The 106,262-nt window shown below is 69.9% G+C and carries 84 protein-coding genes, 1 tRNA gene and 11 pseudogenes; 45 read left to right on the top strand and 51 right to left on the bottom strand.

Annotation, left to right across the window (positions count from 1 at the left end):
- Positions 1–486: 486 nt before the first annotated feature.
- On the top strand, positions 487–861 hold the full coding sequence (locus AB0O76_RS37225; RefSeq protein WP_365500969.1) for a hypothetical protein: 375 nt from the start codon (positions 487–489) through the stop codon (positions 859–861).
- A gap of 116 nt (positions 862–977) precedes the next feature.
- Here the strand turns inward: AB0O76_RS37225 and AB0O76_RS37220 are convergent, their stop codons facing one another.
- Positions 978–2,237 carry a glycosyltransferase gene (locus tag AB0O76_RS37220; protein ID WP_365500967.1) on the bottom strand — a complete coding sequence of 420 codons (1,260 nt, stop codon included), beginning with the start codon at positions 2,235–2,237 and terminating at the stop codon, positions 978–980.
- A gap of 598 nt (positions 2,238–2,835) precedes the next feature.
- On the opposite strand from AB0O76_RS37220, the gene AB0O76_RS37215 reads away from it, so the two are divergent.
- Positions 2,836–3,078 carry a hypothetical protein gene (locus tag AB0O76_RS37215; RefSeq protein ID WP_365500965.1) on the top strand — a complete coding sequence of 81 codons (243 nt, stop codon included), beginning with the start codon at positions 2,836–2,838 and terminating at the stop codon, positions 3,076–3,078.
- 493 nt (positions 3,079–3,571) lie between these two features.
- Here AB0O76_RS37215 and AB0O76_RS37210 read toward each other — a convergent pair whose 3' ends face one another.
- The 13 genes from AB0O76_RS37210 to AB0O76_RS37150 all read right to left on the bottom strand — a co-directional run bounded on the left by AB0O76_RS37210 (position 3,572) and on the right by AB0O76_RS37150 (position 17,224).
- Positions 3,572–6,076, bottom strand: a complete 2,505-nt coding sequence (locus AB0O76_RS37210) for an MMPL family transporter (RefSeq protein WP_365500963.1) — start codon at positions 6,074–6,076, stop codon at positions 3,572–3,574.
- 196 nt (positions 6,077–6,272) lie between these two features.
- Positions 6,273–7,247, bottom strand: coding sequence for an acyl-ACP desaturase (locus tag AB0O76_RS37205; RefSeq protein ID WP_365500961.1), 975 nt, complete (start codon positions 7,245–7,247; stop codon positions 6,273–6,275).
- A gap of 94 nt (positions 7,248–7,341) precedes the next feature.
- Positions 7,342–7,818 (bottom strand): MaoC family dehydratase, encoded by a 477-nt coding sequence (locus tag AB0O76_RS37200; RefSeq protein WP_365500959.1) that lies wholly within the window; start codon positions 7,816–7,818, stop codon positions 7,342–7,344.
- Positions 7,818–8,639 carry an enoyl-ACP reductase FabI gene (gene fabI, locus AB0O76_RS37195; RefSeq protein WP_365500957.1) on the bottom strand — a complete coding sequence of 274 codons (822 nt, stop codon included), beginning with the start codon at positions 8,637–8,639 and terminating at the stop codon, positions 7,818–7,820. The genes AB0O76_RS37200 and fabI overlap by 1 nt, the downstream gene beginning before the upstream one ends.
- Before the next feature lie 40 nt (positions 8,640–8,679).
- Complete coding sequence (locus AB0O76_RS37190) at positions 8,680–9,915, bottom strand: beta-ketoacyl-[acyl-carrier-protein] synthase family protein (protein ID WP_365500955.1); 1,236 nt, start codon at positions 9,913–9,915, stop codon at positions 8,680–8,682.
- A complete protein-coding gene (locus AB0O76_RS37185; RefSeq protein ID WP_365500953.1) occupies positions 9,915–10,160 on the bottom strand; it encodes an acyl carrier protein in 246 nt (81 codons plus the stop codon). Before AB0O76_RS37185 ends, AB0O76_RS37190 begins: the two co-directional genes overlap by 1 nt.
- A gap of 68 nt (positions 10,161–10,228) precedes the next feature.
- On the bottom strand, positions 10,229–11,242 hold the full coding sequence (locus AB0O76_RS37180) for a beta-ketoacyl-ACP synthase III (protein ID WP_365500951.1): 1,014 nt from the start codon (positions 11,240–11,242) through the stop codon (positions 10,229–10,231).
- Complete coding sequence (locus AB0O76_RS37175) at positions 11,239–11,781, bottom strand: flavin reductase family protein (RefSeq protein ID WP_365500949.1); 543 nt, start codon at positions 11,779–11,781, stop codon at positions 11,239–11,241. The genes AB0O76_RS37180 and AB0O76_RS37175 overlap by 4 nt, the downstream gene beginning before the upstream one ends.
- Complete coding sequence (locus AB0O76_RS37170) at positions 11,778–12,293, bottom strand: SRPBCC family protein (protein ID WP_365500947.1); 516 nt, start codon at positions 12,291–12,293, stop codon at positions 11,778–11,780. Before AB0O76_RS37170 ends, AB0O76_RS37175 begins: the two co-directional genes overlap by 4 nt.
- A 54-nt stretch (positions 12,294–12,347) precedes the next feature.
- Complete coding sequence (locus tag AB0O76_RS37165; RefSeq protein ID WP_365500945.1) at positions 12,348–13,604, bottom strand: aminotransferase class III-fold pyridoxal phosphate-dependent enzyme; 1,257 nt, start codon at positions 13,602–13,604, stop codon at positions 12,348–12,350.
- Positions 13,605–13,624: 20 nt separating this feature from the next.
- Positions 13,625–14,749, bottom strand: a complete 1,125-nt coding sequence (locus AB0O76_RS37160) for an acyl-CoA dehydrogenase family protein (protein ID WP_365500981.1) — start codon at positions 14,747–14,749, stop codon at positions 13,625–13,627.
- A 41-nt stretch (positions 14,750–14,790) separates the two neighbouring features.
- Complete coding sequence (locus AB0O76_RS37155; RefSeq protein WP_365500943.1) at positions 14,791–16,428, bottom strand: aldehyde dehydrogenase; 1,638 nt, start codon at positions 16,426–16,428, stop codon at positions 14,791–14,793.
- 136 nt (positions 16,429–16,564) lie between these two features.
- Positions 16,565–17,224, bottom strand: a complete 660-nt coding sequence (locus AB0O76_RS37150) for a sigma-70 family RNA polymerase sigma factor (protein WP_365500941.1) — start codon at positions 17,222–17,224, stop codon at positions 16,565–16,567.
- Between the two features lie 553 nt (positions 17,225–17,777).
- Here AB0O76_RS37150 and AB0O76_RS37145 point away from each other — a divergent pair.
- Positions 17,778–20,636: an AAA family ATPase gene (locus AB0O76_RS37145; protein ID WP_365500939.1), complete on the top strand. Its 2,859-nt coding sequence runs from the start codon at positions 17,778–17,780 to the stop codon at positions 20,634–20,636.
- A 68-nt stretch (positions 20,637–20,704) separates the two neighbouring features.
- Here AB0O76_RS37145 and AB0O76_RS37140 read toward each other — a convergent pair whose 3' ends face one another.
- The 6 genes and pseudogenes from AB0O76_RS37140 to AB0O76_RS37115 form a co-directional block, all read right to left on the bottom strand.
- On the bottom strand, positions 20,705–21,229 hold the full coding sequence (locus tag AB0O76_RS37140; RefSeq protein ID WP_365500983.1) for a hypothetical protein: 525 nt from the start codon (positions 21,227–21,229) through the stop codon (positions 20,705–20,707).
- Between the two features lie 370 nt (positions 21,230–21,599).
- Positions 21,600–22,460, bottom strand: a pseudogene (locus AB0O76_RS37135) (IS481 family transposase); the annotation flags it as partial.
- Positions 22,461–22,544: 84 nt separating this feature from the next.
- Positions 22,545–24,341: an ABC transporter ATP-binding protein gene (locus tag AB0O76_RS37130; protein ID WP_365500937.1), complete on the bottom strand. Its 1,797-nt coding sequence runs from the start codon at positions 24,339–24,341 to the stop codon at positions 22,545–22,547.
- Positions 24,338–26,017, bottom strand: a complete 1,680-nt coding sequence (locus tag AB0O76_RS37125) for an ABC transporter ATP-binding protein (protein ID WP_365500979.1) — start codon at positions 26,015–26,017, stop codon at positions 24,338–24,340. Before AB0O76_RS37125 ends, AB0O76_RS37130 begins: the two co-directional genes overlap by 4 nt.
- 454 nt (positions 26,018–26,471) lie before the next feature.
- Positions 26,472–27,596, bottom strand: coding sequence for a histidine kinase (locus AB0O76_RS37120; RefSeq protein WP_365500935.1), 1,125 nt, complete (start codon positions 27,594–27,596; stop codon positions 26,472–26,474).
- Positions 27,593–28,297: a response regulator transcription factor gene (locus tag AB0O76_RS37115; RefSeq protein WP_365500933.1), complete on the bottom strand. Its 705-nt coding sequence runs from the start codon at positions 28,295–28,297 to the stop codon at positions 27,593–27,595. The genes AB0O76_RS37120 and AB0O76_RS37115 overlap by 4 nt, the downstream gene beginning before the upstream one ends.
- Before the next feature lie 242 nt (positions 28,298–28,539).
- On the opposite strand from AB0O76_RS37115, the gene AB0O76_RS37110 reads away from it, so the two are divergent.
- The 10 genes from AB0O76_RS37110 (at position 28,540) to AB0O76_RS37065 (ending at position 40,468) form a co-directional block, all read left to right on the top strand.
- The gene (locus AB0O76_RS37110) at positions 28,540–29,799 is read left to right on the top strand and encodes an MFS transporter (RefSeq protein ID WP_365500931.1); all 1,260 of its coding nucleotides are present in this window, start codon (positions 28,540–28,542) and stop codon (positions 29,797–29,799) included.
- A gap of 37 nt (positions 29,800–29,836) precedes the next feature.
- Positions 29,837–30,985, top strand: a complete 1,149-nt coding sequence (locus AB0O76_RS37105) for a GNAT family N-acetyltransferase (protein ID WP_365500929.1) — start codon at positions 29,837–29,839, stop codon at positions 30,983–30,985.
- Between the two features lie 50 nt (positions 30,986–31,035).
- Positions 31,036–32,247, top strand: coding sequence for an acyl-protein synthase (locus AB0O76_RS37100; RefSeq protein WP_365500927.1), 1,212 nt, complete (start codon positions 31,036–31,038; stop codon positions 32,245–32,247).
- Positions 32,244–34,799, top strand: coding sequence for an acyl-CoA reductase (locus AB0O76_RS37095; RefSeq protein WP_365500925.1), 2,556 nt, complete (start codon positions 32,244–32,246; stop codon positions 34,797–34,799). The genes AB0O76_RS37100 and AB0O76_RS37095 overlap by 4 nt, the downstream gene beginning before the upstream one ends.
- A gap of 313 nt (positions 34,800–35,112) precedes the next feature.
- Positions 35,113–37,833, top strand: coding sequence for a class IV lanthionine synthetase LanL (gene lanL / locus AB0O76_RS37090; RefSeq protein WP_365500923.1), 2,721 nt, complete (start codon positions 35,113–35,115; stop codon positions 37,831–37,833).
- Positions 37,830–39,665: an alpha/beta fold hydrolase gene (locus AB0O76_RS37085; RefSeq protein WP_365500921.1), complete on the top strand. Its 1,836-nt coding sequence runs from the start codon at positions 37,830–37,832 to the stop codon at positions 39,663–39,665. The genes lanL and AB0O76_RS37085 overlap by 4 nt, the downstream gene beginning before the upstream one ends.
- A 93-nt stretch (positions 39,666–39,758) precedes the next feature.
- On the top strand, positions 39,759–39,896 hold the full coding sequence (locus AB0O76_RS37080) for a hypothetical protein (protein WP_365500919.1): 138 nt from the start codon (positions 39,759–39,761) through the stop codon (positions 39,894–39,896).
- Positions 39,897–39,950: 54 nt separating this feature from the next.
- Entirely contained in the window at positions 39,951–40,088 is a 138-nt protein-coding gene (locus AB0O76_RS37075; protein WP_365500917.1) for an ALQxL family class IV lanthipeptide, read from the top strand.
- 49 nt (positions 40,089–40,137) lie between these two features.
- The gene (locus AB0O76_RS37070) at positions 40,138–40,275 is read left to right on the top strand and encodes a hypothetical protein (protein ID WP_365500915.1); all 138 of its coding nucleotides are present in this window, start codon (positions 40,138–40,140) and stop codon (positions 40,273–40,275) included.
- Between the two features lie 58 nt (positions 40,276–40,333).
- The gene (locus AB0O76_RS37065) at positions 40,334–40,468 is read left to right on the top strand and encodes a hypothetical protein (protein ID WP_365500913.1); all 135 of its coding nucleotides are present in this window, start codon (positions 40,334–40,336) and stop codon (positions 40,466–40,468) included.
- 257 nt (positions 40,469–40,725) lie between these two features.
- On the opposite strand, the pseudogene AB0O76_RS37060 reads toward AB0O76_RS37065, so the two are convergent.
- Positions 40,726–40,908: pseudogene (locus AB0O76_RS37060) on the bottom strand (IS256 family transposase); the annotation flags it as partial.
- Positions 40,909–40,912: 4 nt separating this feature from the next.
- Between AB0O76_RS37060 and AB0O76_RS37055 the strand changes: the two are divergent.
- The 7 genes from AB0O76_RS37055 (at position 40,913) to AB0O76_RS37025 (ending at position 48,427) form a co-directional block, all read left to right on the top strand.
- Positions 40,913–41,341 carry a hypothetical protein gene (locus AB0O76_RS37055; RefSeq protein WP_365500911.1) on the top strand — a complete coding sequence of 143 codons (429 nt, stop codon included), beginning with the start codon at positions 40,913–40,915 and terminating at the stop codon, positions 41,339–41,341.
- A 157-nt stretch (positions 41,342–41,498) separates the two neighbouring features.
- Positions 41,499–42,374: a hypothetical protein gene (locus tag AB0O76_RS37050; protein ID WP_365500909.1), complete on the top strand. Its 876-nt coding sequence runs from the start codon at positions 41,499–41,501 to the stop codon at positions 42,372–42,374.
- Positions 42,375–42,780: 406 nt separating this feature from the next.
- Complete coding sequence (locus tag AB0O76_RS37045) at positions 42,781–43,908, top strand: DUF6177 family protein (RefSeq protein ID WP_365500907.1); 1,128 nt, start codon at positions 42,781–42,783, stop codon at positions 43,906–43,908.
- Positions 43,909–44,093: 185 nt separating this feature from the next.
- Positions 44,094–45,794 carry an Imm49 family immunity protein gene (locus AB0O76_RS37040; RefSeq protein WP_365500905.1) on the top strand — a complete coding sequence of 567 codons (1,701 nt, stop codon included), beginning with the start codon at positions 44,094–44,096 and terminating at the stop codon, positions 45,792–45,794.
- Between the two features lie 974 nt (positions 45,795–46,768).
- On the top strand, positions 46,769–47,029 hold the full coding sequence (locus AB0O76_RS37035) for a helix-turn-helix domain-containing protein (protein WP_365500903.1): 261 nt from the start codon (positions 46,769–46,771) through the stop codon (positions 47,027–47,029).
- Positions 47,030–47,044: 15 nt separating this feature from the next.
- Complete coding sequence (locus tag AB0O76_RS37030) at positions 47,045–47,866, top strand: IS630 family transposase (RefSeq protein ID WP_365500901.1); 822 nt, start codon at positions 47,045–47,047, stop codon at positions 47,864–47,866.
- 24 nt (positions 47,867–47,890) lie between these two features.
- Positions 47,891–48,427: a GNAT family N-acetyltransferase gene (locus AB0O76_RS37025; RefSeq protein ID WP_365500899.1), complete on the top strand. Its 537-nt coding sequence runs from the start codon at positions 47,891–47,893 to the stop codon at positions 48,425–48,427.
- Between the two features lie 1,347 nt (positions 48,428–49,774).
- On the opposite strand, the gene AB0O76_RS37020 is transcribed toward AB0O76_RS37025, so the two are convergent.
- The 6 genes and pseudogenes from AB0O76_RS37020 to AB0O76_RS36995 all read right to left on the bottom strand — a co-directional run.
- A complete protein-coding gene (locus AB0O76_RS37020) occupies positions 49,775–51,175 on the bottom strand; it encodes a VWA-like domain-containing protein (RefSeq protein ID WP_365500897.1) in 1,401 nt (466 codons plus the stop codon).
- Positions 51,172–52,455: a MoxR family ATPase gene (locus AB0O76_RS37015; RefSeq protein WP_365500895.1), complete on the bottom strand. Its 1,284-nt coding sequence runs from the start codon at positions 52,453–52,455 to the stop codon at positions 51,172–51,174. Before AB0O76_RS37015 ends, AB0O76_RS37020 begins: the two co-directional genes overlap by 4 nt.
- Before the next feature lie 128 nt (positions 52,456–52,583).
- On the bottom strand, positions 52,584–54,020 hold the full coding sequence (locus tag AB0O76_RS37010) for a hypothetical protein (RefSeq protein ID WP_365500893.1): 1,437 nt from the start codon (positions 54,018–54,020) through the stop codon (positions 52,584–52,586).
- Positions 54,021–54,166: 146 nt separating this feature from the next.
- Positions 54,167–54,502 (bottom strand): annotated as a pseudogene (locus AB0O76_RS37005) (transposase family protein); the annotation flags it as partial.
- Positions 54,460–54,630: pseudogene (locus tag AB0O76_RS37000) on the bottom strand (SWF or SNF family helicase); the annotation flags it as partial. The pseudogenes AB0O76_RS37000 and AB0O76_RS37005, both read right to left, overlap by 43 nt.
- Positions 54,627–54,794 (bottom strand): annotated as a pseudogene (locus tag AB0O76_RS36995) (ATP-dependent helicase); the annotation flags it as partial. The pseudogenes AB0O76_RS37000 and AB0O76_RS36995, both read right to left, overlap by 4 nt.
- A gap of 9 nt (positions 54,795–54,803) precedes the next feature.
- Here AB0O76_RS36995 and AB0O76_RS36990 point away from each other — a divergent pair.
- The 12 genes and pseudogenes from AB0O76_RS36990 to AB0O76_RS36935 form a co-directional block, all read left to right on the top strand.
- Positions 54,804–55,613: pseudogene (locus tag AB0O76_RS36990) on the top strand (integrase core domain-containing protein); the annotation flags it as partial.
- Between the two features lie 492 nt (positions 55,614–56,105).
- Positions 56,106–58,352 carry a CRISPR-associated endonuclease Cas3'' gene (locus tag AB0O76_RS36985; protein WP_365500891.1) on the top strand — a complete coding sequence of 749 codons (2,247 nt, stop codon included), beginning with the start codon at positions 56,106–56,108 and terminating at the stop codon, positions 58,350–58,352.
- A gap of 632 nt (positions 58,353–58,984) precedes the next feature.
- Entirely contained in the window at positions 58,985–59,767 is a 783-nt protein-coding gene (cas5c, locus tag AB0O76_RS36980; protein ID WP_365500889.1) for a type I-C CRISPR-associated protein Cas5c, read from the top strand.
- A gap of 6 nt (positions 59,768–59,773) precedes the next feature.
- Complete coding sequence (cas8c, locus tag AB0O76_RS36975; protein ID WP_365500887.1) at positions 59,774–61,573, top strand: type I-C CRISPR-associated protein Cas8c/Csd1; 1,800 nt, start codon at positions 59,774–59,776, stop codon at positions 61,571–61,573.
- Positions 61,574–61,611: 38 nt separating this feature from the next.
- On the top strand, positions 61,612–62,508 hold the full coding sequence (gene cas7c, locus AB0O76_RS36970; RefSeq protein WP_365500885.1) for a type I-C CRISPR-associated protein Cas7/Csd2: 897 nt from the start codon (positions 61,612–61,614) through the stop codon (positions 62,506–62,508).
- A gap of 128 nt (positions 62,509–62,636) precedes the next feature.
- Entirely contained in the window at positions 62,637–62,819 is a 183-nt protein-coding gene (locus AB0O76_RS36965) for a hypothetical protein (protein ID WP_365500883.1), read from the top strand.
- A gap of 25 nt (positions 62,820–62,844) precedes the next feature.
- Positions 62,845–63,573: a GIY-YIG nuclease family protein gene (locus tag AB0O76_RS36960; RefSeq protein WP_365500881.1), complete on the top strand. Its 729-nt coding sequence runs from the start codon at positions 62,845–62,847 to the stop codon at positions 63,571–63,573.
- Positions 63,574–63,693: 120 nt separating this feature from the next.
- Positions 63,694–64,350, top strand: coding sequence for a hypothetical protein (locus AB0O76_RS36955; protein WP_365500879.1), 657 nt, complete (start codon positions 63,694–63,696; stop codon positions 64,348–64,350).
- A 527-nt stretch (positions 64,351–64,877) separates the two neighbouring features.
- Positions 64,878–65,621, top strand: coding sequence for an integrase core domain-containing protein (locus AB0O76_RS36950; protein ID WP_365500877.1), 744 nt, complete (start codon positions 64,878–64,880; stop codon positions 65,619–65,621).
- The gene (locus tag AB0O76_RS36945; protein WP_365500977.1) at positions 65,603–66,442 is read left to right on the top strand and encodes a DUF6177 family protein; all 840 of its coding nucleotides are present in this window, start codon (positions 65,603–65,605) and stop codon (positions 66,440–66,442) included. The genes AB0O76_RS36950 and AB0O76_RS36945 overlap by 19 nt, the downstream gene beginning before the upstream one ends.
- Complete coding sequence (locus AB0O76_RS36940; RefSeq protein ID WP_365500875.1) at positions 66,439–66,882, top strand: hypothetical protein; 444 nt, start codon at positions 66,439–66,441, stop codon at positions 66,880–66,882. Before AB0O76_RS36945 ends, AB0O76_RS36940 begins: the two co-directional genes overlap by 4 nt.
- Before the next feature lie 857 nt (positions 66,883–67,739).
- A complete protein-coding gene (locus AB0O76_RS36935) occupies positions 67,740–67,949 on the top strand; it encodes a hypothetical protein (protein ID WP_365500873.1) in 210 nt (69 codons plus the stop codon).
- A gap of 97 nt (positions 67,950–68,046) precedes the next feature.
- On the opposite strand, the pseudogene AB0O76_RS36930 reads toward AB0O76_RS36935, so the two are convergent.
- Both AB0O76_RS36930 and AB0O76_RS36925 read right to left on the bottom strand, forming a co-directional pair.
- Positions 68,047–68,331: pseudogene (locus tag AB0O76_RS36930) on the bottom strand (hypothetical protein); the annotation flags it as partial.
- A gap of 699 nt (positions 68,332–69,030) precedes the next feature.
- Positions 69,031–69,104 (bottom strand) — tRNA-Pro (locus AB0O76_RS36925).
- Positions 69,105–69,234: 130 nt separating this feature from the next.
- On the opposite strand from AB0O76_RS36925, the gene AB0O76_RS36920 reads away from it, so the two are divergent.
- Both AB0O76_RS36920 and AB0O76_RS36915 read left to right on the top strand, forming a co-directional pair.
- Complete coding sequence (locus tag AB0O76_RS36920; protein ID WP_365500871.1) at positions 69,235–69,939, top strand: transketolase; 705 nt, start codon at positions 69,235–69,237, stop codon at positions 69,937–69,939.
- 98 nt (positions 69,940–70,037) lie between these two features.
- Positions 70,038–70,952 (top strand): transketolase C-terminal domain-containing protein, encoded by a 915-nt coding sequence (locus AB0O76_RS36915; RefSeq protein WP_365500869.1) that lies wholly within the window; start codon positions 70,038–70,040, stop codon positions 70,950–70,952.
- Here the strand turns inward: AB0O76_RS36915 and AB0O76_RS36910 are convergent.
- From AB0O76_RS36910 to AB0O76_RS36900, 3 genes and pseudogenes are all read right to left on the bottom strand, one after another.
- Positions 70,918–71,703: pseudogene (locus AB0O76_RS36910) on the bottom strand (hypothetical protein). The gene AB0O76_RS36915 and the pseudogene AB0O76_RS36910 overlap by 35 nt on opposite strands.
- A 67-nt stretch (positions 71,704–71,770) precedes the next feature.
- Positions 71,771–72,154 carry an MmcQ/YjbR family DNA-binding protein gene (locus AB0O76_RS36905; RefSeq protein WP_365500867.1) on the bottom strand — a complete coding sequence of 128 codons (384 nt, stop codon included), beginning with the start codon at positions 72,152–72,154 and terminating at the stop codon, positions 71,771–71,773.
- A 49-nt stretch (positions 72,155–72,203) separates the two neighbouring features.
- Positions 72,204–73,172, bottom strand: a complete 969-nt coding sequence (locus AB0O76_RS36900; protein ID WP_365500865.1) for an alpha/beta hydrolase — start codon at positions 73,170–73,172, stop codon at positions 72,204–72,206.
- A gap of 293 nt (positions 73,173–73,465) precedes the next feature.
- Here AB0O76_RS36900 and AB0O76_RS36895 point away from each other — a divergent pair, with 293 nt between their 5' ends.
- Both AB0O76_RS36895 and AB0O76_RS36890 read left to right on the top strand, forming a co-directional pair.
- The gene (locus tag AB0O76_RS36895) at positions 73,466–76,975 is read left to right on the top strand and encodes a ThuA domain-containing protein (RefSeq protein ID WP_365500863.1); all 3,510 of its coding nucleotides are present in this window, start codon (positions 73,466–73,468) and stop codon (positions 76,973–76,975) included.
- 9 nt (positions 76,976–76,984) lie between these two features.
- A complete protein-coding gene (locus tag AB0O76_RS36890; protein ID WP_365500861.1) occupies positions 76,985–77,854 on the top strand; it encodes a sugar phosphate isomerase/epimerase in 870 nt (289 codons plus the stop codon).
- On the opposite strand, the gene AB0O76_RS36885 is transcribed toward AB0O76_RS36890, so the two are convergent.
- From AB0O76_RS36885 to AB0O76_RS36865, 5 genes are all read right to left on the bottom strand, one after another.
- A complete protein-coding gene (locus AB0O76_RS36885; RefSeq protein WP_365500859.1) occupies positions 77,824–78,444 on the bottom strand; it encodes a GNAT family N-acetyltransferase in 621 nt (206 codons plus the stop codon). The two genes, AB0O76_RS36890 and AB0O76_RS36885, sit on opposite strands and share 31 nt — an antisense overlap.
- Positions 78,441–79,004 carry an XRE family transcriptional regulator gene (locus tag AB0O76_RS36880; protein ID WP_365500857.1) on the bottom strand — a complete coding sequence of 188 codons (564 nt, stop codon included), beginning with the start codon at positions 79,002–79,004 and terminating at the stop codon, positions 78,441–78,443. The genes AB0O76_RS36885 and AB0O76_RS36880 overlap by 4 nt, the downstream gene beginning before the upstream one ends.
- A 61-nt stretch (positions 79,005–79,065) precedes the next feature.
- Positions 79,066–79,875 carry an ABC transporter ATP-binding protein gene (locus AB0O76_RS36875; RefSeq protein ID WP_365500855.1) on the bottom strand — a complete coding sequence of 270 codons (810 nt, stop codon included), beginning with the start codon at positions 79,873–79,875 and terminating at the stop codon, positions 79,066–79,068.
- A gap of 38 nt (positions 79,876–79,913) precedes the next feature.
- On the bottom strand, positions 79,914–80,939 hold the full coding sequence (locus AB0O76_RS36870) for an ABC transporter substrate-binding protein (RefSeq protein WP_365500853.1): 1,026 nt from the start codon (positions 80,937–80,939) through the stop codon (positions 79,914–79,916).
- A gap of 60 nt (positions 80,940–80,999) precedes the next feature.
- A complete protein-coding gene (locus AB0O76_RS36865) occupies positions 81,000–81,863 on the bottom strand; it encodes an ABC transporter permease (RefSeq protein ID WP_365500851.1) in 864 nt (287 codons plus the stop codon).
- Positions 81,864–82,364: 501 nt separating this feature from the next.
- Between AB0O76_RS36865 and AB0O76_RS36860 the strand changes: the two are divergent.
- Both AB0O76_RS36860 and AB0O76_RS36855 read left to right on the top strand, forming a co-directional pair.
- Positions 82,365–83,662: pseudogene (locus tag AB0O76_RS36860) on the top strand (RNA-guided endonuclease TnpB family protein).
- Positions 83,663–83,722: 60 nt separating this feature from the next.
- Positions 83,723–84,013: pseudogene (locus tag AB0O76_RS36855) on the top strand (LacI family transcriptional regulator); the annotation flags it as partial.
- Positions 84,014–84,100: 87 nt separating this feature from the next.
- Here the strand turns inward: AB0O76_RS36855 and AB0O76_RS36850 are convergent.
- Positions 84,101–85,030, bottom strand: coding sequence for a LysR family transcriptional regulator (locus AB0O76_RS36850; protein WP_365500849.1), 930 nt, complete (start codon positions 85,028–85,030; stop codon positions 84,101–84,103).
- Between the two features lie 84 nt (positions 85,031–85,114).
- Between AB0O76_RS36850 and AB0O76_RS36845 the strand changes: the two genes are divergently transcribed.
- The 3 genes from AB0O76_RS36845 to bla all read left to right on the top strand — a co-directional run bounded on the left by AB0O76_RS36845 (position 85,115) and on the right by bla (position 87,604).
- Positions 85,115–85,876, top strand: coding sequence for a sulfite exporter TauE/SafE family protein (locus AB0O76_RS36845; RefSeq protein WP_365500847.1), 762 nt, complete (start codon positions 85,115–85,117; stop codon positions 85,874–85,876).
- 11 nt (positions 85,877–85,887) lie between these two features.
- Entirely contained in the window at positions 85,888–86,475 is a 588-nt protein-coding gene (locus AB0O76_RS36840; protein WP_365500845.1) for a hypothetical protein, read from the top strand.
- A 247-nt stretch (positions 86,476–86,722) separates the two neighbouring features.
- Positions 86,723–87,604 carry a class A beta-lactamase gene (gene bla, locus AB0O76_RS36835; protein WP_365500843.1) on the top strand — a complete coding sequence of 294 codons (882 nt, stop codon included), beginning with the start codon at positions 86,723–86,725 and terminating at the stop codon, positions 87,602–87,604.
- Positions 87,605–87,644: 40 nt separating this feature from the next.
- Here the strand turns inward: bla and AB0O76_RS36830 are convergent, their stop codons facing one another.
- From AB0O76_RS36830 to AB0O76_RS36810, 5 genes are all read right to left on the bottom strand, one after another.
- Positions 87,645–88,544: a LysR family transcriptional regulator gene (locus AB0O76_RS36830; RefSeq protein WP_365500841.1), complete on the bottom strand. Its 900-nt coding sequence runs from the start codon at positions 88,542–88,544 to the stop codon at positions 87,645–87,647.
- Between the two features lie 99 nt (positions 88,545–88,643).
- Positions 88,644–89,852 carry a glycine C-acetyltransferase gene (locus AB0O76_RS36825; protein WP_365500839.1) on the bottom strand — a complete coding sequence of 403 codons (1,209 nt, stop codon included), beginning with the start codon at positions 89,850–89,852 and terminating at the stop codon, positions 88,644–88,646.
- Between the two features lie 61 nt (positions 89,853–89,913).
- Positions 89,914–90,942 carry an L-threonine 3-dehydrogenase gene (tdh, locus tag AB0O76_RS36820; protein WP_365500975.1) on the bottom strand — a complete coding sequence of 343 codons (1,029 nt, stop codon included), beginning with the start codon at positions 90,940–90,942 and terminating at the stop codon, positions 89,914–89,916.
- Between the two features lie 123 nt (positions 90,943–91,065).
- Positions 91,066–92,250, bottom strand: a complete 1,185-nt coding sequence (locus tag AB0O76_RS36815; RefSeq protein ID WP_365500837.1) for a Gfo/Idh/MocA family oxidoreductase — start codon at positions 92,248–92,250, stop codon at positions 91,066–91,068.
- A gap of 44 nt (positions 92,251–92,294) precedes the next feature.
- Positions 92,295–92,747, bottom strand: a complete 453-nt coding sequence (locus AB0O76_RS36810; RefSeq protein ID WP_365500973.1) for a discoidin domain-containing protein — start codon at positions 92,745–92,747, stop codon at positions 92,295–92,297.
- Positions 92,748–92,791: 44 nt separating this feature from the next.
- On the opposite strand from AB0O76_RS36810, the pseudogene AB0O76_RS36805 reads away from it, so the two are divergent.
- Positions 92,792–94,016 (top strand): annotated as a pseudogene (locus AB0O76_RS36805) (DUF2264 domain-containing protein); the annotation flags it as partial.
- Between the two features lie 3 nt (positions 94,017–94,019).
- On the opposite strand, the gene AB0O76_RS36800 reads toward AB0O76_RS36805, so the two are convergent.
- The 6 genes from AB0O76_RS36800 to AB0O76_RS36775 form a co-directional block, all read right to left on the bottom strand.
- Positions 94,020–94,592 carry a GAF domain-containing protein gene (locus tag AB0O76_RS36800; protein WP_365500971.1) on the bottom strand — a complete coding sequence of 191 codons (573 nt, stop codon included), beginning with the start codon at positions 94,590–94,592 and terminating at the stop codon, positions 94,020–94,022.
- Entirely contained in the window at positions 94,589–95,185 is a 597-nt protein-coding gene (locus AB0O76_RS36795; RefSeq protein WP_365500835.1) for an ATP/GTP-binding protein, read from the bottom strand. The genes AB0O76_RS36800 and AB0O76_RS36795 overlap by 4 nt, the downstream gene beginning before the upstream one ends.
- A complete protein-coding gene (locus AB0O76_RS36790; protein ID WP_365500833.1) occupies positions 95,163–95,534 on the bottom strand; it encodes a DUF742 domain-containing protein in 372 nt (123 codons plus the stop codon). The genes AB0O76_RS36795 and AB0O76_RS36790 overlap by 23 nt, the downstream gene beginning before the upstream one ends.
- Before the next feature lie 2 nt (positions 95,535–95,536).
- On the bottom strand, positions 95,537–95,971 hold the full coding sequence (locus AB0O76_RS36785) for a roadblock/LC7 domain-containing protein (protein WP_365500831.1): 435 nt from the start codon (positions 95,969–95,971) through the stop codon (positions 95,537–95,539).
- Positions 95,972–96,038: 67 nt separating this feature from the next.
- Positions 96,039–97,802, bottom strand: a complete 1,764-nt coding sequence (locus AB0O76_RS36780) for an ATP-binding protein (protein WP_365500829.1) — start codon at positions 97,800–97,802, stop codon at positions 96,039–96,041.
- An 884-nt stretch (positions 97,803–98,686) separates the two neighbouring features.
- A complete protein-coding gene (locus tag AB0O76_RS36775; RefSeq protein ID WP_365500827.1) occupies positions 98,687–99,892 on the bottom strand; it encodes an MBL fold metallo-hydrolase in 1,206 nt (401 codons plus the stop codon).
- Positions 99,893–100,062: 170 nt separating this feature from the next.
- On the opposite strand from AB0O76_RS36775, the gene AB0O76_RS36770 reads away from it, so the two are divergent.
- Both AB0O76_RS36770 and AB0O76_RS36765 read left to right on the top strand, forming a co-directional pair.
- The gene (locus tag AB0O76_RS36770; RefSeq protein ID WP_365500825.1) at positions 100,063–101,259 is read left to right on the top strand and encodes a Glu/Leu/Phe/Val dehydrogenase dimerization domain-containing protein; all 1,197 of its coding nucleotides are present in this window, start codon (positions 100,063–100,065) and stop codon (positions 101,257–101,259) included.
- Positions 101,260–101,492: 233 nt separating this feature from the next.
- Positions 101,493–102,101 (top strand): TetR/AcrR family transcriptional regulator, encoded by a 609-nt coding sequence (locus AB0O76_RS36765; RefSeq protein ID WP_365500823.1) that lies wholly within the window; start codon positions 101,493–101,495, stop codon positions 102,099–102,101.
- 21 nt (positions 102,102–102,122) lie between these two features.
- On the opposite strand, the gene AB0O76_RS36760 is transcribed toward AB0O76_RS36765, so the two are convergent.
- Both AB0O76_RS36760 and AB0O76_RS36755 read right to left on the bottom strand, forming a co-directional pair.
- Complete coding sequence (locus AB0O76_RS36760; RefSeq protein ID WP_365500821.1) at positions 102,123–102,941, bottom strand: SGNH/GDSL hydrolase family protein; 819 nt, start codon at positions 102,939–102,941, stop codon at positions 102,123–102,125.
- Positions 102,942–103,064: 123 nt separating this feature from the next.
- Positions 103,065–105,182 carry an alpha-galactosidase gene (locus AB0O76_RS36755; protein WP_365500819.1) on the bottom strand — a complete coding sequence of 706 codons (2,118 nt, stop codon included), beginning with the start codon at positions 105,180–105,182 and terminating at the stop codon, positions 103,065–103,067.
- A gap of 182 nt (positions 105,183–105,364) precedes the next feature.
- Here AB0O76_RS36755 and AB0O76_RS36750 point away from each other — a divergent pair, with 182 nt between their 5' ends.
- Positions 105,365–106,171 carry a tyrosine-protein phosphatase gene (locus AB0O76_RS36750; protein WP_365500817.1) on the top strand — a complete coding sequence of 269 codons (807 nt, stop codon included), beginning with the start codon at positions 105,365–105,367 and terminating at the stop codon, positions 106,169–106,171.
- The last annotated feature ends 91 nt before the right edge of the window (positions 106,172–106,262 follow it).

The following is a 106,262-nucleotide window of genomic DNA, read 5'->3' as shown; positions in this document are numbered from 1 at the left end:
GCGCCCACAAGACCATCGCTCAGCACCCGCCCCGAGCATCCGAATCTGCCCCGCTACCAGCACATATACCCGCCCAAACAGGAACGCAGCACTAGTCCACGTGACGCCGACGGAGCTACCCGCGTCAACTTACGCGAGGGGCATCGGTCTTGGCCTTTGCTGCGATCGAACCCGCCGACGCTTCATACGATCTAAACAGCAGCCGAGTCGTCGGGGGGGCGGGCGGCGAATCGTAAGAAGCCACGGACGGCAGACCACTGAAAGCCACACCCGACACCCCTGGGTGAGCCAACCCTACGCATGGCTCGCTCATCCCGATCAACAAGGTAGGGACCACTGAACCCATTCGGAAAGACTCGTCCAGGGGCCGCCGCGATCGGCGCCCGTGCCCTCCAACTCGGGCAGGATGCCACCGCGCACGCGCTCGGAATCGCCGAATACCACGCCCCGAGGGCCCCGATGATGCGGTGCATCGACCACCCCGCCATGGTCAAGGACAGCTCCGCGTGGGGAGCCCTCGCCGGGGTGTCAGCGGCCCTGCTGGCCGGCGACGGCTTCACCGGAGCGCCGGCGACACTGGCGACCCCGGGGACCGACGACGGCCCCGATGTCTGGGCCGACCTGGGCCACCGGTGGCTGATTCTGGATCAGTACTTCAAACCCCTCCCGGTCTGCCGATGGGCTCACCCGGCCGTGCAGGCCACTCTCAACGTGGTGGCCGAGCACGGCATCGCCCCCGGACACATCGACCGGATTGTGGTGACCACTTTCCACCCGGCCACGAGGCTGACGTCCAGGACACCGCGCACAACCGAGGAAGCCCAGTACAGCCTCCCCTGTGCCAAGCCGATGTCTGCCTGATTCTCACCGACGGAACTCGCCTGTCCTCGGGCCGAAGCCCGAGGCCGGTGCCAGTTGCGCCTGGCCGCTGTACGGGCACTATGGGCGATGGTGTGTCGATCGTGCTGCGCCCCCAACTACCGGACCCGTGCCAGCCATTGTTCCAGCAGGACGGCCGCCCGTTCCGCACCGCGTTCGGCCGCCACCTGTTCCTGGACGGCGTGTGCTCGTTCACGCATCGGGCCGTCGGCGGCCGCCGCCCTGCGGACCTCGTCGGAGAGGCCGTCAGCGGACAGGTGATGGATCGACTGGGGCGGGGTGCCGACACCCAGCGCGGCGAGGCGCTCTCCCCAGAACGGCTGGTCGAGGAAGAACGGGGTGATGACCTGGGGTACTCCGGCCCGCAGACCCGCCGCCGTGGTGCCCGCGCCGCCGTGATGTACGACGGCCGCCATACGGGGGAAGAGCCACTGGTGCGGTGCCCCGCTGATCACGTGGAACTCGTCGTCCGAGGGCTCGGTAGCGGGGTCGCCGAGGAGCACGCCCCGTAGTCCGGCGCGCCGCAGAGCGGTGCGCACCAGCTGCCCGGTCTCCCGCGGGTCGTTGGGCACCATGCTGCCGAAGCCGACGAAGACCGGCGGCGGGCCGCTGTCGAGGAAGGCGCTGAGCTCGGGCGATGGCGCCCAGGACGGGGACAGCTCGGTGAACCAGTAGCCGGTGACATGGACAAAGGACGGCCAGTCGGCGGGCCGTGGCACGACTGTCGGGCTGAAGCCGTAGAGCAGCGGGTGTCCGGCGCGCCGCAGCTGGGCGGTGGGCGCGCGAAGCGGAACGCGCCGGCCGGCGGCCGATCGCCGGACCAGTGCCGAGCGGAAGGCACGCCACAGCGTGTTCTCCACGACGCGGTGGCTCCATCGGTTGCCCGGGCCGCCCAGAGAGCGCCGGTGAGAGAGCTGGATGGTGGGGAAGTCCCGTGTCGGGTACATGGGTTGCAGACCGCCGTAGCAGAACGGTGTTGTCGGCGGCACGATCACGGGCCGAAACATCATCCCGAACACGGAGCAGACGACCGCGTCGGCGCTCGCGCACGCATCGGCCATGTCAGAGACAACCTGGTCGGCATAGGCGGCGGTGAGCGGCCGTAGCCGTTTGGCCAGGCGCAGCGGGTTGCGTTCCGCGCCGAGCCACTGCTGCCCGTCGGAGCTGCTGAGTACCTGGGAGACGTCCAGATCGATCGGGATGTGCTCCAGCCCGGCGTCGTGTACGAGGTCGGCGTATATGCGACCGGTGGCGATGCGCACGTGGTGTCCGCGTTTCTCAAGTGCCTGGCCGACGGGTAGGTAGGGCTGGGTGTCGCCGCGTGAGCCGAACGCGAGGAAGGTGATCTGGTGACTCATGCCGCGGACGGTACGCAGGACCAGCGGCGCGATGCACTTACGGTGCGGTGATCCTGGTTTTGCGGCCGCTGGTCGGATATCATCCGCACTTTTCCTGGACGCGACGGTGCCGGCCGCGGGGTGGCGGGACACGGTACCGTCGGCCGCTTCCCACGGCAGAGGACTCCGTGGGAAGCGGCCATTGGCCGGGATCAACAGCCCCTGCGCACGGGCCGCGGCCGCCGCTGGGGCCCAGAGGCGAGCCCGGCAGCCGCGACGGGGCGTTGCCGACGACGAGGTCCGTGGTCCACACCAGCACGGGAGCCAGGCCCGGACCGAGCAGGGCGGACCAGGGGGCCGTCTACCAGAAAACGCCGTCGAGGCCCGGCAACGACAGGCCGATGGACGCCGTCGCCTAGCGGCCATCCCCGTAACGACCGCTGGGCGGAGGCCGATCCGTCCGGATGCCAACTCATGCCCGTACCCGGGCTGCGAAGTTCCTTGGCTATGAGATCGCGATCCAGCGCAACGACACGAAAAAGACCGGCCATTACCGGCGTGTCAACGGTCAGGCTATCGGCAGCGGTCGGCGAAAGTAGTCGACCGACGGCCGGTCTGGGTGGACTATCCGCACAAAGAGCTGGTCACACGGCTCTTGACGGACACCTGCGAAATCTGTGGGAGCAACGGTGATGTCCAGGTGCATCACATTCGTGCTCTTGCTGATCTTGCTCATGCCGGGTGGCCGCCGTCCGATTGGGCACGCGTCATGCTCGACCGACGCCGCAAGACAGTTGTGGCCTGCGACGCTTGCCACGACCGAATCCATGAGGCGCAGGCGGCCAGATCATTCACGCTGTGATCACGAGCCGGGTGATCGGGGAAACCATCAAGTCCGGTTCGGCGGGAGGCCGCGAGGAAAAGGACCTGCCACGGTAGATACTTCGCCACGCGGCCGACCCAACCGCCTGGCTGGGCCGATACCGGAGACTCTCCATAGACTACGAGTACCTGGCCGCCAGCCAGGAGAACGCGATCTACCTGGCCACGGTCATGCTCCTTTTGCACCGGACCTCAAAAGCCCTGCCCTGAACGGGACTTCTCAGACACCCTCTAGTTCATCCGGGCCGAACGCCCGACCTTCGCAGTGCGCGGGCGGCGCCGGGACATCCGGGGTTTGTTCATTCGGCTTTCGGTATCGACGGGACCGAAAGAGTAGGCCGCTGCGAAAAGTCGGTCGCCCTTCTACAGTGACAGGTGGAATACTGGCCGATTCTGCGGTGATGCGCAGAACATTTCGCTGAGCCGTTGGCCGGCACATATTCGCTTGCCGATCAGGCCGGCCTTTTCTCCGGTCATGCGTTGATCCTTTTCCGGTGCCATTGGCACAGCATCGGGAAAGCCCGGGCCAGTTTGCACCGTTCGGAAGGTGACAGGCAATCAGCCGAGCTCCGAGAGCAGTCGGCGCTGCCGCTGCCGCCTGTGTGCGGCGGCGTATCAGCGGTCGATTGCCGGCGCCGTGGATGACGGAGGGGTACGAAGCCCGCCCCGCGTTCGGCCGGTGCCTCCGCGAGACCGATCCGTGCGTGCACCCGGCGCAGCCACCGGGGCGCGTACCAGGCGTTCTCACCGAGCAGCCCGAAACAGGCCGGTACAAGCACGCCCCGAATCACGGTCGCGTCCACGAGCACGGCCAGGCCGCTGCCGAGGCCGAACATCTGCATAAAGCTCACCGAGCCGAAAACGGGGGCCAGCAGGCTGACCGTCAGGAGCGCGGCCGCCGCGGAGACGATGGCCCCGGTGCGTGCCAGGCCGGTCGGCACGGCCCGGGCCGTGGGGAGGCCCTGGTCGTGGAGTTCCTTGATCCGGCTCAGTACGAAGACCTCGTAGTCCATGGACAGCCCGAAGACGATGCACAGCATCAACAGCGTCATGGCGGTGTCCATCGGCGTCGGCGTGAAGCCGAGCAGCGAGGAGAGGTGCCCCTCTTGGAAGATCCACACCATGGCACCGGTGACCGCGCCCAGCCCGAGCAGATTCAGCGCCAGGGCACGCAGTGGCTGCACCACACTGCCGGTGAAGCAGAACAGCAGCGCGAACGTGGTGGTGCCGATCATCAGCAGGGCGAGCGGCAGGCGCTCGCCGATGACGTGCTTGGTGTCGGTGAGCCGGGCAGCGGGTCCGCCGACCAGAGCCTCGGTTCCGTGTGGGGGCGCCGTCTCGCGGATCTGGCGGACCAGGCGCTGCTCTTCGGCGGAGGTACCCAGGGCGGTGTGCGTGCGGACGGTGAGGTGCTGCTGGCCCGCAACGGTCCGTGACGGGTCGGCCGGGCCCTTGGCGCGGCGGGAGAGCGCCTGGACGGTGCCCGCGCTGGTCTCGACGGCGTCGACACCGGGGAGGGCGGCGAGGGTGCCGGCGTACGCGACAATCTGGGAACTGGTGAGCGCCGGGCCGTTCGTCACGATCTCGACCGGGTCGGCGATCCCGCCGCCGGGAAAGTCCTCGCGCACGGCGGTGGCGACCGTCCGGCTGGCGGATTCCTCCGGCAGGACGCGTTCGTCCGGGATACCGAACTCCGCCCCGAGCAGCGGCGCGGCAGCGGCCAGGAGTACGGCTACGGCGGGCAGCGCCGCGTGCAGCGGCCGCCGGAGGACGGCCACGGCGATCCGGCCCCACAGCGCCGGCACCCCCGCGTCCTGTGGCCCGGGCTCCGATGCGGCGGGGTGCTCCGCCCGGTGCCGGCCCGGTATCCGCCGTGACCGAGCGATACGGCGTCCCGCGAGCGTGGGCAGCGCCTGATCCGCGGGTCTCGCCGCCCGGTGCCGGCCCCGCGTCCGCGGCTGCGCGGCGACGCGGTGGCCCAGCACGGTGAGCAATGCCGGGGCGAGAACGAGGGCGGCCAGTGCGGCGATGGCGACCACCCCGATCCCGGCATAGGCGAAGGACCTCAGGAGGTAGAGCGGGAAGATCAGTAGTGCGGTGAGCGCGGCCGTGAACGTAGCCGCGGAGAAGAGGATGGTGCGGCCCGCGCCGGCCACCGTGCGCACCACGGCCTCCTGGACTTCGTACCCTGCCGCGACCTGCTCACGGAAGCGGCTGACCATCAGCAGCCCGTAGTCGACCGCCAGGCCCAGGCCGAGCGCTGTGGTGAGGTTCGTGGCGAAGGTCGATACCTCCGTGACGCTGCCCAGGACGTACAGCTCGGCGAAGGTGCCCAGGATCGCCACCAGGCCGATGGCCAGCGGAACCAACGCGGGGATCAGACCTCGGAAGATGAAGACGAGCAGGACGAGGGTGACCGGTACCGCGACGGCCTCGGCCACCCCCAGGTCGCCGGCGAGCCGTGTGACGACGTCATGGCTGGTACCGGCCGGTCCGCCCGCGAGGACGGTGAGATCCCGGCCGGCCGCGTCCCCGTCGGCGTAGTCGTCGATCAGCTCCTCGGCCCGCTCGGTGACCTGCTGCTCGTTGCCGGCCAGCCGGATCAGGAGGAGTCCCGCGCGGCCGTCCTCGGCCCGGAGGGCAGGGTTTCGCTGCTGCCAGTACGAGAGGACGCTCTCGACGCCTTCCCGTTCGGATACCCGCTCCGTGAGGGAACGACCGGCGGCGCGCGCGGCACGGGAGTCGACCGTGCCGCGGTCCGGGCGGACCAGCAGGACGAGGTCGGTGGTGCCGCCGAACTCCTGGTCCAGCAGCTGCGCCGCCCGGGTGGAGGGGGCGCCAGGATCCTCGAATCCGCCGCGTTTGAGCGTGCTGACGGCGGCAGGCGCGGCAGCCGCCATGACGATGACGACGATCCCGGCGAGGGCGAGGACCGCACGAGCCCTGCGGGAGAGGAACGCTCCGAGGAGCTGCAGCATGGACGGCCTCCGGAAGAGGGAAGGGGGAAGAGAGCAGCGGCGCGGCCGCCGAGCCGATAGTGGGCGGCGTGAACTCCCGCGACGTCGTGAGCTCCCGGCGATGTCGTTGTCCTCATAGCCCTTGAGGGGGCGTCAAGCCCTTGAAGGCCACAGGCCGCCCGTCCCGCTCACGGATGTCAGGGGTTGGCCACGCCCCTCAGGCTGCGGGTTTGCCCGGGGCCAGCAGGGCGAGCAGAGCCTCGCGGCGTTCGTCGAACTTGCCGGCCTGGCCGTTCAGGCCCTCCATGAAGAAGCCCAGTTCCTCCTGCGCTTTGAGTCCCTCGGGGCCGAGCCCGGAGATCTGCAGCACCTTGAGGAAGCGGAGGACGGGCTGGAGTACGTCGTCGTGGTGGATCCGTAGGTTGTAGACCCCGCCGATGGCTATCCGGGCGGCGGCCCGCTCGAAGCTGGGGATGCTGTGTCCCGGCATGCGGAAGTTCACCACTACGTCGCGGACGGCAGTCATGGTCTGGTCGGGAGCCAGCTCGAACGCCTTGGCCAGCAGGTTCCGGTAGAAGACCATGTGCAGGTTCTCGTCGGTCGCGATCCGGGCCAGCATCCGGTCGCATACCGGGTCGCCGGAGTGGTGGCCGGTATTGCGGTGCGAGATGCGGGTGGCCAGTTCCTGGAAGGTGACGTAGGCGATCGAGTGCAGCATGCTGTGCGGGTGGTCGGATTCGTAGCCCTCCGACATGTGCTGCATACGGAACCGCTCCAGCGCGACCGGGTCGACGGCCCGTGAGGTGAGCAGGTAGTCGCGCATGACGATGCCGTGCCGGCCCTCTTCGGCGGTCCAGCGGTGGACCCACGTGCCCCAGGCGCCGTCGCGGCCGAAGAGTGTGGCTATTTCGTGGTGGTAGCTGGGGAGGTTGTCCTCGGTCAGGAGGTTGACCAGCAGCGCGATGCGGCCGATGTCGGAGACCTTGGACTGCTCCGGCGCCCAGGGTTCGCCGCCCATGACCCCGTCGAAGTTACGTCCGTCGCTCCACGGCACGTACTCGTGCGGCATCCACTCCTTGGCGACGTTCAGGTGCCGGTTGAGTTCGGTCTCGACAACCTCTTCCAGCGCGTAAAGGAGGCGTGTGTCGCTCCACGACGCGGGCCGGACACGGGGGGCTTCGGGGGTGTGCATAGCGTCTCCTGGGGAAGTGCGGCCAGAGGTCGGGCCTTTGGGCCCACCGGAGCGTGGGGGTCCGGCTGGTGCCCAGAGCCGGACCCCCACGCGTTCACGCGGCCAGCGCGGGCGCCGCAGCGCGCAGCAGGGTGCGCACGTCCGTGGTGAGGGCAGCCCGGCGCTGGTTCTCGACCTCCAGGGAGGCCGAGAGAATCACCTCGGTGAAGCCGCCGGCTCGCGGCTTCACCGAGGTCAGGTCGGCCACGGCGCGCACCCGCGCCCCGGCCGGGATGGGGCTGTGGAACCGCAGCCGGTCGAGACCGGCGTTGAGCATCACCTCCACGCCGTCGACCCGGACGATCCGGCTGAGCAGCGAGGGCAGCAGCGACACGGTCAGAAAGCCGTGGGCGATGGTCCCGCCGAAGGGGCCGCTGCGGGCCCGCTCCGGGTCGACGTGGATCCACTGATGGTCGCCGGTGGCCTCGGCGAACTGGTCGATCTGCCGCTGGTCGACCAGGTGCCACGGGCTCTCGCCCAACCGGTCACCGATGGCCAGCGCCAGCTCGGCAGGGTTGTTGAACACACGCATTACGCAAGCTCCTTCGCTTCTGTCGACTCTTTCCCGGGCCCGTCCAGGGCCGGCGCACCGATCGCGTGCGCTCCGCCGTCGACGTGCAGTACTTCCCCTGTCACCGCGGGCAGCCAGCCCGACAGCAGCGCGCAGACCACCCGGCCGACCGGTTCGGTGTCGGCGACGTCCCAGCCCAGGGGCGCCAGTCGCGGCCACAGCTGCTCCGAGGCCGCGAAGCCCTCGATGGACTTGGCCGCCACCGTCCTCAGCGGGCCGGCGGCCACCAGGTTCACCCGCACCCCCTGAGGTCCCAGCTCCCGGGCCAGGTAGCGGCAGCAGCTCTCCAGACCGGCCTTGGCGACGCCCATCCAGTCGTAGCCGGGCCAGGCCCGGTCGGCGTCGAAGTCGAGCCCCACCAGGGATCCGTGCTCGGAAGCGGCCAGCAGCGGCCCGAAGACCCGGCCGAAGGCGGCGAACGAGTAGGTGGATACGTGGAACGCGGTGGCGACGTCCTCCCACCGGGCGGTGAGGAACCCGCCGCCGAGCGTGGATGCCGGTGCGAAGGCGGTCGCGTGGACCACCCCGTCGAGCCGGCCCCACCGCCGCTGAAGGCCGTCGGCGACCCGTTCGAGATGGTCGGGCTCGGTCACGTCCATTTCGAGGACGTCGCACGGGGCCGGCAGCCGCTCCGCCACGGTGCGTGTGATCGTCAGTCCGCGGCCGAACCCCGTGAGGACGATCTCGGCCCCCTGCTCCTGGGCGATCCGCGCGACGTTGTAGGCGATCGAACTGTCCGTGAGCACCCCGGTGACCAGGAGCCGTTTGCCCTGCAACAGCAATGTCTGTGCCTTCCTGTGCGAAGTGTGAACCGCTGCCGTTTCATGCGGCGTTGATGACGAGCACCGCGTTCAGCCCGCCGAAGCCGAAGGAATTGCTGATCGCGGTGGAGACCGGCATCGCGCGGGGTGCCTTCGTGACGATGTCCAACTCGACCTGCGGGTCAGGGTTGTTGAGGTTCGCCGTCGGCGGTACGACACCGTGCTGGACCGACAGGACCGTGCAGATCGCCTCGATGGCACCCGCCGCACCGAGGGTGTGGCCGAGCGCGCCCTTGACCGAGGTGACCGCGGGCCGGTCACCGAAGACCCGCCGGATCACCTGGGCCTCGGCCACGTCGTTGAGCGGTGTCGAGGTGCCGTGCGCGTTGATGTGATCGACCTCCTCCGGCGGAGTACCGGCGTCGGCCAGTGCCATCCGCACCGCCTGCTCCACCCCGGCCCCGTCGGCCCGCGGCGCGGTGGGGTGGTAGGCGTCGGCGGATGCCCCATAACCGCTGATCAGGGCTCGTGGCTCGGCGCCGCGGGCGCGGGCGTCGGCGGGCCGTTCCAGTACCAGAATCCCGGCGCCCTCGGCGGCCACGAAGCCGTCGCGGCCGATGTCGAAGGGCCGGGACGCGGTGGCCGGGTCGTCGCCCCGGTTCGACAGCGCACCCAGCTGATGGAAGGCGGCAATGATCGTCGGGCTGAGCGCCGCCTCGGTGCCGCCGGTGAGGACCACGTCACACACTCCCGACCGCAGGAGGTCGCGAGCCGTGCCGATGGCGGTCGCGCCGGAGGCACACGCGGTCACCGTGGTGAGGTTCGGTCCGGTGGCCCCGCAGTCGATGGCGAGGAAGCCGCCCAGCGAGCTCAGCCCCATTTGCGGGATCAGCATGGGGGGCACCTGACGAGGCCCTTCGGAGACCAGCGCGCTGCGCGCTTCCTCGAACAGTCTGGTCCCGCCGAGCGCGTTGCCGACGACGATGCCCACCCGGGTGCCGTCCCAGCTCTTCGGGTCCAGTCCGGCGTCGGCGATCGCCTCGCGGGCGGCCACCAGCCCCAGATGGGCCATGCGGTCCTGCCGCCAGGCGATCCGCCGGCCCAGGAGCCGGTCGGCATCGAATCCCGGCACTCGGCAGCTGAAGTCGACGGGCAGGCCCGCCAGTTCGGGGTCGGTCGAAGCGGTGGAGTCACCTCGCAGAATCAGATCCCAGCTGGGGCGCACCCCGATACCGCCCGGAGTGACCATGCCGACGCCGGTCACCGCAACGTCGTATCGCATCCGCCTGGCCGGCATCACACCTCCCCGCCCTTGTCCTCGATCAGCCGGGCCAGGTCGGCGACGGTGTCGTCCGAGGACACGTCGTCCTCGGAGATGCGGATGCCGTACTGGTTCTCCGCGACCAGGCCGAACTCGACCATGGCCAGCGAGTCCAGATCGAGGCTCCGCAGCTTCACCTCGGGGCGGATCTCGCCGGTGGGGATGCCGAATCGCTCCGAGAGCAGGGCGGTGAGGTTGTCGAACAGGGCGCTGTTGTTCATGAGGGCTCCTCAAATCGTGTGATGGTGTGGAGGAAGGTGGTGAGGGGGGTTGCGCACGCGGGTGCGCGTCAGGGGGCGGTGTGCACGTCGGGCCACCGCAGTACGGCGGAGCCCCAGGTCAGCCCGCCGCCGAAGGCGCTGAGCAGCACCCGGTGGCCCGGCCGGATGGTGCCGTCGGCCACCGCTTCGGCCAGTGCCAGCGGGACCGAGCCCGCTGCCGTGTTGCCGACCCGGTCGATGTTGCGCACCATCCGCGTCTCGTCCAGTTCGAGACGGGCCGCGACCGAGGCGAGGATCCGCGCATTGGCCTGGTGGGCCACGAAACGGTCCACGTCCTCGATCTTCCAGCCGGCCCGCTCCAGTACGCGCTGTGCGGACTCGGCCATCCGGAGCACGGCCTGCCGGAAGACCGGTCTGCCGTCCATCCGGAAGTAGTGGTCCGCCTCGGCCGCCGGTGTTCCGGCCGAGCGTTGGCGCGAGCCGCCGGCCGCCACCGCGACCAGGTCGGCCAGATCACCGTCGCTGCCGAGGTCGAACGGTCCGACCGCGCCGGGTTCCCCGGGATCACCGCAGCGCAGTACCACAGCGCCTGCCCCGTCGCCGAAGATCGCGGTGGTGGTGCGGTCGCAGGGGTCGAGGATCGTGGTGAAGGCATCGGCCCCGATCACCAGGACCCGCTGAGCGATCCCGGAGGTGATCAGCCCCGCGCCCGCGGCCAGTGCATACACGAACCCGGTACAGACCGCGGCGATGTCGAAGGCCGGAACACCGGTCAGCCCGAGGCGGCTGGCCACCTCCGGAGCGGTCGCCGGGCAGGGGCGGTCCGGTGTGGTGGTGGCCAGGACGACGGCGTCGGCATCGGGCCGCCCGGACGACCACAGGGCGCGCCGTCCCGCCTGGGTGGCCAGCTCCGAGGTGGATACACCGGGGTCCACCACATGGCGTCGGCTGATGCCGGTCCGGGTCCGGATCCACTCATCGGAGGTGTCCAGGCGCCGCGCCAGCTCCTCGTTGGTCACGGCCCGGGGCGGCACCCAGGAGCCGACCCCGCAGACCACGGCGGCGGGAGCGGACGGACTCATGGGGCGTCCTCGATCGCCGCCGGGTGCAGTCGGCCGCCGAAGTAGAGCAGCGGCCGGCCCATGCCGTCGGCCACCGACGTGACCCTGGCCAGGATCAGTTCGTGGTCGCCGGCTCGCATCCGGCGCCAGACCCGGCACCGCAGCCACCCCACCGCGTCAGCCAGCAGGGGGGTGCCCTCCGGGCTGGGCCTCCAGGGCACGCCGTCGAACTGGGCCGCTCCGGGCCGTCGGCGCCGGTCGGCGAAGTGCCGGGCGAGCGCGGTCTGTTCGCTGGACAGCATATTGACGGTGAAGCTGCCGCGGGGGCCGATGAGGTCCAGCAGCACGCTTCCCTCCTTCAGGCACACCGAGACCAGCGGCGGATCGTGAGAGATGAAGGTGAACGAGGTCACCGTCGCTCCGTGCGCGGACACCCCGCGCCCGGTGGTCACCACCGAGACACCGGTGGCGAACTGCCGGACCACCTTCCAGAAGTGGCCCGGGTCCGGTGCGGACCGGGCGACCCGGGGCCGTCGGGACCCGGCGGGCGCGGCCGTCACGGGTTTCCCGCCGCGATGTGCACGCCCTTGCCCGGGGCCGCCAGGTCGGTCAGGGCCTCGCCGCCCTCGACGACGGTGACCTCTCCGAAGAGGGCGGCGAGAACGGAGCAGATGGACCGCTTGATCACGCGCTCGGCGGGCGGGTCCATGATCCCGGCCAGGCTGTCGATGCCGAAGTCGTACGTGGCCTCGAAGGTGATTTCGCAGCCCGAGGCTGTTCCGTCGAGCCGCCAGGTGCCGTGGAGTTCCTCGAAGTCGCCCTCGGTCTGGTGGAATTCGATCCATCGGCGGGCGTCGTCGATGGCGTCGCGCTCGGACCACCGCATGATCCCCCGCCGGAAGTTGACCTCCCAGTCGCTGATCCGCGGCTGTCCGGGCCCCGGCGCAGGGTGGACGCGCACCGACCGCACATCGTCGGCGAGGGTCGAGTACTCGGCGAAGTCGACGAGCCGTTCGAAGGCTTTGTCCGGGTCGTCGGCGGGCACCACGGCCCGCAGATGAATGGTTCTCATCGGGTTGCTCCTCGGTCGGGTTCTTCCTCGGTCTGCTGTGGTCCGGCCGGGGCCTCAGGCCAGGACGGCACGCGCGGCCTGCTCGAACGACGACAGCAGCACGCTCACGTCGTTGTCGGTGAGCACGGCCGGCGGCGTCAGCCGCAGCACGCGGGAGGTGTTCAGTGAGTGGTTGGCGATCACGCCGGCCGCCATCAGCTCGATCAGCAGGTCGGCGGCCAGTCCTGGCACGGTGAATTCGATCCCGATCAGCAGGCCCAGACCACGGACTTCGCGGACGCGGTCGCCCAGGATCGACCGGGCGATGCGCTCCAGTTCAGGGAGGAGCGTGTCGCCGAGCCGGCCAGCGCGTTCCACCAGGCCGTCCTCGCGGATCGCCTGGATCGAGGCGCGTGCGGCGGCGGCCGCCAGCGGGCTGCCGGAGAAGGTCGAGGTGTGGATGAACGGGTCCCGGTCGAAGGCGGCGAACGCCTCCCGTGTGGCCACGGCCGCCGATACGGGTACGACCCCGCCGCTGAGGCCCTTCCCGACCAGCAGAACGTCGGGGACCACACCTTCCCGGTCCGCGCCCCACCAGTACCCCAGCCGGCCGAGCCCGGTCTGCACCTCGTCCAGGACGAGGAACGCACCGTACTCGTCGCACAGTCGCCGTACGTCGCGCAGATATCCGTCGGGAGGGATGATGACACCGCCCTCGCCCTGCACCGGTTCGACAATGACGCACGCCACGCCTTCGTACCGGGAGAGTTCGGTCTCCAGCCGTTCGGCGTCGCCGAAGGGGACATGGGACACCTCGGGCAGCAGCGGCCGGAACGGGTCCTGGAACACCTCGCGCGCGGTCACGCTCAGCGCTCCGAACGTCTTGCCGTGGTAGCCGCGTTCCATGGAGATCAGGTGGTACTTGCCGTGTGTGCGGGCCATCTTCAGCGCCGCCTCGACGGCCTCGGCGCCGGAGCAGGCGAAGTGGACCTTGTCCAGGCCGGCCGGTGTCACCGAGGCCAGCGCTTCGGCTGCCCGCCCGACCTCCGGCTCCAGCAGCATCCGGGTGGACACCGGGTTCGTGGTGAGCTGCCGGTAGACCTCGGTGACGACATGGGGGTGCCGGGCACCGGTGATCAGGACGCCGTAGCCGCCGCAGTTGAGCAGGTCGCGGCCGCTGCTGGTGCGTACCCAGGCACCGGAGGAGGCGACCTCCACCTCGCTGCCCGCCATCTCGGCCACCGCGGCCCGTCCCCTGCTGAGGTGGCTGCGCCAGCGTTCACCGGTTCGTGCCAGATCCTCGGGCCCGACCGCCCGGGTTGTGGTGTTCATGAGTGGTGCGCTCCTGTCGGTCAGGCCACCAGCAGCGGCTGGCCGGCGAAGTAGCCCAACAGGCCCTCGGCCGCGCTGGTGCGGGACGGCGGGTGGAAGGCGATCGCCTGCGAGGCGGCAGCCAGATAGGCGACGTCGGAGGAGGAGACATAGGCCATCCCGCCCAGCAGCTCCACGGCCTGACCGACCGACCGGACCACCGTGTCCTGGACGGCGTACCGGGTGACCAGGGCGCGAGCCAGGGTGTCGTTGCCGGTATCGCCGCTGTCCACCCGCAGGGCCAGGCCCTCGGTGAGCGCGGCGGCGGACTCGATCCGCACCGCGAGGGCGGCACGGTCCGAGGCCGTACCGCGGGACCGCTCCAGCACCCGCTGCACCAGCGTGCTGGCGATCCCTGTATAGGCCGCGCAGACGATCATCTGAAACCAGATGAGGCCGACGCCGTGCACCTCGAAGAGCCGGTCGGCGAGCTCCGGTGTGGGGGCGAGGATCTCGTCCTCGGTCGCGAACACCTCGTTCAGCCGCACCTCATGGCTCTGGGCGCCGGCGAGTGCGAACGTCGACCAGAACGGGTGCACTGTCAGGCCGCGGACATCGGCCGGCAGCAGCGCCACCCCCATCGCCGTCGAGCCGTCCGGAGTGGGCAGGGCTACGCTGGCCGTCAGCAGATCCATCGATTCGGCCATGCTGCACGGCTTCTTCGTCCCCGAGATCAGATATCCGCCGTCGACGGGGCGGGCCTGCATCGTCGGAGTGAGGATGCCCTGGCCGACCCGGCCCTCGGCGAAGCCGGAGGCGACGAGCATCCGCTCGTCGGCGATGCGCCGCAGCGCCGACTCCAGAGCGGGTGTGCCGGCGACCTCGGCCACGGCGAACAGCGAGCCGACCGAGAAGTGGTGCATCATCGTCGCCACCGTCAGGGAGGGGGCGACCGCGCCCAGCGCGCGCACCGTTCTGACCGCGTCCAGTGCCTTGGCGCCGGTGCCGCCGTAGGAGGCGGGCACCAGCAGATTTGGTCCGTAATGGCCCCGGAACAGGTCGATGGCGGAGCTTCGGTCTGCTTCCAGTTCAGCCAGGGGTATCTCCGCCAGGCTCCTTCGCAGGCCCGGCATCAGGATGTCGCATGTGGTGTTGTCGGCTTCCATGAACTGCAACGCGGACTCCTTGGTTCCCAGAGGTGGCGGGCTCAGTTGTGGATGGTCGTGTAGGCGTCGAAGACGGCGTCGCGGGGCCGGACACCGTCGGCAATGGACACCCCCTGCAAATGGGAGGTGCGCAGCATGAGGTAGTTGGCCTCGCCGAACACACCGCCGGTCAGCCCGGTGCCGCCGTGGCTGGGCAGATACGGCACGAAGCCGATGTGGGAGTCGTTGACCTTCAGCATTCCGCCGTTGCCGACCCGGCGTACGAACTCATCCACCACCGAACTGTCCGTGGCCCACAGGGAGTTGCGCAGGCCGTAGCGATTGGTGTTGACGTGGTCGATGACCCGGGCGAGCAGCACGTCGTCGGCCTCCGGCTCCGGTACGACAACCGGGAGCAGGGGGAAGAACGTCTCTTCGTCCACCGCCGCGACATCCCGGCATCCGTCCAGGCCGTTCACCCGCAGCACCGTGGGCTCCAGGAACGGGCCGGTGTCCGACACCGAACCGTCCACCTCCAGCCGGCGCGCTCCGTGGACGACCGCCGCACCCCGCGCCACCGCGTCCCGTACGTAGGCGAAGAAGCGCTCGCTGCGCAGCACGGGGGACAGCAGCGCGCCCTCGTCATCGGGGTAACCCGGGCGAAGAGCGGCCGCCGCGACCCGTATCCGCTCGATCAGGGCGTCGGCGACCTCGGGGTGGACGACGACCTGGTTGGGCAGCATGCAGATCTGCCCGGAGCCGTAGAAGCTCTCGGTCAGGGCCTCCGCGGCCAGATCCAGGTCGGCGTCCCGCCAGACGACCACGCAGTCGTTCCCGGCCAGCTCCAGGATCGGCTTCTTGCCCTTCGCCACGCACTCGGCCTGCAGCTCCAGGCCCCGCTCCACGCCGCCGGTGTAGAAGATGTCGTCGACCAGCGGGCTGTCCAGCCAGGACCGCAGCACCGGGCTGGGCCGTGCGCAGAACACGTTCAGCACACCTGGCGGGGCGCCCACCTCCGCCAGAGCTGGTACCACCAGTTCGCGCAGTACGTACATCACGCCCAGGGGCCCGCTCTGCGGTGCCCTGATGACAAGGGCGTTGCCCGCGAGCAGGGATGAGGTCGCGAACAGGGCGCTGGCCGCCGGGGCGTTCTGCGGCGGGTTCACACACACCACACCGTCGGGCATCCGGCGCACCACCAGACGGCGCGGCCCGTGCCGGAACTCGCGGTGCATCTGCTCCGCGCACCAGGCGACGGTCTCCTCCCTGACGCCTTCGAGCATGCCGGCGACCTGCCATTCGGCCAGGGCACGCGGGTTGCCCTCGGCGATCAGCACCTCGACCAGTTCCGCGCGGTGCTGCCGCACCCGTTCGCGCACCGCCTCGGCCACCCGCAGCCGTTCGTCCAGCGGGACGGCCGCCCACTCCGGCGCCGCCGCGGCGGCGGCCCGCACAGCCGCCTCGACCGTCTCGGCGTCAGCGATGGCGCAGCGCCCGACGACTTTGCCGGCGACCGTGCGCACATCCAGCCGACCCTGTTCGAGTCGGCGCTTCAGGGTGAGGCTTTCGAATACGTCCTCCAGAATCGACCGACTGCTGACCGTGTATGCGTAACGGTCGGAGTAGATTTCCGCACCGTCGACATAGGAGGGGTAGGTCGGTACCGGCTGATTTCCCTCGCACCGCAGACGCTCGAACACACCGGTATTGTTCAATGCCGACCGATGCATTCCGCTGCCCATCTCCAAGCCCCGTCCGTCCACTGATTCACCATGATTCGTCAATGACGACGAACGCCGGGCGGCGTCGTCATCGGAACAGGGCACCGAACGCCCGTCACGGATACAAGAACGCGCCATCACCCGAACTGTTCACCTGCCATTCAGCTTCGAGGAGCGCTTTCAGCTGCTCCAGGGCACGCTTCCGAGTGGGCCCGATCGACCCGCGGGGAATGCCCAGCCGCGCGCTGATCTCCGTGTAGCTGGGCGAGGTGTCGGAGAACAGCAGCAGGAGCAGGGCACGGTGGCCCGGATCCAGGCGCTCGACCGCTGCCCGCACCAGAGCGGCCTCGGCCCGCTCGACAGCGCGCTCCTCCGGTGTCACTCCGGTGTCGGCGATGTCATGGAGGTCATGCCCGCCCCCCACCGGAACGTGCCGCTCGGAGCGGGTGCGGTGGCGCAGCGCCTCGCGCCGGGCGACCGTCACGATCCAGGCCCGCAGCTTGTCCGGGGTACGGACGAAGCTGATCCCCTCAATAATCCGGATCCAGGTCGACTGGCAGACGTCCTCGCAGTCGGCCGGGTGCAACCGGAACGAGCGGGCCACCGCCCGCACCAGGGGCTCGAAGCGGCGGTTGAGCTCGGCCCATGCGCGTTGATCGCCCTGCCGGCAGCGCGTGACAAGTGCTTCGACGTCCAGCTTCTTGAAATCCTCAGGGGATAGCGGGATGCCATCGGGTGCAGTGGAGAAATTGCTGGTTTGGTCTTCCGTCGCCATACCTCGAACCGATTCGATCGGTCATGCACGTGGGGTCGGTCAGTGTTGCGATGAGAGCGGCACTCTGCCTGTACGGTCGCGACCGCAAGAAGTCGTAAGAAGTTGAGAGCCGCAACTTTTGGGTGGGGATTTCTCCCGCCCACCGGCGAGGTTTTCGGCAATGACGGCCGTCATGCGCGTTCCCTCAGCTGCTCGCAGAATCCGTGGTGCGCGCGGGCACAGGCCGTCGGCCATCTGGGGTCTTCTCCGGTGTGCGTGGGGGCGTTGTGCGTGGTGAGTGCTCGCGTCGGCCGTGGCGGGCCGGGCTGCTTGAGCTGTCCTCACGATGACCTCAGTGGCGGTACCGGAACATCGGTGACCTCATGGAGTAACGACGAGTAACGTCTCCTCGATCGCGTGGGGGCGGTGCGGGAACATCGGCCGCCTCAGGGGATACCGCCAGGTAACGCAAGCGGAGGCGCCAGGACCTGGGCGGACAGTGCGACGGGCCGGCGGCATCTGTCCCGTTGGCTCCGGAGAGCCCTTTTGAACCACGTACGCGAGACTTACCCGTATGAGGAGAGGTGTCCGCAGCGGTCCGGCTGTGGCAGCGCCGGTGGGCCGCGACAGTGAGGTGCACCAGGTTCTGGAGGCCGCACGCCGGGCCTGCGCCGGGCATGGCGGTGTGGTGCTCATTTCGGGAGAGGCCGGTATCGGCAAGACCACGCTGGTGCGGGCGCTGGAGCCGGAGCTGGCCGGTTTGGGCATGCAGGTGTGCCGGGGCGCCGCGGACCTGCTGGAAACCGCCTTGCCGTTCAGCGCGATCGGGGACTGCCTGGACCGGGGTCGGCGCTCGGCGGCGGCACGGCAGCAGGCAGCGGTGGCGGAACAGGGCCGGACCGGGCCGGGTGACAGGGCCGGTCCACCGGTCATGGGTGACGAGATGGCGCTGCTCCAACAGGTCATCGCAGTGGTGGAGGACCTGTGCGAAGACGGCGCGATCGCCCTCGTACTCGACGATGCGCAGTGGGCGGATCCGCAGAGCCTGTTGTGCCTGCAGCGGATCAGCCGTCTGGTCGAGCAGTTGCCCCTGCTGGTGCTGCTGGCGATCCGTTCAGGGGAGAGCACACCGCAGCTGGACCAACTCACCGCACGACTGTCGCAGCGTGGGGCGGCGACGATCACTCTGCGGCCGCTGTCGGAACACGATGTGGAGAAGCTGCTGACGCAGTTGACCGGCGCCGCCGCAGCGGGCCCGGCCCTGCGCCGCCTTGCCGCCGATGCCGCCGGCAATCCCTTTTACGTCGCCGAGCTGGTCGAAGCCCTGAACGCCGCCGGGCGGCTCACCATTGGTCACGATACGGCTGGTCACGATACGGCGGAGGTGGAGACGGAAGCCCGGGCGGCCGGCGCGCCGGAATCACTGCATGCGGTCATCATGCGGCGGCTGGTGTTCCTCCCCGCGGAGGTGACCGAGGTGCTGCGGACCGCGGCGTTGCTGGGCAGCCGTTTCGGTGTCGACGAACTTGCCGCGGCTACCAGCCTGCCGCCGCAACAGCTGTACCAGCAGCTGGAGTTGGCCGAGCGTGCCGGGGTCATGGTCGAGACGGAGGAGCAGCTGACGTTCCGTCACGATCTGGTGCGCCAGGCGCTGGAGCAGACCATGAGCGTCTCCGCGCGGCAGGCGATGCACAAACAGCTGGGACTGGCCCTGGCTGCGGCGGGGCAGCCGGTCGTGCGCGTCGCCGACCAACTGCGGCGCTCCGGGGGCACGCTGGGACCGGCGGGGCTGGACTGGCTCGATGGCGCCGCCGACCGGCTGGTGGCCAGGGACCGGGACGGGGCTGTGGAGCTGCTCCAGCGGGGCCTGGCCGACGCCGACCCGGCGGATGCCCGGGCGCAGCGGCTGCGGGTGGTGCTGGCCCGCGCGCTGGAGTACCAGGGGCGCATTGAGGAATGCCGGCAGGTGGTCTCGCAGGCCCTCGCCGGTACCGACGATCCGGAGCTGCGTACCGAATTGCGCTGGGTCCTTGTGAAAGTCGCGGCCGCCGGTGACCGTGCGGGCATGACGACGACCCATGAGTACGTGCGTCTGGCGCAGGAAGCCGCCTCCCACCCCGATACAAGCCCTGAACAGCGCCAGCGATTTCTGGCGTGGTACGCGACACGCCTGTGCAACCTGGGGGAAGTTGAGCGGGGCCGGGAGGTGGCGGAAGCCGTACGCACGTCGGGCGCGGCCGATGCCTCCGCGGTCTCCCAGGCATTGGTGGCACTGGCGCTCGCGGACCTGATCACCCACCGGCCAGGAGCAGCGTGGAAGCTGCTGGAGCAGGCGCACGGGCACGCGGCCGCCCTCGATATCTTCCGGTCCAGCGCGCTTCTGGACCTGGGCAGGTTCGACGAGGCGGTGGCCGCCGTGCGCCAGCCGTCCGAGGAGGCCGGCGGAGCCAAATCCGCCGGGGACATGCTGTGGGGGCATCTGTACAGGGCGTATGTGCGCTTCATCGGAGGGTGGTGGGACGACGCCGGAGCCGAGATCGAGGCCGGACGGGAAGTGGCGGAGTACAGCGACGTCGGCCGGGGGCTGTACGGGCTGGGCGCGCTGCTCGCACTGCACCGCGGCGAGGTGCCCACCGCCGAGACCTACCTGGCCCGAGCGCCGGTCCGCTCCCCGTCCACCCCCGGCGACGCCTTCATCGGCTCCTTCCCCCGCTGGGCCCACGCACGCTACGAGCAGTACCGCGGCCACCCCGAGCAGGCTCTGGAAATGCTGGAGCAGCTGTGCCGCCACGACTGCGGCAACCTGCCCGCCCTGTGGCTGACGACCTTGGCGCCCGAGGTGGTGCGCCTGGCCATCGAGCAGGGCCAGACCAATCGGGCCCACGGCATTCTGGAACTCGTATCGGAGCGGGCCGAGCATGCCGAACCCGGCCTGCTGGAATCCGGACTGCGCTCCTGCCAAGGACTGCTGGAACGCGACGCGGAGGCGCTGCGGGCGGCTGCCGAGCGGTGTGGAGCGCTGCACCGGACCTGGCAGCGGGCCCGGTGCTACGAGGACGCCGCCGGGGTCTGGGCGGAGCGCGGGGAGCGCGAGGAAGCCCTCCATGACCTGGAGGAGGCCATCGTCGGCTACCAGGAGCTGGAGGCGGCCTGGGACCTGTCACGGGCCGAGTCCTCATTGCGGGCGCTGGGCGCCCGGCGCGGCGTACGGGGCCGGCGCCGCCGCCCCACCCACGGCTGGGACGCCCTGACCGTCACGGAACGCAAAGTCGCCGACCTGGTCGCCGAGGGCCTGTCCAACCCGCACATCGCTCAACGCCTGTTCGTCTCCCGCAGCACCGTACAGACCCACGTCTCCAGCGTCCTCTCCAAACTCGGCCTCACCTCCCGCGTCGAAGTCGCCATCAACCGCGCCCGGCACGGCGAGCGCTGAGACCGGCCCTCGTAGGTCCGGAGACCTGGTCGACGTCACGGCCGGCGCGAAGGCCGGCGGACGAAGTCTCATGCAGCCGTGGTGATTTCGTGCGTTCCGGTAGCGCGGACCAGCAGGGCCAGGGCGATCGGGAGCAGACCCGCGGTCTGCACCAGGCACAGGGTGGAAGGGGAGACGAGGTCGCCCAGTACCCCGAAGACCAGCGCGGCCAGCGGGAAGCTTGTGCCGAGCAGCGCGAGCAGGGCGGTGAAGAAGGCCGGCTTCGCCGTTGTCGGCACTGTGCGCTGGAACAGGGTCACGAACACGACGTTGGTGACGCCCACCGCCCATCCGGCGAGGGCCAGGCAGCCCAGGACGATGCCTTGATGGGACACCAGCCCGGGAACGGCCAGGGCCGCACCGAACAGTGGCAGACAGCCGGCCCCGACGCGCCCGGGGTGGCCGGGCAGCCGTTTGTCGCTGAAGGCGCCCAGCAGCATGCCCAGCCACAGGGCTCCTTCCAGGAGGCCGAGGGTTGCGCCGGTCGCCTCCAGGACGGCCTTGGTGTAGAGCGGCAGGATGAGGAAGGTGACAGATTGCCGGCGTCGAGACACGACGCGACGCTCCTGACCAGCTGACCGTCGATGACAATGTGGACCGTTTGCTCGTCTGCCCACACTCGTGCGCGGCGTCCCGCGTACTCCTTGCCGAGCCTGACCCGCTGAACGCGGGGCAGCACGCTGACCAGGCCGCTGGCTGCAACGACGGTCTCGAACTCCATGGGCGGCGCCGAGGGCGGAATCAGCATGGTGACCGGCGCCTCGGGCTCGGCCGCGATTGATGGTTCTTCAAGGGAAGCTGCAGCGGCGACAACTGTCGGTTCCGGCGGTGGGTTCGGCCGGAACCGGCTGGCGGGGGTGGCCATGTCGAGGGCCTGGTGGGGCCTGGCTGTGTTGTAGGTGTGCACCCAGGGTTGTAGGTGTGCACCCAGGCATCAACGGCGGCCTGGGCGGCGGGCAGATCGGCGAACGGGCCGGAGACATCGAGAAGTTCACGGCGCAGAGTCTGGTGCCAACGCTCGATCTTCCCCGTCGTGGTCGGTGAATACGGCTTGATCAGCTTGGCGGTGACGCCGTTCTCCCGGCAGACACGCTCGAACAGCACCTCGGCAGGCCGGGGTTTGGTGAAGCGGCCGGTGAACTGCTTGCCGTTGTCGGTGAGGACCTCCGCCGGCACTCCGTAGGTTCGCATCGCGCGCACGAATCCGTCCGCGACGGCCCGCCCGCATGGCACCGCCAGGACGGTGGCGACGACGATGAACCGGGAGTGATCGTCGATCCCGGTGAGCATCTTGCACTCGCGGCCGTCGGCCAAGTAGATCCCGCCGACCATGTCCAGCTGCCACAGATGCATTGGCCTCTCGCGCTGCCACCGCCGGTATTTGCGGCGATGCTGCTGCTTCTGTTGCCGGATGAGCCCGTTGCGTTCCAGAACGCGATGCACCGTTGCCCGTGACGGAGCTGCGGCGGGGCTGGTCCGAGCGATCTCGAAGGCGATCCGCCGGGTACCCCAACGGGGCTTCGCCCTCCGCATCTCACAGGCCAGGGCCTCGGCCTCGGCCGCTATCCGCGTGGGACTGGACCGCGGACGCCGGGACTGCTCCCGCAGCCCTTCGAGCCCGCCGGCGTTGTACTTGGACTTCCAGGTGTAGATCGTCTGGCGCGACACGCCGTACCGAACGGCCACTTCGCTGACTGGAGAACCATCGAGCACTTGAAGGACAGCGCGGTATCGCTGCTCTACCAGCCACGTTGGTCCCTGTTCGGAATCTTCCCCCGCCGCCACAACGTCAAGGATCAAGGAGCTGATCGCGGCCGTCAAGAATGTCCCGAGACTGCCGTCAAGCCTCTCCTGAGACTCTTCTGTCGTCTATGTCTTGAGGCCACACATGACACCAGCATGAGAAGTGTTCACTGCCGCCTCCTTTCGCATGTGGGCCGCGTCGAAATGACCGACCAGGTCGGCGTAGTGCGCGCTGTCCCGTACGAGTTGGGCGTGGGTGCCGAACGCGTACGAGCCTTCCGACAGCACCAGCACCCGCCGGGCGCGGGCCGCGGATGTGAGGCGGTGGGCGATGACGATCAGCGTTCCCGGGCGGGCGGCGAAGGCCCGTTCCGCGCGGGCCTCGGCGAGCGGATCCAGGTGGCAGGTCGCCTCATCGAGGATGACGATGCTCGCCGAGGACAGGTGCGCTCTGGCCAGCGTGATCAACTGACGTTCGCCGCTGGAGAGTTGGTGGCCCTCCGGGCCGAGCTGACTGTCGAATCCCCCAAGACGCTCCACCAGGGGGCGCAGGCCGACCGCGTCGACGCTGGCCGCGATGTCCGGCTCAGGTGCCTGGGGATTGAGGTAGGTGAGGTTCTCGCGGAGGGTGCCTGTGAAGACGTAGGCCTGTTGCGGGATCACGGCGATGGCGTTGCGCGCCGTGTGCGCGGGCAGCTCGGTGAGCGCGGTGCCGCCCAGGAGGACGTATCCGCTCTGCGGACGCTGGGTACCGGCCAGCAATTGAGCCAGGGTGGACTTTCCGATGCCACTGGCACCGACGATCGCCAGGTGGTCGCCGTGGGGCACCTTCAGGTCGACGTGCTGAAGCACAGGTGCGGCATGGGGCCCGTAGGCGAAGGTCAGGTCGTGGAGCGACAGGTCCGGAGCTTGTAGGCCACGAGAGCCCTCGGAGGAGTCGGAGGAGGCCTCGGGGTTGCTGTCGGAGGTCGAGGTGGTCGCTTCGGCGATGCGGCGCAGGACGACGCCCAGTTCCAGGCCGCGTGAGCCGATCGTACCGACCAGCGAGTTCAGAGCGGGGACCAGTGTGGCGCTGAGGTAGCTCAACGCGCCGATGATCTGGCCTGTGGTCAGGCTGTGGTGGCTGACCAGCCAGGGGGCAGCGGCCAGCAGGGCCAGGGGCGGAAGGTGTCCGCCGATGGTGATGATCAGGGTGCGCAGGGAGACGAGTCGGGCCAGGCGAGCCGCGCCGCGGGCGTGCGCGTCGATGACCCGGTCGATATCCGCCAAGGCACGCTGGTCGGCGGCACAGGCGAGGACGTCCCGGACGCTCGCCACAGTGGATCCCGATACGCGGGCGATCTCCTCCTCCGCGAGGAGGACGGCGCGCTGACGCCGGGCAGTGGCACGCAGCAGGGCCGTGCTGAGCGTCAGTGCCAGCAGCAGGGGCGGCAGGGTCAGCAGTGCGATGGCGGGGGCGAGCGCCGTGACGCCGATCAGAGCGGCGAGCAGTTTGAAGACGAGGGGGCGCAGAGTCCGCAGCAGAGCTGTCAGGAGCCTGCGGGTGTCCTCGGCGAGATTGGTCAGCCGGGCGGCATCGGCGTCGTCGGTGCCGTCCGGATGTGCCACCGCAGTGGTCAGCCGGGCATCGATCAGACGGTGCAGCAGGGCGTCACGGAGCGGCTCCACCGTCGCGGCGAGGTGGGGGAACATCTGGCGCGTCGCAAAGGCTCCGATCAGCATGGTCAGGGCGAACCCGGCGAGCCAACCGAGGCCGGCCAGTGGCCGCTGGGCGAGGAAGCCCTGGTCCAGCGCACGGGCGAGCAGCGCGCCGGAGGCCATCGCAGGCAGCGCCTCGAGCACCGACCACCCGGCGAGTCGGACCGTGGTGCTGCGCTGTCGTCGCACGTGCTCGACGAGCAGGTGCCAGCCGCTGCGGTTCATCGGTCCTCCACTGTCGTAAGGGGTTCGGTTGTCATAGCGGGGTCGGTTGTCGTGAGCGCGTCGGCCGTGTCGAACACGGCGCGGTATTCCGGGTGCTGCCAGAGGCGCTCGTGCGGGGCGACGCTGCGGATGCGGCCGTCCTCCAGCCAGGCGACCAAGTCGGCGCGGGCGGCTGTGACGGCACGGTGGGCGACAATGACACGGGTCCGGCCGCGGAACTGGCCGGTGAGCGCACGGGTGACCTGCGCCTCGGTGACGGTGTCGAGGCTGGACGTGGCGTCGTCGAGCACCAGTACCCGCGCGTTCTGGGCGGCGGCCCTGGCCAGGCCCAGACGTTGTGCCTCGCCGCCGGAGAGCGGTGCGCTCGACAGCGGGGTGTCGTAGCCCTGGGGCAGCCTCCGGATGAAGGTGTCAGCGCGAGCCGTGCCCGCTGCACGCTCCACGTCGGCCCGGGTCGCCGTTGGGCGGGCGTAGGCGATGGCGTCGGCGATGGTGTCCCCGATCAGCGCCGGTCGTTCGAACGCGTAGGCGATCTGGCGGCGGAGCTCGTCGGGATCCATCGCGGTGACATCGACGCCGTCGAGCAGCACCGTGCCTTCGTCAGGGTCGGTGAGGCGTCCGATCAGCGTGGCCAGGGTGGATTTGCCGGAGCCCGAGCGGCCGACCAAGGCCAGCGAGGCACCCGCGGGAACGTACAGATCGAGGCGGTCGAGAACGCGCCGGTCGCTCTCGGTCACGGTGACCGAGTGGAAGGCCACCTCCCCCGTGCCGGGGGAGAGACTGCGCGGCCGCGCGGGCCGCGGCTGGGTCGGCAGGGACAGCACTTCACTGATCCTTCGGGCGCTTGCCCGCACGCCTGCCAGTTCCATGAGCGCGTCGATCTGCCCGAAGAAGGACAGGGCAAAGGCGATGTAACCGACGGCGGCCAGGAGCTGGCCCGGGCTCATGTCCCCGTGAACGACGGCCAGGCCCGCGACCGCCAGCACCATCGCCTCGATCAGGGGCATCAGAGCCATGCCTTTCCAAATCGCCTTCCGCTGCAGACGCCATGTCGCCCGGCCCGTCTCCGCCAGGTCGGTCAGCGGCACGAGGACACGTTCCACTTCGCGGTTCGTGGTGCCTGCGGCGCGGATCGTGCGTACGCCGGTCAACGCGTCCGACAGCCGTACCGCGATGGAGGCGAACGTGCGTTGGTAGCGCCCGTGCAGGTCGGTGGAACCGACCAGGAAACGTCTCAGCAGCAGCACGGCAGGGGGCACGCCGAGGACGAAGGCCACCCCCAGGCGGATGTCGATCAGCCAGAGTGCGACCACTGCGCCCACTGCGGTACTGAGCCCGCTGATCAGCGATGCGGTGACGGGCAGAGCACAGGAGGCATGCCCGGCGTCGCCCAGCAGGCGGCTGGTCAGGTCGCCGGCGGCGAACCGGCGCCCGCGCTGAGCCCCCAGAGCGAGCACATGGCGCACCATGCCGCTGCGCAGCCACGACTGAGCCGCAGTGACGCATCGGGCACCGGCCAACCCAGCCGTCACCTGGCCCAGAGCGTTGGCAGCCATGACCGCGGCCAGCGGAATGAGCGCTCCGGAACCGCCGCCGTGCCGCATCACCGCATCGGTGGCGGCAGCGAGCATCGATGGCAGGGCAAGGCCCGTGGCCGCCGCGACTGCGCAGGCCATCACGAAGGCCGCGGACCAGGCCGGTCGTTGCCATGCGGCACGGATGAGCATGCGGTCTGCCGTTGTGGGCATGGGTGGTATGCCTTTCTTCCAGGGAGCTGTGGGCCGTGAGGCCGTCACGGTGCACGGGGTCGCGGTTTGACGGGGAGCTGCGGAATGGCAGGGCTCGTGGCCCGGACGGCTTGAGGGGCGGGCACTGTCCGCGGCACCGTCAGCCCCGCGTGCGTCAGGTGCGCAGACAACGAGGCGGGCACGTCCCGCGCACACAGCAGTCAGGGGCAGCGGGTACGCAACAGGGGGTGGTGGCAGGCGCGATGGCGGCGAAACGGGGAGCAGTCATGTCCACCATGCTGTTCTTCACGCGGCGCCGGCGGATCCGCCTCGTGTCGTCGGCTGCCCCCGCCAATCGGCGGGGGCAGCCGGAGCTCGGGGCTCTGGGGTCGTCGAGCAGGTGTCAGGGCGCGCCGGTGGGCAGGATCGCGCTGACCAGGAAGCCGCCGTCCGCAAGGGCCGTGGCCTCGAAGCTGCCGCCCAAGAGGTGGACTCGCTCGTGCAGACCGATCAGGCCGTGGCCTCCGCTGGGCAGATCCAAGGGCTCGGCGCCGGCGGAGGCCGGGCCGTTTCGGACCTCGACGCGCAGCTGTTCACCCTGGCGCCGAAGGCTCACCCAGACCTTCGCGCCAGGCGCGTGCTTGCGTACGTTGGTCAGAGCCTCCTGGACGATGCGGAAGGCGGCTCGCTCCACGGCGTCGGGGCAGTCGCTGCAGGCCGCCGCGTCGATGTCGGCATCGATGTCGGATCCGCATTCGCCGATGAGCCGGTCCAGGTCGGCCAGGCGGGGCTGAGGGCTGAGCTCGCCGCCGCCCACACCCGCGGCCCTGAGAAGCCCCACCATGTGCCGCAATTCTTCCAGGGTGCTCACGGACAGCCTCCGGATGGCGTCCGCGGCCTCCCTGACCGCGGGCTCGGTGCTGCTCATACGCAGCGCGCCCGCCTGAAGGCTGATGAGACTCACCTGGTGGGCGACCACATCGTGCATCTCCCGGCCCAGCCTCGCCCGCTCCGTGGCCAGCACCTGCCTGGCCACCAGCTGATGCTCCCGGGCTCGGCTCTCGGTCAGTTCACGCAGGCCCGTGGCAAGTTCCGCCTGCAGGGCAACGGCGCGCCCGAGCGCGACCGGAGCCAGGACCATGAGCGCGGATTCTGCGCTTCGATTTTCCCATCCCTCTTCCGCCAGCAGTCCCAGGGGATAGGGCAGATATTGGGCGACGGCGGCGAGGAGAGCACAGGCGATCAGCAGACTGCGCTCGGAGCGCAGGCGGGCCACGGTGTAGAGGGCTGCCAACCCGGCGAACCAACCCGTGCCCAGGTACGTGCCGGGCACGGTCGCCAAGAGGACGGCGACCGGCGCCCGCCGACGGGCCAGCAGCGCGAAGGCACCAACCAGACCGATCGCCACCCCGAGTGCCGAGGCATGCATCGAGCCGATCCACACGATGGTGTCGCCGATTGAGAGGGCCACCGGAAGGAGCAGGAACAGCAGGCGTTTGTGTCGTTCGGACAGCCAGTCGTCCTTCACAGCTGTTCCTTAGAGCCCGCGGGATCGAAGGTGGCCAGGCCCGCCCGCTCGGCCAGCACGGCGGCCTGGACGCGGTTGAGTCCTCCGAGCTTGGCGAGGATCGCACTGACGTGGTCCTTCACCGTGCCATGGGCCAGGTGCATGCGCTGGGCCACCTCGGCGTTCGACAGTCCCTGCCCCAGGAGTGCGAGCACTTCGCGTTCGCGGTCGGTCAGCCGCTCCAGGGCTCGCTTGGCGGCCCGGGCGTCATCGGCACCGTCGACAAACCCCCCGATGACGGTGCGGGTGACCCACGGGTCCAGGGTGTGTCCCCCCGCGGCCAGGATCCGGACCAACCGGGCGAGCTGCTCCGGCTCGGTGTCCTTCAGAAGGAAACCGGACGCGCCTTCGCGCAGCGCGCTAATGAGGTATTCGTCCGCGTCGAAGGTCGTGAGCATCGTGACGGTCGGGGCCTTGTCCCCCAGCGTCGACTTGAGTCGCTTCAACACGGTGAGCCCGTCCACATCCGGCATCCGGATGTCCAGCATCACCACGTCAGGGCGGTGCGCGAGGATCGTATCCACGGCCTGGGCACCACCGCAGTCGCCTACTACCTCGATGTCCGGCGCTGCCGCCAGGATCATCCGCAGGCCGGACCGGACCAGTTGCTCGTCATCGACGACGACGACCCGAATCGTCCCTTCATGCTCTGGTTGTCCCACATCCCGACTCTAAGCCGCGGCCCGGTGCGGCGCCTGCGATGAGCAGAGGCACCGTGCCCCGCCGATCGGCGGGGCGGCTCCCGACGGCAGGCGGATCCATGGGGCCGTGGCGGCGGGCGAGAGTGGTGTGCAGAAGGAGAGGGCAGCGCCCGGAACCACACAGCGTTCCCTTTCGCTTCCGATCAGGTCAGAGCCACGTGCGCTCCCGATCAGCTCAGAGACACACGCAAAGGAGTACACCGATGGCCTGCGAGCTCACCGCCCCCTCCGCCGAGGGCACCGACCGCAAGCGAGCGCCGCTGATTGTCCGCAATGGCGGGTTCGCCCGTGTCTGGGTCGCCCAGCTGCTGAGTCAGAGCGCGACACGGATGTACCAGATGGGTGCTCTGTGGTGGCTCCTGGGACAGGTGGCCTCGGGCGACCGCGGCCTGGCGTCCGGGCTCTTCCTGATGTCCGCGGCGCTTCCGCCGGTGGTGCTCGCACCGCTGATCGCGCGGGCGATCTCCCGGCATCGCAGCCGGCGTGTGCTGAGCGGCGCCGTGCTGGGCGGAGTGATTCTCACGGTGGCGCTTGCGGGCTTCGCCGCGCCGGCCGGTATGCCCGCACTGGCCGTCTATCCCGTGATGTTCGGCCTGGCCGCCTGCCAGGCGCTGTTCGACCCGTGTCTGGCCAAGGCGATACCGGAACTGGTCCAGGACGGCGACATCGAGGACGCCACCGCGTTCGAGCAGTCGAGCTTCTCTCTGGTGGGCATGGCCGGTGCCCTGTTCGGCGCGATCCTGGTCGACCGGATCGGTCTGACCGGCGTAGTGATGGTCAGCGCGCTCGCCTACCTGGGCGCGGCCGCGTTTCTGGGCACCGTCCGCTTCCAGCCGCACGGCGGTGAGGCGCAGGAGGGATCGGGGTCCGGTATCGGCCGGGCCTGGCAGCTCCTTGCCGGGCTCCCCTTCATCAAACTGGCCTTGATCTGCTTCACGGCGGCCAACTTCTTCATCACCGCCACGTTCGTCATCCTTCCCCTGTACACGAAGAACGTGCTCCACGCGCCGGCCCTGACGCTGGGCCTGCTGGAGGGAGCGCTGTGGCTCGGCATGCTCATCGGTGTCTTCACCGGCAAGCGGCTGCCCGGGCACCCCGGCCTCGTCGGCGGGGGGTGTGTGGCGCTCTTCGGAGCGGTCACCGTCGTCCCCGGCGTCGTGCCTGACCAGACCGCACTTCTGGTGTGCCTGGCGGTGGCCGGGTGGGCCGTGGGCGCGGTGAACGTGGTCTTCGTCGCCGCCTTCCAACGCGCTGTGCCCACCGCCGCGAAGCCAGTGTTCTTCTCCGCGATGCTGGCGCTCCTCGGAGCCGGCTTCCCCGTGGCCGCCTTCGCCTTCGGGCTGGCCGCCGACCGGCTCTCCCCCCAGAGCCTCTTCCTGGTCCAGTCCGCCGGACTGCTGCCGATCGCCGCCGCCCTCGCGCTCCGCAGTCGCCGCGACGCCCGCCTCCGTGCCGCCCTCTGAAGCCCCACCCCCACTCCTCGCGCCGAAGGGAAACGCCATGCCTGCCACCGTGGATCACACGCGCCCCGCTCGCCCCACCGCACACACCAGCGTCCTGATCGACTCCGCGGCGCTCGATGACGTGGGTGCCCTGCTGCGTCTGTACCGTACGGTGTACGGCGATGCGTACCCGCTGCGCCTCGGTACAGATCCGAAGGCGATGGCTGCCGCCCTGACCGACGCCGCCGTCCAGTGGTGGGTCGCCCGCGACGTGGCAACCGGTGACGTGGTCGGATCCGGGCTGCTGCGCACCGACCCCGTGACCCGCATCGGCAAGGTCGAGGGCATCGTCGTCCATCCCGACCGCACGGGCGAGGGCATCGCGGGCCTGCTCCTGGAGGCCCTGGTCGCCTCGGCCTTCGGTCCGGAAGGTCAGCTGGAATCGGTGTACGCCACCGCCCGCTGTGTCTCACCGGCTCCGCAGCGCATGCTGATGCGGCACGGATTTCAGCCGATGGGCCTGCTGCCCGGCGCGATCAGGCTGCGCGAGACGGAGACGCTCGCCCTGCTGGTCCGCTACCGGGACGGGCTTCCCGCCAACCGCAAGGCGCTCGACCGGGTCCCCAAGGAAGTGGCCGCCCTGCTCGAAGCCGCCCGCAGCCACGAGTCCGGCTTCGACTTCACGGACGTACACCCGCAGCCGTCTCCTGCGTGCGCCCCCTCGCGAACGGGCGCCGGCCTCGAGGTGAACCAGGACGCGGCATCGGTCCGTCAGCGCTACGCGCAGGTGCACGCCGATGGAGCCGGTGTGCTGCCACTGCACCAGCCGAACACCTTGCTCGCCTCGCCGGACGGCGGGTCCGAGACGTTCGCTGTCATCGACCCCACCGCGGGCAGTGGCCTGCTCCTGGGCGGCTCTACGTCCCCTGACGCGCCGGAAGGCATGCTCGGCGACGTCATCCGGGCGATGACCGAACGCGGCGCGACGTACATCGAGGCTGTGCTGCCGCTGCACGACAAGGAGCAGATCGAGCAGCACCTCGCGCACGGCTTCGTCCCCAGCGCCGTCTACCCGGCGATGCGCCTCAAGGACGGGGTATGGCACGACTATGTCGTGCTCAGCCGCACGACCGACCGCCCCGACGTTCGCTCGCTGTGCGTCGACGACCGGTTCGCTCCATACTTGGAGCAGCACGGCCGCAGCTGAGCCGGGGGGTACAGCCGTCTCCTCCCCCTAGCGCAAAGCGAGGGCGCACTATGGCCCGGTCCTCCGCGCCGACCGCACGGCCCGCCCACCAGAAGTACTTCGACCCCCTGTCGGTACCCGATCCCGAACGGCTGGCTCACGTACAGCAGTTGGGAGATGTACGGGACCCATACGCGACGGGGACCGATGTCGACGAGCTGTTCACCTCGGCCCTCGATGAGATCTGCCGCTGGCACGCGGAGAGGTCGGCGTTCTATCGGAGCGCGTGGAACGAACGTCTGAGCCGGGACGAGGCACCCCTGCGAACGCCGGACGACGCGACACGGCTCCCGCTGATCCACGCCAACTTCTTCAAGGCCCACGAAGTGGTGTCCATCGCCCCCGAACAGGTGGCCATGCACCTGACCTCGTCCGGCACTTCCGGCCAGAAGTCACAGATGTTCTTTGACCGTTGGTCGATCGGCTCGGTCATGCGTATGGCCGCCTTCGTCCTGGACCACTACGGGTTCGTCACCCCCGAGCAGCCCAACAACTACCTGCTCTACAGCTACGAACCGACCGATCGGCTCAACCTCGGCACCGCCTTCACCGACGACTTCCTGTGCGACCTGGCCCCTGTCAACCAGCGTGCCTACGCACTGCGCGCGGTCGGCGACGAGCACATCTTCGACGCGTTCGGCTGCGTGAGCACACTGCTGCGCTACGCGGAACAGGCCCTGCCGGTAAGGCTGTTGGGGTTCCCCTCGTTCCTGTGGTTCACCCTGGAGCGCATGCGCGCCATGGGCATCCCGCCGCTGAAGCTGCGCCCGGACTCCTTCGTCTACCTCGGGGGCGGCTGGAAGGGCCACACCGGCCGCCAGATCAGCAAGCACGAGCTGTACGACCGCGTCGAGGAACAGCTCGGCATCCCGCAGGAACGCGTCCGCGACAGCTACGGAGCGGTGGAGCACGGCGTCACCTACGCCGAGTGCGCCCGGCACAACCTGCACGCCCCGGTCTGGTCACGGATCTTCGCGCGCGACGTCGCGACACTGCACCCCCTTCGGTACGGCGAGAAGGGCTATCTCCACTGCGTGGCGCCTTTCATGACATCGGTGCCGGTGCACAGCGTCCTGATGGGCGACCTGGTGTCGATCCACCCTGGCTCGGAGTGCGGCTGCGGACTACGGACACCGTGGTTCGAGATCCACGGCCGCGCCGGCACCAGCACCAACCGCAGCTGCGCCGTCGCCGCGGCGGAACTTCTCAAGGACGCCTCATGACCGTCATCGCGCAGGACCACCTCTGGCAAGGCGCCTGGATCGACGACGCGGAAGCCGACAAGCGCCTCGCGGGGCTTCCTGCCCTGGTCGCCGACGAACTGGCCCGCCCTCTGCCCGTGCGCCAAGTCATCGCTGCCTGCGACCGGTTGAGCGGCACCTTGACCGCGCCGGACCACATCACCCGTACGCGACTGGCCGAACACCTCATGGCCCACGGCCACGACCCGGCCTCGGCCGAGCAGAGCCTGGGCGAGATCGCCGACTTCCTGAGCCGCGACGCGCTGGAACAGAAGGTCTCCGTGGAACTCGGCGGTACCGCCCCGCAGAGCTTGACACGGACCGACTTCCGCACCCCGGTCTTCGAGTCCTGGCAGCCCGTGGGCCTGCTGACCCACATCACGGCCAGCAACGACCCGATCGTGGGTATCTTCAGCGCCGTGGAGGGCCTGCTCGCCGGCAACATGAACATCGTCAAGGTCAGCGGCGGTGACTCGTTGTTCACGCACCTCCTGCTCGAGGCGCTGGCCACGCTCGACCCGGACGGCCGCATAGCCGCCCGGCTGATCGTCCTGAGATTCCCCTCGTCCCGCACCGACTGGCTGAAGCGCGTCTGCGCGACGGCCGACGCGGTGGCCGCCTGGGGCGGTGAGGAGGCGATCGCCGGAGTGGCCGCCCATGTGCCGACGGGCTGCCGCCTGATCGCATTCGGCCACAAGATCTCCTTCGCCTACGTGACCCCCGCCCTGTGGGACGACAAGCAGACCCTGCATGGCATCGCCGACAGCATCTGCCGCCTGGACCAGCAGGCATGCTCCAGCCCCCAGGTCGTCTATCTGGACACCGACGACCGTACGGAGCTGTCCGCCTTCGCCGACCGCCTCGCAGACGCTTTGGACCGGCGGGGAAGCGCCCTGCCGCCTCCCCGTCCCGCGCTCCAGGAACAGGCCGAGATCACCACGACCGTGCTGGTGGCACGGTCGGAGGAACACCTGGGCCTCACACAGGTCCACGAGAGCCCGGCCGCAGCCTGGCGCATCCTCGTCGACCACCGCGGCGTGCTGCGTGCCTCTCCCCTGTACCGCACCGTGTGGGTGAAGCCCCTCCCCCGCGAGCGGATCGTCACGACACTGCGCCCCATGCGCCGCTTCCTGCAGACTGCGGGACTCGCCGCCGCCCGGGGCGACGTTCCCGAGCTCGCGTCCCGGCTGTTCACGGCCGGAGCGCTGCGCGTCACCCCCGTCGGCTCGATGCTGGACAGCTACCCGGGCGAACCCCACGACGGCCTCTACCCGCTGCAGCGCTACAGCCGCCGCGTCAGTGTCCGGCTCGACGACCGCTTCGCCCACGACACCCGCCTGGACGACCTTCGCCGCCCCGCCCCCGGCGAGCCCGTGCCCCCGCTCTGGCAACGGCCCGACGCCACGCGTCCCGTACTGACCAAGGCCGATGTCCAGCGGCTCAACGCCGGCATCCCGTCCGAGAAGGCCCAACTCCATCTCTCCAGCGGCGGCAGCAGCGGAACCCCCGCGGTGTCGATCTACACCTACGCCGACTTCCGCACCCAGTTGCGGCGCGCCGGCGAGGGCCTGGTGGCTGCCGGGCTCGACGTGCGGAGCGACCGCGTGGCGAACCACTTCTACGCCGGTGACATGTACGCCAGCTTCCTGTACGGGCACGGTCTGCTGGAGCAGATCGGCGCGGCCCAGCTCCCCGTCTGCGCCGGCACGGACTACACGCGGGACGCCCAGCTGATCGTCCGGCACCGCGCGAACACCCTGATGGCCATGCCCTCGTACGTCTGGCAGCTGTTCCAGAACGCCGGTGACGTGCTGGGCGAGTACCGGGGAGTCAAGAAGATCTTCTACGGCGGCGAGCACTTCAGCGCCGAGCAGCGCGCGTACCTCCAGGAGCGCTTCGGCGTCGAGCTGGTCCGATCCTTTGTGTACGGCGGCACGGACCTGGGGAGCATGGGCCACCAGTGCGCGAGCGCCGAAGCCGGAGTCCACCACCTCTTCGACGACCTGTTCACCCTGGAGATCCTCGAAGTCGACTCCGACCTGCCGGTCGAGGACGGCGCCACGGGCCGGCTGGTCTTCACCCCCCACACCCGCAGCGCGCCGCGCATCTCCCGCTATGAACAAGGGGACTTGGGACGCTGGGTCGCGGGCGCGTGCGACTGCGGCCGCACCACTCCGCGCTTCGAACTGCTCGGCCGCACCGGAGACGTGGTCCGCGCCGGCACGTACTTCATCAACTACCGGGTCCTCGCCCGTATCGTCGCCGAACACCTCGGGTACTGCGGTGAGTTGCAGATGGTCGTGGAATCGGCTGCGGACCGGGAACGCATCACGGTCAGAGTCGACGATCGAGCGGTGCGCGACCCCGAGACAGTGACCCAGGTCCTGCTCACCCATAGCCCCGAACTGCGCGAGGCGGTGACCCGCGAGAGGCTGCTCGACCTGGTGGTCGAGACCGTCAGCTCCTCGGACTTCGAACGCAGTGCGGCAAGCGGGAAACTGCGCACTGTGGTCGACCGTCGACTGGCCGGGTGAGACGTCCAGAAGTGGCAGCGTTCTTCGCGGCGACCGTTTGAGCCAGGCACCTGCCTGACGGCCGGGGCTCGTCCTTTCGGGGACGGCCCCGGCCTCGTTGCGTTCGGTAGGTCAATGCACGCGCGCCCTCTTGATCGCCTCAGGCGGTTTCTCCAGGTGGCGGCCGCCTTCCCCGCCGATCGGCGGGGTCGGTTACGGCCGCCGGTCCGGTCCACCAGGTATGGGCCGCGGGCGAAAGTAGTGAGCACAAGGACGGCGCTGCCTACGAGCGGCCGCCACCGGCTCACCCACCACCCGACCCGAAGGAAGAACCGTGGAGAACAGCTCCTTCCCCCTCCAGGGGCTCGCCCGGCTCGTCGCGCAGCGCGAAGGACGCGACGACTGGACGTTCACGACCGACTCCTTCTGGTGCCGCGTTCAGCCGACGGACCACGAATGGCCCGCGCAGGGGTGGAAGCTCCACGTGTCCGCAACGCCTCTGTCGGCGCCCTTCGTGCTGGAGCGGGCGGCAGTCGTGCTGCTGCGTGCCGGATGCGCCTTCAAGTTCGCCGAGTCGATGGACCGCGTGAACGACCTCGTCTCGACGTACTGCCCGCGCGGGAGCGGCGGAAAGTTCATCACGGCCTACCCGGTCGACGACGACAGCTTCCGTCAGCTGGCCGCACAGCTGCACGAGGCGACCCTGGGTCTGCCCGGCCCCGCCATCCTCTCGGACCTCCCCTACCGGCCCGAGAGCCTGGTCCACTACCGCTACGGCGCCTTCCGCGGCACGACGGTGCTGTCCAATGACGGCTCATACGAGTCGATGCTCGTCGGGCCGCAGGGGGAACTCGTCAACGACGAGCGCAACGCGTGGTTCAGCCCGCCGCCGTGGGCCCGCTCACCGCTGTCGGACAGCGTCGAGCAGCCCGAGCGCAAGACTCCCCGAGGCGCGCCGGCCGCCGTGCTCCTCAACGACCGCTTCGTCGTACGGGAGGCGATCCAGCATTCAAACAAGGGCGGCGTGTTCCGTGCGGTCGACCAGCGCACCGGCGCCGAGGTCGTCGTCAAGCAGGCCCGACCCCACGTCGGCTCCCTGCTGAGCGGCGCCGACGCCCGCGACGCGCTGCGCAACGAAGCCCAGGTGCTTGACCAGTTCGAACCGCTGGGGATCACCCCGCGCAAGATTGCGTTCTTCGAGCAGCAGGGCAGCCTGTTCCTCGCCGAGGAGCAGATCACCGGCCTGTCGCTGCGCCAGTGGATGAAGAAGCACACCGAGACCAACGGTCGGCACGTTCCGCTCTCCCTGGCCAGGCGGATGGCGCTTCAGCTCGTCGACATCGTGTCCGCCGTGCACGAGCGGGGACTGCTGCTGCGTGACCTGACACCCAACAACATCATGGTCACGCCCAGTGGCGACCTGCGTTTGATCGACCTTGAGTACGCCACCGAGCCCGGCGCCATCGTGGGCCGCGTCATGACCCTGGCCTACGCCGCGCCTGAGCAGGAGAGTGCCCCGGCCCTGGGGCCCGCTCCCGGCCTGGCCTCGGACCTGTACGCACTCGGCACGACCTTGTTCTACCTGGCCTCGGGCAGCGATCCCGTGCTGCCCGAGGACCGGCCCCTGCCCCGCCCCGCGCGGCAGCGCATCGCGACGCTGCTGTCCCACATGACTGCGCACAGCCCGACGGTTCGTGCCTTCGCCCCGGTGATTCTGCCGCTGATGGCCGAGGATCCGTCCCGGCGCTGGGGTCTGAGCCGAGTCCGCAGCTACCTGGAGGGTGCCATCGCCCCGGCCCCGGCTCCGGTGTCCACCTCCGGGCAGACCCCGCTCACCGCCGACGGGCAGGGAGGACCGAACCAGCTCCTGTCCGACTCGCTCTCCCACATACGCGCCACGATGGACCTCGATCACCCTGAACGCCTCTGGCCTTCCGGAAACTTCGGTTCGATGACCGACCCGTACAGCGTTCAGCACGGCGCCGCCGGCGTGCTCCAGGTGTTCACCCAGGCCGCTCGTCAACTGAACGACGCAGCCCTGACGGAGACCGTGGCCCAGATAGCTCAGTGGATCAACCGGCGGCTGTCGACCGACCAGCGTGCGCTGCCCGGCCTGTACTTCGGCCGCTCGGGCACCGCATGGGCCCTGTACGACGCGGGTCAACTCCTTGACGATCCCACCCTGACCGGTACGGCCTTGGACCTGGCGGCCCGCATTCCCACCAGCTGGCCCAATCCGGACGTGTGCCACGGCGTGGCCGGTGCCGGCATGGCGCAACTGCACCTGTGGCAGTCCACCGGTGACGTGGCGATCGGCGCCCGGGTGCGTGCCTGCGCGGATGCTCTGCTCTCTGCCGCCGAGTACACGCCGGAGGGTGTCTTCTGGCCCGTCCCCGAGGACTTCGCCTCCCAGCTCTCCGGGTCCGCCTACTACGGGTTCGGTCACGGCGTCGCGGGCATCGGCAGCTTCTTGCTGGCCGCCGGCCTTGCCACGGGCAGCGACACGTACCTGAGCGCGGCACGGGCCGCCGCCACCACCCTCGCGGACTCCGCCGTCCAGGACGGCGACCGGCTGCGCTGGCCCGCCAGGCTCGGCAGCCCCGAGCCCTCCCCGTTGCCGCTGTCCTGGTGCTCGGGCGTCGCCGGTATCGGTGCCTTTCTGGCACGCATGTGGCAGGCCGAGGGCGAGCAGCGCCACCGCGACCTGGCCGAACAGGCAGGCCGCGCCGTGCAGGCGGGGCCCTGGCACCAGTCATCGGTGCACTGCCACGGACTGGCCGGCAGCGGCGAGCTACTGCTCGACCTCGCCGACCATCTCCACGCGCCCGTCCACAGGATCGACGCCGCCGATCTGGCCTCCCGGATCACCGCCCGGCACGCCCTGCGCGACGGCCGGATGGTGGTCGCCGACGAGTCGATGCGCGACGTGACGGCCGACTACAGCACCGGCCTTGCCGGGGTGGCCGCCTTCCTCCTGCGGCTGCGCCACGGCGGTGACCGCCTGTGGATGCCCGCCGTCTCCACGACCGTGCCCGAGAACGGGGTCTCCCGATGAAGCTCAACACCATCACCACTGCCGGCGCTCCCAGCGCTGCCGACACGGTCCTGAACAGGTTCAACTTCCGCTTCGACGGATCCGGACAGCACGCTGCCTGTCTGGCGGCCGGGGCCGATGGCGCCCTGCGTATCGAAGCGTGGACCTTCGGCGCCGACGGCACACGCACCCGTCTGCTCCCCGTATCGGCTCGTGAAAGCCTGGCGACCCAGCTGGTGTCTGCCCACGACGGACGCGTGGTCGCACTTCGCGGTGGCTCCGCCCCGTTCGAACTGGCGCTGATCGAGCCGTCCGGTGCCGGAGTGCACAAGCGGCCCGTCGCCCGCCTGCACCAGACGGGGGCGCGGCTGCTGGCCAGCCCCGACCCGGCCACCCTGGCCCTGGTCGTCACGTCCGACGAAACGGGCGGCACCACCGTGCGACGGCTGACCCGTGACCTGCGCCTGGAGACCGTGCTTGAGCACGACGGTGTGCTCGGCGGGGGCCTGTGGCTGGACGAGCACGGTCACCGGCTGGCCTTCAGCCACGCGGTGAACGGCCGTATCGCGACAGCGGCGGCCGACCTCACCCGCGGCACCGTCGGCCCGCTCCTGCCCACAGGCGAGCAGCCGCTCCTGATCGGCCCCCCTTCGCAGCTGGCGCTGATCGCCGCGGCGAAGGATGGCCGCATCCGGCTGGGAGTGGCCGATCTGTCCGGCGCCCGGCCCGCGCGCTTCCCCTCCGTCCTGGACGCCCCCGCCATCGGGAGCGTCGCGCCCCTGGCCGTGGATCCGTCGGGGCAGCGCTTCGCCCTCGTCGCCGAGCAGGGAGCCCGCTCCACTCTGCTGGTGTTCGACGCGAGTGCCGACACCGTGACCCGCCACCCGCTGCCGGACGGGGTGATCAAGGGCGCGGGCTCCTGGACCGTGTCGGGTCTGCGCTTCCTGTTCGCCGCACCCCATCGGCCGACGGGCATCGCCACCCTCACCGACTCAGGTTCGCTCACGCTCCCCGAGCCGGTGTCGCGGCCCTGCTCCGACCGGCGTCCCTGGGCTCACGCGCACCTGGAGACCCTCGACGGACCGGCCGGGCCGATTGAAGCCGTCGTGTACGGCGGTCCGGACTGGCGCGACAGCCCGCGCCTGATGGTCGCTCTGCACGGTGGTCCCGCCTCTGCCTGGAGGTTCGACTTCTCGCCGTTCTTCCAGCACCTCGCCGACATCGGCATCGCGGTCGTGGCGCCCAATCAGCGGGGCAGCACCGGCTACGGCCGCGAGCACCAGGAGGCGCTGCACCACGCCTGGGGCGTACCGGACCTCGAAGACGTACGGCACCTCGGACGCGCGCTGGGCGAACACCGGCGGCGCATCGGGGCCGAGCCCCCGGCCCTGTACGGCATCAGCTACGGCGCGTTTCTGGCCCTGCTGGCCGCGGGAGCCGATCCCCACCTGTGGTCGCGCTGCGCCGTGGCGGCGCCGTTCCTGTCCGGACCCCGCCTGAACTCCCAAGCGTCCCCACCGGTGCGAGCGATGTTGAAGCGCCTCGGTGGCCTCACGGAAACCGATGACGCTCTGGGGCCCCGCGACGCGCTCCTCTTCGCCGGCCGCATCCAGACTCCTCTGCTCGTCATGCACGGAACCCAAGACCAGATCGTCCCCGTGGCTCACGCCAGGGCCCTGCATCAGCACTTGTTGCGCGGGGGCCGACGCGAGGGCGAGGGCTTCTCCTACGTAGAAGTCCCCGAGGGCCGACACAGTCTGCTCGACGAAGCAGCAGGTACCGAAGTCGCAGCCACCATAGGCCAGTTCATGGTCGGCGCGATGCCCGTCACCACAACAGGAAGGGGTCTATGACCGAACCCGACATCAGCACCCTCCAGACCCGCACCGGCAGCTGACGCGGCTGCCAACCCGCAACTCTCCCCCCTCTCAGAAAAGGAAACCCTCATGGAACTCGACATCAACAACCTCCAGACCCTCACCGGCAACGACCCCGTCGCAGCTGACAGCTGCTGGGGCACCTGCGGCTGGAGCAGCGGCAACGTCTGCGGAATCAGCAACGCCTGCGGCTGGTCCAAGGCCTGAGCTCCCAGATCTCACTCTCGCCCCCCGGCACACACATCTCGAAAGGTCACAACCATGGAACTCGACATCAACACCCTCCAGACCCTCACCGGAGACGACCCCGTCTCCCTGGACGACTGCTGGGGCACCTGCGCCTGGAGCTCCGGATCGGTCTGCGTCGTCACCAACGGCTGCTACGTCACCGGCAGCTGACGCGGCTGCCAGCCCGCGACTCTCTCCCCCCTCAGAAAAGGAAACACTCATGGAACTCGACATCAACACCCTCCAGACCCTCGCCGGCAACGACCCCGTCTCCCTGGAAGGCTGCTGGTGGTCCTGCGGCTGGAGCAGCGGCAACGTCTGCGGAATCAGCAACGCCTGCGGCTGGTCCAAGGCCTGACCCCCTCTCCCTCCACCAACACACCCCGACGAAACGTACCCATGAAAAGGACATATCCATGGAGCTCGACATCAGCACTCTCCAGACGCTCACCGGAGACGACCCCGTCTCCCTGGAAGGCTGCTGGGTGACCTGCGGCTGGAGCGGCGGCAACGTCTGCGGCGTCAGCAGCGCCTGCGGCTACACGGGCTGAGGCAGGACCGACGCCGAGGGGCGGCGCGGAACAACGCATGTGTTGTTCCGCGCCGCCCCTCAGTGAGTTCGTCACCGTCTGCGCCGCGCCATCCAGCCACGACGTGGACGGCCAGGAGGAGTTCCTGCACTTGCCTGATCCTCTCTTCAAGGTCCTTGGTCGACTGCTGGGCGACGGTCTCACGGTCGACGCGCCGCTGGACCTCCAGCTCCATCCCCGAGGAGGAATAGTCAATACCTGTGGATCTTCGGGGTAGTTCAGGCTGCGTGAGCCTCGGGGCGTTCGATGAGTTGGCCGCGTCCGAAACGGGCTCCGGCGCGGACAAGGGCGACGAGGTGGGGCACGTTCACGGCCCGCCATCGCTGCTGTGCGGACTCGGCGAGCTTGAAGACCATGGCCAGCGCGGCGGCCGCGCTGCCCGCCCCCTTGGCGACCTTCGTCATCGTGGCAGGCGTCGTTGGCTGGAACCGCTACAACTACGTTTCCTTGGGGCGGGGCCGCTTGGCGCTGGCTGCCCAGCGGGTCTTTCTGCTCGTCGGCATCGTGACCGCAATCGCTCTGGCCATGGCCGTCGGCATTCGTGCGGCTGATGTCGCAGCGAAAGACGCTCGTGCGGCAGCTCGGTCAAACCGTACGCCGAAGCCGTACTTCGGCCTACAGGGCAGGCTGGTGTGCGTACGGTCTCTTCAGCAACGGATTCCCGTCTTCAACGGCCCCATCCCCTCAGACCGCCCCTTGCTCACCTTTGGTACCTCCACTGACCAGGCATGGCTGTGGGACGCCGTCAGTGGCCAATTGCTTGCCGTGCGGACCGAGGATGTGATGCTGGAGCGCGCCGTCGGCAATCACTCGAGCTGTGGCGATCGGACCTGACCACGGAAGTGCCGCAGTTTGTCGAATGCGGTAGGTGAGATCTGGAGGGAACTCGTGTCGGCCGATGTCTCTGAGCTGCTCTGTTTGAGGAACCAGGGCGAGGGTCGGTGCGTCCTATAGAGGGGTATGCCGGCCCGTTGGGCAGGGGGTGGTGCGGATGGGTATCGAGTTCAGTTCCGAGGTGTCTCAGGGGCTTGGGCAGCCGAAGGAGATCTTGGAACGGGAGGAATCTACAGAGGGGACTCCCCTCGAACCGAAACGGAATGCGCTCAAACGGATCAGGATTGAGCCGGTCGAGTCGAAGCTGTACCAGGCCAGGCGTGCCGGGGTCGAGCGGCGCCTATGGCCAGTGACGGAGACCGATCAGGGTTCTCCGGAGACGTTCAACGGGGCCTTTGAAGGGCTGACCGACCGTGCACTCGACAAGCTGGTTCGTGAGTATCGGCCTCGCCGCTATCACATTGCCTGGTACGCGAACGAGACCAAGGTGATGGACAAGGTGACCCGGAGGCTTCGCGGTGTCACCAGCCTGGAGGAGGCCAGGGCGGCTACCCGAGACCTCGCGATCGTGATTCACGAGTTCGGGCCCTCCGACCGCCTCCCCGAGACCGTCACCATTCTCGGCTGCCCCCTCAAGGAGGGCGAACCGTCCGAAGAACTGTCCTTGAAGGTTGACGCCCTGCCGCCGAGGCTCGAGGTCTTTCCAACACGACCCGGTGACCTTTCCCGGTGGACGGCGGCAGCTGCCACGCCCACGATCTCGGCGATCCGTGGCGAGTACGAGGATGCCGCCCTCCAAGCGGCCTCTGCCATGCTGGCACAACAGGATTCGTGGGAGGCCAAGGTTCTTCGGTTCGTGACCGAGGGGATGCTCTGGTTCCTGGTGCCGACCAAACCCATCACTGCGGCCGTGCAGTTGTTGACCGACGCGGTGCGGCGCGACGAGGCGCCGCAGGCATGGTGGGACCTGGCTCAAGGGCAGTTCGTGGGTCAGATGTGCCACCTCGCCCCGCTCCCCGTCATCCTGGGGTGATTCAGACGCGGCCCGGGGATCTGGGCGGTCGAGATGTGGCGTCGTATCGCCCTGCCAGACACCTCGGCCGCACGTGCTCTACCTCGTGACCAGAGACCGACGGCCCAACCAGCCGAACGTGACCGGCCAGACCCGCAACTGGAAGACGGCCATCAACACCCTCGCCGGCTTCTACGGCGACCGCGTCACCGACAACCAGTAGCACCCACACACGACCCAGAAGAAGCGTCAACACCAGGCCTACACAAAGGAAAAGACACTCCCGGTCCCCGGCGAGGCCCAGCGTCTGCTCGGATCCGAAGTCACCTCCCCCGACGGGCCGTTCTGGTGGACCGAAGCCCGCGCCTCCACCGCCGTCGCGGAAGGCGAACGGCTCGCCGGTTCGTTCGCCGGACGCCTTGCCGCCGTGCTCGGCGGCACGGTCTGGCCGCCCGAGGCCGCCCACACCGACGTCGTACCGCTCACCCCTGAAACCGCCACCGCCACTCCGGCGTCGGACTCGGCACCACCCGCGGTCGACGTCCTCACGGACAAGGCCGCGGTCGTCATCCAAGACCGCCCGGTCGTCGCGATGTCCAGCTGGCTGGCCGACGCCCTGCGAACTGCCGCCGACGGTGACCTGGCCCTGCAGATCGTCACCCCATCCCACGTCAGCCTCACCCTCCCCACCCGCAACGCGCTGCGCGGTCACCCCAACCGCTGGGTCGTCCAGGACGCCGACGGGGGTTACTACGACGGCCTGTCCGGGGCTGAACTCCACTGGCACCAGGGCCACTTCACGCCCGTGAAGTCTGCGGAGGGGGACCCTCGGATCGCGAAAGCCTTCAAACCCGAGCCCGCCTCGGACTCTTCGGGCGAACGCCAACTGCTCCTCTCCCTCCACACCACCCACCCCGCCGACGAACACCTCCTGCTCGGCGGCGCCCTGGAAGCGGCCTGGCAGTCCCTCACCGGCGCCCCACCGGCCGGATGGTCCACAGCCGAACCCATCGCTCTGCCCTGGTCCCCCCCGCCAGCTGACCGAGCTGGCTCGCACCCGCGCCCAGAAAAGCGCCCCCACCTGGCTGACCACCATCGGAACCCCCGACCGTCCGGCCATCGCCACCACCCGCATCACCCACTCCCCAGAGGCATCGAGGAACACATCACCCTCTCCCTCGGCTACGCCGCCGACGAGATCCCACCCCTGGACGCCATCGCCCCACTCGCCGAGGCCCTCGCCACCGAGCACGGCCTGACCTCTATGCTCACCACACTTCGCTCCGCCGGCCGAGACCTCACCGTCCCGCCCCGCTTCGAGGCCCCTCCCATTCCCCTCACCTTCACCCTCGGCCCGGACGCCGTACGCGACATCGGCCTCACACATGCCTGCCGTCCGCCCTTGAGCCTGCGCCCCGTTCGACCTTGGCCCGCGGCCAGGCCCGCAGTCCATTACCCCCTGGGCGACGGCACGAGCGGCGAAACCTGGACCACACTCCAGCAGCTCACCCAGCACCTCAAAGCCGCCCCGGAAACTGCCAGATCGCCCCGGTGAACCAGGACGGATCCGGGAGATCCAGACCATCTCCGAAGTTGCTTCCCGGCAATCCCGCGCTCACTCAATTCCGCTGCGGATCGGGGGACCGGGGCTCCCCCTGACACCTCTCCCCTGCCCACCGTTTGCTGCGCACCGCGCCTTAGGGTGGAGACTGGACTTTACGTACGGGGGAGCAGGTTTCAGTGCGCATAGAACGACACCACATCGACGAGAGCGTCGTCGCGAAGACGGTCGACGACTTCACCAACGGAATCGGCCGGCAGGTCCGTTCGATGTCGAAGGCCGGGCCGATCCACGGGTTCGAGTGGGGGATGCTCGCCGAGGAGTTCCTCGACTACCTGGGTGCGCTGTCCGCTGCACCTTGTGGCCTGCACACGGCCGAGGCCAAGATTGTGCTGCGGGATGCCTGCGAGGCAGCGGCGGGCAAGGTGGCGTTCGCCGCGTACTATCCGGTTGCCTCCTTCCAGGTCTTCTTGACCTACGTGAACTTCGGGATGTCCTACGACCGCGGCGATTCGGGCGAGACCGAGACGATCTCGGCTCACGACTGGATTGATGCCTTCTGCCTGGCAGTTCTCACAGACCAGGTCTCCGATCACGGCGAGGCGTTCCACTTCGCCCGTGCGCAGGTGCGGCAGGACGCCGGGGATCCGGCCGTCGAACTGATCGCTGGTCTGATGGCGTACGTCATCGGGGACACCGGTGCTAACGATGAGGAAACGAGCTATCCGCCCACGCGGGCGGAGAAGTTGGCTGCCCTGGATGCGGCTCTCGCCCGCGTCCGGCCTGATGAAGCCTCGCGGGGGCGGTCGCGGCGTGGGGCACTGCGCGGACTGCGGGCGCTGGCCGCGGGTGATCAGGATGCGTTCGCCGTCGAGCTGGCGGACCTGCTCACCGCCCACTGCACTGCCGTGGCGAGCAGTAATACGCCTGCCCATCTGCTGCCGCTGGTTCCGCTGGCGCTGGCCGCGCTCGCGTATCGGCGTGAGGGCTGGCAGGTGCCGGTCGAGTCGGGGTATCTGCCGCATGCGCTGGTGACCGGGTGGGAGACCGCGGGGCCACGGGTGGGCGCCTACGGTCGTGATCGGCGCGCCGACGCGGTGGCACAACTGGCCTCCGGTCCCGTGGAGTTCGCACGTCCGGAAGGCACCTGGTCGCCGCTCCTGGACAAGACCGTGGCGCACTTCGAGCAGGAAACCGAGGAACTCCTCGATCCGAACCGTGAGAAGCCGGCCAGGGCCGCGGACTGGTCGGAGGCGATGGATGATCAGCAGCATCTGTTCCGCTTCCGTTCCGCAGCGGCGCCGGATGTCACTGACGAGGCGCTGCGCAACCTCGCGCTGGCTTCGCAGTTCGGGGCGGCCGCCTTCCGTGCCGTGCGCGATGACGGTACGTGGGACAGCTACGACACCGGCGCCTCGCGCTGGCACATGGCGCTCGACTTCGCTCTGATCACCGGCAACCGTGACGACCTCGCGCCGCTGGTCCTCACCGACACCGCGCTGCTCGGGGACGAAGGCCCCTTCGCGTGGTACTGCCGAGCCCTGCACAGCTATTTCCGCGGTACGGACCCCGAGCCGGCCATCGAACGTGCCCTCGCCGAACAGGTCAGGTACGGGCCGAGCACGGTGCTCTGGCCACCGGTGCGACTGCTGTCCCAGCTCGTGGAAGGCGATGAGGAGAGCTTCAACCTCGCCCTGCTGGACGCCCTCGAAGCTCACCGTGACCACTACAGCGTCGCCGACCGGGCGAGCGATGTCGATTCCGCGCTCAACCTCGACATCCTCGCCCTGACCTGCCATGCACGGCGCCGAGGCTGGAGCATCCACGTCTCCACCCCCTACCTGCCGCCCCGCCTCCTCGCCTCGGCCAAACCGCTGTAGGCGCGCATCCTGGCGAATCGATCCACATGCAAGGCAAGAAGCCCGGGAGCATTCGGCACTTCACATACGCACTGTGCCTACGGCAAATGGCACCGCCGGACGTCCCCACCCCGGTGGCCGCGGCCACGCTCAGCACGGCGGCTGAGGCTGATCCTTTGGAGCGGACACCCCGGCAAGGGAGCTTGAAGGTCCAGGGACGGATGTTCAGGTGGAACGCCCCTCCATCCCGAGGTTGAGCACCACCCCGCGTGCACACCCCGTGCACAACCCCGCGGGAACTCCCGGGAACACCCCAGGTCAGCCGGGCACACCCCACCCAACGCCAAACGGCCCCACTCCGGGAATAATCCCAGGTCAGGGTCGTAATGGCAGACGAGTCGGGCTGTACGCCGGGTTCTGTACCAGCTGGGGAGTATCTACGCCCACTCAAGCCGTGCCCCTGCGCGTGCCACCACTTCGAGCCCTCCGTCCGCTCGGTGGCAGCCAGGCGTTGGGGCACACGCCCACCTCACGGCGTGGTGCACCTGCCTGGTCGGCGGCGGAAGCCGCAGGCGATGGCCGGCTGACAGGAACAACTCCCCTGACAGGAAGGCCATTACCTGCAGAGGAGCGCCAGAAGCGCCGCACCCCCTTACCTCCGCCCTCACAGAGCCCTCAGCCCCGCGAGCCGTCCTCACCCAGGCATTCACCTGGGGCAACTCCGCAACCACGGCAGGATCAGCGGACGCCACTGCGGTCGCGGGTGGACGCAGGCGCTGCACACGGCGGTTTTGTTGTGGCGGCGGAGGCCGCCGCGCTGATGATGCTTCTAGAGCTCGGCGGTCTGCGAGGCTCATCACCGGACGTACCGAAGTCGTCCGCGCCCGCAGAAGCCACGGCGCAACTAGTGCCGCGTCACGCATCGTCGGCCGGGTAGTCGACCTACTGCTCCTCGGCCAGCAGACTGTCTTCAAGAACTGATCTTGGAGGTGGTCGTGGGACGTCGACCGGGTGTGTTCGTCCGGCCGGTCACGATGGACGAGGGCCGGAAGCTGCAGCGGATCAGCCGGACCGCGAGGGACCCGGTGAAGCTCCGCCGGGCGATCGTGGTGCTGATGTCCGCCCAGGGCCAGACGGTCAAGGACATCACCACGTTGATGCAGGTGGGCGAGGACTACGTCCGCGATGTCATCCACGCCTTCAACGAGCGGGGGTTCGCCGCGCTGGACCCAAAATGGAGCGGGGGACGCCCCTAGACGATCAGTGACGAGGTGCGTGAGCACATCTGCCTGATCGCCCGGACATCCCCCGCCGACTGGAAGATCACCGCGTTCTCCACCTGGAGCCTGAGCAAGCTCGCTGAGCACCTGCTCAAGCAGAAGGTGACCGCGGCCATCAGCCGGGAGACCCTGCGCCGGATCCTGCGTGCCGGCAAGGTCACCTGGAAGACCACCACCACGTGGAAGGCGTCCACCGACCCGGAGTTCATCGCCAAGATGCGCCGTGTCCTGGCGCTGTATGACACCCCGCCTGCCGACGGGCGGGTCATATGCGTCGATGAGTTCGGACCGCTGAACCTGATGCCCCGAAAGGGCAAGGCATGGGGTCCGGTGCGACGCCCGCGCAGGCTGCGGGCCACCTACAACCGCTACGGCGGCGTGATGCACATGCTCGCTGCCCTCGATCTGGCCACCGGTAAGCTGCCCTACCGCATCCGCAAGCGCAACCGCTGGCGCGAGTTTCTTGGCCTGCTCAAAACCCTGCGTGCACGCTGGCCCGGCCAGAAACTGTATGTGGTGCTGGACAACTTCTCCCCACACAAGCACACCGAGGTGCGCGCCTGGACCGCCGACAACGACGTCGAGTTGGTCTTCCTGCCGACCTACGGGTCCTGGCTGAACTGGATCGAATCGGAGTTCGCAGCCCTGCGCTACTTCGCCCTGAACGGCACCGACCATCGCAGCCACGGCGAGCAGAACGCCGCCATCGCCGCCTATGTCCGATGGCGCAATGCCCGAGCCGAGCCGAAGACGAACTTCGCGCCAGACTCACCGATCCGTACCTGGACCGGGTACCTCACAAGGGCCGCCTGACGCACCCCTACGATCTTCGCATGAGTGACCGGAGCCCGGCGGGCGAACAGCTGCACACCCCCCCGACTGTCGTTGCGGCGTCCGACCGAAGCCGACATCGACGCGATCTTGGCCATCCACCGTGACCCTGAAACCTGCCTGCACAACCCCTCCGACGCTCTCACCCAGCTCGATGAGGCCGGGGAACTGTATCGCCGCTGGAACGACCAGTGGCAGCGGTGCGGATACGGGTACTGGGTCGTCCGACGCCACGGCTCCGCCCTGCAGCTGGGCTTTTCCGGGATCAAGCCCATGGAACTGCAAAGCATGAAGGTCCTCAATCTCTTCTACCGCTTCGCCACCTCGGCCTGGGGCCAGGGCTACGCCAGCGAGGCCGCAGCGGCGGTCACCGCCTGGGCGTCCCGCCACGTTCCCGACATCCCACTGATCGCCCGTGTCCGGCCGACCAACATCGCCTCTCAACGAGTGGCTGTGCGCGCTGGACTGACTCGGGCAGAGCACCTCGACGGAGCCGGGTACGACGGCTTCGACTGGATCTACGGAACAAGGCTGCCGCACTGAGCAGACACCGAGCGCCGTGTCCATAGCCGTTCAACGTTCTGAGATGAGCCACTAGATCTTTCACACCCAGAAGCAAGGCGAACGGCACTCCCCCGGCACGACCAGCACCTCGCTCAGGAACTGTCGGCTCCCCACCGTCTGGCAACTGCGTTCAACATCTCCATGCATCCAGCAGCGGCCACCGACGAAAACCGGCATACCACCCAACCGGAATCGGACATGGGGTCAAGCATTCGCATGGCCCCATACCCCGACTTCCGGATATGGGGCCACCGCTCCCGACCCCACTCCCAGTGGGAGCACGCCCGACCAGCGGCAAGAGCGCAAGCACATACCCCCGGAGCCACCCGAACGACGGGGAGCCACAGGTCACAAAACGGACACCGATGTGAACGCGCGCACAGGAAACCGAATATGCGGACAGTCGCCCCAGTGGGAGCAAACAGGCAAGGGGACACGTGGGAGCGCACTCCCGCTCCCACGCTCCCACCCGGGAGCACCCGGGCAACAGAAAGAGGCCGTTCGAAAACGGCCTCTTACCTGCGACGTTCGAAAGATCGAACCGTCGGGACGACAGGATTTGAACCTGCGACCCCTTGACCCCCAGCGCTGCGGTCGCTCCCGCATAAACCCTTGAAGTCTCCAGTGCGCCGTCGAGAGCTGCTCGCGGCGACTGCACAGCGGTTCGCGGAACTACACGCCCAAGGTTCACAGTTCAGCGCTTCCGACAGAAATTGCTAGCTAATTCCTACGGTACGCGCCTTTATCGCGCCGTCAATTCTCTTCTCATTCCGAGGCGCCATGGGCTGTCGGCCAATATCCTGCTTACTACACGCCGTTGCCCCACACCGGGCGATGTTGCGTGACGCGGCCACCAGTAGAGCACCCCTGAGCCCTCAGACGGTTTTCCCCTGACCACACCCACCCACCAGGCCACGTGCCGCAGCGACTCCTCCAGCACCCCCTCGGCGTCGCGTGGCTTGCCTACGCCGTGCACGAAGACCAGACGCGGCCTCATCGAACCTCCCCCAGCTACGAACCCCCGCGCCCAGATGTGCCGTTGAGCGCACCAGGAGAATATCAACGCTGCCGCGCGCGGTGGGGCCCGCCAACTCGTCATACGAAAGAACACGTCACGCCGAGGCGTCTGGCCAGTCGCCGCTACCGGCCGCGCGGATCCGCTCGGCCAGGGTGTCCTGCCAGGGCCTGGGACGAGGGGTTTTACGACGACCTCGTCGTCCGTGCCGATCGAGAAACTGGCAGGTCTCAAGCCCTCTTTCCAGGCCGGACGGGACGATCACCGCTGGCAATTCCTCGCCACTGAGCGACGGGCGCCTGCTGCCTTCCTCAACCGATGGTGACGACGCGTGCCCAGGACGGCGGAGTGTCCGGTACGTAGTCGGGGTCGTCCTCGTCCGTGGCGCGGGCGGGTCGCGGGAACAGGCCGACGACGGTGCGGCAGGGCGGCTGTCCGGAGGGCCACGGCGTCTGCCCGTCGGTCAGGGCGACGATCACGTCGGGGCGGGGACGGGAACGGAGCGCCCGGGCGAAACCGGAGCGCAGGTCGGTTCCGCCGCCGCCGAGCAGCTCGAGGCTCTCGGCACGGCAGAGCGGGACGGCCACGCCGGCCGCCGCGTCGCAGGAGATCACCGAGACCAGGTCGCGCCGCCCGCCGGCGGCCCGCGAGATCGCCGCGACCTCAAGGAGCGCGCTGCCCAGTTCGGCGTCGCTCACCGACCCGGAAGTGTCGATGACGACGCAGACGCGGGGCGGCGTACGGCGAAGGCTCGGCAGAACCACTCCAGGGACGCTCGACGAGCGGCGGGACGGACGCCGGTAGGTGTGGTTCTCCCCCACTCCGGGCGCACTCGCCGCCGAGCGGACTGCCGCGCCCAACAACTGCCGCCACGGCTGCGGCGATTGGAACGCCTCGTCAGCCCACCGCCGCCACCCTTCCGGCGCGTCGCCGGGCCGGCCCTTGATGCCCTCCGCGACCCGGAAGCGAACCGCGTCTCGCTGCTGCCGGGTGAGTCCGTTCGCCCCGCCGGGCCCCAGCTCCCACGACCGGTCGTGCCCGTCGGCACCACTGCCGCAGTCCAGCCAGGCCAGTTCCGCGCCGAGCCCAGACATCGAGGCAGTCCGCAGATACTCCTCCATCAGCAGACCGTCGGGCAGTCGCAACAGCGACGGCACGACCGCTCCGAAGGGCCGGGGCAGTCCGTCGCCGTAGATGTCGTCGTTGATCTCGAAGTCGGCGGCGATGTTCCGGCGCAGCCGTTCGCCCGGCCCGGACTCCTCGTGTTCCCGCGCATGACGCTCGCCTCGTCCGTGGTGGTCACGGAGCAGATGGGAGACCTCGTGCACCCAGACGCCCGCCAGTTCCTCCAGCGGTGTGCGGGCCACGAATCCGGGCGACACGTAGCAGCGCCAGTGCGCGTCGACCGCCATCGTCGGCACCGCACGGTCCTCCACCAGGTGCAGCGCGAAGAGCGCGTCGGCCATGTAGGGGCGGACCTTCACCGCGTGCAGCCGGGCGGCTAGCAACTTCTCCCGGTTCAGCGGGAGTCCGGGCCGGTCGCCGGGCCCTGCGGAGCGGTCCGGTCGCTCCGGCGGTGTCGCCCGCACCGGGCGCGGGGGCGCGGGCGGGGACATGGGGCGCGGCAGCGGGCGTGGTCCCGGGCGCGGCGCGGCAGCCGTCGTCGATCGCGGTAGCGGGCGCGGTCCGGGGTGGTTTGCGGCTGCCGTCATCGGCGCACCCCCGTCACGCGACGGGCGTCGGCCGCTGCCGCGACCCGTTCCACCGACCGGTCCGCAGTCCGGGCGAGCCCGACAACCCCGGCCAGCCGTTCCACCGCCACCGGTACCTCCCAGTCGTCTCGTCGCAGCCCGGCCAGCGCCGTCGCCGGGGCAACCAGGAGGTCCGGGGCTCCGGTCTCCAGGGCCCTGCCCAGCACGGCCCAGCCCGCCTCCCACCGGTGCCGCTCCGGCCGTGCCCCGACGGCGGCCACCACCGCCTCCAGCGCCGCCTGCCGCAGATCGCCCCGCTCCGGCAGCTCGGCGGCGGCCGGGTCGGCGAGCAGCGACTCCGGGTCCGGCAGGTCCATCCGGTCGAGGTGGGCGAGGAGTTCGAGCCCCGGTCCGTCCCCCACCGCACCCCGTACCAGCAGGGCGAGAACGTCCCGGGAGACGGAGGCCGCCGTACCGAAGGCGAGCAGGGTCAGCGCGGCCTCCCAGCTCCGGGGCGACGGCCACGCACCGCCGCGCCGCGTCTCGGAGGTCGGCAGCCGGTGGATCAGCGTCGGCCGGGCCTTCAGGAATCCGCAGACCGCGTGCCGGGCGAACGTCACCGCTTCTGCCAGCCGCTCCGGGGCAAGCTGGGGCAGCTCCGCCCTGGGCCAGACCCCGCCGAGGCCGCGTACCACGACGTCGCGGTCGTGCACCCAGTGCAGGTGTACGAAGCGGTTGGCGAGCGGCGGGCTCAGCTCCCAACCGTCCGCTGCCGAGGCGCGCGGGTTGGCGGCGGCCACGATCCGTACATCTGGCGGGAGTTGGAGCGCTCCGACCCGCCGTTCCAGGACTACACGCAGCAGTGCGGCCTGGACGGCTGGGGTGGCGGTGGAGAGTTCGTCCAGGAAGAGCAACCCCCGACCGGCGCGTACGAGTTCGACGGCCCACTGCGGCGGCGCCATCGGCACGCCCTGCACGGCCGGGTCATCGCCGACGATGGGCAGCCCGGAGAAGTCGGACGGCTCGTGGACGCTGGCGATCACCGTCGTGAGCGGCAGGTCGAGCGAGGAGGCGAGCTGCGTCAGGGCGGCGGTCTTGCCGATGCCAGGCTCGCCCCAGAGCAGCACGGGCAGGTCTGCGGCGACGGCCAGGGTGAGCGCTTCGAGCTGTTCGTCGGGGCGCGGCTCGGTGGTGGTCGCCCGTAGGAGGGAGAGGAGATGGTCGGCGAGGGCCAGGTCCGTATCGGTCTCGGAGATGGCGGAGGCGAGGGCAAGGTCGGGCAGGACAGTGCTGGAAGTCATGGGCATCACCTGGAGTGGGAGAGGGGAACAGGGCGTGCCGTTCCTGAGGGCGTGAGGGCCTGCGGCGCGCAACGTGCCGTGTGTGAAGGGAACTTCGGCGAGTCAGCCGATTAGTGGGTGAGGGCGGATCAGATCTGACCGGTACGAGGCCGGCCCCTGCTACCGCGCTTGCGGCGCGACTCGAGGGGCGTAGCACGGCCGAGTCGGGGCCGGTGGCCCGCTTCCGTGTGCCGCGCGCCCGAAGCGTGCCCGCCCCGTGGTTCGCCGGGGCCGGCGGGTACGTCGGCCAGCCCCGCGCGGAAGAGCCCGTGGTCGACCCGGCGGACCGCGGCCGACTCCAGTTCCTCCCTGAGCGGCCCGTCGCGCAGCACCGCACCGGGACCGAGCAACCCCTCGACCACGGCGAGCGCACCGATGACGTCACCGTGGCGGAGCCGTTCCCGTACCGCGGGAAGCGCCTCAGGGCTGCGGTGCACCGCGTCGACCGCCCGCAGGCAGGGCAGCGCCGTACCCCCGAGCGCCACCAGCAGCTCCTCGCGGCGGAGTTGGTCCGGGTCGTGATCGACCGCGCTCAGCACCCCGTCGCGCAGCGCGATGCGATGGACCTCGCCCCGGCACTTCACCCGGTGCGGGTCGCTGGGCTCGGGGGCGCGGCCGGCCACGGGCTTCGGACCGTCTCCCTGCACCGCCGGGGCCACGAGCGGATGCAGCCGCCCGACCGCGATCAGCCCGGCCCGTAGCAGTTCCAGATCCGGAAGAACCCGGGCTGCCGCCTCAGGCAGCACGGGCAGCACCGCGACTTCCTGCGGGGGCAGTGTCTCCCGCAGCGGCCGGAACGTCGGCGCGTGGCTGTCGTCGGGGGCGACGAGTTCGAGCACGGCACGGCTGCGCGCACCAAGCCGTACGGTGAAGGCCCCGCGAGGGCGCTCCTCGGCCCTCAACAGCAACTCCGCCTCGGCGGCCCAGCTGGCCACCGCCCATGGGGAGTCGTGAAGGACGGGCCGGCCGGGCGGCGCACCTCCCCGCCGTGCCAGTTCGCCGCTCCGTCTCGAATCCCAGAGATGCCGGTGCAGATCGAGCCGGAAACGCCGGTCGGGATGCGGATGCGGATGGAGGTACAGACGGTTCGTGGGACGGTCGTTCGCCGAGCCCTCCCACACGTCCAGTGACATCCGCTGTCCGGCGTCCGCCTGGGCGGGCGGTGTCCGCACCACGAGGTGCAACGGCGTTCCGCCGCAACTACCGTAACGGGCCAAGGAGATGGTGAGGCCGGGCCGGAGCCGTCCGTCGGGGGCGATCCTGGGCATGTGCCAGCGGAGCAGATCGGGCGCGAGCCTGCGCAGGTCCGCACGGATGTGAGTGGCGATATCGGTGCCGTGGCGGTCGCGCACGGCGCGCAGATCGAGGTCTACGTCGATCCGGGCAGCAGCACAGGCCCCCGCCCAGTCACCGGTCGCACGGCGCGCGGTCGCGGTCTCGATCATGGACGGTGGCACGGCGTACTCGCGTACGCGCTGCCACATCAACAGGTGGGCGGGAATCTCCTGCGTGAAGTGATGTGCCATCAGCACTCACCTTGCTCGGACGATTCCTCCGATCCCAATGAGAAGAAGGTGTTCATCGCGGGCATCGTAACCACACCGAAGGCCATCTGTCAGTCCCCTTTTAAACCACCCGTCCGCGGTCCGGCCGTCTGGATACGCACCGACCACGGCACCAAGGTGCCGTCGACAATGAGCACGGTGTGCCTCGCGAACCGCTTGCGGGGCTGGAGGGCGAGCATCGGCCCGAGGTGATCGGTGATCCGGTCCGCCACCGACTTGGAAACCCCGAACAATGGGGCCAGTTGGCGCATGGTCAGGTTCGTCCGCCAGTAGGCCGCGACCAGCAGCGCCCGGTCCTCCAGCCACAGGCTCCACGGCCGACCCCTGCGGACTGCGTCCGCACCCTCGCGCCGCAGAGCTGTCACCAACTTCCCGAACTGGCGCGGACTCAGCCCGGTGGCGCCGTGTCCTCCAGCGCCTTCAGCCAGGCCTGGCCCCACCAGCTCTGCGCGAACCCCCGCCCGTGCGCGGGCGGCAGGGCGGCGAAGATGCTCTCCTGGTGCTGAGCGCCCTGACCGTGGCCGGATTCCTCGTGCGCGTCGCCAAACGCCTCGTCGTACGTGTCGCTCATCGGGTCCCCCCTCGCAGCTCCACCAGATCCGACAGCTCGGCATCGGTGAGTTCCGTCAGTGCGGCCTCTCCGGAGCCGAGCACCGCGTCCGCCAACTCCCGTTTCCGCAGCAGCATCTCGGCGATGCGGTCCTCGATCGTCCCCTCCGCGATCAAGCGGTGCACCGCGTCTACCCCGACACCCTGCTGCGTTGGCACCGCGACCTGCTGCGCCGCCGACACGCCAAGGCCTCACGCCCCAAGCGTCCCGGCCGACCGCGCACCGTGCGCTCCGTCCGCGCCCTGGTGCTCCGGCTCGCACAAGAGAACGCCAGTTGGGGCTACAGGCGCATCCACGGCGAGCTCGTCACCCTCGGCATCAAGGTCGCCGCCTCCACCGTGTGGAACATCCTCAAGGAACACGGCATCGACCCCGCGCCTGAGCGCAACCACACCACCTGGCCGGAGTTCCTGCATTCCCAGGCCCAGGCCATCCTCGCGGCCGACTTCTTCGAGACCAAGACCCTGACCGGGGCGACCCTGTACGTCCTCGCGGTGATCGAGCACGCCACCCGCCGCGTGCGGGTCCTCGGCGCGACCGCGCGCCCGTCCGCGGCCTGGGTCACCCAACTCGCCCGAAACATGGTCATGGACCTTCAAGACGCTGGCACCAGAGTCACGTTCTTGATCCGGGACCGGGACGCGCGCTACCCGGCAGCCTTCGATGCCGTCTTGCAGGCGGAAGGCATCGAGGTCCTCCAGAGCGGTGTCCGCATGCCGCGCATGAACGCAATCATGGAGCGTTGGGTGCGCACCTGCCGGACCGAGCTCCTCGACCGCACCCTCATCTGGAACCAGGCTCACCTACTCCACGCACTGCGCGAGTACGAGCAGTTCTACAACCAGCACAGGCCCCACCGCACCCTCGCAAGCGCCGCGCCACTCCGCCCCCGGCCAGAACCGATCACCGAACCCAACCGGCTCACCGACCTCGACGTCCGCTGACGCGATCGCCTCAGCGGCATCCTGCACGAGTACCAACACGCAGCAGGACCCGCGCGGACGCAATTCTTGGCACCTACAACGTTCGCCGCGCGCAGAAGGTCGGCGGCTGGGACCAGGTGATCGGGCAGCTGGTGGCCGTCAACGGATGGACCCGCCTCCACGCGGAACGCCTGGCCCGGCACGCGGTACAGGATGCCGAGGACCTGGATCACCTGACGTGGCGGCTGGACCTGTCTTTCCTCGCAAGATCCTCGCCCCGTCCGGAGATGGGGCGTAACTGCATCGGTGCATGACACACCAGAGATCATCGGCGTTGCGATCCTCACCCGCCCTGACGGCGGGTGCTGCTTCCGTGGTCTGGTGCTTTCTTCACGGCACGCGGGGTTGCGATCCTCGGCCAGGCCGGTCCTCGGCTGTGCCAAGGGCCGGAGCGCGGCCGATGACCCAGCATACGGACTGGGTGTGTCAGTGGGTGCGTCTACCTTCCAGCACGTGACCATCAACCACCGTCGTCCGTGGGCGCATAGCGCGAACTGGCAGGGCGAGCGACACCAGCTTGACGACCACCTGCGCGGAACCGCCGCACGGGCCCGCCAGCACGCCGAACCCTTCGGCGGAGCGGAAGCAGCCGAGTACCTGGGCCTGGTCCACGACGTCGGCAAAGCCGCGTGCGCGTGGCAGGACGGGCTGATCCGCGCGGAGAGCGAAGGCGGACGGGTCGGGCTGGACCACAAGCAGGCCGGGACGCTGCTCGCTTCCCAGCATCTGCCGTGGCAGTTCGGTGCCGTCGTCCACGGCCACCACGGCGGCCTGCCCTCCATCACCGACCTGAAGGTCCTGATGAAGGAACTCCGCAACGACGGCGCGCACCTGGCCGAGCCGGTCAACCGCGTCGTCGACCTGCTGCCACAGATCCGCCCCACCCTCCGCCCGCAGCTTCCGCCGTGGCTGACCGGGGCACGCACGGACACGGCCCGCGCGGATGTCGACCTGCTGATACGGATGCTGTTCTCGTCCGTGGTGGATGCCGACTACCTCGACACCAGCGACCACTTCCGGGGGCGGGCGCGGCGCGCATCACCGACGCCGGGCATGGCGCACCTGCGTGACCGGTACGAGAAACGCCGCCAAAATCTGATCGCCGGGCGTGCCCCGTCACCGATCGACGCCCTGCGCAGCGACGCCTACGACCAGGCCGTGACGGCGGCCAGCGGGCCGCGCGGGATCTACCGGCTGCACGTGCCCACGGGTGGCGGCAAGACCCTGACGGGCGGCGGCTACGCCCTGCACCACGCTGCCGCGCACGGCATGCGCCGGGTCATCGTCGCCGTGCCGTTCATCTCGATCACGGAGCAGAACGCCGCCGTGTACCGGTCGCTGCTCGATCCTGCCCCGGACAGTGGCAATGGCCGGGTGGTTCTGGAGCATCACAGCAGCGTCGACCTGGACGCGCCGGGCGGCCACTGGACGCGGCTGGCGGCGGAGAACTGGGACGCGCCGTTCGTGGTGACCACCACCGTCCAGCTGTTCCACTCACTGTTCTCCCGCTCCCCGTCGGCGATGCGGAAGCTGCACCGGCTGGCCGGATCGGTCATCGTCCTGGACGAAGTGCAGGCGCTGCCCGACCGGCTGCTCACCCCGATCCTGTCCGTGCTGCGCGGCCTGGTCGAACGCTTCGGTGCGACCGTCGTGCTGTCGTCTGCCACCCAGCCCGAGCTGTCCGTCATCCCCGCCACCCAGCCGATCCACGGACGCACCGCTCACAGCCTCCTGCCCGACGACATGACCCACACCCTCAACGAGAAGCTGTGCCGGGTCCGTTACGAATGGCGCACCGGCCCCGGCGTGACGCTCGCCAGCATCGCCGCCGAAGCCTCCACCCACCGGCAGACCCTCACGGTGGTCAACACCACCAAGGACGCCAACGCCGTCCACCGCACCCTCACCGCGCTGCGCCCCACCGCCACCCCGAACGAAGTCGTCCACCTGTCCACCCGGATGACCGGCGGCCACCGCCGCGAGACCATCGACCACATCCGGCACCAGCTCGCCCAAGGTGCTCCCGTCGCGGCTGTGTCGACCTCGCTCATCGAGGCCGGCGTCGACCTCGACTTCCCCAGGCTCTACCGCTCCATCACCCTGCCCGAGTCCATGCTCCAGGCCGCAGGCCGCTGCAACCGCGACGGCCGCCTCGACGACCTGGGCACCGTGGTGGTCTTCGACCCGGCCGACGGCGGCCAGCCCTTCGACCGCACCTACCGGCTGTCCATGTCCATCGCCAACCGCATCTTCGGCCCCGGCCGCGCTGACCCCGACGACCTGGACGCGCTCGGCGCGTACTACCGGGCCCGGTTCAACATCCAGACCAGCAAGGCCTCCACCGACGTCACCGGCACCACAGGCGAGACCATCGAACGGCTACGCACGGACCTCAACTACCCGGCCGTTGCGGACGCGTTCCAGATGATCGACGACGCATCCGGGTCGGTCGTCGCCATCCGCTCCTGCCTCCCCGCCGACGAGCAGCAGACGGCACGCTCCGCCATCGCCACCCTGCGCGATGGCACGCCGACCGGCCCGGACACACTCCGAGCGCTCCAGCCGCACACCGCCAGCATCCCCCGCAAAGAACTGGACACCGCAATCAACCAGGGCACGGCGGCGCTGATCTGCGGCGACCTGCACGAATGGGTCGGCCCCTACCACCCCCAACGCGGCGTCGAACCACCTACGGCATGATGGATGCCGACAGACGCTCACAAGGCGACTGAGGATCGCAACATCGAGCTCGCGAGCTACCGCCCCGAAACTGTCCACTGCGCCCGCCCCCAGTGGGCGGGCGAGGATCGCAACATGGAATGCAGTGCCTACCGCCCCGCCACCATCCGGTGCGTCTGCCCCTCGGGGGAGACGAGGATCGCAATGATTTGATCTTGCTGGACTCTGGCGACGAACCCCGCCTAGGCATACGCTCCTCACGGGCGAGGATCGCAACGTCGCAGGCAACCCCTGGATCTTTCGGGATCCGCTCATCTTGCGGGATGGGCGAGGATCGCAACGCCGCCGCCCTGAACATCAGGGTTCTGGTCTGCACACATGACACCCGCCCCTTGCGGCGGGCGAGGATCGCAACTGATACAACCGCATCAACGTGTTCTGCAGCGGCGTACTGCCCGTCCCCCCTTGCGGGGGCGAGGATCGCAACAATCTGACGACCGAAGGATCTGACTGCTTGGTCGTTGTCCGGTGGCTGTCACCCCGTGACGGGGTGACAGCCACCGTCTTGTTCCTGGCGTGATTGTCAGACCCCACCTCTAGGGTCCTCCCGATGCGCCTGCGTGCGCGGGCGAGGATCTGAGCAAGGGGGTTGTGTGTCCACAGTGTTGGCCAGTCTTCCGGTGCCTGAGCGGCGTGGGGGGCTTCCGGTGCAGGTGGAGGTGTGGGGGCCGTTGGCCTGCTTCACCCGACCGGAGTTGAAGGTCGAGCGGGTGAGCTACCCGGTGATGACGCCAAGCGCCGCGCGCGGTGTCCTGGAGGCGGTCTTCTGGAAGCCGGAGATGCGGTACGACGTGACGGCGGTCGAGGTGTTGTCGCCGATGGCGTGGACGTCGGTCCGCCGCAACGAGGTGAAGTCCACGATCGGCCCGCAGACCGTCCGGGATCTGCGGGCGGGGACGGGGCGCCGGTACGACACGGCGGAGGACCGGGTACAGCGGGCCACGATGGCGTTGCGCGATGTGGCCTACCGGGTGCATGGCGAGGTGTCGCTGTCGGCGTCGGCCAGGCCGCGCGCCGGGGCCGACGGGAAGGTGGAGCCGCTGACGGCGTCCAAGTACGCGGATCAGTTCATGCGGCGGGTGCGGCGGGGGGCGTGCTTTGCGCAGCCGTTCTTGGGGTGCAGGGAGTTCTCCGCGGGGTTCGGGCCGGTGGGGTCGTGGCCTGGGGCGGATGGTCCGGCGGTCGCGGTGGACCGGACGGAAGAGCTGGGGGTGATGCTGCACTCCATCACGTACACCGATCAGGGCGAAGAGTACGGCTGGTTCCGTGCGCGGCTGGAGCGCGGTGTCCTGCTGGTGCCATCCGGGCCGTTGCCGTCGGACGCGGTGGCGATGCCGGTCAGTGCGCGCCGTGCTGACGCGGCGCAGGCCGGGTGATCGGGGGTGCTGCTGCAACGTCTGGTCGAGCACGCCGGGCGGCGGGATGATCTGCCGCCGCCGTATCACCGGGTGAAGTCCGTGCACTGGGTGCTCGACGTCGACCTTTCCGGGGAGGCGCCGGCCTACGAGTTCGTGGACTTGCGCCCGGCGAAGGGCGAGAGTCCCCGGCGGATCGCTGCTCCGGACACGCTGCGCACCAGCATGCCCTTGCCGTTCCTGCTGGTCGACTCGGCGGAGTACGTGCTGGGGGTGGCAAGGGTCGGCAAGGGCGCGGATGTCCCGGGCGAGAAGGACCGGAAGAAGGCTGAGCTGCGGCGCAGTCTGTACGTGGATCTGCTGGGCGGATGGGCGGCAACAGCCCCGGACGATCCTGCCGTGCAGGCTGTCGTCGGCCTGCTGTCCCAGGGCGTTCCCCGGGAGCGGCAGCCGCAGGAGCTGTCGTCGGCGCACACGGTCGCCGTGATGGTCGGCGGCGAGTGGCTGCACGAGCACCCGTCCGTGGCCGCGTTCTGGGCCGGGCACGTGCAGGAGAAGAAGGCGCGCAGCGGCGGCTTCGGAGTGTGCCTGGTGTGCGGTGAGCCGGGCCCGCTGGTGGACTCGTTGCCTGATGCCGTAGTGACGGCCACGTTTCCCAAGGTCGACGGCATCGACAAGAAGGCGAAGGCTCAGCTGATGTCGGTCAACGCGCCTGCGTTCGCGCGGGCCGAGGGCGAGCAGCTGGCTCACACACCCGTGTGTGCGGGGTGCGGGTCTCGGGCGGTCGCCGTGCTGAATGCGCTTTTGGCAGATGACCGGCACCGCAGGCCCGTGGCCCCGTCGGTCATGGTGTGGTGGACGCGCGAGCCGACCACCGACTGCCTGCTGGACGCGCTCGATGACCCGCAGCCCGGCGACGTCTCCGCCCTGCTGGACCTGGTGCACAAGCCGAACCTGGCCGCGCCGCAATTCGACGGCAACCTGTTCCACGCGGTGACGCTGGGGCTCAACTCGTCCAGGGTCGTGGTGCGGGGCTGGATCGACGTCCCGCTGCCCGAGGTTCGCCGTGCGTTGGGGACGTGGTTCTCCGACGTCCGGATCGCCGATCCGTGGACCGGGGCGCTGGCCTGCTACCCGCTGTGGCGGCTGACGCAGTGCACCGGCCGCTGGACCGAAGACGAAAACGGCCGCGACTCGTACGTGAAGGGAAGCGTTCCGCACGGAGTGCCGGCCGACCTCCTTCATGCCGCGTTGCACGGCACGGCTCCGGACATGCGGATCTTGCTTGGGCTGTTGCACCGCATCCGCGCCGATCACCGCATCGACGGCCCCCGGGCCGCACTGATCCGCCTGATCCTGACCCGCCACTCCAGCAAGGACGACGCCCCGATGCCCCAGCTCAACCCGGTCGAGAACGACCCCGCCTATGTGTGCGGCAGGATCTTCGCCACGCTCGAAGCGATCCAGCGCACAGCCATGCCCAAGGTCAACTCCACCATCGCGGACAAGTACTTGGGGACGGCGGCGACATCGCCGGGCACCGTCCTTCCCGGCCTGCGCATCAACGCCGGAAACCACCTGCGGCGCCTGCGCCGGGACAAAGGCGCGGCAGCCGCAGCCCTTGAGTCCCGCATGAACAGCATGTTCGCGCTGATCACCGGCGACTTGCCCGCGTACATGCTGCCCGTGCAGCAGGGCCGATTCGTCCTGGGCTACGAACACCAACGCGCCGCCGACCGGGCGGCCATGGCGGAGCGCATCGCCGCGAAGAATGCCGCCGAGGCCGCCGACACCCAGCTCCAGGACGACACCGACGCCGTCGCCTGACCCTCTGCCCGCACGACACCCACAGGAGAACCAACCCCATGACCACGACGGCCGCCCACCTGGACCCGGCACGCAAGCACGACTTCGTGTTCCTGCTCGACGTCCGGGACGGCAACCCCAACGGTGACCCCGACAACGGCGGTGCGCCGCGCACCGATCCGGTCACCGGACAGGGCCTGATCACCGACGTCGCCCTGAAGCGGAAGATCCGCAGCACCATCGCCCTGACCCGGCAAGGCAAGCCCGGATACGACATCTACGTGGAGAACGGCGTCGCGCTCAATGCGCAGCACGAACGCGCCTACGACGAAGGCGGCGTCACCGGCGAAGCCGACGCCCGTGACTGGATGTGCTCGACGTTCTACGACGTCCGCATGTTCGGTGCCGTCATGACTACCGGCAAGAACGAACGGAAGGCCGGCCGGGTAAGGGGGCCGATGCAGCTCACGTTCTGCCGCTCGGTCGACCCGGTCACCCCGTTCGAGATCGGCATCACCCGCGTCACCCCGACCCGCATCGAAGACGTCGAAGCGTTCAAGAATCCGACCCCCACCAACCGAGGCAAGGAAACGGAGATGGGCAGCAAGTCCATCGTCCCGTATGCCTTGTACCGGGGGTCGGGGTACTTCAGCGCGCCGCTGGCTGCCAAGGCGGGCGTGACCTCCGACGACCTCGCCGCGTTCTGGCAGGCGTTCACGATCATGCTGGATCACGACCGGGCCTCGGCCCGGGGCGAGATGACCCTGCGCGGCCTGTGGGTGTTCAGCCACGACGACGCCTTCGGCCGCGCCCCGGCGCACACGCTGCTTGACCTGGTCCAGGTCAAGCAGCTCGGCGATCCGTCCGCCCGGTCGTACGCGGACTACGCGGACGGCGTCACCATCGACCAGGCCGCCATCCCCGAAAGGGTCACCCTCACCCGTCTCGTAGGCTGACTCAACGCCCCGTCCCTGAGCGAGGATCGCAACCGCCTGGACCGAAACCGGTCCCATCGCACACTCCGCCGTCCTGCACGGCGAGGATCGCAACACCGCTAGCGCCGCCACGAGTTCGATTCCGCCACGTGCGGCGCCGACTCGCGGAGCAGCTGAGGATCGACGACCCCGACGTCCTGGCCGAAGCCGCCCGGTACCGCAGTGAACAGATGGCGGCAGGCGTCCAGGACGGCCTCACTCTCCAGCACTTCATCACCCGTCACGTGCAGCAGTGGCAGACCCAGCACGGCCGCCCCCGCAAGGCGGCATGAGTCACCGCAGACTACGTTCCCCGCCATGATCGCCACTTCCAGGAGGAGCATCACCGTGTCCAGCGCCGGATATGTCTACGTCATAGCCACCGAAGACCGACCGGATCTCGTGAAGATCGGTTACAGCAAGGTCCCCGAACAGCGCCTCAAGGGCCTTGCAACTGGATCTCCAGTCGCGCTCTCTCTTCGCGCAACCCACCCAGGAACCAAGAAACTTGAGAACCACTTGCACCACACATTCGCGGACCGGCGAACGAACGGGGAATGGTTCGACTTCGAGGGCGAAGACTGTCTTGCGTTGATCGACTCTGCCGTGCGGGGCTACGCACCGCCAGCGCCGAAGCCGCCGGAGGTGGACTTCTTGCTGTGCATGGAGACTCACGAGCTGTGGATCAGCCCCACCAAGTACCTCCACAACCTTCGGTGCGTGGCGGCCGACGTGGACGGGCGGCGCTGCCGAAAGAAGGTGTGGAGGGACGCGTCTGTCGGACCCCTTCAGCAGGCGATCCCCCTGGGAGGGCTGGGGCAGCTCTCTGCACACACCTCAGTTTCTGTGTTCCGCAATGAGGTCAATGCGCTGCTCGTGCAACTCTGCATCGATCACTATGGCCAGGGCGGTGAGGTCGTCACAGGGCCAGAGATACGCCCTTTCAACCTCGCTACAGATCGGCAGTACATCGAACCGCATGATGCGTGGGTGGTCTTTGGGGACGACGGCTTCCCTGTAGCGCATCCACCCAAGACTGACGGATAGCCGCCCCGTCAACGCCGCCACAATCAGCCCTGTCGCCCGCGCAGAACCTTGGAGCCCCCGCCGTCCGCCATCGCGCTGCGCGGGCGACAGGCGGCCGTACAGTCAAGCAAGGAGAACCTGTTGCCCGCCAGTAACACCATGGACGCCGTCTTCCCCGACGGCCACGAGATGAAGAACATCCGACTAACCGTCGGCATGGACTACCCCAAAGAGCGCAGATGGACAGATGGTTGGGGCGTCTCGATCGAAGTGCCCGCAGTCATAGAACTCCTCGCCCGCGTGCAGGCCGGCACGCTCAGCATCGAAGACCTCCGGTCCTTCCTCGCCACGCAGGCCAACGAGATCGCGGTCGACTACGACCCACGCGAAGCCGACCCCATCCAGCGAGAAACGAATCGCTGCGCCGGGGACTGCGACCGATGCCAGGCCAAACGGCCCGAGTTCGACCGGCTGCACCAAGAAGCCCTGGAGCAGAAGGCGAAGTTCGACCAGCCCGGCGTGTACCCGTACACCGTCAGCCGGTCCTCGGTGCACCTCACCACCTGCCCCGAGGTCACCAGGTCGCTCGGCGCCATCAAGCAGTTCCCCAACAGCTTCTGGACCGTCGAGTCGGCGCTGCGCCACTTCACCCATGAAGGGGCTATGACGTCGTCGTGGGCCGCGCACTACTGGCCCATGGCCCGGCACGAGGCCGCATCCTGGACGGCCGAACACACTGGGCCCAAGGGCGGGAAGCAGTACCGGCTGTGCAAAATCTGCAACCCGGAACACCCCTGAGCCGCACGGGCCTTGAACAAGGCTGCGGCCCCCGCGCAAAACTGCGCGGGGGCCGGGCGAGCGTCAGGCATTGGCCGCAACCTCACAGCCGAGGAAGGCAATGCGGCCGCCGATCACGGAAACGATGCCTGTGGGTGCCCGACACTCGGCCACCGCTGCTGACCTCGGCCTTGCGATCGAGGCCGGGCAGGGCGAGATCCTGAGGCATGGCTCTGAGACTGCTGTACCTGGCACTCCTGAAGATCTTGGGATGGATGGCGCTACTGGCGCGATCGGAGGCTTCCAAGAACACGGAGCTACTCGTTCTCCGCCACCAGCTCGCCGTCCTCCGCCGTCAAGTCGCCCGGCCACACCCCTCATGCGCAGACCGGGCAGTGATCGCGGCACTGGCCCGGTTACTGCCCAAGAAGCTTCGAGGGCACCTGTTCGTCACCCCGGGCACATTGCTGCGCTGGCACACCGCCCTGGTCAAGCGCCGCTGGACCTACAAACGCCGAAGCCCCGGCCGTCCACCAACCCGACCCACCATGCGAGAGCTCGTGCTGCGGATGGCCGCGGAAAACCCGCACTGGGGATACCGCAGGATCGCCGGCGAACTCACCGGCCTGGGCCGCCCAGTTGGCGCCTCCACGGTCTGGGCCATCCTGAAGAAGGCCGGGATCGATCCGGCACCACGCCGCTCGGGCCCGACCTGGCCCCAGTTCCTGCGCAGCCAGGCTTCCGGGATCCTCGCGGTGGACTTCTTTCACGTCGACACCGTGCTGCTGCGGCGCCTGTACTGCATGGTGGCCATGGAGATCTCTACCCGTCGGGTGCACCTGATGGGCGTCACCGCCCACCCGACCGGCAACTGGGCAGTCCAGCAGGCGCGTGACCTGCTCATGGCACTGGACGACCGCGTTGACCGATTTAGGTTCCTGATCCGGGACCGAGATGCGAAGTTCACTGACGCCTTCGACGCCGTCTTCACATCCGAGGCCATCCAGGTACTGCTCACTCCGGTCCGGGCCCCGCGGGCGAACGCGTACATCGAACGCTGGATCGGCGGATGCCGCCGAGAACTCCTCGACCGCACACTGATCATCAACGAACGGCACCTGCGAAGCGTCCTGGCCGCATACGAGACACACTTCAACACCCACCGCCCACACCGCGCCCTCCGCCAAGCAGCACCCCTGAGACCACTCCCCGACCCCGTCCACTCGGACGCCAAAGTCATCCGCCGTGATCTACTCGGCGGCGTCATTCACGAATACACGCAGGTCGCATAGGTCGGCCGAATTTCGGGCACCCACACCCCGACTGCGGCTACTACGACGGCCTCTCCGGAGCCCAACTCCACTGGCAGGACGGCGCCTTCACCCCCGTGAAATCCGCAGAGGGGAGCCCCCGGATCGCGGAAGCCTTCAAACCCGATCCCGCCTCTGATACTTCGGGCGAACGCCAACTACTCCTCTCGCTCCACGCCACCCACGCCGCCGACGAACACCTCCAACTCGGCGGCGCCCTGGAAGCAGCGTGGCAGACCCTCACCGGCGCCCCACCGGCCGGATGGTCCACGGCCGAACCCGTCGCCCTGCCCTGGTCCCCCCGTCAGCTGACCGAACTGGCGCGCACCCGCGCCCAGAAGAACGCCCCCACGTGGCTGACCGCCGTCGGCACCCCCGACCAACCGGCCATCGCCACCACCCACATCACCCACACCCCGGCAGGCATCGAAGAACACACCACCCTCGCCCTCGGCTACGCCACCGACGAAGCCCCACCCCTGGACGCCATCACCCCACTGGCCGAGACCCTGGCCACGGACCACAACCTGACGTCCATGCTCACCACACTCCGCACCGCCCGCCGAGACCTCACCGTCCCACCCCGCTTCGAAGCCCCGCCAGTCCCCCTGTCCTTCACCTTGGGCGCAGCCGCCGTGAACGACATCGGCCTCAGTCACGCCCAACGTCCACCCCGCGACATCACCCCCACCCAACTCGGCCCCACGACCAGACCTGCCCTGCACTACCCACTCGGCGACGGCACCGACCCTCAAGCCTGGACCACACTCCAACAACTCAACCAACACCTGAAGCAGGCATGACGGACACACCACCCCCGCCCCTGGAGGAATGGGCACTCGGCGCGCACAACGCCATCCGCGCAATGGTCGACTCCGTCGGCGGAGACGTGGCCGTCTTCGACCACGACCCGCTCACCTTCCAGACCACACTGGACGACTTCGTCACCCGCCTGCCCTTCAAAGAGTTCGAAGAGGACGACTGGATCTGGCTCCACAGCCAACTCGTCGCGTACACCGCGGACATCCTCATCCGCAACTACGGAGGAAGATGGGCACGCCTCACCGACGCTTCCTTGACACCCTCGCACCGCTACCTGATCGCCGCAGTCAGCCAAGACGGAGTCCCCCGCCACATCGACCTACACAGCCTCGTCTTCGAACACCTTCACCCCGTACCTCAGCGAATACCCCGACTGATCGAACGGGTCCTGGACGCTGCCGGTTTCAGCCCTCAACGATGAGCTGTCCCCGCGTCCCCGGCACTCTGCCCGCCTTCGGCGCGCCGGGCCGTTCGATGTCCCCGCCGAACAAAGCGGCTCCTAAGCTGCGGCCGCGTTGACTGCATCCGTGCCGCCAACGGGTCAGGCACGGCGCGATCAGCTGGAGTGGGGACCGACTTCAGGTGACGGACGTCGATCAGGGGCGCCGTCGTGTAGCCCAGTGCCGTGAGCAGAACCTCCGTAGAACGTACCGCCATCCGTTCCCGTACGCGCCTTCCAGAAGGAGATACCTACGAAGTCTGCGGCCCATCGACGTTAGGCCGCAGCTCCGGCGGCCCCCGCGCGCGCCTAGCGTCACGACCATGACCCGCGAAGAGCGCGCAACGCCCGCGCCTGGCGAGAAGGCCCTGCACCGCCCCCTCCCCCTCGCCAAGACCCGGACGACGGTACTGGGGTACCCGCGCGGCGACCTGCTCGTCGTACTCATCGGCATGCTCGTCCTCGGCCTGCTCCTTGGCATCGCCCTGCCGCCGCTGGCCCGTTGGGTGTCGGAGGCGCGGTGCTGCCGTGGCGGGACGGCATCACGTTCGTCGGCTCGCTGGATAAGCCGTGGCGACCGTCGTGACGGCGGTGGGCCTGGTGGCGGGACTCCTGATCGCCGTAACGGAAATCACGCAGGAGCTGAAGCTGACGGACGGCCGGCTGGAGACGGACCAGCACGACCGGGTACGGACGATCGAACGATCCGACGTCTCGGCGGTGTTCCTGGATGGCAAGGACCTGGTGGTCCTGGACGGAGCATCACGCGAGTTCGCACGGGGCCCGCGCACCGCACCGTCGGCGAAGCTAGCGAAGGCGTTCCGCGAGCACGGCTATCCGTGGCGGAGGCGGACCCGCACGCGGCGCGGTTCCACCGCTGGATCCCGGGTGTCCCCGAACTGCCGGCGGAGGTCCACGCGGTGCTTGCGGCAAGGGAGGCGGCGCTGAAGCGGAAGGCGGGGACGGACGCGAGGGACTTGAGGGAGACGCTGCAGGGCCTGGGAGTGCTGATCAGGGACGAGAACAAGAATCAGTACTGGCGCCCCTGACACAGGAAGGGGAAGGGGTCTGAGCGAGGGAAATGCCTGGGGACGACACCGCCGACCGCTGAGCGATGCCGTCCCATGTGCTGGATCCGTGGGCCCGTCAGAAGACGAAGGGCCCCGGAGCCTGTGCGGAGGTGTCGTTGCAGGTCACGCTGATCCCGAGGACGACGACGTTGAGGGGCTTGCCCTCAAGGCTGTCGCCGGTGGCGACGGTCCCGTTGAGCGGCCCGGTGGACACTTCGCCGCCGGCGGGGATGGCCGGGTTCGACTTGCAGGTGAAGGTGGCCGTGTCCGAGCCGTTCTTGGTGAGGGTGAGGGTGGACTGCACGGAGTTGGCCACGATGTCGATGGGCGCGGCGATCGCGGAGGTGGACACGCTGATGGTACCCGGCGCCAATCCTGCGCCCGAGCCCGAATCTGCCGTGTCGGCTGGCCAACTCCCGGACCACGCCGCACTCGTCGGCAGCCGCTTCGCTCGATGCGAGCACATGGAACGCCAAGTGAGGCTGCGAGGTCGCATCTCGCGTGGCCCAAAGAGGACCGCGACGAGCGCTGCCCGGCAATCTCCGGCTCGACCCGCTGGGCGGTAACGGGAACCGTCGCAGGACCCTCCACACCGCACACAGCCCATCCCGGCCGCCCGCCCCTCCCCGCCATCCGGCAACTGCGTTCAACATCTCCATGCACCCAGCAACCGCCACCGACGAAAACCGGCATACCACCCAACCGGAATCGGACATGGGGTCAAGCATTCGCATGGCCCCATACCTCGACTTCCGGATATGGGGCCACCGCTCCCGACCCCACTCCCAGTGGGAGCACGGCCGACCAGCGGCAAGAGCGCAAGCACATACCCCCGAAGCCACCCGATCGACGGGGAGCCGCAGGTAACAAAACGGACACCGATGTGAACGCGCGCGCAAGAAACCGAATATGCGGACAGTCGCCCGAGTGGGAGCAAACAGACAAGGGGACACATGGGAGCGCGCTCCCGCTCCCACGCTCCCACCCGGGAGCACCCGGGCAACAGAAAGAGGCCGTTCGAAAACGGCCTCTTACCTGCGACGTTCGAAAGTTCGAACCGTCGGGACGACAGGATTTGAACCTGCGACCCCTTGACCCCCAGTCAAGTGCGCTACCAAGCTGCGCCACGTCCCGTTGCCCGTATGACCTGGGGTTTCCCCTGGCCGAACGCGCACCGAAACAATACCGCACTCCAGCCGGTGATCGCTCACGCCTTTTCCGCCCTCTTGACCTCAAGCAAGCTTGAGGTTGCACGCTCGGTGGCATGACGACGACAACGGAACGCGGACACGAGTACGGATACGCCGATCTGCCGGGCCTCATGGCGCTGATGACCGGGGACGAGAAGCACGGGCCCGCGGCGACGTCGACCCTCGACGCTCTCTGGGTGCTCTACGACCGAGTGCTCAGGGTCACACCCGAGCGCGCGGACGACCCGGAGCGCGACCGGTTCCTGCTCTCCAAGGGGCACGGGCCCATGGCGTACTACGCCGTCCTCGCCGCCAAGGGCTTCATACCGGTCGACTGGCTCGAAGGCTTCGGGGCGTACGACTCTCCGCTGGGGCACCACCCGGACCGGGTGCTCGTGCCGGGGGTGGAGATCGGGAGCGGATCGCTCGGGCACGGGCTGCCGCTCGCGGTGGGCACGGCGCTGGGGCTCGGGGCACGCGGGCTCGCCGAGCCGCGGGTGTGGGTGCTCGTCGGGGACGCGGAGCTCGACGAGGGCAGCAATCACGAGGCCATCGCCTTCGCGGGTCCTTCCGGCCTCGAACGGCTGCACACCGTCGTGATCGACAACGCCTCCGCACGCCATGCCAGGCCCGGCGGCATCGCCGCGCGCTTCGAGGCCGCCGGGTGGTCGGCCCAGACCGTCGACGGCCGTGATCACGACGCGCTGTACGCGGCGTTCACCGCGCCGCATCCGGGGCGGCCGCGCGTGGTCGTGGCACGGGTCGAGCCGAAGGGCTAGGGCCTGTCCAGGTCCTCCCGACCGCCGCCCACGGGCTCGCCCCGTTCATTCCTCTCCCCCCGCTCCCACATCAGCTTCTCTCCGGAGGTACCTCTCTCATGGACACCATGCGTGATCGCTTCGCCCCCGTCGTCTCGCGGCTGCTCGACGAAGACCCCCGCGTCGCCGTCGTCCTCGCCGAGATCGGGGCGGACGGATTCAAGGACGCCCAGCGCAGGCACCCGGAGCGGGTGATCAACGTCGGGATCCGGGAGCAGCTGCTCGTCGGCGCCGGCGCCGGGCTCGCCCTTGCCGGACTGCGGCCCATCGTGCACACCTTCGCGAGCTTTCTCGTGGAGCGGCCGTTCGAGCAGCTCAAGCTGGACTTCGGGCACCAGGGTGTGGGCGGGGTGCTCGTCAGCGCGGCCGCCTCGTTCGACTGGCCCGCCGGTGGCTTCACCCATATGTCACCGGGCGACGTGGCGCTGCTCGACACCCTGGACGGCTGGACCGTGCATGTGCCGGGGCACCCGGACGAGGCCGAGACCCTGCTGCGGCACGCGGTCGCCGCGGGCGACGACAAGGTCTATGTCCGGCTTTCGGTGCAGTCGAACGTTCAGGCCCTGGCGGTCGACGGGGCACACTTCCGCACCGTGCGCGAGGGCCGTGACGGGGTGGTGATCGCCGTCGGCCCGATGCTGGACAACGTCCTCGCCGCGACCGAGGGGATCGATGTCGGCGTGCTGTACGCGACCACGGTGCGCCCCTTCGACTCGGAGGCTCTGCGCCGGGCCGTGGGGACGGCGCATGCCGCCGACGTTGTGATCGTCGAGCCCTATCTGGCCGGGACCTCCACCGCCGCCGCGAACGACGCGCTGGCCGACCTCCCGCACCGGGTCGTCGGGCTCGGCGTCGGCCGCGCCGAGCTGCGTCGCTACGGGCAGATCGACGAGCACATGGCCGCGCACGGCCTCGACGCGCGGTCCCTGCGGGAGCGGATCACCGGGTTTCTGGGGGCGCAGGCTCGCGGATAGCCGCCGGCGCGGGCAGCCGGCCAGGACCGCCCGTCACCGGGGCCGCGTCCGCGCGCACCAGTCCGCGTATCGCGGGCACCGCCGGCATGGCCAGGCAGGCGGCGACCGTGGTCACACCGCCCGTGATCAGCACCTGCTCCGCGCCGAACGCGCTCGCGGCGGGCCCCGCGAGTGTCTGGCCGACCGGCAGCAGCGCGATGGAGCCCGCGACGTCGTACGCGTGGATGCGGTTGAGGACGTCGGGCGGCACCTGGGTCTGGACGCTCGTCGCCCACATCACGCCCCAGAATCACGCCCCAGAATCACGCCCCAGAATCACACCCCAGAAGGAGAGGCCGGCGCCCGCGACCGCGGCGCCCGCCGCCATCAGCGGGACGCCGAGCCGGACGCCGACGGCCGCCGGGAAGGCGCAGTAGCCGATCAGCGCGATGGCGCCGGCGCGGAGCATGCGGCGAGGGCGAAGGCGCAGGGCGATCAGGCCGCCGAGCACGGTGCCCGCGCCGAGGGCCGAGTTCACCGGGCCGTACGCGCCGGAGCCGTGCTCCTGGACGACGAGGGTGGCGGACATCGCGAGGCCGACGGCGCCCGCGCCGTGCCCGTGCTGCAGCAGCCCCGGGGCTAGCGCGACCGGCAGCATGGTGACCCCGAGCTTGGCCACGGCTTGCGCCCCGAAGAACAACCCGAAGTCCCGCGACCAGATGCTCTTCCGCTCCGCGGGCGAGGGTCCAACGGACCGACCGACACCGGCCACCCACCCCCTCGACACCTCGAGCGTCGCGCCCCACGTCCCCGCCCCCCCTGACGGCCCCCTCCCCATTTCAGTCCGTCGGCGGGACACCCAACTCCGGGTAGGCGTCCAGGAGTCGAGTGGGGGCCGCCTGGCGCCAGGAGTCGGCGAGGATGTCGGTCAGCTCCGCCGTGTCGAGCGCCGAGAGGCGGGCCCGCACCCAGGCGAACATCGCCTCGTGATCGGCGATCCAGAACTTCTCCGGCTCCGCCAGGACCAGCTCGTCCCGCTCCTCCTTCGGGCAGCGCACGGCGATGGACGTCTCGTCCTCCGGCAGCGTGGCGAACATCTTCCCGGCCACCCGGAAGGTGGGCATGCTCCAGGCGATCTTCTCCGTCGTATCCGGCAGGGCCAGGGCGATACGGCGTACGTCGTCGCCCGTGACATGGGCGGCTTTGGCATGAGCTCGAGACATGCCATGAACGTTAACCAACGCCACTGACAGCGGCCCCCCGAAGCGCCCCTCACAGCACGCGCTTGTCCAGCCAGGCCGTCAGGTCCTCCTGCACCTCGTCCCTGTTCGTCTCGTTGAGGATCTCGTGGCGCGCCTGCTCGTACCCCTTCCACGTGAGGTCGCCCACGCCCACGTACCGGAAGTCCTCCAGGAGTTCATGGACCAGCGTCATCCCCTGGTTGCAGGGGTCGTCCGTGCCGACCGCAATGTGGACGGGCAGGTCGGCCGGGATCCTGGCCAGGTTCCGCGGGTCGTTGATCTTCCGTACGGCGCGCACCCAGTCCAGGCAGAGCCCCGCGGAGAACGGGAATCCGCAGCGCTCGTCGGCGACGTACGCATCGACCTCGGCCTCGTCGCGCGAGAGCCACTCGAAGCCGGTGCGGTGGGTGTACGGGTCGTTGAAGGAGGCGAAGAGTTCGGGGATGTACGAGGAGAGCGCCGTCCGGCCGCTGTCGGCGATCTCGCGCTCCAGGCGGGCGATCGACTCCTCGGTCTCGACTCCGGGCAGGGAGCGGAAGGTTCCGGAGAGGATCAGGCCCGCGAGCCCGTCGGCGTACTCCTGGGCGTAGTCCCTGGCGAGGTGCGAGCCGAGGCTGTGGCCGAGCAGGAAGAACGGGGTGTCGGGGTGCAGCGCGCGCACCTGGTCGCCGATCGCCTTGAGGTCGTCGACGATGGCGCGCCAGCTGTCGGCGCTGTCGGCGGGACCTGAACCCGTCACTCCGTAGCCGCCGGTCGACTGCGCCGTGGCGCCGTGGCCGCGGTGGTCGGATGCGATGACTCCGTAGCCGTTCGCCGTCAGGTGGCGGGCGAACCGGTCGTAGCGCAGGGCGTGTTCGCCCGCGCCGTGCGCGATCTGCACGAAGGCGCGCGGCCTGCCGTCCGGCAGCCAGGTGTAGGTGGCGATCGGTACGCCATCGGCCGCGTTCACGACTCCGACGGTGTACGCGGCGGGTGCGGGCGTGGCGGCGTGGTCTGGCATGGGACGACTCCCTGTACGACGTGAGCGACGTGAGCGACGTGAGCGACGTGAGCGATGTGGCTTCCTGGTGGTCAACCCTCCCCCGCGCGCGGGGCCTCATACCAGTGCCCGGCCACCGGCTCCCGCGGCGACTCCCTCCTCACACCAGATGACCCTTCCGACCCATTGACCCTCCGTCAGAGCGGCTCCTACGCTGAGCAACGCGCTTGAGAAAGCGCTTTCTAGCTCAACTCGCACACTCACCGCACACCCGGCTACCGGCAGCCGTCCACCCGCCCAGCCCAGGGAGCGCCATGAGTTCCACGAGTCCCGCCGTGCCGAGAACGGGCACGGGTAACACCGCACTCAGACCCCTGCTCGCGATCGTCGCCCTGCTCGCCCTCGTCATCGGCCTCGGCCTCACCGCGCCGCCCCGCGCGGTGGCGCAAGGGGACCCTCAGGCCGCGGCGGCCCCGTTCCGTGTCCTGGTCTTCTCCAAGGTCACGAACTTCCCCCATGACTCGATCCCCGCGGGTATCGAGGCCATCAAGAAGCTCGGCAGCGAGAACGGCTTCGAGGTCGAGGCCACCGACGACGCGGCGGCCTTCACCGACGCGAATCTCGCCCGCTTTCAGGCCATCGTCTTCAACAACACCAACTCCACCCCGGAGAAGGGCGATCTGCTGAACGCCGAGCAGCGCGCGGCCTTCCAGAAGTACGTCCGCGGGGGCGGCGGCTGGGTCGGCCTGCACGCGGCGTCGGCCAGCGAGCGGGACTGGAGCTGGTACGAGGGCCTGGTCGGCGCGATCTTCGACAAGCACCCCGAGGTGCAGACCGGCCGGATCAAGGTGCTCGACCACGCGCACCCCTCCACCAAGGGCCTCCCGGAGCTCTGGGAGCGCACGGAGGAGTGGTACAACTGGCGCGCCAATCCGACGGGGAAGGTGCACACGCTCGCCCAGGTCAAGGTGCGCGACGGCGTCACCGGGCTCGACGAGGGCGTCGACCAGCCGTGGTCCTGGTGCCAGAACTATGACGGCGGCCGCTCCTGGTACACGGCCGGCGGCCATGCCAAGTCGGCGTTCCAGGAGGAGGGTTTCCTCCGGCACATCCTCGGCGGCATCGAGTGGGCCGCGGGCAACAAGCCCGGCGACTGCACCGCCACCAAGACCGGTGCCTTCCAGCGCACGCCGCTCGCCACGAACGATCTGGCGGACCCCTTCGAGCTGGCCGTCGCCCCCGACCGCCGGGTGTTCTTCGTCCAGCGCACCGGGAAGCTCAAGATCATCGACCAGGAGACGCTGAAGGTCACCACGGCGCTCGACTTCGACTACACCCCCGAGATGACGAGCCAGTCGGACGGGCTGCTCGGCCTCGCGCTCGACCCGAAGTTCAAGGACAACCACTGGCTCTATCTCCTGAACTCCGACAAGACCGAGAAACGCATCAATCTGTCCCGCTTCACCGAATCGGGCGGCAAGGTCGATCCGGCCACAGAGAAACGCCTGTTGACCATTCCGACCTGGCGCGGCGAGGGCCGGGCGAACTCGCACATGGCGGGCTCGATCGCCTTCGACAAGAAGGGCGACCTGTACATCGCGACGGGTGACAACACCGATCCGTTCGCGTCGGACGGATTCAGCCCGATCGACGAGCGCGAAGGCCGCCGCGCCTGGGACGCGCAGGGCACCTCGGGCAATACGAACGACCTGCGTGGAAAGGTCCTGCGGATCACGCCGAAGGACGACGGGACGTACTCCGTCCCCGAAGGGAATCTCTTCGCGCCGGGCACGGACAGGACACGGCCCGAGGTCTACGCGATGGGCCTGCGCAATCCCTTCCGCATCACCACGGACCCGCTGAGCGGCGCCCTGCTGATGGCCGACTACGGGCCCGACGCGAAGGCGGCCGTAGCCGACCGCGGCCCCGAGGGGACGGTCGAGTACAACCGCATCACCAAGGCGGGCAATTACGGCTGGCCCTACTGCGTCGGCGACAACACCCCGTTCAACGACTACGACTTCGCGACGAAGACGTCGGGCGCGAAATTCGACTGCGCGAAGCTCGTGAACGATTCGCCCAACAACACGGGGCTGCGCGACCTGCCGCCTGCTCAGCCCGCGCATGTCTGGTACGCGTATTCGGCCTCCAAGGAGTTTCCCGAGCTCGGCACGGGTGGCGGCGGCCCGATGAGCGGTCCCGTCTACGACTACGACGCGGACAACACGTACAGGACGAAGTTCCCCGAGTACTTCGAGGGGAAGTGGTTCAACTACGAGCTGACGCGGCAGTGGTTCAAGGTCTTCTCGATGCAGGAGAAGGACCAGACGTTCACCGATCCGCGCTTCGAGCCTGCCAAGGCGGGCGATCTGAACTCGATCAACTCCATTTTCCCGGACATGAAATGGAACCAGCCCTTCGACGCCGACTTCGGTCCTGACGGTGCCATGTACGTCATCGATTTCGGGCTCGGCAGCGGCACCGGCCGCGGCGGAAGCAACGAGGGCGCGGGCATCTACCGCATCGACTACGTCGCCGACAAACGGCTCCCGGACGCCCGTGTGAGCGCCACTCCGGACAACGGCACGGTCCCGCTGACGGTGAAGTTCTCCAGCAAGGGTTCGGGGCTGCCGGACGGCAAGCCCGTCACGTATGCCTGGGACTTCGACGGCGACGGCACGACCGACTCGACCGAGGCGGACCCCACGTACACGTACACCAAGAAGGGCCAGTTCAGCGCCCGGCTCAAGGTGACAGGCCCGGGCGATCTGAGCGGTCTTGCCGTGCAGGAGATCACCGTCGGGAACACCCGGCCCGTGGTGACGATCCAACAGCCGCCGAACGGCGGGACGTTCAGCTTCGGGGACACGATCCCGTTCAAGATCAAGGTGACCGACAAGGAGGACGGCCCGATCGACTGCAAGAAGGTCGTCGTCCAGTCCCAGCTCGGGCACGACACGCATCTGCATCCGCTGGACAACTACACCGGCTGCGCGGGCGAGATCGTGACGGACGCCGGGGACAGCCACGGCCCCGGACAGAACCTCTACTACGGGATCACGGCCCGGTACGAGGACAAGGGCGCGGACGGGGTGCCCGCGCTGACGGGGTCCTCCTCGCTGACGCTGCGGACGTCCTTCCGCGAGGCGGAGCACCGCACGAGCACCGGCGGCGCGCACGAAGGTGCCGTGACCGGTGACCGCGCGGACGCGTCCGGCGGCAAGCGGCTCATCGAGATCGAGGACGGCGACTGGGTCGCCTTCGACCCGGTGCACCTCAAGGGCGTCGACTCCGTGACCGTGGGAGCCGCTTCGGGCGGGCTCGGCGGCGACATCGAGTTCCGTGCCGGGTCGCCCACGGGTGAGTTGCTCGGCAAGGTGAGCGTGCCGAACACCGGCGGCTGGGGCAACTTCATCTCGCCGACCACCGAACTGGCCGACCACGACGGCACGACGAAGCTGTACGCCGTGTTCACCAACCCCGAGTGGTCGTCCGACAAGGCAGATCTCCTGACGCTCGACTGGCTGCACTTCAACGGCCCCGGAGTCGAGAAGAACACCGGCGCGAAGGTGTCGGTCAAGGCAGCCCCGGAGAGCGGCACGGCGCCCCTCGCCGTCAAGCTCACGAGCGAGGTGAAGCTCCCCGAGGGCCGCACGGCCGCCGCGTACCACTGGGACTTCGGCGACAACTCCAAGCCCGGCGGCGCCGAGAGCGGCAGCGCCGAGCACACGTACGCGCGCGTGGGGACGTACACGGCGCATCTGACCGCCACGGACGACAAGGGCGACACGACGACCGGCGCGGTCCGGATCACGGTGAAGTGAGGGGTGGGCATGAAGAGTTCAGGTCTGAACGGAACCAGAAGAGCGTTTCTCGGTACGTCACTGGGGCTCGCAGCAGCGGTCGGTACCGCACTGCCCGCCCGCGCGGATGACACCTCCCGGCGCCGGTGCATCCCGCGCGGCGGCATCGGCATGCACCTCTACACGATGCGCACCGCCCTCGCGCAGGACTTCGCGGGCACTCTGGAGCAGCTCGCGGAGATCGGGTACGCGACGGTCGGCGTGAGCGGCCGGCACGGGTACGGCGCGGCCGACATCCGGCGGATGCTCGACGCGGTGGAGCTGCGGGCGGTCCTCGAGCATGTCTCCTACGACACGCTCAAGGGCGCCGGGCTGCCCCAGGCGCTCGCGGATCTGCACACGCTCGGCGCGAAGTGGCCCGTGGTGCCGAGCCTGCCCGGCGCGCTGCACACACCGGACGGATTCCGGGAAGCGGCACGGGAGTTCAACCGGATCGGGCAGGCGTCGCGCGACGCGGGTCTGGGGCGGCTGCTGTTCCACAACCACGGCACGGATCATGCGGTGGTCGACGGCACGAGCCTGTACGACATCCTCGTGTCCGAGACCGACCCGGAGCTCGTCGGCTTCGAGCTGGATGTGTACTGGGCGGCCAAGGGAGGCGCCGATCCTGCGAAGTACTTCGTACGCCACCCGGGAAGGTTCCCCGCGCTCCATGTGAAGGACATGGCGGCGGACGGCGGCTTCGCCGATGTCGGCTCGGGGACGCTGGACTTCGCCGCGATGTTCGAGCACGCGCACGTGGGCGGCGTCCACCAGTGGCTCGTGGAACACGACAGCCCCACCGATCCGTTCGCCACGGCACGCAACAGTTACGTGTATCTGGCGGCTCTGCGGTACTGAAGTGCCGGGTCCGGGCGGGGTGCGCCGGAACCGACCACCTTCTTGAAGAAGAGGGTCGTCGGGTGGAGCACCCCGGCCGGATCGGCCGCGTAGTCCGGAATGACCCCGGCCGCCGTCCAACCCCCTGACCGGTACAGGGACTCGGCGGGGCTGCCCGTCTCGGTGTCGAGGATCAGGAGGGTCACGCCCGCTTCGGCCGCCGTGCGTTCCGCGGTGGCCAGGAGCGTGCGGGCCAGGCCCTGGCCGCGTGCGGAACGGTGGACCATCAGTTTGCGGATCTCGGCGCGGTGCCTGCCGTTGGGCTTGTCCGTGAAGCCGAGGCTCACCGTCCCGGTGATCCGGTCCGCGTCGCGCGCGGCCCAGACGGCGAGCCGCCCCTGCGCTACCGCCGGGGCCAGGCCCCGCCACCAGTCGGCGGCGTCCTTCCGGTCGAGCGGCGCGAGGAAGCCGAGGGAGGAGCCGCCGTCCACGACGTCGGCGAGCAGGGCGGCCAACTCGTCGGCGGCCGCGAGGAGTTCGTCGGCGGACAGGCGCGCCAGGGGCGCCAGGGGCGCCGGGCGCGTCACGGCCGAGCGGGTCGGTGCCGTCATCGTGCGACCACCACCAGCGCGTACCGCACGGCCTTGCGACCCGGACAGCGGAACCGCGTCGGCCCCCAGAGTCGGAAGCGCAAGCAGTCACCCGCCTCCAGGTGGTGCTCCTCGCCCTGGACGGTGATCTCGAGCGCCCCGTCGAGCACCCAGATGTGCTGCTCGATGCCGGGCACGGGAGGCCGGTCGTAGGCGACGTCCGCGCCCGGTTCGAGGCGCCCCTCGACGAGTTCGCCGCGCAGGCCCGTGTGCGGCGGCGACACCGACCGCCGTACGAAGCCGGACGCGCCGTCCGTCCACACGCTCTGCTCGGCTGCGCGCACCAGCTGCGCGGGCTCGGCCTCCACCTCGCTCAGGAGCTGCGACATGGTGCGTCCATAGACGGCGCAGAGCCGGTTGAGGAGGGACGCGGTGGGGCTGATCTCCGCGCGCTCGGCCCGCGACAGGGTGGAGCGGCTCACTCCGCTGCGGTCCGCCAACTCGCCGAGCGACCAGCCGTGTTCGGCACGCAGCTCGGCGAGGCGCGCGGCGAGCCGCTCATCGACCTCATCCTGTTCCATATTCGGCACGCTATCCCGAATATGAGACGGACAGCAATGCTCGCCCGCTGTGGCCCCTGCCTCACTCGTGCGCCGACGCCGCCCCCAGCAGACCGCGGATGCGCCCCGTGGCCTCGCGGAACTCGGTCGTCGCCAGCGTCGTCGCGTACGAGCGCTCCGCCGGCAGACCGACGTCGATGATCTCCGTGACCGTCCCGGGGCGGGGGCTCATCACGACGACGCGGTCCGCGAGATAGACGGCCTCCGCGATCGAGTGGGTGACCAGGAGCACCGTCGTGCCGGTCTCGCGCCAGATCCGGTTCAGCTCCACGTTCATCTGCTCGCGGGTGAGCGCGTCGAGCGCCCCGAAGGGCTCGTCCATCAGCAGCACCGGCGGCTCGTGCAGCAGGGCCCGGCAGAGCGCGACGCGCTGCTGCATGCCGCCGGACAGTTCGTGCGGATAGGCGTCCTCGAAGCCGCCGAGTCCGGTCATCCGGATCAGATCGTCGGCACGCGCGCGTGCCTGCGCCGCGGGGATCCTGCGCATCTCCGCCTGGAGCAGGATGTTGCGCCGGGCCGAGCGCCAGTCGAGCAGCGCGGCCCGCTGGAAGACGTAACCGATGTCGCGCCGCGGTCCGCGCACCCGCTCACCGCCCAGGAGCACGTCCCCCGAGGAGGGCGCGAGCAGCCCGGCGACCAGCTTCAGGAGGGTGGACTTGCCGCAGCCCGACGGCCCGACGATCGCCACGAACTCGCCCGCCCCGACGTCGAGGGAGACCTCGCGCAGCGCGGTGACGTCCTTCTTCTTCGTGCGGAAGCGGACGGCCACGTCATCCAGGCGCACGGCGGGCGCCGCTCCCGCCGCCGGCGCGCGCGCCTCGTCACTCACCATCCTGAGCGTCGCATCCTTCGCCATTCCCCTGCCGCCCCTCAGCCCTTGATCCCCTTGGCCGCGTCCCAGTACTCCGCGACGGGCTTGGCCTGATTGACCATCCCGGCCTCCGCGAAGATGTCGATGGTCTGCTGCCAGTCCGCCTCGGTGTTGGCGCCCGGCGCCTTCCCCTGCGTGGCGTCGGTGTGCAGGAGGGTCAGCGTGGTCTTGAACTGCTCCGAAAGGACGGATTCCGGGGGCAGTTGCTCGGACGCGCCCTCCATGGCGGCGACCGCGGGCTCCGGGTTCTTCTCGGCGGCCGCCCACGACTCGCTCACCGCCTTGGTCATGCGCTGGGCCAGATCGCCCTTGCCCTGAAGGGTCTTGGGCCCGGCGATGAGGCCGTTGGAGTAGAAGTTCAGGCCGTTCTCGGAGAAGCGCAGATACGAGACGTCCTTCTTGGCCTTGTTCTGCATGGTGGGCCCCTGGTCGCTCGCATAGCCGAGCAGCGCGTCCGTCTTGCCGGAGATCACCGCGGCGATCTTGCCCGCAGGGTCGGTGTTCTGGACCTTCACGTCGGACAGCCCCATGCCATTCTTCTGCAGGAAGATCGGGAAGGTCTTGGTGAGCGCGTCGCCCGCCGTGCCCGCGATCGTCTTGCCCTTGAGATCGGCGGGCGACTTGATGTCCTGCGCCGCGAAGGACTGCACGGAGGCGGGCGTCGTCTGCAGGAAGACGCCGAGGCTCTTGACCTTCACTCCCTGGTCGACGCCGGCGAGCACCGCGGGCGTGTCCGCCCATCCGAAGTCGGTCTGCCCAGCGCCGGTGGCCTGCACGGTCTTCTGAGAGCCCTGGCCCGCCCTGATCTCCAGGTCGATGCCGTGCTTCTCGAAGATCTTCTGCTTCTCGCCGTAGTAGAACGGCGCGTGTTCGCCGTACGGATACCAGTTGAGCGTCAGCGTCACCTTGTCGAGCTCCTTGCCGGAGTCGCTGGTGCTCGTCTTGTCGTCGTCGCCGCAGGCCGTCGCGGTCACCGCGACGAGAGCCAGGGGGACGAGGCCGGTGAGCAGTCTGCGCGCGTGCATGGGACGGCCCTTCTCGCGTACGGGGGACATGGCTGGCTGGGGGGAGCTTGGACGTACGTCTCAGTACGTGGTGGTGGCGGCCACGTCCCTGCGGCTCGCGTGCCACGGGAGCAGCAGCTTCTCGGCGATCTCGACGAGCACGAAAAGGACCACACCGATCAGCGACATCACGAGCAGGCCGGCGAAGAGCATCGGGGTGTCGAGATTGCCGTTGGCCTGGAGGATCACATAGCCGAGGCCTTCGTTCGCACCGACGAACTCGCCGACGACGGCGCCGGTCACCGCGAGCGTGACGGCCACCTTCAGCCCCGAGAACAGATGCGGCAGCGACGCCGGGAAGCGGATCTTGAGGAAGGTCTGCCAGGGGCGTGCGCCCATGGTGGCGGAGAGCTGGAGCATCTCCGGATCGACGGCCTTGAGCCCGGTCACCATCGAGATGACGACGGGGAAGAAGGCGATGAGCACGGCGATCAGGATCTTGGGAGCGATGCCGAAGCCGAGCCAGACGACGAACAGCGGCGCGATCGCGATCTTCGGCACGACCTGGGCGAAGAGGAGGATGGGATAGAGCGTCTTCTCGACGGTCGTCGAGTAGACCATGAGGACGGCGGAGAGAATGCCGACGCCCACGGCGATGACGAAGCCGAGCAGGGTCTCGTAGGTGGTGACCCAGCTGTGCTGCCAGAGGTAGTCGGACTTGTCGAGCAGCACGTCGAGGGTCGCGCCGGGCGAGGGGACGAGATAGGCCTCGACCATCTCGGTGGCGGCGATCAGCCACCAGGCGCCGAAGCAGACGAACAGCAGGGCGAGCGGGCGCCAGCTCTTCTCGGCCGCTTCGACCGTACGTTGACGCAGAGTGGGGCGGCTGCGGTCGGCAACGCCCGCCGTCTTGGCGGGAGTTGCCGGCAGTGCGCTCTGGCTCACGGTGAACTCCCCTGGCATTCGGCGAACTTGGGAGGCATGGCGTTTACGGAGAGCTGATGCGGGTTCGGTGGGAGAAGTATTTACAGAAACCGGGAAACCGCTTCCAGAAAGCGCTTTCTGGCAAGGTGTCAGCCACGCTAATGACTGGCTGATCGCAGGGTCAAGGGGTGGGCTCGAAGTTTCGCGGCGCGAGACGAAGGGGGCGCGATGCGGAAATGGGAACGGAAGTTGGGGCGGGGGCGGCAGCAGGAACCGGGCGACAGCAAGAGCCGGGACTGGGCCGGAGGCGGGAGCACGGGCCGCACATCACCCTGCACGCGGCGCCCACACCGCCGGCGTCTCACCGGCAACCGCGTCACGGGCCCCGAACGGCACGACACGCTGCGGAGCGGAGCACTGCAGCGTCGTTCCGGCGGAGCCGGACCATGCAGGCCGCAACGGTGAGATGGGGAACGGGTGTTCCCGGCGACAGCGGATGTGGCCTGTTCGTACGATCGTCGCATGCAGCTTCGGTACGCCTTCAGGTTGTGCCCGGAGCCCGGTCAACGCACCGCGCTGGCCCAGGCGTTCGGGTGTGCCCGGGTCGTGTTCAACGATGCGGTGCGTGCCCGCGAACAGGCGCGCCTGGCCAAGGAGTCCTTCCCGACGGCGGCCGCCCTGTCCCAGCAGTTGATCACCCAGGCCAAGCGCACCCCGGAACGTTCCTGGCTGGGCGAGGTCTCTGCGGTTGTCCTGCAGCAGTCCCTGCGCGATGCCGAGTCCGCGTACAAGAACTTCTTCGCGTCCCTCAAGGGCGCACGCAAGGGGAAGGTGGGCGCGCCGCAGTTCAAGTCCCGCAAGGATGCGCGGCAGTCGATCCGGTTCACCGCAAACGCCCGCTGGAAGATCACGAGCAACGGGCGGTTGCTGCTGCCGAAGATCGGCGAGGTCAGGGTGAAGTGGTCCCGCAGCCTGCCGGTGATGCCGTCGAGTGTGACGGTGATCAAGGATGCGGCCGGACGGTACTTCGCCAGCTTCGTCATCGACACCGACCCCGCAACCGACCGGGAGCGCTGGGCCTAGCCGGAGCCGGACAGCGCCATCGGTATCGACCTCGGCCTCACTCTTCCCCAAGCTCTTAAAGAGCAGGGGAGACCCCATCCGCGGTCCTTTCGGACGGCACGAAGATCGACTCGCCGCGGTTTCTGCGCCGGGCGGAGAAGAAGCTGAAGAAGACCCAGCGGGAGCTGTCGCGCAAGCAGAAGGGGTCGAAGAACCGGGCCAAGGCCCGTCTCAAGGTCGCCCGCGCCCACGCGGCGGTGGCGGACGCGCGCAAGGAGTTCCTTCCCCAAGCTCTCGGCTTCGCTCGAGCAGGGGAGACCCCATCCCAGCTCTCCACGCAGTTGATCCGCGAGAACCAAGCGGTCGCGATGGAGGACTTGGCGGTGTCGGGACTGGCGCGCACGAGGCTGGCCAAGAGCGTGCACGATGCGGGCTGGTCCCAGTTCGTGGCCATGCTCGCCTACAAAGCCGAGCGGTACGGGCGCACCTTCGTGAAGGTGGACCGGTTCGAGCCGACCAGCCAGATCTGCTCCGCCTGCGGGCACCGGGACGGGCCCAAACCCCTGGACGTGCGGGAGTGGACGTGTCCCGCCTGCGGCATCCGGCACGACCGGGACCACAATGCCGCGAAGAATGTGAAAGCGGCCGCCGGACTGGCGGCATCGGCCTGCGGAGCGCCGGTAAGACCAGGACCCGTCCTGGCACAGCGCGAAGAAGCAGGAAGTCACGGAATCCCGCCCGAGACCTGCGCCGCGTAGCGACACAGCAACGAGCGGGACGGCCAGAATCCCCGGGCTTCAGCCCGAGGTACAAGTCAAATCCCCAACGCCCATGCACAGGCGCTCGCCAGCGCCTCCAGCAACACCGTCGGCGTCATCTGCCACGACGTGGGCGGACCCCTAGTTCGCGGCGATCGCGAGCGGCGTGATGGAAGCGGCGGCCGAGCGGGGGATCCTGGTCATGCTCGCCAGTACGTTCCGTGCCCGGCCCAGGAGATCGCGTACGTATCGATGCTGCTGGCGCAGCGGGCCCGCGCGATCCTGCTGATCGGCTCCGGCTTCCAGGACCCCGCGTGGGAACGGTCGTTGGAGTCCGAGCTCGCTCCCTACCCGCACCGCACGCGTCACTGATCGCCGATCAAGACGAGCCCGCGTCCCGCCGCATCATGCACAAAACCCGCCCGCACCGCCATCCCGTCACCCCCGCTCCCCCACCATCCGCCCTGGCAGCGTCGTCTCCGGCCTTGTCGCAACTCGCAGATGTTCGGCCAGTGCCTTGGCCGCCAGCGACGCGGGGCCGTCCTTGACGCCCCAGGCCAGCAGGAGTTGGCGGCGGGCCCAGGGGTCCTGGAGTTCGCATACGTCGAGGGGCTGGCTGGGGTCAATGGCGCGGCGTGGCACGACCGCGAGGCCGACTCCGGCGGCCACCAGGGCGGCGACGACATTCAAGTGGGCGACGCTGGTGCGGTGGCGTGCGACCGGTGCGTGCGCGGGGAGGTGTTTCTCGATCCAGCGCCCCAGCGAGGAATCGGCGTCGAGCCCGACGAGCGGGTGCTCGGCGGCCTCGCGGTACGTCAGCGCGGTGCGCCCGGCGAGCACCCCGCCCGCCTGGCCGATCACGACGAGGGAGTCGTCGCCGAGCGGTTCCGTCTCCAGGCTGCAGTCGCGTGCCTCGTCGTCGACGACGACCCCCAGGTCCGCCTCGCCGTCGGCGAGTTTCCGCACCGTCTGCGGCGTACGGCTTTCGGACACGGTGACATCGACGTCGGGGTGCGCCCGCAGGAACGAGACCAGGGCGCGCGGCACGAGCCGGTGCATCGCGGAGCCGCCGCTCAGCAGGGTCAGCGGAGCGGCCGGGGACCGGGTGTAGCCCGCCACGGCGCTCTCGAGCCGCACGGTCTGCGCGATGACCTCGCGCGCGTGCCGGGCCAGCGTCGTCCCCGCCGGCGTGGGGCGCACGCCACGGCGGCCGCGGATCAGCAGCTCCACTCCCGCCTGGTGCTCCAGCGAGCGCACCCGGGCGCTGGCCGACGGCAGGCTCAGATGCATCCGGCGGGCGCCCGCCGTGATCGAGCCCTCCGCCACGATGTCGAGGAAGAGCCGCAGATCGTCGAGGTCATAACGCACCCGGCCGAGCCTACGGCCCAGCCTTAGGCTGGGTACACCGATTACGCATTGTGGTCCTGGCGGTCACGGGGTGATGCTCGCCCGGTGTCCGAGATCCTGTTCGTCCTGCTGGCCGGTGTCGCCGCCGGGGCACTGAACTCCGTCGGCGGCGGAGGCACGTTCGTGGCGCTGCCCGCTCTCGTCGCGGTCGGCCTGTCCCCCGTGACGGCGAACGCGTCGGCGACCATCGCCCTGGTGCCGGGCGCCGTGGCCGGCGGCTGGGTCTACCGACGTGAACTCGCCCCGGTCGGTACGGCGTCCATGCGGGCGCTGACAGGGGTGAGCGTGGTCGGGGGCGCGCTCGGCGCCGGTCTGCTGCTGGCCCTGCCCGCGGCGTCGTTCGACGCGGCTGTGCCCTGGCTGCTCGCCTTCGCGACCCTGGTCCTGGCCTTCGGACGCCACGTGTCCCGTACGTTGACCACGGCCCTCGGCCGCCCGGTCGGCATGAGCTCCCGAGCCATCCTGATCGGGCAGTTCCTCCTGGCTCTGTACGGCGGATACTTCGGCGGTGCCGTAGGCATCCTGATGCTGGCCCTGTGGAGCATCGGCCTGGGCATCGACACTGCGGCCGGCAATCCGATGCGGGTCACCCAGATCGCGGCCATGTATCTCAGCGCGACCGTGCTGTTCGTGCTCGCCTCGGACGCGCTGCGGGCCCCGCTCGTCATCGCCGGCATGCTGACGGGCTCGCTGATCGGCGGCGTCACCGGCGCGCACTTCGCACGCCGGCTCTCCGCCCGACTGCTGCGGGGCGTCATTCTGACCACGGCCGCGACCATGACCGTCCTTTATTTCCTGCGCAGTTGAGGCCGATCGACATGACCGAAGGCAACCCCGGCGGCAACGCCGAGAACATGATGGACGGCGCCTCCGCGTACACGGACGCGGCCCGCGCACGTCTGGCGACCGCCTTCGAGGCGTGCGATCTTGCCGACCTCGCGCGCGCAGCCGTCCCGATCGGCGAGCACGAGCTGCGGCCCGACGGCGGCGTCCGCTCCCCCGGTTCCGTGCTGGCCGACGCCGCCCAAGTGCTCGCGGCCGCACGCCGGTTCCTGGAAGCCGCCGCCGTCTTCGAGCGGCTCGGCGGCGCGAGCTGGCAGCTCATCGGCGACGTCCTGGGCGTGGAGGCCCGGGCCGCACGCGTTCGCTTCGCGATGGCCGAGGCCCAGGTCCGCGAGGAGCTGCGCCACCCCGAGGGAGCTGGCCCGGCCGCTGCCCGCGCCGAGGCGAGCTGGTGGCGGGCGTACGCCACCGGGTCGCCGCTGGAGGCGGCACGCGACCTCGACGACTGGGTACTGCGCCACGCGGACGCGGACGGTAACGGGGACAGCAGCCTCACCACCACACCGGTGTCCGGCGGCCTGGTCCGGACGGAGCCCCAGCAGCCCACCCAACACCACCCCTGACCCCCACGGTCAGATCCGCACCGTCGGCGCCCGCCCCACATGCCCCCACCACCCACACCCCCGCGCGTGCACCCAACCACCCACGCCCCCGCGCGTGGCCTGATCTGTCGCCCCGCGTCGCGGCCCGCCTCCCCGGCGGGCCGCGTTCGTGTTCACTTGCCGGGCAAGGGTTGCGTCATGGAAAGGGTGGATCTTGAGCTCGTCTCGACCGTCCGGTCTCACGCGTCGTGCTCTGTTGGGGGCGGGGATGGTTCTGCCGCTGGCGGGCTGCGCGCCGGACGAGCGGCCCGCCGCGACACGGTCGTCCGCGGCGTCCGCGAAACCGTCCCGTGAGCACCCCGCCATGGCCCGGGCCGCCTCGCGCTTCGCCGCGCTCGAGCGCGAGCACGACGCGCGTCTGGGGGTGTACGCACTGGCCACAAGGACCGGCGCCGTGCTCACCCACCGCGCGGACGACCGTTTCGCGTTCTGTTCCACCTTCAAGGCGCTCGCCGCGGCGGCCGTCCTGGACCGGAACCCGTTGACTCACCTGGACAAGGTCGTGACCTACAGCGAGGCCGATGTCGATTCGATCTCGCCGGTCACCGAGGGCCATGTCGCGACCGGCATGACCATCCGGCAGCTCTGTGATGCCGCCGTCCGATACAGCGACGGCACGGCCGGGAATCTGCTGATGCGCGACCTCGGCGGGACCCGGCGGCTGACGGCGTATCTGCGGGGGCTCGGCGACGCGGTGAGCCGGATGGATCAGTTCGAGCCCGAGCTGAACGACAACCGCCCCGGCGATCCACGCGACACCACCACGCCCCGTGCCATCGCCCGCGACTACCAGGAGCTGGTCATCGGCAAGGCGCTGCCCGCGCGGAAGCGCGCCCTACTGAAGGACTGGCTCGAGCGCAGCACCACCGGCGAGAAGCGCATCCGCGCCGGTCTTCCCCGGGGCTGGACGCTGGCCCACAAGACCGGCACCGGCAACTACGGGCGCGCCAACGACATCGCCGTGGTGTGGCCGCCGAGTACCGCGCCGATCGTTCTCGCGATCATGTCGGACCGCTCCGGGTACGACGCCGAACCGAGGGAAGCCCTGATCGCGGAGGCTGCGGCGTACGTGGCATCGGCTCTCGCCTGAAGGCCGCGGCCACCGCTACGGCTGAAGGCCGAGACCACCGCTACTGCGCCGCCTCCCCCAAGGCGTCGAGCACCGGACGGATCAGCGGATGCTCCTCCGCGCCGCACCGCACCGCCGCGAACACCCGGCGCGTGGGGGCGACGCCGTCCACCGGGCGGATCACGACCCCCGACACGTCCATGCCCTTCAGCGCGGACCGCGGGACGAGGGCGACCCCCACGCCCGCCGAAGCCAGCGCGACCACCGCGCGGAAGTCGTCCGACCAGTGCTCAAGGAGCGGCTGGAACCCGGCCGCCTCGCAGGCGAGGATCACCACGTCGTGGCAGGGGTTTCCCGCGAAGGGCCCGATCCACGCGTCCTTGGCGAGCTCCGCGAGCGGCACGCGCTCGGCCGCCGCGAGCCGGTGCGTCACCGGGAGCACCGCGTCGAAGGGCTCCGCGTAGAGCGGGACGCGCGTCAGCCGGGGGTCGTCCGCGCCCGGCGCGCCGCGGTACTCCACCGCCACCGCGACATCCACCTGCCGGTCGAGCACCATCGGCAGGCTCGCGTCGCCCTCCGCGTCCTGGACCCGCACCCTTATCCCGGGTGCCGACGAGGCAAGCCTGGCCAGGGCTGGACCGACGACCAGGGCGATGCCCGTGGCGAACGACGCGACGGTCACCGTGCCCGCCGCGCCCGAGCTGTACGCGGCCAGTTCCGCCTCGGCCCGCTCGAGCTGGGCGAGGACCGCGTTCGTGTGGGAGAGGAGGATCTCCCCGGCCGGCGTGAGCCGTACGCCCTTCGCGCCGCGCTCCACCAGGCGGTGGCCGGTCTCCTGCTCCAGGGCGGTCAGCTGCTGGGAGACGGCGGAGGGCGTGAGATAGAGCGCGGCGGCAGCCGCCGTCACGGTGCGGTGGTCGGCCACCGCACGGAGGATGTGCAGCCGCCGCGCTTCGATCATGTGGTCAATTCTCCCAAACCGGCGGCCGCTCCCCCGCCACGGGCCCCACCCGGAACCCGCGGCGCGGAGAGAACCTGCGGCACGGAGAGAACCCGCGGCTCACGCCCCCGCGGCGTCCAGCTCCGCGCGGGCGGCGACGAACGCGTCCACCGCACGGTTCACGTCCTCCGTGGAGTGCGCCGCGGACAGCTGGACCCGGATGCGGGCGGCGCCCTGCGGCACCACCGGGTACGAGAAGCCGATCACGTACACGCCCCGCTCCAGGAGCAGCTCGGCCATCCGTCCGGCCACCGCCGCGTCACCGATCATGACCGGCGCGATCGCGTGGTCGCCCGGCAGGATGTCGAAACCCTCCTCGGTCATCCGCGAGCGGAACAGCGCGGTGTTCGCGGCGAGGTGCTCCCGCAGGTCGCCCGCCGACTCCAGGAGGTCGAGGACCTTCAGGGATGCCGCGGCGATCACCGGGGCGAGCGTGTTCGAGAAGAGGTATGGGCGCGAGCGCTGGCGAAGGAGCGCGACGATCTCGGCGCGGGCCGCGACATAGCCGCCCGAAGCACCGCCGAGCGCCTTGCCCAACGTACCGGTGATGATGTCGACGCGGTCCCTGACGCCGTGCAGCTCGGGGGTGCCGCGGCCGCCGGGGCCGACGAAGCCGACGGCGTGCGAGTCGTCGACCATGACCATCGCGTCGTAGCGCTCGGCGAGGTCGCAGATCTCCTGGAGCGGGGCGACGTAGCCGTCCATGGAGAAGACGCCGTCGGTGACGATCAGCTTGCGGCGCGCACCGCCCTCGGATGCCTCCTTCAACTGCTGCTCCAGGTCCGCCATGTCACGGTTGGCGTACCGGAAGCGGCGGGCCTTCGACAGGCGGATGCCGTCGATGATCGAGGCGTGGTTGAGGGCGTCGGAGATGACCGCGTCCTCCGCGCCGAGCAGCGTCTCGAAGACACCGCCGTTGGCGTCGAAGCAGGACGAGTAGAGGATCGTGTCCTCCTGGCCGAGGAACGCGGACAGGCGCCCCTCCAGCTCCTTGTGCACCTCCTGCGTACCGCAGATGAAGCGCACGGACGCCATGCCGTAGCCCCAGCGGTCCAGGGCCGCGTGCGCGGCGGCGACGACCTCGGGGTGGTCGGCGAGGCCGAGGTAGTTGTTCGCGCAGAAGTTCAGTACGCCGCCGGGGCGGCCTCCCGCGGTGACGGCGACCGTGGCGGACTGCGGAGTGCCGATGACGCGCTCGGGCTTGTGCAGGCCCGCGGCGACGATCTCGTCGAGGGTGGCCTGGAGATCGTCGCGTACGGAGTCGAACATGGTGACTTCCTTTAAAGAAGAGGTCGGTCAGGAGGTCAGAAGGGGTCAGGTCAGGAGACGTTCAGGAGGTCCAGTCGAGGATGACCTTGCCGCCGCGGCCGCTCGCCGCGTCGTCGAAGGCCGCTTCGAAGTCACGGTGGCCGTAGCGGCCGGTGATCACGGGGGCCAGGTCGAGGCCGCCTTCGAGCAGCACGGACATGGCGTACCAGGTCTCGAACATCTCGCGGCCGTAGATGCCCTTGATCGTGATCATGGAGGTGACGATCCGGGACCAGTCCACGGCGAATTCGTCGGACGGCAGACCGAGCATGGCGATCTTGCCGCCGTGGGTCATGTTGGCGATCATGTCGCGCGTCGCGACGGGGTTGCCGGACATCTCCAGGCCGACGTCGAAGCCCTCGCGCAGGCCGAGCTCGCGCTGGCCGTCGGCGATGGAGGCCTCGGCCACATTGAGTGCCAGGCTCGCGCCGACCTTGCGGGCCAGGTCGAGGCGCTCCTCGCTCACGTCGGTGACGACGACGTTGCGGGCCCCCGCGTGCCGGGCCACGGCGGCGGCCATCAGGCCGATCGGGCCCGCTCCGGTGATCAGGACGTCCTCGCCGACCAGCGGGAAGGACAGGGCGGTGTGCACCGCGTTGCCGAACGGGTCGAAGATCGCGGCCACGTCGAGGTCCACCGGGACGCGGTGCACCCACACATTGCCGGCGGGCAGCGCGACGTACTCCGCGAACGCCCCGTCCCTGCCGACGCCGAGCCCGACCGTCGCACGGCACAGATGGCGGCGCCCCGCCTGGCAGTTGCGGCACTTGCCGCACACCAGGTGGCCCTCGCCGCTGACCCGGTCGCCGATCTTGATGTCGGTGACGTCACGGCCGGTCTCCACTACCTCGCCGACGAACTCGTGCCCGACGACCAGCGGCGCGGCGATGGCCTGCTGGGCCCAGCCGTCCCAGGCCCGGATGTGCAGGTCCGTGCCGCAGATCCCGGTGCGGAGCACCTTGATCAGGACGTCGCCGTGGCCGATGACCGGCTCCGGCACGTCCATCAGCCGGAGTCCCGGTTCCGCCTTCTCCTTGACCAGCGCCTTCAACGCCACGGCTCCCGTCGTACGTCGCTTCTTCCCCCGACGACACAGGAATCTTCCCTACGGCGGCGCCCCGGTCCATCGAGGATTTCTTAAGCGCCGCCGCAGCTTTCCTTCAGGCCCGGGCCGTTACCTCTCCTGGCCTCGCTCGTAGTACGCGATCAGCTCGGGGTCCAGCGCAGGCACCTCCCTCGGCGTACCCCCGTCCCGCAGCGACTGCGTGGCGCGCACGCCCGCCGCGACCGCCATCCGGGCGGCCACCGGTGAGGTGTCGGTGCGGCCGCCCTCGCGTACGAAGCGGACGAACTCGTCGATGAGCAGCGGGTCGGAGCCGCCGTGCCCGCCCTCGTCCTGGGCGTCGGGCACCGGGTACTCGGCGTCTGCTTCGGGGCGGTAGGACGAGCGCCGCTGGTTCCAGACCTTCACCACTCCCCCGGGGCCGTCGCCGAAGTTCTCCAGGCGGCCCGCGTCCCCGATGACGGTGTAGTTGCGCCAGTAGTCGGGGGTGAAGTGGCACTGCTGGTAGGACGCCAACACCCCGTTGTCGAGGCGCATGTTGACCAGCGAGACGTCCTCGACGTCGATGACGGGGTTGAGGTCGCGCTGGGTGTGCGGCGGCCAGTGGCCGTCCTTGGTGTACCAGTCGTCGGACTTCGGCTCGCCCGGCTCGCGGCGGTGCGGGTTGTCGCCGTAGACCATGAGGTCGCCGAGCGCCTGCACGTGGCGCGTGTAGCCGCTCGCGAGCCAGTGCAGGACGTCGATGTCGTGGGCGGCCTTCTGGAGCAACAGGCCGGTGGTGTGCTGCCGTTCGGCGTGCCAGTCCTTGAAGTACCAGTCGCCTCCGTAGGCGACGAAGTGACGTACCCAGACCGTCTTGACCTCGCCGATGTCGCCGCGCTCGATGATGTCGCGCATCAGCCTGACGACGGGCATGTGGCGCATGTTGTGGCCTACGTAGAGGCGCGTTCCGGTCTCGTAGGCGGTCCGCAGGATCTCGTCGCAGGCCTCGATGCCGATTTCGAGGGGCTTCTCCACGAAGACGGGCTTCTTCTCGCGCAGCGCCTCGCAGGCGAGCTGTGCGTGGGTGTGGTCGGGGGTGAGGATCACGACGGCGTCGACGTCGGGGTCCTCGACGACCTTGCGGTGGTCGGTCGATATGAGGGCGCCGGGGAAGGCCACGGCCGCCTCCGTCCGCGCGGTCACGTCGTGGTCGGCCAGCGCGGTGACGCGGGAGCCCGCGCCGGGCCGGTGCGCGGTGCGGGCGAGCGAACCGCGCAAGCCGTAGCCGAGGACGCCTAGACGGAGGTCGGTCATGGTGTGCCTTTCCGTACAAATACCTGTGCGGGTGCGGGTGTTGGCTATGTACGTGCAGGATGCACGAGTACGTGGGCGAGTGCCAGGCGTCCCGTGCCGGTGAGCTTGATCCTTATGTATCTGGCTTCCGCGTCCGTGTCGAGGAGTGTGGGCCGCAATGATCGTCCGGTGACGTGCAGCGTCGTGGCGTCGGCGAAGTCGGCGGTCCTCGCGATCTTGACGTCGAAGTCGGCGGTGGTCATGGAGGTGTTGTTCCAGACCTCGACCTGTCCCACCCGCCGCGCCTCGCCCAGGTCGACCTGCCACCAGGCGCCCGGTTCGGACAGCGTGCGGGTGTCGGTCGAGGTGTCACCGTCGGTCGCGTACGCCGCATCGGCGGCGCCGTCCGTGCAGGACTGGGACGCCGTGCCTGCCCGTGCGAGATCCGGGCGGAGCTGTTCGGCCCGCGCCCCGTGCGCACCCGCGCGGGCCGCGACGGTGAGCGCATCCGCGGGCAGCCGGTCGAGCTCGATGTGCGGCGACCCGCAGCGCGAGCTGGCCCCAGGTGGTGTCCGAGCAGTTCCTGGCCTCCGTCGGCGCCCCGCACAGCCGGTCGGACACCGGCGGCGGCCTGGACCGCATCGAGGACTGGTACCGGGGCAACGGCTGGTACAGCGACGGCGACGGGCGCAACTTCGACTACTACATCGGCTGGGCGATGCACCTGTATCCGCTCCTCTGGGCGCGAATGGCGGGCGCGGAGGACGGTGGCAGGGGCAAGGTCTACCGCGAGCGGCTGACCCAATTCCTCGCCGCGTACCCGCACTTCTTCGGCGCCGACGGCGCCCCCGTCCACCAGGGCCGCTCCCCCACCTACCGCTTCGCGGCGACCACCCCCGTCTGGATGGGCGCCCTCGCGGACTGCACCCCCCTCTCCCCCGGCCTCACCCGGCGGCTCGCCTCCGGCACCGCACGGCACTTCGTGGAGCGCGGCGTCCCGGACGAGCGCGGGCTGCTCCCGCTCGGCTGGTATGGCACGTTCCTGCCCTCGACGCAGGCCTACTCGGGTCCGGCGTCGCCGTACTGGGCCAGCAAGGGCTTCCTCGGCCTGCTGCTTCCCGCCGACCACCCGGTGTGGACGGAGCGCGAACTGCCACTCCCCGTCGAGGAGTCCGACCAGTACACGGCCCTCCCCGAGCCGGGCTGGCTGCTGCACGGCACCCGGCACGACGGCATCGTCCGCCTGGTCAACCACGGCAGCGACCACAACCCGCTCGAAGGCCCCGCGGCCGACGACCCGCACTACGCCAAGTTCGGCTACTCCACGGCGACCGCCCCCGAGACGGCACCGCGCGCATGGGACCGAACGGTGGACGGCCACCTCGCGCTGCTCGCCCCGGACGGCACCCCCTCCGCCGCCGCCGGATCCACCCGCTGAGCTGCGCGGGACGCACCGCCTCCTCCCGCCACGACGCACAACTGCCCGGCTTCGACGGCGAGTTCTCCATCGAGACGACCAGCGTGCTGCACGGCCCGTGGGAGATCCGCGTCCACCGGGTCCAGGCCCCGGCGCCCGCGAGGTGGCGGCGAACGCCTTCGGTCCGCACTCGGCGACTCCGTATCTGACCCGCGCCGGCCATGCGGGCGGCGCGAGCGTCCACGTCACACTCGTCGCACTCTCCCAGGACACCGTCCTGCCCTCGGCGTTGCGGGAGTCCGTCTCCTGTGCGGTGGACGGCGACTCCGTCCGCGTCCGCTTCCCCGACGGGGAGGTGCTTGAGGTGTGAGCGTCAGATCCCGCCGTCCTCCCGCCGGTGGATCTGCTCGATCAGCTCCGCCGCCATCGACTTGATGGTCTCCAGGCCCGACCTGCCCCAGGGGCGCGGCTCGACGTCCACGACGCAGACCGTGCCGAGCGCCACGCCGGTGCGGTCGATGAGCGGTGCCCCCAGATAGGAGCGGATCCCGATCTCGTCGACCACGGGATTGCCCGCGAACCGCGGGTAGTCGCAGACGTCCTCAAGGACAAGTGCCTTGCGGCGTACGACCACATGCGGGCAGTAGCCGTGGTCGCGGGCCATGTAGCGGCACGCCGCGCCCTCCGCGGCCGCCGCCGAGGTGAGTTCGCTGCCGGAGCCGACGCTGTCCGGGGTGTGCAGGCCGGCGAAGAACTGCCGGTTCTCGTCGATGAAGTTGACCATGGAGTACGGCGCTGCCGTGACCTCGGCGAGCCGGTCGGCGAAGGCGTCGAACGCGCGGTCGGGATGCAGCCCGATGCCCAGCCTGCGCAGCCGCCGCACCCGGGTCGGCGCCTCCTTGTCGACGGGAGTGAGCAGCAGATGCGCGGTCGGGTCGTACATCAGGTGTGGGCTCCGTAGCTCGGTGCGGCCGGGGCGTGGGCGAGCAGGTGTTTGACGAGCGTGAGGAGCGTGGCGATGCCGGAGCTGGAGATCCGTGCGTCGCAGCGCACTACGGGCACCTGGGGGTCGAGGTCGATGGCGGACCGTACTTCTTCGGGTTCATAGCGGTGGGCGCCGTCGAACTCGTTGATGGCGACGATGAATCCGATGCCGCGCTGTTCGAAGAAGTCCACGGCCGCGAAGCAGTCCTCAAGGCGGCGGGTGTCGGCGAGCACCACCGCGCCGAGCGCGCCTTCGGAGAGCTCGTCCCACATGAACCAGAAGCGTTCCTGGCCGGGCGTGCCGAAGAGATAGAGCACATGGTCGGGGTCGAGGGTGATGCGGCCGAAGTCCATGGCCACGGTGGTCGTGGTCTTGTTCTCGACGCCCGACAGATCGTCGGTGCCCTCGCTGACGGTCGTGAGGAGCTCCTCCGTGCTCAGCGGCGCGATCTCGCTCACCGCGCCCACGAAGGTCGTCTTGCCGACCCCGAAACCTCCCGCTACCAGGATCTTCAGCGCGGTGGGGAAGGGGTCAGAGCTGTCGTCGTAATCCATCGAGCACTGCCTCCAACAGGGACCGGTCAGTTGGGTTGTGGTAGAAGTCCGGGGCTCTCAGGGTGAGCGCCCCGCAGTCGACGAGATCGGAGAGCAGCACCTTCGTCACGACGGCGGGCAGTTTCAGCTGCGCCGCGATCTCCGCGACCGATGTGGGTGCCGCGCAGAGCCCGAGCGCCTCCGTGTGCTCGGGCCCCAGATAGCCGAGCGGCGGACCGCCGGTGGCCAACACCTGGGTCAGCAGGTCGAGTTGGGCGGTCGGCCGGGTCCGCCCGCCGCTGACCGTGTAGGGGCGGATGAGTCGTCCTGCCGCGTCGTCGAGCCATGGCCCGTCGTGCGGGGCCGCCACGCTCAATGCCTCATCGGGGCGGGTTCGCCGGCCGGCTGCCGGGGTGCGGTCATCAGGTACGGCCGTACGCTCTTGACCAGCATCGTCATCTCGTAGCCGAGCACCGCCGCGTCCGCATCGCGCCCGGCGAGGACCGCGAGACAGGTGCCCGATCCCGCCGTCGAGACGAACAGCAGGGTGGAGTCGAGCTCCACGACCACTTGGCGTACATCACCGCCGTCGCCGAACCGGACGCCCGCGCTGCGCCCCAGCGAGTAGAGCCCGGAGGCGAGGGCCGCCATGTGGTCGGCGCTGTCCGGGTCGAGGCCGTGGACCGACTTCACGAGCCCGTCGGAGGAGAGCAGGACCGCGCTGTGGGTGTGCGGCACCCGCTGCACGAGGCCGCTCATCAGCCAGTCGAGGTCGGATACCTGGCCGGTCTGCACATCGCTCGCCATGGTGGATCGACTCCTAGAGGTACGCGGGTCTGCCGTGGCAGACGTGGTGCTTGCGGTGTGGTGCGGGTCAGCCACCCTGGCCGCCCCCGTCGCGGGGGATGCCGAGGTCCGGTCCGGGTGCCGGGTCGCGTGTCTCCTGTGCGGCGGCGAGGCCGATGCCGCGCTGGAAGGCGGCCATCAGGCCCGGGTCGTGGCCGACGTGGTAGTCGGGGTCCTGGCGCGGCGACGGCGGCGTGTCGCGCAGTTGCGGCGCGATGTGTTCCTGGGCGCGCCGCTTGGGGAGCCGGGGCCTGTCCATCCGGCCGTGCACGGCGCCGCCCAGGGGGACCGGCGGGGTCCCCGAATGCTCGGCCGCGGCCTGCCGGTCCTCGGGCCTGATGCCCGGCACGGCTTCGGCCGGCGTCGGCCGGTCCTCGCGTGCGTCGCGTACGGGCAGCGGGACCTGCCCGTTCCCGTTCGCCCCAGGCACGCCGGGCGTTTCGTCCCGCAGCGGCGGGCGCGGCACGACAACCGGTTCGGGGCGCGGTCCCGGCGGGGGCGCCTGTGCTGTCCGCGGTGCGTGGCCGGTGCCGGGCTGCGAGGCCTGCTGGGTGCGCGGGGCGGCGACGGGCTCGTTCTGCGGTTCGGCGCCTAGCAGCCCCTGCGGCAGGATGACCACGGCCTGCACGCCGCCGTAGATGTTGGTCTGGAGGCGGACGCCGACGCCATGCCTGCGGGCGAGCGCGGAGACCACGTAGAGCCCAATTCGCCCGTCTTGCAGGAGGCTCGCGACATTGACCTGGTCGGGGTCGGCGAGCAGGTGGTTCATCTTGTTCTGCTCGGTCACGGGCATGCCGAGGCCGCGGTCCTCGACCTCGATGGCGAGCCCGGCCGTCACCAGGTTGGCACGCAGCAGGACTTGGGTGTGCGGTGCGGAGAACACCGTTGCGTTCTCGACGAGTTCGGCCAGGAGATGAATGACGTCGGCGACGGCGTGGCCGCGCAACGTCCCGTCGATCGGCGGCACGAGCTTCACCCGCGAGTACTGCTCGACCTCGGCGATGGCCGAGCGCAGCACCTCCATCATGGTGACCGGCTTGCTCCACTGACGCCGGGAGATGGCACCGCCGAGCACGGCGAGGTTCTCGGCGTGGCGGCGGATGCGGGTGGCGAGATGGTCGACGTGGAAGAGGCCCTTGAGCAGCTCCGGGTCCTCGACGTCGTTCTCCAGCTCGTCGAGCAGCGAGATCTCCCGGTGTACGAGGGACTGCAGCCGCCGGGCCAGATTGACGAAGACCTCGACCTTCTGTTCGCTGCCCGCGTGGCTGGAGAGCTGCGAGGCCTGGACGACCGCGCTGACGGCGACCTCGTGGGCGCGGTTCAGCTCGTCGGCGAGCAGCCCGAACTCGTCGCCTTCCTGGGCGGACCGGGCCGGCACCGCCGTGCGGGCGGGCGGTCCGTCCCCACGCCGCAACTGCTCCACGACCCGCCGCAGTTCGGCCTGTCCGCGCGCGGTGCTGCGGCGCAGCGAGCCGACACGGTCGCGTACGGAGGCCGAGGCGCGGTCGGCGGCGACCGCCGCGATGACGACGCTCGCCAGGGTGATGGCGCCTGCGGCGGCGAGGATGACGAGCAGCGCGGGGGCGAGCGGGGTGGCGGTCTCCCGGACGACGAACAGCACGGCCGCGCCGGCGCAGAGCGCGACGGCGACGGGGGGCAGTACGGCGATGCGCAGCAGCTGCGGACGTATCCGTGCCTCGGGCAGCGGCGCGACGGGACGGCTGCCGGGTCTGCCGTGCCGGCCGCCTTCACGGCGGTCTGCGCGGGCGGCCGGTGCGCGAAGGTGAGACATCAACGTCCTCGGTCAGGGTGCGGGCTCCGACGGTCGCGCGACGGGTGTTTCGCGGCATCGCCGTGCCGGCCGGGAGGGGCCGTTGATGATCCCCTGCGTCGACCGACGGCAACTCACGGTAGTCGGCAACGCATCATGTGCGAGGGGCAGTTGACAAAGTACGACGACCAAGGTCCCGCTCTGGTATGACACCTCGCACGGCAGTCTGATTACATCTTCGGACGCCAGTTCCAGCCGGGGCGCGTGGCTCGGCGGAGGAGGTTCCCTTCGGGGGGACGGGGCGGTCCTGACACCGCGCGAACCGGCCGTGACGCCGCCACGCCGGGCTGACGGGCTGACGGGCTGACGGGCTGACGGGCTGACGGGCTGACGGGCTGACGGGCTGACGGGCTGACGGGCTGACGGGCTGACGGGCCATGATGCCGGGGCGACGGTCATGCCGCCGGGGCGATCGGCCAAACCCGTCTGCCAACGCACAGGCCTCCGGACCGACCGGCCATGGCTCCAGACCACCGCTCACGCCTCGGACCAACCAGCCAAGACCTCCGGCCAACGCACATCACTCCGGGCCAACCAGCCAAGACCACCGCCCAACGCACAGGCCTCCGGACCGACGGCCAAGGCTCCAGACCACCGCTCACGCCTCGGACCAACCAGCCAAGACCTCCGGCCAACGCACATCACTCCGGGCCGACCGGCCAAGACCCCAGCCGGCGCTCACGCCTCCGAGCCGACCGGCCCCGGCGTCAGGGCGCCCCCTCACGACATCGGGGCGACCGCGTCGCACGCAGCCGCCCCAACTCCCGTAGCGGGACACCCGCACCCCTCGCGGGCCCCCGCGGGACACCGCGAACCCCCGCGATGTCCCTCCCCCATGACCTACCTCAGCCGACCCTCGCCGCCTCCGGCTCCCCGGTGTCCTCGGCGTCCTCGGCGTGAGCGGCGCCCGGGGTGCCCTGCGTCGCGCGGGGCCACCCTGCGTCCGGCTCGACCGCGACCCCGCGCCACCACGGCTCCGACGGGACGGAGTCCGTCGCGGGCTCGAACGGCTGGCCGGGCACCGGCAGCGCGATCCGTGCCCCCGCGCGGGAGGCCGCATCGACCGTGCCCTCGCCCGGCTCCGACCACGGGTGCGGGGCGAGGTTGAAGGTGCCCCAGTGGATCGGCAGCATCACGCCCGACGGGCGGCCGCCCTGGAGGTCGAGGTGGGCGCGCATGCCCTCCTCGGGCGTCATGTGGATGTCGGGCCACCACTCCGAATAGGCCCCGATCTGGATCATCGTGGCGTCGAAGGGCCCTTGCTGCGCGCCGATGTCCTGGAAGCCGGGGAAGTAGCCGGTGTCCCCGCTGTGGTAGATGCGGTGCTCGGGGCCCGTGACGGCCCAGGACGCCCAGAGCGTGTGCTGCTGGTTGCGCAGGCCGCGGCCGCAGAAATGGCGCGCGGGCGTCGCCGTCAGGGTCAGGCCCGCCACCTTCGTGGAGTCGTGCCAGTCGAGCTCGCGCAGCCGGTCGGCGGGAACACCCCAGCGCTCCAGATGGGCGCCGACGCCGAGCGGGACCGCGAACACCGTGTCCGTGCCGGCCAGGGCCTTGATGGTGGGCATGTCGAGGTGGTCGTAGTGATCGTGCGAGATGACCACGGCGTCCACCGGGCCGAGCGCCGCGAGCGGCACCGGCACGGGATGCAGCCGCTTGGGCCCGACCCAGGAGAACGGCGAGCACCGCTCGCCCCACACCGGGTCGAAGAGCACGCGCCGCCCGTCGATCTCGGCGAGCACGCTGGAGTGCCCCATCCAGGTGAGTCGCAGCCCGCCGGCCGGGGGCTTGGCGAGGTCGGCGAGGGTCGTGGCATGCACGGGGACGGTGCCCGTGGGGCTGCGCCGCAGCCGCTCCTCCTTACGGAAGTAGACCTTCGCGAACTCCACAGCCGTCGAACCGGAGGGGCGGCTCTGCGCCCCGACGGGGTTCTGGAAGGAACCGTCGGCGAAGTTCGGCGATCTGTGGATCCGTGCGAGCCGCTCTCCGGCCGGATCCGCGCCGAAGGCGGCGGTCCTGAGCGAGCGGAGCCCAGAGCTCAGCGAACGGGACACAGCACCTCCTGGAAGGGGTAGATCAGGCATCCATTATGTGCACCGCCTCCGACAGCGGCCGTCCGGAGGGATCGTCATCGGCCACATCCCACACGGGATCGTCTTCAACCACCCCGCACGCGTGATGTACTCCTACTGACCCTTCATTCAGTAGGCAGTAGGAGTGCGCCATGCCCGCCCACGCGCCCGCCCCCTTGCTCTCCCTCACCTGGACCGACCACGTCACCGGCCGCCAGGGCTTCCTCGTCGTCGACCGTCTCGTCCGCGGCGTCTGCAGCGGCGGTCTGCGGATGCGCCCCGGCTGCACGCTCGACGAGGTCACCGGTCTTGCCCGCGGCATGACGATGAAGGAGGCCCTGCACTACGACCCGAGCGCCCGCTACGTCCCGCTCGGCGGCGCCAAGGGCGGCATCGACTGCGACCCCCGCTCCCCGGAGGCGTACGACGTCCTGGTGCGCTACCTCCGGGCGATGCGCCCCTACGTGGAGCACTGCTGGACCACGGGCGAGGATCTGGGCCTGACGCAGGGCCTGGTCGACAAGGCGGCTCAGGAGGCGGGGCTCGTCTCCTCGATCCAGGCCGTCCACCCGCTCCTGGAGGACGAGACCGAGGCACGCGCCCGTCTGGCGGACGCCTTCGCCGTGCAGGTGGACGGCCTCGGTCTGGACGAGCTCGCCGGGGGCTGCGGAGTCGCCGAAGCGGTCCTTGTGGCGCTCGACCGGGCGGGCCACGCGCGTGCGGGCGCGCGCGTTGCCGTGCAGGGCCTGGGCACGATGGGTGGCGCGACCGCGCGCTTCCTCGCACGCGCGGGGCTGCCGATCGTGGCCGTCGCCGACGTCAGGGGCACGATCGCCAACCCGGCGGGGCTCGACGTGGAGGCGCTGCTCGCCGCCCGCGACGCGCACGGCACCGTGGACCGCGCGGCGCTCCGCCCCGGGGACCGCGAACTGCCGGGCGAGGCCTGGCTGTCCACGGAGGCGGAGATCCTCGTCCCCGCCGCGGTGTCGTACGCGATCGACGAGGTGAACCAGCAGCGGATCACGGCCCGTTGGATCGCGGAGGCGGCCAACATGCCGGTCCTGCCGGAGGCGGAGCGGCTCCTGGCGGCGCGCGGCGTCACCGTGCTGCCGGACGTGGTCGTCAACTCCGGCACGAACGCCTGGTGGTGGTGGACGCTGTTCGGCGACATCGGCGCCGACCCGGACGAGGCGTTCGCGCACATCCGCCGCTCGATGCGGACCCTGGTCGAGTGGACGCTGGGCCGGGCGGAAGCGGACGGCACGACACCGCGCGCCGCCGCGCACGCGCTGGTCGCGGACCGCCTCCCGGAGATCGCGGACCGCTTCGGGTGGTACGCGGCCCCGTAGGCACCGAGCCGCCCCGCACGCAATCGGCCGCCCCGTGGCGGACTCCCCCGCCCCCCGTGGATAGGCTGCGCGACGTCGGGCGGAAGCGGACGGCACGACACCGCGCGCCGCCGCGCACGCGCTGGTCGCGGACCGCTTCGGCTGGTACGCGGCCCCGTAGGCACCAAGCCGCCCCGTAGCCAATCGGCCGCCCCGTGCCCGGCCTCCCCGCCCCCGTGGATAGGCTGCGCGACGTGGCAAGGGTGCGGTTGAGCGTGGCGGAACGGCGTGCGGAGCTCCTGGCCGCCACCGTCGAACAGATCGAGGTGCGCGGTGTGGCCGCCGTGCGCATCGCGGACGTGGCGGCCGCGCTGGGGGTGAGCAATGCCCTGGTGCTCTACCACTTCTCGACCAAGGAGAACCTGGTAGCAGCCGCCTTCGCGCACGCCGCAGAGGGCGACCTGGCCCATCTGCGCGCCCTCCTGGGCCGCCGCGGCACGGCGGAGCGCCGGCTGCGCGCGGCCGTCCGCTGGTACGCGCCCACCGGCCAGGCCAAGGGCTGGCGCCTGTGGATCGAGGGCTGGTCCGCCGCACTGCGCGAGCCCACCCTGCGCACGGTCACCCGCGATCTCGACCAGCAGTGGAAGGCAGCCATCACCGAGGTCATCGCCGAAGGCGTCGCCGCGGGCGAGTTCCGCTGCGCCGACCCCCAGGGCGCGGCCCTGCGCCTGACCGCCCTCCTCGACGGTCTCGCGGTCCAGCAGACGGCGTACGAGGGCACGGTCCCGCGCGGCAGGATGCGCGCCTGGGTCGACGAGGCCCTCGACCGCGAACTGGGTCTGGCCCACCGCGCGACAGTCTGAGCCACGCGGCACTCGGCCGCCTCAGGACGCCGACTCGATGTGCATCCTGACGGTGTACGGGTCCACGGCCCCCTTCGCCTCCACATGGTCCCCGGACGACTCGCCCCGCAGGCGCCGCCCGATCCAGGGCACCAGATATTCGCGCGCCCAGTGGATGTCGTCGCGCCGCACTTCAAGGGTGTTCCGGGGCGGCAGCGGCGGCCACGGCTGGTCGGGGTCCGCGGGCACGTCGAGGCCGAGCACCTGCCCCGCGCGCAGCGCCACGCGCGTGTGCCCCTCGGCGGAGAGGTGCAGCCGGTCGCCGTCCCAGGCGCGCCGGTCCTGGACGGTCTTGAGCGACCACAGGTCGAGCACGGGGCAGCCGTAGCGGTCGGCGATCGCGCGGACATGCATGTTGTACGTGGCGATCTTGCCGCGCAGATGCTTGAGCACGGCGACGCCGCGGGTGTCGAAGCCGGTGGTCACCATGACCGTGCCGACCGCCGATGTGAGGTCGGCGACCGCGCGCTCGAACCGCTCGGCCACCTCGTCCGGGTCGGTGCCGGGACGGATGATGTCGTTGCCGCCGGCGCAGAACGACAGCAGGTCGGGGGCGAACTCCCTGGCCTTCGGCACCTGGTCCGCCACGATCTGGTCGAGGAGTTTGCCGCGTACGGCGAGATTGGCGTACCGGAAGGTGTGTTCGGGCACCCGGTCGTCGAGGAGGACGGCTAGACGGTCGGCCCAGCCGACGAACGCCCCGTCGGGCCCCGGGTCCCCCACTCCCTCGGTGAAGCTGTCGCCGACCGCTGCGTAGGAGGTGAATGTGTCACGGATGAAGGATGTCGACTCTGCTGTCACGTCGTCACATCTTTCACCTCGACAAGTGACCTACGCCACCGTAGGGAGGGGTTGACGGGGGGTGAGATAAGCCACCGGTCAAGATTGTTCCAACCCGGAATACGCGGCGGCCCCCCGCACCGCTCACACCCTGCGGAAGCGGAACACCGCCGCGTCCAGGTCACCGCGCAGCCCCGTCCGCAGCCCGTGGTGCAGCAGCACGGCACCCCGGTGGACGACGCCCGTGCCCCGGCAGACGTAGGCCGCCGTGGGGTCGAGTCCCCGCAGCCGCACCCGGGGCGGCTGCTCCCCGTAGGTCTGCGCCCGCAGCCACGCGAGGACGACGGTCTCGTCCCCGTGGACGTACTGCACCGCGCTGAGCGCGTCCTCGGGCGGGCGCAGCCGGTAGAGGTCGCCGAGCTGCACCACGGGCCGGATCTCCTTGTACAGGCTCACCCATCCACCCGCCTCGGCCAGCTCGCCCTCGGTCCACTGCGTGAGGTCGCCGCCGATGCCGAGCACGCCCGCCATGGCGCTCACGAAACGGAAGCGCAGTGTGCTGACCCGGCCGTTGAGCTGGGTGTTCGGGCTGTCGGTGACCCAGGCGGCCATGACCCGCGCGGGGTGCAGCTGGCTGAAGCCGTGCTGGATGGTGAGCCGGTCGAGCGGGTCGGTGTTGTCGGAGGTCCACACCTGGTCGGTACGGGAGAGGATCCCGAGGTCGATCCGGCCGCCGCCGCCCGAGCAGGACTCGAAGGCCACGGCGGGATGCGCGGCCCGCAGCCGGTCGACCAGTGCGTACAGGGCGTGCACATGGTCGTGCCAGATCCGCTGCGGATAGCGCTCGCCCGGCCAGCCGGGATCGCTGAAGCAGCGGTTGAAGTCCCACTTCACATAGTCGATCGGGGCGCTGGAGAGCAGCGCGTCAAGACGCTCCCAGAGGTACTCCTGTACGTCATCGCGGGCGAGGTTGAGGACCAGCTGGTTGCGGAACTCGGTGCGGTCGCGGCCGGGTTGGTGCTGCACCCAGTCGGGATGGGCGCGGTAGAGGTCGCTGTCGGGGTTCACCATCTCCGGTTCGACCCAGATGCCGAAGCTCATGCCGAGGGCGTGCACCTCGTCGGCGAGCGGCTTCAGACCGCCCGGGAAGCGGTCCGGATTGGGGGACCAGTCGCCGAGCCCGGCACGGTCGCTGACCCGCTGCCCGAACCACGCGTCGTCCACCACGAACAGCTCCACGCCCATCGCCGCGGCCCGCTCGGCGAGCGCCCGCTGCTGCTCCTCGGCGATGTCGAAGCCGGTGGCCTCCCAGGAGTTGTAGAGCACGGGCCGCGTCACGCCGGCGTCCGGGATCACGTGCTCCCGCTGATAGGCGTGCCAGGCCCGGCTCGCACCGCCGAAGCCGCCCTCGCTCCACAGCCCCGCGAAGACGGGCGTCACGCACTCGTCGCCGGGCGCAAGGAGCAGCTGCCCGGAGTCGTCGTACCCGCTGCCGCCGGTGATCTGCACCGCCCCGTCCGGCAGTTGCGCCACCGCGATCCGCCACGACCCCGACCAGCCGAGCGCGCAGCTGTACACCTCGCCGCGCTCCTCGGTCGCGCCCTCGGCGTCCAGCGCCACCCAGGGCAGATGCTGATGCCCGGTGTGTCCGCGCCGGCTGCCGATGACCTTCTCGCCGTACGTGATCGGTGACCGCACCAGTTGCGACTCGGCGGCCCAGCGGCCGTGCAGCTGCGAGAGCCGCCAGTGCTCGCGCGTGGGCAGGGTCCAGGTGGCGGAGTCGGCGCGGAGCAGTTCAAGGTCCGGGGCGCTCGCGGGTCCCTGGTGGCGCAGGACCGCATGGCGCTCGATGATGTCGCCGCGCATCCGGTAGACCAGCGTCACGGCCAACTGGTGTGCGGAATCGTAGAATTGAAGCCGCAGCTCGTCCTGCCCGGTCTCGGCTCCGGAGGCTCCGGAGGCTCCGGAGGCTCCGGAGAACCGCCACTCGGTGCCGCGCACCCCGCCACCCCGCACGGAAAGCGCGGGACGCGTGAACCGCCGCCCGCCCTCGACGGGATACTCCTCCCGCCCGTCGAGCCCCGACTCGAAGGCCCACTCCGCAGGCAGCGGCTCCGCCGCGAGTGCCTCGGCGTCGGCCAGGGCGATGCGGGGACCCCAGTGCAGATGCAGCAGTTCGTCGTGGGCCGTGAGCCGCAGCGCATAGCTGCTCGTGGGCCCGGAAAGCAGCCAGGTACGACCGTTCTCGCCGACCTCGAACATCAGTCCCCCACAGATCCGACCCGATTCCGACAGCCACGCGCGTGTACGCACATCATCGGCGCGGCATCACCTGTGAGGCAACGCTCATGCACCGGCAGTGATTGCCTCAGGAACCCATGTCGTATCGTCGAAGTCGACCCCCACCGGCGAGCAGCGCCGGCGGCCGGACGGGAGGAGCCCCCGTGACGCAGCAAGTCCCGCCGACCGAGCTGTCGGAGCCCGAGCTGACCGGAGTCCGCAATTTCCGTGACGTGGGCGGACTTCCGACCGTGGACGGCCGCCGGGTCCGGCAGGGCCGGCTCTTCCGCAGCGGTCACCTCGCGCACGCCACGGAGGCCGACTCCGCCTTCCTCTCGTCGCTGGGCCTGCACACGATCTTCGACTTCCGCAACGCGGCCGACCAGCGGCTCGAAGGCCCTGACGTCGCGCTGCCCGGCGTACGCAACGTGAATCTGCCGCTGACCGACCCGGCCGACGGCGCCGAGTTCTGGCAGATGGTCCGCGACGGCGATCTGGACCAGCTGCGCGCCGCGCTCGACGACGGGCAGGCCGCGGGTCGCATGTCCGCCTCGTACCGCACGATCATCAAGGACCGCACCGCCGAGCACAGCCGCGTGCTGCACGACATCGCGGGCGAAAGCGTACCGGCGCTGATGCACTGCGCCGCCGGCAAGGACCGCGCGGGCCTCTCGATAGCCGTCACGCTGCTCGCCGTCGGCGTCGAGCGCGACGCCATCGAGGCGGACTACCTGGAGTCGAACGCCACCCACCGCCGCTACAAGGTGCACCGCAGCAACAGCTCCCCCGACGCGATGTCCCCCGAGGTCATGGCGCTGCTCAGCCCTCTCTTCGAGGCCCGCGCCGAGTATCTGGCGGCCGCCTTCGAGACCATCGAGCAGACCTGGGGCGACACGGAGACCTACCTCACCGACGGCCTCAAGGTGACCCCGGAGACCCGTGCACGGCTGCGCGAGCGCCTGCTGGACTAGGGCCTGTCCGATGGGTCCTGCCGGGGTCGCGACCCCTGGCACGCACATCTGCCGCGTTGTCGTCGGTTGCCAACGCTCCGCGTTGTCGCCC

It is taken from the genome of Streptomyces sp. NPDC086554, from assembly GCF_040686095.1.
Taxonomy (GTDB): domain Bacteria; phylum Actinomycetota; class Actinomycetes; order Streptomycetales; family Streptomycetaceae; genus Streptomyces.
This window is presented reverse-complemented; position numbering and strand designations above follow the sequence as displayed.

Coding starts and splice junctions, on each gene's coding strand:
- AB0O76_RS37220 (WP_365500967.1), bottom strand. CDS start 2,237: ATGAGTCACCAGATCACCTTCCTCGCGTTCGGCTCACGCGGCGACACC.
- AB0O76_RS36940 (WP_365500875.1), top strand. CDS start 66,439: ATGACGGACACACCACCCCCGCCCCTGGAGGAATGGGCACTCGGCGCG.
- AB0O76_RS36755 (WP_365500819.1), bottom strand. CDS start 105,182: ATGTTCGAGGTCGGCGAGAACGGTCGTACCTGGCTGCTTTCCGGGCCC.
- AB0O76_RS36785 (WP_365500831.1), bottom strand. CDS start 95,971: ATGGCGAGCGATGTGCAGACCGGCCAGGTATCCGACCTCGACTGGCTG.
- AB0O76_RS37065 (WP_365500913.1), top strand. CDS start 40,334: ATGGAGCTCGACATCAGCACTCTCCAGACGCTCACCGGAGACGACCCC.
- AB0O76_RS36890 (WP_365500861.1), top strand. CDS start 76,985: ATGAAGAGTTCAGGTCTGAACGGAACCAGAAGAGCGTTTCTCGGTACG.
- AB0O76_RS36900 (WP_365500865.1), bottom strand. CDS start 73,172: ATGCCAGACCACGCCGCCACGCCCGCACCCGCCGCGTACACCGTCGGA.
- AB0O76_RS36830 (WP_365500841.1), bottom strand. CDS start 88,544: ATGATCGAAGCGCGGCGGCTGCACATCCTCCGTGCGGTGGCCGACCAC.
- AB0O76_RS37190 (WP_365500955.1), bottom strand. CDS start 9,915: ATGCCGGCCAGGCGGATGCGATACGACGTTGCGGTGACCGGCGTCGGC.
- AB0O76_RS36885 (WP_365500859.1), bottom strand. CDS start 78,444: ATGACGGCACCGACCCGCTCGGCCGTGACGCGCCCGGCGCCCCTGGCG.
- AB0O76_RS37170 (WP_365500947.1), bottom strand. CDS start 12,293: ATGAGAACCATTCATCTGCGGGCCGTGGTGCCCGCCGACGACCCGGAC.
- AB0O76_RS37165 (WP_365500945.1), bottom strand. CDS start 13,604: ATGAACACCACAACCCGGGCGGTCGGGCCCGAGGATCTGGCACGAACC.
- AB0O76_RS36905 (WP_365500867.1), bottom strand. CDS start 72,154: ATGTCTCGAGCTCATGCCAAAGCCGCCCATGTCACGGGCGACGACGTA.
- AB0O76_RS37200 (WP_365500959.1), bottom strand. CDS start 7,818: ATGCGTGTGTTCAACAACCCTGCCGAGCTGGCGCTGGCCATCGGTGAC.
- AB0O76_RS37110 (WP_365500931.1), top strand. CDS start 28,540: ATGGCCTGCGAGCTCACCGCCCCCTCCGCCGAGGGCACCGACCGCAAG.
- AB0O76_RS36825 (WP_365500839.1), bottom strand. CDS start 89,852: ATGTTCGACTCCGTACGCGACGATCTCCAGGCCACCCTCGACGAGATC.
- AB0O76_RS37070 (WP_365500915.1), top strand. CDS start 40,138: ATGGAACTCGACATCAACACCCTCCAGACCCTCGCCGGCAACGACCCC.
- AB0O76_RS36770 (WP_365500825.1), top strand. CDS start 100,063: ATGCCCGCCCACGCGCCCGCCCCCTTGCTCTCCCTCACCTGGACCGAC.
- AB0O76_RS36870 (WP_365500853.1), bottom strand. CDS start 80,939: ATGCACGCGCGCAGACTGCTCACCGGCCTCGTCCCCCTGGCTCTCGTC.
- AB0O76_RS36815 (WP_365500837.1), bottom strand. CDS start 92,250: ATGACCGACCTCCGTCTAGGCGTCCTCGGCTACGGCTTGCGCGGTTCG.
- AB0O76_RS37085 (WP_365500921.1), top strand. CDS start 37,830: ATGAAGCTCAACACCATCACCACTGCCGGCGCTCCCAGCGCTGCCGAC.
- AB0O76_RS37160 (WP_365500981.1), bottom strand. CDS start 14,749: ATGGAAGCCGACAACACCACATGCGACATCCTGATGCCGGGCCTGCGA.
- AB0O76_RS36880 (WP_365500857.1), bottom strand. CDS start 79,004: ATGGAACAGGATGAGGTCGATGAGCGGCTCGCCGCGCGCCTCGCCGAG.
- AB0O76_RS36875 (WP_365500855.1), bottom strand. CDS start 79,875: ATGGTGAGTGACGAGGCGCGCGCGCCGGCGGCGGGAGCGGCGCCCGCC.
- AB0O76_RS37100 (WP_365500927.1), top strand. CDS start 31,036: ATGGCCCGGTCCTCCGCGCCGACCGCACGGCCCGCCCACCAGAAGTAC.
- bla (WP_365500843.1), top strand. CDS start 86,723: ATGGTTCTGCCGCTGGCGGGCTGCGCGCCGGACGAGCGGCCCGCCGCG.
- AB0O76_RS36920 (WP_365500871.1), top strand. CDS start 69,235: ATGACGACGACAACGGAACGCGGACACGAGTACGGATACGCCGATCTG.
- AB0O76_RS37080 (WP_365500919.1), top strand. CDS start 39,759: ATGGAACTCGACATCAACAACCTCCAGACCCTCACCGGCAACGACCCC.
- AB0O76_RS37180 (WP_365500951.1), bottom strand. CDS start 11,242: ATGAGTCCGTCCGCTCCCGCCGCCGTGGTCTGCGGGGTCGGCTCCTGG.
- AB0O76_RS37150 (WP_365500941.1), bottom strand. CDS start 17,224: ATGGCGACGGAAGACCAAACCAGCAATTTCTCCACTGCACCCGATGGC.
- AB0O76_RS37020 (WP_365500897.1), bottom strand. CDS start 51,175: ATGACGGCAGCCGCAAACCACCCCGGACCGCGCCCGCTACCGCGATCG.
- AB0O76_RS37075 (WP_365500917.1), top strand. CDS start 39,951: ATGGAACTCGACATCAACACCCTCCAGACCCTCACCGGAGACGACCCC.
- AB0O76_RS37105 (WP_365500929.1), top strand. CDS start 29,837: ATGCCTGCCACCGTGGATCACACGCGCCCCGCTCGCCCCACCGCACAC.
- AB0O76_RS37015 (WP_365500895.1), bottom strand. CDS start 52,455: ATGACTTCCAGCACTGTCCTGCCCGACCTTGCCCTCGCCTCCGCCATC.
- AB0O76_RS36780 (WP_365500829.1), bottom strand. CDS start 97,802: ATGTCTCACCTTCGCGCACCGGCCGCCCGCGCAGACCGCCGTGAAGGC.
- AB0O76_RS37010 (WP_365500893.1), bottom strand. CDS start 54,020: ATGGCACATCACTTCACGCAGGAGATTCCCGCCCACCTGTTGATGTGG.
- AB0O76_RS36895 (WP_365500863.1), top strand. CDS start 73,466: ATGAGTTCCACGAGTCCCGCCGTGCCGAGAACGGGCACGGGTAACACC.
- AB0O76_RS37050 (WP_365500909.1), top strand. CDS start 41,499: ATGGGTATCGAGTTCAGTTCCGAGGTGTCTCAGGGGCTTGGGCAGCCG.
- cas7c (WP_365500885.1), top strand. CDS start 61,612: ATGACCACGACGGCCGCCCACCTGGACCCGGCACGCAAGCACGACTTC.
- AB0O76_RS36795 (WP_365500835.1), bottom strand. CDS start 95,185: ATGGATTACGACGACAGCTCTGACCCCTTCCCCACCGCGCTGAAGATC.
- AB0O76_RS37210 (WP_365500963.1), bottom strand. CDS start 6,076: ATGCTGCAGCTCCTCGGAGCGTTCCTCTCCCGCAGGGCTCGTGCGGTC.
- AB0O76_RS37125 (WP_365500979.1), bottom strand. CDS start 26,017: ATGGCCTGCGCAGTCGCGGCGGCCACGGGCCTTGCCCTGCCATCGATG.
- AB0O76_RS37225 (WP_365500969.1), top strand. CDS start 487: ATGGTCAAGGACAGCTCCGCGTGGGGAGCCCTCGCCGGGGTGTCAGCG.
- AB0O76_RS37205 (WP_365500961.1), bottom strand. CDS start 7,247: ATGCACACCCCCGAAGCCCCCCGTGTCCGGCCCGCGTCGTGGAGCGAC.
- AB0O76_RS36950 (WP_365500877.1), top strand. CDS start 64,878: ATGCGAGAGCTCGTGCTGCGGATGGCCGCGGAAAACCCGCACTGGGGA.
- AB0O76_RS37130 (WP_365500937.1), bottom strand. CDS start 24,341: ATGAACCGCAGCGGCTGGCACCTGCTCGTCGAGCACGTGCGACGACAG.
- AB0O76_RS36960 (WP_365500881.1), top strand. CDS start 62,845: ATGATCGCCACTTCCAGGAGGAGCATCACCGTGTCCAGCGCCGGATAT.
- AB0O76_RS37145 (WP_365500939.1), top strand. CDS start 17,778: ATGAGGAGAGGTGTCCGCAGCGGTCCGGCTGTGGCAGCGCCGGTGGGC.
- AB0O76_RS36915 (WP_365500869.1), top strand. CDS start 70,038: ATGGACACCATGCGTGATCGCTTCGCCCCCGTCGTCTCGCGGCTGCTC.
- AB0O76_RS36840 (WP_365500845.1), top strand. CDS start 85,888: ATGACCGAAGGCAACCCCGGCGGCAACGCCGAGAACATGATGGACGGC.
- AB0O76_RS37185 (WP_365500953.1), bottom strand. CDS start 10,160: ATGAACAACAGCGCCCTGTTCGACAACCTCACCGCCCTGCTCTCGGAG.
- AB0O76_RS37095 (WP_365500925.1), top strand. CDS start 32,244: ATGACCGTCATCGCGCAGGACCACCTCTGGCAAGGCGCCTGGATCGAC.